Source organism: Roseospirillum parvum, from assembly GCF_900100455.1.
GTDB classification, from domain to species: domain Bacteria; phylum Pseudomonadota; class Alphaproteobacteria; order Rhodospirillales; family Rhodospirillaceae; genus Roseospirillum; species Roseospirillum parvum.
In genome coordinates this window covers 1-112836 of record NZ_FNCV01000005.1, presented here as the reverse complement: position 1 = coordinate 112836, position 112836 = coordinate 1, and the positions used below count along the sequence as shown (strand labels likewise).

Below are 112836 nucleotides of genomic sequence, written 5' to 3'. Positions count from 1 at the left end.
TCCGCCACCGGGTGCCACAGGTCGCCCGGCTGGGGCATCCAGGCGGGGCGGTCGAGGCGGACCAGGGGGATGGCGGCGGTGGCGCAGGCCTGGGCGGCGTTCCAGCCCATGGTGGCGGCGAAGGGGTGGGTGGCGTCGACCACGGCGTCGACCTGTTCGGCCTTGAGGTAGGCGGCCAGTCCTTGGGGCCCGCCGAAGCCGCCGACCCGCAGCTCGCCGGCCGGCCGGCGGGGATTGGGCGTGCGCCCGGCCAGCGAGGTGATGACCCGGCGGCCGGGTTCTGGGGTCAGACGCTCGGCCAGGGCGTAGGCGTCGGTGGTGCCACCGAGGATGAGGATGGTGCTCATGGTGGTGGGTCCCGGGTGTCCATGACGGCGCGGATCAGGCTGAGCAGGCGATAGGGGGCGTGGGCCAGCTTGCCGAACGGCAGGGCAAAGAAGAAGCCGAGCACGATGCCCAGGTGCAGGGCCAGCAGCAGCCCCATGGCGGCGCTGTCGCGCCACGCCAGCAGGGCCAGCCCGGACAGGGCGACGGCCAGCAGTTGGCCAAGCAGCGACCATTCGGCGCGCACCGCCCGGGAATCGGCCGGTTCGGGATCGGCGCGACGCTTCAGCCACATCAACCCGGCGCTGCCCAGGGTCATCAGGCCGCCGCCCACGGTGCCCAGCAGGACCGGCGGGCTGGTCAGCGGATAGGGTGCCTCCCGGCCCAGGAAGTGGTGCCACGCGGCGGCCCACAGAGTGGCGGCGAGACACAGCAAGAGGCCCCCGAGCAAGCTTTGGTGCAGCCAGCGGCGACGCCGCGAGAAGCGGCCATCGACGTCGTTGCAGCCCACCCCGCCGCCGTTCATGTGCTTGAGCAGGGCGACCGCCTTGAGGGCGCGCGGCAGGGCCTTCAGGGCGCTCAGCGGCGAGCCCCCTCCCGTATCGCGCCAATAGCGGGCCATGCCCACCGCCATCATGACCAGGGCCCCGCCCAGCGAGACAGCGGCCAGACCGGTCAACACGCCCCAGGGGATCACCGCGTAGAAGGCCCCGGGTCCCTGGTGGGACGCGAACAGCACCTCGGCCGGGACCAGAAAGACGGTCAGCACGGGCACCGCCAGGGCCAGCAGCAGGGCCAACCAGCCCGGTCCGGCCACCTCGCCGGGCCAGGCGTAGGCCCGGTAGGTGAGCATGCGCACCCGGGCCAGGGCGCGCGGCAGGTTGACGGCGAACGGGTTGGGCGGCGCGTACTGGCAGGCGTACCAGCAGTTGCGGCAGTTGTGGCACAGGTGGGCGAGGTGCAGAAGGTCGCCGTCGCTCAGCCCGGCGCGCTGCTCGGCGGCCGCGAAGACCGGGCAGAAGCCGTTGCAGTATTTGCATACGTTGCAGATGGCCAGTTGCCGCCGCGCCTCGTCGAGCGGGTTGCCCAGCGGCTCCAGCGGGTCGGCCATGTGGGCGGACGGCGGCTGTGGGATCAGGGGGGGCTCAGACATCGGCCGCCTCCCCCTGGCGCGCCGTCAGCGCCGCCCCCTGCCCGGCCAGCCGTCCGGAGACGGCGGCGATGGTCAGCCCGCTGCCGGCCAGATAGCCGGTGCCGAGCAGGGTCGGCGCCATCACCGTGCCGGCGGCGAACACCGCGGGCCAGACACCGCCCGAGGCCCGGCGCACCCGGCCACTGGTATCGACCGCCACGCCGTGGTGGGTGGCGGTGATGCCGGGGCGGATGGGGAAGGCCGCGAAGGGCGGATTCCCGACCCGACCGCTGGATCGCGCGGCACGGATCAGGCTGGGCCCGTGGACGCCGATCAGCAGGGCCAGGGTGGTCAGATCGGGCGCCGTCAGGGGCGGAAAAACCGAGCACGGCCCCTGGCGCTGGCCGGCCGCCAGTCCGTCGGCGTCGAACACGGCGTGGGCGATCTGGGCCGGCATGTGGGCCACCCGCCAGCCCCAGCGGGAATAGCGGGTGGGGCCGCTGTCCACGGTCTCGTCGGTCACCCGGCGGCCCAGGCGGTCGACCACGATGCCGTGGGCCAGCCCATCGACCCGGGTGATGATGCCGCCATCGAAGCGCGGCGCGCGGCCGTCCACCGCCACCAGATGGCAGGCCCCGGGAGCCCCCACCGGGGCGGCGCCGTGGTCCAGAAGCTGGCGCAGCAGGGCTCCCTCGGCGTGCGGAGTGCCACGCACCACCAGATGGCGGGCCGCCTCGCCCCAGGTCTCGGCCAGCCAGCCACGATTGGCCTGATAGCCGCCGCTGGCCACCACCAGGGCCGGCGGGCTGACCTCCAGGCGCTCCCCGGCGGCGTGTTCCAGGCCCACCGTGGGGCCCTTGGGATCGACCGCGCGCCCGGCCCAGCCGGGACACAGGGCCACCCGGTGGTGTCGAACGGCGGCGACCAGGGCGTTGACCAGAGCCTGGCCGCCGCCGAGGAAAAAGGCGGTCTTGCGGGAATAGGGCAGAAGGCCGTCGCCGGGGCTCTGGAAAGCCACCCCGGCGGCGGCCAGCCAGCCGGGGACCCGCGCCGCCTGGGCGACGAAAAGGGCCCGCCAGAGGGCCTCGCCGGCCACCTCGGGATCGGCGATGCGGGTCAGATCAGCCAGCAGTTCCTGGCCCGGGTAGCGGTCGACGATGCGCCCAGTGGGTGCCGCGTGGGGCAGGCGCAGGTTGCGGCCGTGGCGGGCGTTGCCGCCGATCAGGCGTGCCTCGGCGGGATCGGCCAGGGCCACCCGCACCCCCGCCTGGGCGGCGGCCAGCGCCGCGCACAGACCGGCCATGCCCCCGCCAAGGACAAGCACCTGGCAGGTCTTCAAGGCTTCGGGGCGGGCGCCGGGGGACATCTCGGGGGGCGACGTTTCCAGACAGCGACGGGACAGGCCATGGGTAGCACAGTCCGGGGCTGAAAAGCGAACGGGGCTTGCCCTTGGGCAAGCCCCGCCGTTGGAGGGTCTTTAGGGGGTAACAGTCAGGCCATGCTCATAGCCAGTCGGAATATCGAACACCGGAGCCGGGACGACCGGGCGAACCTGACGAGGGTCGCCGCGCTGGCTTTTGCTTCCGTTCTTCCACGCCCCGACCGAGGCCGGGGCGGTTCCCATGGAAGATCGTCGCTTGGAAAGCCGGCGTGACCTTCGTTGTCCGAGGGTCGGCGCGCCTTTGCCGGATGCCTTTCGGGTCTACGCCAGGGCCATCGCGCCCAGTGCCAGCCAGACGAGGCCGGCAACGACGAGGGGCATGGTCATATCCTGGCGGGCCGATACCGCCACCGCCGCATGCCGGGACCTGCGGGCAGCCTGAAGGCCCTGCCCATGGTTACCGACACGGCCGTCGACGGAAGGGTATCGAGGCATCATTCGGGTCCTCCTTTGACCGGGTGTTCCTCTCACCACAAGGTTCTCAAGTGTCCCTTCCGGACCGCCGAACACCAGGGGGAGCGGTGCCGATGGCGGATCGGGGGACCCTTCGAACCCTTTCCGTGAAGCGCCAATTCAGTCGCTGTTCACTGATCAAGAGATAAGGCACCCGGCTATGTCCGACAAGAGGGTTGAACTATTTGCCCGTCAATTCCCCTAATATCCCCATGGATATCATCCAAACCGCGTAACACCCCCCTGACCGAAAGGATACTCGGGCGGCCGTCCGCCCGAGCCCGGAAATGGCGGAATTCAGCGCCCCAGGACCTTCGGCACGTAGTTGGCGCGCAGGCGGAAGCTGTCCGGCAGACCGGAACCGAGCAGCGGCCTCAGGTACATGCGGAAGGCGTCGGTGACGTCGTTGCCGGCCGGGGCGATGAACTGATCGGGCATGGTGCGCGTCTTGCCGGCCACCGCGTTCAGATCGCTGTACTGGTAGTCGACCGAGTAGAAGCCGGTGCGGTGGATGGTCACCGAGCCGTGGCGGTTTTCCCACATGGCGAACTGCACCGCCTTCTCGCCCACCTCGCGGGCCTCGCGCTGGTCGACGTCGGACACACAGCCGACGAACGAGCGCTGCATGTAGCCCAGGGTATCGGCCCGCACCCGCTTGATGCCCAGCTTCTCGCGCACCGTTTCGGCCAACAGGTCACCCAGGGCGCCGCTGCCGGAAAGCTGCACGTTGCCGTGGGCGTCGGTTTCCACTTCCTTGGCCAAGCGGGTGATGATCGGCGTGCCGGCGCTGTCGTGGATGCCCTCGCTGACCGCCACCACGCAGCGGCCGTGGCGCTCGTAGGTCTCCTTCACCGAGGCCAGGAAGGCGTCGATGTCGAACACCCGCTCGGGCACGTAGATCAGGTGGGGGCCATCGTCGGGAAACTTCTTGCCCAGCGCCGAGGCGGCGGTCAGGAAGCCGGCGTGGCGCCCCATCACCACCCCGATGTAGACCCCGGGCAGGGCCCAGTTGTCCAGGTTGATGCCCATGAAGGCCTGGGCCACGAAGCGCGCCGCGCTGGGAAAGCCGGGGGTGTGGTCGTTGACCATCAGGTCGTTGTCGATGGTCTTGGGAATGTGCACGCAGCGCAGGTCGTAGCGGGCCTTGGCCGCCTCCTCGGAGACGATGCGCACGGTGTCGGAGCTGTCGTTGCCGCCAATGTAGAAGAAGTGCTTCACCTCGTGGGCCTTCAGCACCTTGAAGATTTCCTGGCAGTAGGGCAGGTCCGGCTTGTCGCGGGTCGAGCCCAGCGCCGAGGACGGGGTCTCGGCGACCATCTCCAGGTTGTGGGTGGTCTCCTGGGTCAGGTCGAGCAGGTCCTCGTTGACGATGCCGCGCACCCCGTGAAAGGCCCCGTAGACCCGTTCCACGTTGCGGAACTTGCGCGACTCCAGGACCGCACCGACCATCGACTGGTTGATGACCGCGGTCGGGCCGCCGCCTTGGGCGACCAGTACCTTTCCGGACAGCATGGCTTTCAGACTCTCCTTGGCTGGAAAAGGGGAAAAACAAGCGGCGCGCGGCCGGGCGCACAAGCCGGGCGCACAATGGGCCATCCCGCCCCGGAAGGCAACGCGCCGCCACCCCGGGCGGCGGGCTTTTGGCGCCCCGGCACTTGACCGCGCCCGAACGAGGGGTCACCAATAGGTCCATGGACACGGGGGACACCAGAAGCGGGGAGGCGGAACGGCGTCCATGGAGGCTACCCACAGCCTGTCGGTGATCGAGCTTCTGGCCGGCCTGCCGGCACCCGAACTCAACGCCCTGGAAGCGCGCTGTCACTGGCGCGACTACAAGGCCCGGCAGACCATCTGCGAAAAGGACGACGACAGCGCCGATCTGCTGTTCGTGGTCAAGGGCAAGGTCAGCATCACCAGCTACTCGATCACCGGCAAGGAGATCGCCTTCAACGAGGTGGAGACGGGCGGCTATTTCGGCGAGTTGGCGATGATCGACGGACGGCCCCGCTCGGCCACCGTGTCGGCGGCCAGCGCCTGCCGCATCGCCGCCCTGCCGGCGGCCGAGGTGCGCCAGATGATCGCCCGCCACCCCGATCTGGCCTGGGCCATGCTGGAGAAACTGGCCCGGGTCATCCGCGCCACCAACGAGCGGCTGGTCGATTTCGCCACCCTGTCGGCCCAGCAACGGGTGGTCGCCGAGCTTCTGCGCCTGTCGCGGCCCGACCCGGGGAACCTGAGGATCCTGTCGATCTATCCGCTGCCCACCCAGGCCACCCTGGCCAGCCGCATCGGCGCAACGCGCGAGACGGTGGCCCGCGTGCTGTCCGAGTTGACCCGTGGCGGGCTGATCCATCGCCACGGCCGCATCCTCTACATCGACCGCCCGGACCGCCTGAAGGAGTTGAAGGACCGGCTGGGCCAGCCAACCGACGCCTGATGGCGTCCCCCTCGCTCCACATCCATCCCATTGTGACAAGGTTACAGACCCGGTGACCGGACCGTGGTTTTCTGCTACCCATGGCCGGGCGGCGGTTGGGTGCGTTTTCCGGCACCTTGGCCGACCGCACCGACGCTCCTGCCCCGCTGGCCCGGTGGTACCCCCGGCGCCGGCTTGGCATGCTTCGTTCAAGGGCTTCATCGCCGCCCCCAGCCGTCGGGGCGGCCCGTCAAGAAGGGAGAGCACGCGTTATGGAAATGGAAAAGAACGTCGGAACCATGGACCGCGTCATCCGCGGCATCGTCGGCGTGGTGCTGATCGCCGGCGCGGTCAGCGGGTCGCTCGGCTGGTGGGCCTTCATCGGCATCGTGCCGCTGGCCACCGCCGCCATGTCCTACTGCCCGGCCTACAAGCTGGTCGGCATCAACACCTGCCCCAAGGACGGTGGCGCGGCCTGATCGCCGCCCGCCGCAGCGGCCAAGGGGGCTGCCGCCCCCTTGGCCCGCCGGCCCCGCCCCAGGCGAGGCCGAACCCGGGGGCTGAACCAGCGCCCACCTGATTGCGCGGGCGGGTTCCGGAACCGCTGCCCCCCCCCTTGATACCCACCTTAAATCACCGCCTCAGGCCAACCGACGGACCACCAGCAGGGTGATGTCATCGCCCTGGGGCGCGCCGCCGCGATAGTCGTCGAGCGCCGCCAGCAGATCGGCGATCAGCAGCTCGGCCGGCAGCGCCGCCCGCTCGCCGACCAGGGCGGCCAGCCGGGCCTGACCAAACATGGCGCCATCGGGGCCGCGCGTCTCGCGCAGGCCGTCGGTGCCGATGACCAGCACATCGCCGGGCCCAAGGTGGGTCTTGCGCGGCCTTTGGAAGTGCCAGTCCGGGTCGATGCCAAGCGGAATGTCGTCCCCGTCCAGCCATTCGGCCCGCTTCTCGGCGGCCCGCCACAACAGGGCCGGCTCGTGCCCGGCCGACGACCAGTGGAGCACCCCGTCGGCGGCGTCCAGAACCCCGGCGAACAGGGTGACGAAGCGCCCGCCGCCGCTGTCGGCGGCCAGTTGGCGGTTGACCCGGGCCAGCACCGGGGCCAGTTCCTCGTTGCCGCGCGGCGCCGCCCGCAGGGCCGCCCGCACGGTGGCCATCAGGAGCGCCGCCCCGACCCCGTGCCCGGTCACGTCGCCCACCGCCAGGGCCAGCCGTTCCGGGGCCGCCGGATCGAGCGGCCCGATGCCGGGCAGGTCGCGGACCAGCGCCATGTCGTAGTAGTCGCCGCCGGTGTCGTCGCAGTACATCGAATGGCCGGCGATGTCGTAGCCGGCCAGTGGCGGCGGCTCGGCCGGCAACAGGTTCTGCTGCACCTCGCGGGCCACCAGCAGCGAGGCCCGAAGGTCCACCCGCTCCTTGAGGGCCGGCAGCATGGCATTGAAGGCTTGGCCCAACTGGCCGATCTCGTCGCTGCCGGTGACCCGGGCCCGGGCCTCGAGGTCGCCGGCGCCGATGCGCCGCGCGGTTTCCGCCAGTTGGCGCAACGGCAGGGTGACGGCGCGTGCCGTGCGGATCGACAGGATGACCACGGCCAGCCCGATCAGGCCGATGGTCAGGGCGGTCAGGCGGATCTGGTCGATGGTGGTCTCGCGCACCATGTCGGAAAAGGTCCCGGCCGCCGCCTCGAGCAGGTTGAAGGGCATGATGAACAGCAGCGCCCCGCCCGGTCCGCCGACCCCGCCATAGGCCCAGATGGCATCGCCCTGGGGTCCCGACAAACGCACCGCGCCGCTGTTGCCGGCGGCGATGTCGGCCAGCACGCGGGCGAACGCCGGCCCCTCTTCCGCCGCGCCGCCCGGCCCCAGCCAGGCTCCGGGCGGCGCCGTCCGCCAGCTCGACCCGCCGTCTCCGTGACGTTCGGCGAGCAGACGCAGGCGCGCCCGGTCGGGCGGCGCGACGCCGGGGACGGCTTCACCGGGGGCGACCACATGGGCCAGCACGGTGCGGGTGGCCGGGGGCAGGCCGCTGCGATCATGCAACTCGTCGAGCCGGGGCAGGATGTCCACCGCCAGGGTGGTGATGCCGGCCGGCGCGCCGCCCGGGCCGCGCACCGAGCCGGCCACCGCGAACAGCAGGCGGCCGCTCTTGGGATCGGGATAGGGCTGGGCCCACACCGGGCTGCCCGGGGCCAGCGCCGGGTCCAGCGTGGCGGCGAACACCGAGCGCTGGCGGGGATCGCTGTCGGCCGGCCAGTCAGGTTCGGGAAAGCCGGCCCGGCGGCCGTCGACGAGGATCACCGCCTGACGATGGATGGCCCCGCCGGCGGCCCGGCGCAAGTCGGCCAGGGGGGGCGCCAGATCGGCCAGGGGGGGCGCGCCGGGCGCCGCCAGATGGCGTTCCACCTCGCGCGCCTGGGCGGTCAGCGCCACCTCCAGCAGGCGCCGCTGCTCGTCGACCAGCCGCGAGGCGAAATCGGCCGTGCGGGCCAGACTGTCGCGCGAACGCTCCAGAAAGATGGCGTGGATGCGCTGCTCCAACTCGTCGACCAGCAGGCGCGCCGAGTTGAGATGGCTGATCAGCGCCACCGTCAGCGGCAGCAGCGCGGTTGCCGCCAGCAGGATGAGAAGCCTGCGCTGGATCGACATGCCATTCCTTTCGCCAGGGACCACGGGTCGCCAGGGACCACGGGGGCCACCGGGAGTGCCCCGAACGGGTCATCCTGTCGGCCCCGTTTCGACACCCGGCGGGTCAATAAGGGGGTCGCGTCGGGCTTGGATTCGGGGTTACAACGGGTTCCCTTCCGGCTCGCGCCGACCGACCGGCCAGCCATCTCCATGGACGACACCACTTCGATGGACCAGGAATTCCACCGTATCAAGCGCCTGCCACCCTACGTCTTCGCCGAGGTCAACGCCATGAAGGCCAAGGCGCGGGCCGCCGGCGAGGATATCATCGACCTGGGCATGGGCAACCCCGACCAGCCGCCGCCGCCGCACATCATCGCCAAGCTGGCCGAGGCGGCGGCCAATCCCAAGGCCCACCGTTACAGTATGTCGCGCGGCATTCCCGGCCTGCGCAAGGCCCAGGCGGCCTATTACAAGCGCCGCTTCGGGGTCGATCTGGACCCGGAGAGCGAGATCGTCGTCACCCTGGGCAGCAAGGAAGGGCTGGCCAACCTGGCCAGCGCCATCACCAGCCCGGGCGATCTGGTGCTGGCCCCCAACCCCAGCTACCCCATCCACGCCTTCGGCTTCATCATCGTCGGCGGCTCGGTGCGCCACATCCCGGCCAAGCCGGACGACGCCTTCCTGGACGCCCTGGAGCGGGCCGTCCGCCACTCGGTGCCCAAGCCGGTGGCGCTGGTCCTGAACTTCCCCTCCAACCCGACGGCCCACGTCGCCGACCGGGCCTTCTACAAGGAGGTGGTCGCCTTCTGCCGCCACCACGGGCTGTACATCCTGTCCGACCTCGCCTACGCCGAAATCTATTTCGAGGGCGAACCGCCGCCCTCGCTGCTCGAGGTGGAAGGGGCGCGCGAGGTGGCGGTGGAGTTCACCTCGCTGTCCAAGACCTACAACATGCCCGGCTGGCGGGTCGGCTTCGCCTGCGGCAACAAAAAGCTGATCGCCGCCCTGGCGCGGGTGAAGTCGTACCTCGACTACGGCGCCTTCACCCCGGTCCAGGTGGCCGCCACCGCCGCCCTCAACGGCCCTCAGGCGTGTGTCGACGAGGTGCGCGCCCTCTACCGCGAGCGCCGCGACACCCTGATCGACGGCATGGCCCAGGCCGGCTGGGAGATTCCCCGCCCGCCGGCCACCATGTTCTGCTGGGCCCCCATCCCGCCCGAACTGGCCCACCTGGGCTCGATCGGGTTTTCCAAGCTGCTGCTGTCGGAAGCCAAGGTGGCGGTCGCCCCGGGCCTGGGCTTCGGCGAGCACGGCGACAGCCATGTGCGCATCGGGCTGGTCGAGAACAAGCACCGCATCCGCCAGGCCATCCGCAACGTCAAGCAGTTCCTGGCCGACCCGGGCCCCGCCCTGGCCCGCCTGGACGCCGACAAAGAAGCCAAACGAGCCCCCTGATGTCCCATTCCGCCGACTCCGCCCCCGCCCCCTTCCGTGTCGCCGTCGCCGGCCTGGGCACGGTTGGCGCCGCCACCGTCCAACTGCTGGCCGACAACGCCGGGCTGATCGCCGCCCGGGCCGGCCGCCCGGTCGAGGTGGTCGCCGTCTCGGCGCGCGACCACAACCGGCCGCGCCCGTGCGACCTGACCGGCATCGCCTGGTTCGGCGACGCCACCGAAATGGCCGCCCGCGCCGAGTGCGACGCCGTGGTCGAGCTGATAGGTGGCAGCGAGGGGGTGGCCCGGGCGGTCACCGAGGCGGCGATCAAGGCCGGCCGGCCGGTGGTCAGCGCCAACAAGGCGCTGTTCGCCCACCACGGTTGGACCCTGGCCCAGGCGGCCGAGGCGGCCGGCGTGCCATTGGCCTTCGAGGCGGCGGTGGCCGGCGGCATCCCGATCCTGAAAGCCCTGCGCGAGGGGCTGGCCGCCAACGCCCTGGACAGCGTCTACGGGCTGCTCAACGGCACCTGCAACTACATCCTGTCGACCATGCGCGACAGCGGCCGCGACTTCGCCGACGTGCTGGCCGAGGCGCAGAGCCTGGGTTACGCCGAGGCCGACCCCAGCTTCGACGTGGATGGCGTCGACGCGGCCCACAAGCTGGCCATCCTGACCAGCCTCGCCTTCGGCACCCAGGTCAACCTGGATGCCGTGCACGTGGAGGGCATCCGCGAGATCACGGCGCTCGACATCGCCTTCGCCGAGGAGCTGGGCTACCGCATCAAGCTGCTCGGCCTGGCCAGCGCCACCGAGGCCGGCATCGAACAGCGCGTCCATCCGACCATGATCCCGGCCGACGCCCCGCTGGCCGGTGTCGACGGCGTCTTCAACGCGGTGGTCGCCGAGGGCGACGCGGTCGGCCGGGTGGTCCTGGAAGGCCCCGGGGCGGGCGCCGGGCCGACCGCCTCGGCGGTGGTCGCCGACCTGATCGATCTGGCCGCCGGGCGCACCGCGCCGCCCTTCGGCCTGCCGGCGGCCCACCTCAGGCCGCTCGACGCGCTGCCGGTGGAGCGCCGCCGGGGCAGCTACTACGTGCGCCTGACCGTGCTCGACCGGCCCGGCGTGTTCGCCGACATCGCCGCCATCCTCTACGAGGAAGAGGTGTCGATGGAATCCATCCTGCAACGCGGCCGCAACCCGGGCGACGCGGTGCCAGTGGTGATGACCCTGCACGACACCATCGAGGCCGCCGCGCGGCGCGCCGTCGACCGCATCGCCCAGATCGAGGCGGTGGTCGAGACGCCGGTGGTGATCCGCATCGAACACCTGTAAGGCCCGCCGTCATGAGCCCGACCGACCCTCACGAGATGCCCGCCGAGTTGCCCGGCCCGGTCGACCGCAATCTGGCGCTCGACATGGTGCGGGTCACCGAAGCCGCCGCCCTGGCCGCCTCGCGCCACGTCGGCCGGGGCGACGAGGAAGCCGCCGACCGGGCCGCCGCCCGGGCCATGATCAACGCCATCAACGCCGTCGAGATGAACGGCCGGGTGGTCGTCGGCGACGGCGAGGAGGGCGCCGTGCCCTGGCTGTTCGCCGGCCAGGAGGTGGGCCGTGGCCAGGGGCAGGCGGTCGATCTGGCGCTCGATCCGCTGGAAGGCGCCACCGCCTGTGCCCGCGGCGACGTCAACGTGATCGCCATCGTCGCGGTCACCGAGCGGGGCGGCTTCCTGGCCGTGCCCGACCACCTCTACATGGACAAGATCGCCGCCGGCCCGGACCTGCCCCCCGGCACCCTGGACCTGGACGCCCCGCCCGAGGAAAACCTGGCCCGGCTGGCCGAGGCGCGCGGCGCCCAGGTCGGCGATCTGGTGGTCTGCATCCTCGATCGGCCGCGCCACGGCGAGCTGATCGGCCGGGTGCGGGCAGCCGGGGCGCGCATCCGCCTGATCAACGATGGCGACGTCTCCGGCGCCCTGACCACCGCCCTGCCGGAAACCGGGGTCGACCTCTACATGGGCGTCGGGGGTGCCCCGGAAGGGGTGCTGGCGGCGGCCGGCCTGCGCTGCCTGGGCGGCGAGATGCAGGCCCGGCTGGTCGCCCCCCCGGGCGGCGGGGGGCGCCTGCCGCCGCTGCCCGGGCTCAAGGACCCGACCGCCAAGCTGTCGATCCAGGATCTGGCCAGCGGCGACGTGATGTGCGCCCTGACCGGCATCACCGGCGGCCCGGCCCTGCCCGGGGTGCGCCGCTGGCCGGGCGGTGCCACCACCCACTCGCTGATGATGCGGGCCCGCTCGCGCACCTTGCGCACCATGGTCACCCGGCACGATTTCTCGGTGAAAGCGAGGCCCGATTGACCCTCCCCCAGGCCAACCACAGCTTTCTCGGCGTGGAGCGCTCAATCGGCGGGCGCCGCTGGGTGCTGCGCCCGGCCGACGATGGGCTGGGCGTCGCCCTGGCCCAGGCCCACGCCCTGCCCGAGGTGGTCGGCCGGCTGATGGCGGCGCGCGGCGTCGCCCTGGAGGCGGCCGAGGACTTCCTGTCGCCGACCCTGCGCCGCCTGCTGCCCGACCCCGAGGCGCTGGCCGACATGAACGCCGCCGCCCAACGTCTGGCCGAGGCGGTGAGCGGCGGCGAGACCATCGCCATCTTCGGCGACTACGACGTTGACGGCGCCACCTCGGCCGCCCTGCTGCACCGCTTCTTCCGCCAGTTGGGAGCCACGGTGCTGGTCCACATCCCGGACCGCCGGGCCGAGGGCTACGGCCCCAACCTGGCCGCCTTCCAGGAGCTTCAGGCCAAGGGCGCCTCGCTGGTGGTGACCGTCGATTGCGGCATCACCGCCTTCGAGCCGCTGGCCGGCGCCGCCCGGGCCGGGCTCGACGTGGTGGTGTGCGACCACCATCAGGCCGAAACCCGGCTGCCCGAGGCGCGCGCCGTGGTCAACCCCAAGCGCCCCGACGACACCAGCGGCCTGGAGCATCTGGCCGCCGTGGGGGTGGCCTTCCTGCTCGCCGTGGCGGTCAACCGCGCCCTGCGCGACGCCGGCCACTACGCCAACGGCCGCGCCGAGCCGGACCTCAAGGCGCTGCTCGATCTGGTCGCCCTGGGCACGGTGTGCGACATGGTGCCGCTGGTCGGCCTCAACCGCGCCCTGGTCACCCAGGGCCTGAAGGTGATGGCCCGGCGCGACAACGTGGGGCTGGCCGCCCTGGCCGATGTCTGCCGGCTGGACCGCCCGCCCGAAGCCTTCCATCTGGGCTACGTCATGGGACCCCGGGTCAACGCCGGGGGCCGGGTCGGCCAGGCCGACCTGGGGGCCCGCCTTTTGGCCAGCGAGGACCCGGCCGAGGCCCGCGCCATCGCCGAACAACTGAACGAGCTCAACGGCCTGCGCCAGGAGGTCGAGGCCGCCGTGCTGAAGGCCGCCATCGAACAGGTGGAAAGCCGCCCGCACGGCGACAGCCCGCTGCTCTTCGCCCTGGGCCGCGACTGGCACCCGGGGGTGGTCGGCATCGTCGCCGGGCGGCTGCGCGAGCGCTACGACCTGCCGGCCATCGTCGCCACCGACGAGGGCGGCATGGTCAAGGGCTCGGGGCGCGGCGTGCCGGGGCTCGACCTGGGCGGCGCCGTCATCGCCGCCCGCGAGGCCGGCCTGCTGGTCAACGGCGGCGGCCACGCCATGGCCGCCGGCTTCACCGTCGAGGCTGACCGGCTGGCCGCCTTCCAGGCCTTCCTCGACGCCCGGCTGGCCGAGCAACTGGCGGCCTGCGATCTGGTCCCGACCCTGGAGCTGGACGGCGCGGTGGATGCCGCCGGCGCCTCGTGGACGCTGATCGAGACGCTGGCCCGGGTCGGCCCCTTCGGCATCGGCAATCCGGAGCCCCGCTTCGTGCTCCCCGATTGCCGCATCGCAAGGGTCGACGTGGTCGGCCAGGGCCACGTGCGCTGCTTCATCGAAGGGCCGCGCGGCGGGCGGCTGAAGGCGATCGCCTTCAAGGCCGCCGATTCGGATGTCGGCGTGCGCCTGCTGGCCAGCGCCCAGGCCAGCCTGCATCTGGCCGGCACCCTGCGCCCGGACACCTACAACGGCCGCCAGGACGTGCAACTGGTGATCGACGACGCCGCCGAGGCCGGGTAATACCAGCCGGCGATGAGCAGGACTCATCGCGGCTTGGTCAAGCCCTTGGGGGTCCGGGCGCCTTTGAGTTGGGGGCTTTGCCCCCAAACCCCCACCGGGGAAGCAGGGCTTCCCCGGACCCCGCCTTTCATTGGCGCCCCCCCCAAGCCCGAGCGTTCCGTTCGCTCGGCGATCAATGAATGAATGGAGGGGGTCCGGGGGAGCCCCTGGCTCCCCCGGTGGGGTCTTAAAGGGGCAAAGCCCCTTCATTCATACCAACCGGCGGTGAGTTTCTCTCATCGCCGTCTGGTATCAGGCGGGCAGCGGTTCACAGGGTGCGCTGCATCATCACCACGTCGAGCCAGCGCTCGAACTTGTAGCCGACATGGTTCAGGGTGCCGGTGGGGGTGAACCCCAGTTGCTGGTGCAGCCGGATCGAGCCGACGTTGCCGCTGTCGCCGATGGCGGCGATCATCTGGCGCAGGCCAAGCCCCTGGGCCCGCTCGATCACTTGGCCGAGCAGGGCGCGGCCCAGCCCCCGGCGCTGGAAGCCGGGATCGAGGTAGATGCTGTCCTCGACCGTGAAACGGTAGGCGCTGCGCGTGCGATAGGGCCCGGCATAGGCGAACCCGACCACCCGCCCCTCGACCTCGGCAACCAGACGCGGCAGGCCGGCCTCGGCCAGCGCCGCCATGCGCCGGGCCATCTCGGCCTCGGGCGGCGGAACCTCCTCGAAGGTGGCGGTGCCGGTCCGCACGTGGTGGGCATAAAGGGCGGTGATCGCCGGCACATCGGCCGACACAAGCTCGCGCACGGGCATTGGGGGTCCTCTGGATGAGCGCCTAGAGCCGAGAGCGAAAAATCGGAACCACTTGGTGGTTCCGATTTTTCGCTCAGATCGGCTCTACACCTGAAATCGAGAGCAGATCGTGCGAAATCTGAAGCGCTCCGCGATTCACATTTCGCACGATCTGCTCTAGGGAACGGCGCCCGTCTTACGGAACCCGCCGGCCCCCGGCAAGCCCATCCACAATGCTGGGAGGGGCGCGATTTCGGGTGTTGATTTGCCGCCCGGTTCCGGGTAGACACGGGCCTCCGGCCAGCCCGCCGCGCCTTGTGCTCCCGGCGGCCCCGACGTGACCCCTTCGTCTAGTGGCCTAGGACATCACCCTTTCACGGTGAAGACACGGGTTCGAGTCCCGTAGGGGTCACCAGTGCCGTTCACGACCCAGCCGCCCCCCAAGGGCGGCTTTTTCGTGCCCGGGGTTTGCTGGCGCCGCCCCGCCCTTCAGGCCGCCGGCGGGCCGGCCCGGTGCAGGCCGAGCACCGCCCGGTTGGCGCCCGCGTCGGTGCGCTCGAAGCTGAGCAGGGCGCCCGTGGCGATGGCGATGCGCTGTACGATCGACAGATGAAACAGCGCCGACTGGTTCTCGGCGCGATAGGGATCGACACCGATGGCATGTCCGGACAGCAGTTGCAGGCGCAGCGGGTCGGGCAGCGGCGGGCCGGCATCCTCGACGCACAGCAGTACCATGTCGCTGGCCCCGCTTCGAGCCTGCGCCGTCAGCACCACCGGCTGGCCGGCCGGGGCATTGGCCAGCGCGAAGCGGGCCAGCGCCGACAGCCCGTGCTTGACCAGGAAGGGATCGGCCATCACCCGCAGATCGTCGGCCACCCGATCCACCGAGATCAGATCGTCGCGGCTTGGACAGGTGGCCAACAGCACGGCCGCGACCTCGACCAGCACATCCTGCACCGGCACCACGCGCGGCTGCGGCTGCAACACCACCGGGGCGGTGCCGAGCAAGGCCAGGCTCTGTTCCAGCACCCGGGTCAGCTCGACCCCGGCGTTGCGGATGCTGCTGGAATAGTCCGCCGCCACCTCGTCCGCGCCGTCGGGCGCCAGCCGCTGGGCCAGAAGCTCGCTGAAGCCGAGGATGGCGTTGAGCGGCGTGCGCACCTCGTGCGACAGGGTGGCCAGGAAGCTGCCGTCCAGGCTCGAGCGCCCCTGCCCCTCGTCGCCGACCGGCGCGGCGGCGGCCAGATCGGACAGGGTCGCCTCCAGCCGCTCCTGCGTGTTGAGCGGAATATCGATGCAGAAGAGGCGCGGCGTGTCCGTCGCGTCGCGCAGCGACAGGTGGTTGGAGTGCACCAGGACGGTGCCGCCGTTCTTGTGTCGCAACCCGATCCGACCGCCGGTCGGCGGCGGACCACCGGCCAGCCACAGGTCGATCTCGCCGCTCACCGCCTCGACCATGGCCTCAGGGATGATCAAGTCCTCCAGGCGCCGCCCCAGCGCCTCGTCGCGGCTGTAGCCATAAAGAAGGCGGCTCGCCTCGTTCCAGTAGAACACCCGGCGCTCGGAGTCGTAGCCCTGGATGGCCACATCCTCCAGGGTCGCGAGGGGGATGGGAAGCTCTTCCATGTCAGCCCTCAAGGCTCAAGGCAGGGTGGGAGCGTCGTACCGTCTCCCGCAAGGTCGCTCACAAGGTCGCTCACAAGGTCGCTCACAAGGTCGCCCCGGCGGGCCGCCCGAGGAGACCGCCCCCAGCCCATGCCGAATTGGCGCCATCATTATGAGATGGGGGCGGCCAGGGGAAAAGCCAGCCAATTGGGTGTTTCACAAAGCACGCGACATGCCCAAGACGTCCGGCCCGGCAGCCAGGCCGCTACGACACCTCTCCCCCCGGCGGAGATGCTTCGAAGAACTGTTGCAGGTGGCGTTCCTTCAGATGGGTGGCGATCTTCAGGTCCTCGGCAACGGTGTGCTCGACAAACCAGTAGAACAGGAAGCTCACCACCTCCGGTCCGGCGACGAGGCCGCCGTCCATGTCATCGATACTGCGGCGCAGGCGACGCAACAGGGCCTGATGCAGCTCATGATGACGCTCGAAATCCGGATACTCGGATTCGAGCATGATGTTCTCTTCACTGGTGAAGTGAAAATCGGCGTACTTGTAGGTTTCATCCAGCACCCGGCGGGCCGCCTCGGCCTCGCCGGTGACCTCGATCAGGGATTGCAGCTTGTGGATCAGGCTGAAGAAGATCTTGTGCTCGAAGTCGATGGCGTCGTGGCCGACCTCGAACCATTTCTTCCACTGCATCCGGTCCATGACGCCCCTCCAGCCGGACGACGGGAGCAAACCGCGGCTCCCCCGACGATGCCAGCGAATCACACGCCAGCGTTGCCCTGCAGCAGGTTAGCACCCCGGCACGGGCGAGACCATCCCCGAGGCTCCCGGCCCCGCGCCGCCCTTGGCCTTGGCGCACCCACCGTCCATTGACCGGGGGACATCCGGGCATATTCTGCCAACGTCACCCCCCTTCCCCGATCAAGCAACGAGGCATGCCAATGGATGAAACGCTGCTCCACTTCGACGCCGGGCTCGCGGTCGCCCAGGAGATGGTGGTCACCTACGGCCTATCGGTGATCGGCGCGATCCTCATTCTGATCGTCGGCTGGGCCCTCTCTCGCTGGCTCTCCCGGGCCACGGAAAAGGCGCTGTCGCGCTTCAAGAAGCTCGACGACACCCTGAAGCCCTTCTTCGCCAGCCTGGTCCGCTATCTGGTTCTGGCCATCACGGTGGTCGCCGTTTTCGACGAATTCGGGGTCAAGACCACCAGCTTCGTCGCCGTCCTCGGCGCCGCCGGCCTGGCCATCGGCCTTGCCCTTCAGGGCACCTTGTCCAACGTCGCCGCCGGCGTGATGCTGCTGCTGTTCAGGCCCTACAAGGTGGGTGACTACATCCAGGCGGGCTCTCTGTCCGGCACCGTCAAGTCGCTGTCGCTGTTCCTGACCGAGCTGGCGACGCCCGACAATGTGCAGATCACGGTGCCCAACGGCGAGCTGTGGAACAAGGCGATCACCAACTACTCGACCAACCCGACGCGGCGGTTGGGCATCCCGGTGGGCATCTCCTACAGCGACGACATCGGCCAGGCGCTGGAGGTGCTGCTGCGGGTGGCCCAGGCCGACAGCCGCGTCCTCGGCGACCCGGCGCCGCAGACCATGGTCACCGATTTGGGCGACAGTTCGGTCAACATCCAGGCCCGGGTGTGGGTCAAGGCGACCGACTACTGGGCCCTGAAGTGGGCCATGACCCGGGCGGTGAAGGAATCGCTGGACGATGCCGGCATCACCATTCCCTTCCCCCAGCGCGAGGTGCATCTGGTACCTCAGAAGCCCGACTCGGCCTGAGAGCCGGCGGGCGTCGATGTGGTTTCCCTGGCCCGGCCCAGGCGAGGGCCGGGGTGGACGTCAGCCCGCCAGGGGAGGCCGTGATCGCCGCCCGGGCGGCATTCGGCGCATCGATGCCACCGCACGTGGTCGACGCGATCCGGTCTGGATCGCCCGGGATTCCCTCTGAGAAGCGGCGCGTTGCCGGCGGCGGTCGGGCTTTGGCAGAGGTCTCCCCTCACCCCTTCCTCGGCAGCCGGCGCATCAGCGGGCCGACGACCGCCTCGGGCAGGGCGGCGGCAAACCAGGCGGCCGCCGCCAGGGGCCAGGGGAAGGCAATGCGCCCCTTATCCCGGGCCAGCCCCTCGACAATGATCGCCGCCGCCCGCCCGGCCGGCATCAGAAGGGGCATGGGGAAGTCGTTGACCGCCGTCATGCGGCTTTCCACGAAACCCGGCATGACCACGCTCACCCCCACCCCGTCGGCGGCCAGCCAGCCGCGCAGGCCCTCGCCCCAGGCCTTCACCGCCGCCTTGGTGGCGCTGTAGGCGGGGGCGCCGGCCACCCCGCGCCAGCCGGCCAGCGAGCTGACCAGGACGATCTGACCGGCCCGGCGGGCCCGCATGGGCTCAAGGACCGGCAGCACGGTGTTGAGCACCCCGTCCACGTTGACGGCGAACAGGCGCCGGGTCTGCGCGGCACTCTCCCCGGCCCCGGCGGTGCCGCCGGAGACCCCGGCGTTGGCGATCACCATGTCGAGCGGCCGCGCCGCCTCGGCCTCGGCGATCCAGGCGGCCATGGCCTCCGGCTCGGTCACCTCGATCTCGCGCACCACCGGCTCGCCGCCGCGCGCCCGCACCCGTTCGGCCACCTCGGCCAGCCGGGCGGCATCGCGGCCGCCCAGGGCCAGACGCACCCCGGGCCCGGCCAGGGCCTCGGCCAGGGCGGCGCCGATCCCCGAGGAGGCGCCGGTGATGAGCACGGAACGGGGCGGCGGACGGCGGGGCATGGGCGTTCTCCTGAAAGGGGGCGGGGCCTCCTCCAGCCTATCCCAGGACGACGGCACCGCGCCAAGGTTGCCGCGCCCCGAAGCACACCGCTATAACCCCAGGGTATCACCGCCAACCCCCGGAGCCGCCGTCCCCGTGAACACCCTCAGCATGACCGGTTTTGCCCGCGCCGTTGGCGCCGCCCCCGGCGAGGGCGCGGTGTCCTGGGTGTGGGAGGTGCGCAGCGTCAACGGCAAGGGGCTCGACGTGCGCCTGAAGGTGCCGGGCGGCTTCGAGGCCATCGAGGTGCCGGCCCGTCAGGCCATCGGGCGGCGCATCAAGCGCGGCAACGTCAACGCCGTGCTGACCGTGCACCGCCCCGAGCGCCCGCCCACCTACCGCATCAACGAGCCGCTGCTGACCCAACTGGTGGCCGCCGCCGGACACGCCCGGGCGCTGTCGGGCAGCGGCCTGGCGCCGGCCCGGGTCGATGGTCTGTTGGCCATGAAGGGGGTGCTGGAGGCGATCGACGACCCGGACGCCGACACCCATCGCCAGGCCCGGGAATCAGCCGTGCTCGGCACCCTGGGCGAGACCCTCAACCGGCTCGAGGCGGCGCGCCGCGAGGAAGGCGCCCGCCTCGCCGAGACGATGACCGGCCAGCTCGACCTGATCGCCGACCTGACCGCCCGCGCCGAGGCCCTGGCCGCCACCCAGCCGGCCGCCCTGAAGGCGCGGCTGGCCAAGCAGGTGGCCGAATTGCTGGAGGCCAGCCCGGCGCTGTCGGAAGAGCGGCTGGCCCAGGAGGCCGCCCTGCTGGCCACCCGGGCCGACGTGCGCGAGGAGTTGGACCGCCTGAAGGCGCACATCGCCCAGGCCCGCGACCTGCTGGCCGACGAGGGCCCCAAGGGCCGGCGGCTCGACTTCCTGTGCCAGGAGTTCAACCGCGAGGCCAACACCCTGTGCTCCAAATCGGCCGATGTCGCCCTGACCCGCCTCGGCATGGACATGAAGGCGACCATCGACCAGTTGCGCGAGCAGGTCCAGAACGTGGAGTAGTCCCGACCCATGAGCGATCCCCTCGACCGGCGCGGCCTGATGCTGGTGCTGTCCTCGCCCTCCGGGGCCGGCAAGACCTCCATCGCCCGCGCCCTGCTGGCCCGCGAGCCGGCCCTTGAGATGTCGGTCTCGGTGACCACCCGCCCGCCGCGCCCCGGCGAGGTGGACGGCCGCGACTATCATTTCATCGACGAGGCCGCCTATCAGCGGCTGGTCGCCGAGGATGGCCTGCTCGAGCACGCCCGGGTCTTCGACCACCACTACGGCACCCCGCGCCAGCCGGTTGAGGCGGCCCTGGCGGCCGGCAAGGACGTGCTGTTCGACATCGACTGGCAGGGCGCCCAGCAGCTCAAGGGCCGGGCCGAGGACGATCTGGTGACCGTCTTCATCCTGCCCCCCTCGGCCGACGAGCTGGCCCGCCGGCTGACCACGCGGGCCCAGGATTCGGCCGAGGTGATCGCCCGCCGCATGGCCAAGGCGGCCGACGAGATGAGCCACTGGAGCGACTACCACTACATCGTGGTCAACCAGGACCTGGAGCAGAGCATCGCCGAGGTGGCCGCCATCCTGACCGCCGAGCGGCTGCGCCGCAAACGCCGCCCCGGGCTGGCCCGCTTCGTCAACACCATGCGTCAGGCCGAGGAATAGGGCCGGCGGCCGCCAGCCCCGAGGCCAAGCAGAAGGGCCCGGCGACAGGTGTCACCGGGCCCCTTTGTGAAAAGGGCGTCCGCCTTCCGGCGGGATCAGCACATGTGGCAGGCGCGCGGGATCTCGTCCTCGGCCTCCAGGCGCTCGCGCACGGCGGCGCTGGCGATGGCCTGCATGGTGGTGCCACGCTCCCGGGCCACCGTTTTCAGCTGATGATAGTCCTCGACCGCCAGCCGCACGGTGACCGGCACCCGGGCGGCAACCGGCGGCTTCAGCCCCAGCCGGCCCAGGGTCAAGGGGTTGGGGGTCGGCATGCCCGGGGAATGGCCGTGGGCGGCCTCGCCGCCGGTCACCGGATGGGGCGCCAGGGCGGTCAGCGTGGCCGGCTCGGGGGTCAGGCGCAGGCCGGCGAAGCGGGCCGGGTCGCGCAACTGGCGCACCGGGGTGACGGCCGGCGCGGCCTCGCCCTTCTGGGCCAGCAGGCGCATCAGGCGGGCCGCCTTGCCGTTGGCGGGCGCGGCCGGGGAGTCGCGGCCTTCGTCGGAGTCGTCGTGCAGTCTCATGCCCGGCCCTCCTCGTAGCTGCGGCGGCCGAAGGTGGTGTGCGGACGCAGCCGGCCTTCACCCCGTCCGGCGGTGGTGTTGAGCGGGATGTGAGGCACCCGCGGGGTGGCCTGGGGGGCCGGCGCCTCGCTGCCGGCGGCCAGCGGCACGCCCGGCCCCGGCGTGTCCAGGGCCCGGCCGTGGCGCTGCACCGCCTTGTCGAGCTTGATGCCGACGTAGTCCCATAGCTGGGTCATCTCGGTGGCCGAGCGCGACTCCGGCGCCGTTTCCATCACCGTGCGGCCGTCGATCATGCTGGTCGCGAAATCGACCCGCTGGTGCAGGGTGACCGGGGCCACGGTGCCGTACTGGCTGAGGGTGACCGCGGTGTCGCCGGTGATCTTGGCCCGCGCCGTGGCGCCGTTGACGACAAAGACGAACGGCCGTTCGATGTCCTCGACCAGTTCCACCGTCGCCGCCGCGGCGCGCAGGTCATGCGGGCTGGGGCGGATCGGCACGATCACCATGTCGGCGCAGTGGACCACCTGCTGGATGGCCTTGGTGATGGCCGGCGGGGTGTCGATGATGGCCAGCTTGGTGCCCAGCGCGGCGAGCGCCGTCAGGTCTTCCTCCAACTCGTCCAGGGTGGCCCGGGCGAAGTAGGGGCTGGTGCTCTGGCGGGCGTTCCACCACTCGGCCAGCGAGCCCTGGGGGTCGGTATCGATGATGGCGACCGGACCGGCGCCGGCGGCCTCGGCCTGGACCGCCAGATGACCGGACAGGGTGGTCTTGCCGGAGCCGCCCTTCTGCGAGGCAATGACGATGACGCGCATGGTTGCTCTCCACGGATCGGGAGTTGCGGAGCGGCCCGACCGGCCCCACCGGACGGCGGAGTCGTCCCGGACAGGCCCGGGTTTCATTGGGCGATACTAGATGCAGGCAAGATCAAGCGAAGTGATTGCCATCACTCGACTTGTTTTGGGTAAAATTTTATCTTATTGTTTACATGCAGCGGCAGAAAAGCGCGCTTTCCGGAATGCCCCCAGAGGCTCTCGTCGCCGTGCGCAGACCCGATGGCAACCCACCCGGCCAACCAGGCCTCGAGCCCTCCGGTCCCGGTCCGGGACTCGGCCGGGCGGGCGGGTGTCAGACCGCCACCGCGCCGTAGCCCAGTGCCTCGATCTCGAGGGCCAGCCATGCACTGGTCGGAGCGATCAGGTCGGCCGGGAAGGCCCCTCTCCAGGCGTCGGGATCGGGCCGTTCCAGGGCCCTTGGCGCATCGGACAGGCCCAGCCGCGCGGCAATGCGCGCCAGATCGGCGTCCAGGTTTTCCAGGCGCACCAGATCGTCGACCAGCAGGCCGCCGGCGCCATCCTCAAGGGCCCGCAACTGGCCGACCCGACGGCGCGCCGCCTCAGGATCGGCGGCCAGGGCGGCCAGGAAGGCCGCCAGCCCCTGGCGCGAGGGCAGCCGCTCGGCGGCCTCGCAGTCGGCCAGATAGGCGTCATGCACGGCGGCCAGCGGATGACGCACCAGGGCAAAGCGGAAGTAGCCGGCAAAGGCCGCCGCGCCCAGGCCGTCGCGCACCGCCCGCGCCCCGCCGCCGGGGGCTTCGAGCGCCGCCATGGCCGGTTCGGACAGGCCGCTCGGCGGACCGCCGGCCTCGGCCACGGCAAGGCTGTCATAGGGCATCAGCGACACCCCGATCCCCAGGTCGCGCCCCTGCTGGACGTCGATGTAGATGAACGGCGGCGCGAGGCTGAGGACACTGACCATGCTCTTGGATCCGCTTTGTCTGGCAGACGGCCCGGACGCCCCATATAAAGAACAATGCCGGAACCCCGGCCGGAGTATGCGCCGCCGGGGACCCCTTGTCACGCCTCATTTCCGCTCCCTTCCATCGCCTCGAGACAAGCGGAACCGCCCCGGCCGCCGAGTCGGCGCCCCGGCGCAGGCATGGACATTTATCCGCTCTGCCGCCATGATGCCCGGGAAGGCGCGGCCCACCCCATCCCCTGGCCAGCCGCCAACCGTCTCCCCTGATCCCGCCGCGCGGACGCCGCTTGCATGGCCCCGGTCGAACCCCTGACCCTGTATCGCGAGAAAAGCACCGTTCATCGTTTCGGCGACTCGGGTGCCAGTGAAGCCGCCCTGGTTGTGCGCTCGAACCGCATTGCCATGACCCTGGAACGCGACGGCATCCGCGAACAGGTGGTGGTGCGCGGCCAGAACATCGCCGCCACGCTGCGCCTGACGGCCGTGGTGCTCGACCAGTTCCGCCGCGATTCCGGCAGTTTCCGCCGCGAACAGCCGGTCGACTGGAACGAGTTGTGGCTTCACCGGGTGTCCGACTACGAACGCCTCCACAACCCCGAGGGCTGGGTTTCCATTCACCGGAATGGCCGGCGCGTGTTCACCAGTCGGGAGGACACCACCATCGACGAGATCGAGCGCCTGGCCCGCGGCGCCGAGATCGACGAAACCCTGTTGCGCGGGGCCACCCGGACCCTGATCGGGCCGACCGACGATCTGGTCATCCAGCACGACAGTCAGACGGCGGCGGTGGTCACCCCGTTCAAGGAGTACCACCGGGGGGCGGTGCTGGATCGCCACGGCGGGCGCACCGGCTCGTTCGCCTTGTCGGTGCACCACCCCGACCCGCCGCGCCGCAAGGTCCGCCTGGCTGGCTTCCTGAACTACATCGCCGATGTGATCGAGGCCCTGAACCAGAAGGCCTTCCTGGAACGCATCCGCCAGATGGTCGATGAGGACACCGGCAAGTCGGGCTCGCCGGCCACCCCGGCCCTGGTTTCGGCGGCGATGGCCCGCAAGCGCGACCTGATGCAGTTCATCGTCGCCTACGAGCGGGCCCACAAGCTGACCTACCGCCCGGAACGCCCCGACTTCTTCTGACCCTGATCCGCCCCCCTACCTTGATGGATTCCCCGCCGATGTCCGCCGATGCCCCCCTGCCCCGCCGCAAGAACAGCGATGTCCTGCACGAGATGCTCGACCTGGACGGCGCCCAGGTGCTCGACGTCGGCTGCGGGGCCGGCCACCTGAGCCGCCTGATGAGCCGCCACGGGGCCCGGGTGATCGGCCTTGAGGTCAGCGACCGCCAGCTCGAACGGGCCGCCCAGTACGACACCGTGGGCACCGAAACCTACCTCAAGGCGCCGGCCGAGGCGCTGCCGGTGGACGCCGCCAGCCAGGACGTGGTGGTCTTCTTCAACAGCCTGCACCATGTCGCGCCCAAGGCCATGGACGCCGCCCTGGCCGAGGCGGCCCGGGCGCTGCGCCCCGACGGCCGGCTGTTTGTCTGCGAGCCGATGGCCGAGGGCGCCTGCTACGAGCTGAACCGGCCGATCGACGACGAGGCCGAGGTGCGCGCCCTGGCCCGCCAGGCCCTGGACCGCCTGGGCGCCCCCTCCTGGCGCCTGCTGTCGCGCCGCCAGTATCTGCACAGCGTGCGCTACAAGGACTACCCCACCTACCGCACCGACATGACCGGCATCGACGCCGGGCGGGCGGCCACCTTCGAGCGCCTGGGCAGCGACCAGGAGACGGCCTTCCAGCGCCTGGGCCGGGTCGATCCGGAGGACGGCAGCCACCATTTCGACCAGCCGATGGAGGTGCATCTGTTCGCCCGGCTGGGGGCGCCGGGAACCAAATGACCCCCGGCACGACCACAACCATTCAGTACAGGGCCGTAATAAAGCTGTAATTATTTCTTTGGTATTTCATCGCCTCGAGATTTTTCCAGACGGCGCTTTGTTACAGCAGGATTAATCCTGACCTCCCGCCAGCCATGGCGGTTTATTTCTTTCCAGCCCTTTGCTAGCGTCCCTCCCGGTTCGAACGCATCCCGGTCGGCACACCCTGGCGCGCACCTTCCACCGCCCGGCACACCGGATCGCGGCGAACCGCGAAAACAGGGGGGCACCCTGTCGCACGGCCTTGGACTCCCTGCACGGGGGCCTGGTTCCGCCCGCCCGGCATCCACGCCCCGCCTTCCATCAACCCTGGGGGATCAGCACGCATGCGGGTTGAAGCGCTGCGCAAGGAATTCGGCAGCACGGTTGCCGTGCAGGACATCAGCTTCACCGTCGACAGCCCGCAGATGATCGGCATCATCGGCCGCTCCGGGGCCGGCAAGTCGACCCTTCTGCGCATGATCAACCATCTGACGCCGGCCACCTCGGGCCGGGTCATGGTCGACGGGCGCGACATCCTGACCCTGAAAGGGCGGGCGCGGCGCGACTGGCAGCGCGACTGCGCGATGATCTTCCAGCAGTTCAACCTGGTTCCCCGCCTTGATGTACTGACCAACGTCATGCTGGGCCGGCTGAACCGCCATTCCACCGCCGCCAGCCTGCTCAAGATGTTCGGCGCCGACGACATCGCCCGCGCCCTTCACGCCCTGGAGCGCCTGGGCATCGTCGATCAGGCCCTGAAGCGGGCCGAGGACCTTTCCGGCGGCCAGCAGCAGCGGGTCGCCATCGCCCGCGCCCTGACCCAGGAACCGCGCATGGTGCTGGCCGACGAGCCGATCGCCTCGCTCGACCCGATGAGCGCCCAGGTGGTCATGGACGCGCTGCGCCAGATCCACGAACGGGACGGCCTGACCGTGATCTGCAACCTGCACACCCTGGACACGGCCCGCACCTACTGCGACCGGGTGATCGGCATGCGGGCCGGCGAAATGGTCTTCGATGGCCCGGCCGAAGCCCTCACCCCCGAGATGGCGCGCGAGATCTACGGGGCCGAGCAGGCCTTCGACGAGTCCCTCACCTCCACCTCCCTGCCCGGGGCGGTCCCCGCCCCCGAGGCGACCGCGCCCCAACCCGCGCCCGCCCTGCAAGCGGTCCGCGTGGGCACCTGAACCAAAAGCAACAACGGGGCCCGCCTGACCTTGCCTTGATCCTGACCTTGCCTTGATCGCCTTCACACCCTGCCCAGCGTCCTCCTCCCTTCCCTTTCACGGAGCCTGACAGCCATGAAGTTCACCACCGTCTTCACCGCCGCGGTTGCCGCCTCGGCGTTCCTGTTCTCGGCCGCCGAGCCGGCCCGCGCCGCCGACACCATCGACGAGTTCCGCATCGGCGTGCTGGGCGGCGAGAACCAGTCCGACCGCCTGCGCAGCAACGAGTGCCTGCGCACCAAGGTCGAGGCCCTGCTCGGCGTGCCGACCAAGGTCTACGCCCCGGCCGACTACAACGGCGTCATCGAGGGCCTGATCGGCGGCAACCTGGATCTGGCCTGGCTCGGCGCCTCGGGCTATGCCAAGACCTACCTGCAGGACCCCGAGATCGTCGAGCCGGTGCTGGTCAAGGTCAACACCGACGGCTCCTACGGCTACTACTCCATCGGCTTCGCCCGCGCCGACAGCGGCATCACCTCGCTCGACGACATGAAGGGCAAGGTCTTCGCCTTCGGTGATCCCAACTCCACCTCGGGCTTCCTGATCCCCTCGATCGAGATCCCGGCCGCCGGCTACTCGATGGACAAGGGCGAATACTTCGGCGACATCGTCTTCTCCGGCGGCCATGAGCAGACCATCGTCGGCGTCTACAACGGCGACTACGATGCCGGCGTGAGCTGGGCCGACGGCCTGGGCGCCTGGGAAGACGGCTTCAACAGCGGCGCCTTCCGCAAGTCCGTCGACGCCGGCCTGGTCGACATGACCGAGCTGGTCGAGATCTGGCGCTCGAAGATCATCCCGGAAGGCCCCTGGGTGCTGCGCAAGGCCCTGCCGGAGTACACCAAGCTGATGGTCACCGGCCTGATGGCCAGCCTGACCTCGATGGACGCCGAGTGCGCCTACAGCGTGATGGCCGGCGAGATCAAGGGCATCGCCCCGGTCACCCACGAGGCCTACGTCAGCGTCGTCGAGGCGCGCCGCAAGAAGATGGCCCAGTAAGGCCGTCCGCTTTCCGAACCGCGATCAGGGGGGCGCCGCACGCCCCCCTGATTGATGTCAGCCCCTGCCCCGGTGGAACTCCCCGATGGTCGATCCCCACCTGCACCAGACCGTGGTGGCGCTGGAACGCCGCCGCCGTTTGTATTCCGCGCTGACCATCGTGGTGGTCGCCCTGATCCTGGTTTCCGGCTACGCCCAGGCCGAGAGCATGAACTCCGGGGGGTTCATCCAGGGCCTTCGAAAGTTCTTCGACTACCCGCAGGACATCGTCGCGGCGGCCTGGGACCGTGGGGGAGAATTCTTCGTCATCGTCTGGGAGTTCATCCCGGCGCTGATCGACACCCTCAACATCGCCGCCACCGCCACCCTGCTGGGCGGCGCCCTGGCCGTGGTCCTGGCTTTCTTAAGCACCCGCAACCTGGATGTCTGGCCGCCGCTGATCCCGGTGGTGCGCCGAAGCATGGACATCATGCGCACCTTCCCCGAGCTGATCCTGGCCCTGTTCCTGATCTTCGTGCTGGGGGCCAGCTCGGTGCCGGCGATGATCGCCGTGGCGGTGCACACCGTCGGCGCGCTGGGCAAGCTGTTCTCGGAGGTCAACGAGAACGTCAGCCGTCAGCCCATCGAGGGCCTCGAGGCGGCCGGCGCCAATTGGATGCAGCGCATGCGCTTTGCCGTGCTGCCCCAGGTGCTGCCCAATTACACCAGCTATTTCCTGCTGCGCTTCGAGATCAACGTGCGCGCCTCGGCCATCCTCGGCTTTGTCGGCGCCGGCGGCCTGGGTGCCGAGCTGCGCCGGTCGATCGGCTGGGGCAGCGGGCACGAGACCGCCGCCCTGCTGCTGTTGCTGTTCGTCTCCATCATGATCATCGACCAGACCTCGGCCTATCTGCGCCGCGCCCTGGCCGGCGACGGCGCCCTGCCCTGGCAGCGCCTGAAGGGAGCCGCGGCATGAGCGCCACCACCTTCGAGGCCGCCGAGCTGCTGGCCCGCCATGCGCACACCGTCCGCCATGTGCGGCGCGGCTGGATGATCACCGTGGGCGGGTTGCTCGCCGTGCTGGTCTATCTGACCTACGCCTGGACCGCCTTCGACATCTCCGGCCTGATCGCCAACGCCGAGCCGGAACGGGCGGTCCTGCTGGGCACCGACGCGGTGGCCCACAAGGTGCACATCACCAAGGGCCTGCGCCGCCAGGGCGACTTCGAGGTGGCCATCGAGGGCGAGCGCACCGCCACCTATGGCCAGCAGCCCGACCGCCCCTATCCCGCCTGGGTGCGGGCCGACCCCGAAGGCCGCCACGTCGACATCGACCTGGGCGGCGGCTATCGGGCAACCATCGACGGCGACGTGACCACCCTGACCGTGCCCGACTACGGCACCATCCGGGTGTGGATCGAGGGCGGCGAGGTGCTGGCCGACCTGCCCGAGGGCCCGGTGCCCGACTGGATCCGCCACGCCCGGCACCCGACCAGCGACCTTCTGATCAAGTTCGATGCCCGGCCGACGATCGGCCGACGGGTCCAGGTGACCCGCTCGAAGATCGAGGTCCACCGCTATTTCCTGGGCTGGGAGAACTTCTTCTTCCCCTTCCGTTCCCCGCTGCACGGCATGTCGCCGGCCGCCCTGGCCGCCCTGGTCACCGTCGAGCCGCGGCTTGACCCCGCCCTGCCCAACTGGCAACTGATCCTCAAGACCTTCTGGGACAACCCCGAATGGCAGCACGGGGTGATCGCGGTGGCCCTGTTCGAGACCATCCTGATGGCCGTGCTGGGCACCTTCACCGCCGCCCTGGTCGGCCTGCCGCTGGCCTTCCTGGCCGCCCGGACCTTCAACAAGATCGGCCCGATCCGCTTTTTCCTGCGCCGCCTGTTCGACTTTTTGCGCGGCATCGACATGCTGATCTGGTCGCTGATCTTCATCCGCGCCTTCGGGCTGGGGCCCTTGACCGGCGCCCTGGCCATCGCCTTCACCGACACCGGCACGCTGGGCAAGCTGTTCTCCGAGGCCCTGGAGAACATCGACCGCAAGCAGGAGGAAGGGGTGCAATCGACCGGTGCCAACTTCTTCCAGCGCACCCGCTTCGGGGTGATCCCGCAGATCCTGCCGGTGTTCGTCTCCCAGGGCCTTTATTACCTCGAATCCAACACCCGCTCGGCGACGGTGATCGGCGCCCTGGGGGCCGGCGGCATCGGCCTGGTGCTGGTCGAGACCATGCGCACCTCGCGCGACTGGGAGAACACCCTCTACATCATCATCCTGACGGTGATGGTGGTGATGACCATGGATGCCCTGTCCAGTTGGCTGCGCCGGCGGCTGATCCAGGGGGCCAGCGGCGCCCCCTGACAGACGGCGCCCCCCTGTGACGGCCGTCACTGAACCGACATCTGGCATACCACGCGCCGACCGATTATATTTTGAGGTCGAGCGGGAGAGGTCCCGCCTGTCGCCATCGGTAGGGTCCCCGCACCCGTGGGGGAGGATCGTCCCATGGCCCTCAGCGCCGTTGCCAGCATCGACCCCTATACCGCTTCCCGGGCCTACGGTGTCTCGGGCGGGCGGGCCCTTGCCGGCGGCGGCTTCCCGGGCACCGCCCCGGCCGACGTGGCCAACGCCACCGCGCCGCGCCCGGCCGATTCGCCAACCGACCGCATCACCCTGAGCGCCGAGGCCCGCCAGCGGCTGGCCGACGACGCCAGCGGCCCGCAAGAGGAGACCCCGGCCGGCCGGGAGGCCAATGCCGGCAGTGGCGAAGCCAGGTTCCAGCCGCGCGGCAACGCCTTCGCCGACATCGCCAGCGACGGCTTCACCGCCCTCGCCGAGCGGATCAGCGACTTCTTCCGGCGCCTTGGCGGAACCAGCAACTTCAGCGGCCAGGACCTGGGTGGAGCCGACTTCACCGGCCAGAACCTGGGCGGCGCCCGCTTCACCAACGGCAACGTGGCCGGCGCCAGCTTCACCGGCGCCAACCTGACCGGGGCCGATTTCCGGGGGGCCGACGTCAACGGCGCCGATTTCACCGGGGCGCGCCTGAGCGGCGCCGACTTCACCGGCGCCGAGGGCATCGGCCCGGACCAGCTGCCCCAGGGGGTGCGCGGCAACCCCTACGGCCTGCCCGACAGCGCCACCGCGCGGCTGAACATCACCGCCTGAGGCAAAGCGTCCGGCCCGGCGGGCGGTCCTGATTGTTTGGTTCAGAACCGATCCAGGCAATTAGCAGGCTGCGGAAAAAGCACCCTCCCCGCGGATTTGGCCCCCAGATCCTGACCCGCCAAGCAAACCGGAAGCGGCGCATGAAGCCGTACCAACTCTCTGATCTGGATGGGTTTCCCCAATAACCCGAAGCGCGCCGCGAGTGTGGAGTGACCGCGATCCGCTCTCTCGCCAGCCAGTTGGAGGCGCGCAGGCGGGGGTGAATCACCTTGCGTGCTCTTCGCGGCCGGGTAGACTCGTCCTTTGACCCCGCGTCTGGATCCCCACCCCTCATGCCGACCGACTTCCAGGATCCTCGCCATCCGTCCGCTGGCCAGCCGGACGGTCCGGGAAGGGCCGACCCGGACACCCGGTCCGATCCGACGGCGGGAGCCGAGGGCCAGGCGGCCGAGGACCGACTGACCCGCATGGCCGCCCTGCTGCCCGGGGTGCTGTATCAGTACCGCCTGTGGCCCGACGGGCGCTCGGCCTTCCCCTTCGCCACCGAGGGGTTGCGCGACATCTACGGCCTGCACCCCACCGCCGTGCGCGACAGCGCCCTGCCGGTGGCCGAGGTGCTGCACCCGGACGACATCGACCGGATCATGGAGACCATCCTCCAGTCGGCGCGCACCCTGACCACCTGGCACCAGCGCTACCGGGTCAACCACCCGAGGCGCGGCCTGATCCATGTGGAGGGGCGCGCGCAGCCCGAACTTCTGTCCGACGACAGCGTGCTGTGGCACGGCCTGATCCTCGATATCACCGAGCAGGTGCGCCAGGAGGAGGAACTGGACCGGCTGGAACGGCGCCATCGCATGGTCGCCCGCAACCTGAACCTGGGGACCTGGGAGCTGGACCCCAAGGCCGGCCGGCTGGAGGTGGACGAGCAGTTCTTCACCATGCTCGGCCATCCGCCCGGGCGGCGGCGGCTCGACTACGACGCCTGGCTCGACCTGCTGCACCCCGATGACGCGGCGACCCAGTGGCAAGACATGAGCCGACAGATCGCCAACGACGGTGCCTTCACCATCGAGTTGCGCCACCGCACCGCCGAGGGTGGCTGGCTGTGGGTGGAAGTGCGCGGCGCGGTGGTCGAATGGCGCGACGAGCGGCCACGGCGGCTGATCGGCACCAGCACCGACATCTCCGGGCGCAAGGCGGCCGAGCAGGCGTTGCGCGACAGCGAGCGGGAAAAACGCCTGGTGCTGTCCAGCATCACCGACGTCATTTCCTACTACACCGGCCCCGACCTCAGGATCACCTGGACCAACCTGGCGCTGGCCAACCACGCCGAGCTTGATCCCGGCACGCTGGTCGGCCGCATCTGCCACGACATCTGGTTTGGCAGCGACCGGCCGTGCCAGTCCTGCCCGGTGGTCGAGACTTTCCGCACCGGCCAGGAAACCCACGGCGAGCAGACCACCCCGGACGACCGCCATTGGGCCCTGAGCGCCTTCCCCATGCGTGACGAGGCGGGTCAGATGCTGGGCGTGGTCGAGGTGGCGCGTGACGTCAGCGATCAGGTCGAGGCCCGGCGCGCCCTGGCCCAGGCGGTGGCCGATCTGGAGCGGGCCCAGCGCATCGCCGCCATCGGCAACTGGTCGGTCGACCCGGCGAGCGGCAAAACCACCTGGTCGGATCAGGTCTATCGGATTCTCGGTCAAGACCCCGAAGGCCCCCCGCTGAGTGTCGAGACCTCGGCCACGGTGTTCGCGCCGGCCGACCATGCCCGTCTGACCGAGGCCATCGGCGCGGCCATCCGCGACGGCACCCCCTACGCCATCACCCTGCAACTCAGCCTGCCCGACCGGCCGCTCGGGTGGGTGCGGGCCATCGGCGAACCGGAGGCCGACCCCGGACCGGCCGGCCACGTGGTGCATGGCACCATCCAGGACATCACCCACATCAAGCAGACCGAGGCGGCCCTGACGCGCAGCGAGGAAAAGCTGCGCCTCGCCCTGGAGGTGGCCGAGGATGGCATCTGGGACCTCGATCTGGCCAGCGGCACGGTGGAATGGACACCCCGCCTGTATACCCTGCTCGGCTATCCCCCCGATTCCTTCCCGGCGACCTTCGAGACCTGGCGGGAGATGGTCCACCCGGAGGACCTGCCGAAGGTCGAAGCCGAGATCTACAAGGCCCTGACGTCATCGTCCGGGATCAAGATCGAGTACCGCATGCGCCATCGGGACGGCCGCTGGCTGTGGATATGGGACCACGCCAGGCCGGTGGCCTGGAACGCCAATGGCAGCGTCGCCCGCCTGCTCGGCGTGGCCACCGACATCGATGCCCGCAAGCGCTGGGAACTGGCCCAGCAGGAGGCGCGCCAGCAGGCCGAGCAAGGCAGCCAGGCCAAGTCTCGCTTCCTGGCCACCATGAGCCACGAGTTGCGCACCCCGCTGAACAGCATCCTCGGCTTTTCCGAGATGATGGAAAAGGGCATCCTGGGCCCCCTGGAGAACCCCACCTACCGCCAGTACGCCGCCGACATCCACCGCAGCGGCCACCATCTGGTCGAGTTGATCGACGGCCTGATGGATCTGGCCAAGATCGAAGCCGGACGACGCGAGCTGGCACCGCACCAACAGGACGTGGCCGAACTGGTGCGGGCCGTCGTGCACCTGCTGGCCCAGCGGGCCAGCGAGGCCGGCCTGGCGCTTGACGTACACCTCGACCCCACGCTGCCGCCGCTGATCGCCGATGGGCTGGCGGTGCGCCAGGTGCTGGTCAACCTGCTGTCCAACGCCATCAAGTTCACCCCTCCCGGTGGCCGGATCGACATCAGCGCCCAGGCCGACCCCGAGGGGGGCGTGGTGATCCAGGTTCGCGACACCGGAATCGGCATTTCCGCGGCCGACCAGGCACGGCTGTTCCAGCCCTTCAGCCGCGCCGCCGAGGCCGAGAAGCGCCATATCGAGGGCAGCGGGCTGGGCCTCGCCCTGGTCCACGCGCTGATGGACCTGCACGGCGGCACGGTCGGCGTGGACAGCACCCCGGGCCAGGGCAGCACCTTCACGGTCCGCTTCCCGGCCGCCTGACCCGGTCCGGGCGCGGCGCGGCCCCCTCGCCGCGCCGGGCCAACAGCAGCCCGGCCAGCACCGCCAGCGCGCCGGCCGCCTGCCACGGCCCCAACGCCTCGCCGAGCAGGACCCAGGCAAGGAGGGCGGCGAACACCGCCTCGAGGATCATGGTGGTGGCCGAAAAGCCGATCGGCAGATAGGCCAGCGAGAAGGCGACCAGCCCCTGGCCCAGGGCCTGAGCCGACCACGCCAGCCCGACCAGGATCGCCCAACCTTCCACGCTGCGGGGAAACAACTGGTCCTCCAGCAGCAGGGCCGGCGGCAGCAGGAACAGGGCGGTGCTCAGGGTGCCCAGGCTCATGATGGCCAGGGTCGAAAAGCCCCGCCCCCTGAGCCGCCCGACACTCAGCATGTAGGCGCCGAGGAACATGCCGGTGATCAGCCCGTGGGCGTCGCCGACCAGGTTCTCCGGGCGCACGGTCAGGCTGTCGGCGACCAGCAGGCCGCCGCCGGCCACCGCCAGCCCGACCCCCAACAGGTAGCGCGCCGCCAGCCGCACCCGCACCACCAGGACCAGGAACAGGGTCACCCAGATCGGGGCCAGGGTGGCGAACAGGGTGGCGTTGGCCACCGTGGTGCCGAGGATGGCCAGATGCCAGAAGGCCAGATCGCCGGCGAAGAACATGCCGGCCAGGGCCATGCCGCGCGCCGCCTTGATGTCCAGACGGGGCACCCCGGGGCGGCGCCCCCGGGCACGGTTCAGCGCAAGCACCAGGAACAGCAGCGGCAGGGCCAGGAAGGCGCGGTGGAAGGCGGTGGCCGCCGGGCCGATCTCGCTGGCCCGCACGAACAGCGGCGAGGCCCCGACCAGCGCGGCGCCGGTGACCAGGGCCAGGAAGGCGATCAGCCGGGCCCGCGGCGGCGGCGCGGCGGGCGTGTCCGGGGGGCGTGGCGGGGCCGGGCTCATGGTCGTCCCTCCCCGCCCGGGGCGAACAGGTCGGGCGGGTCGGCCTGCTCGGCCGGGCACAGGTCGGCCAGCCCGACGCCGATCAGCCGATAGCTGTCGCCCGGGCTGTCGGCCAACTCGCGGGCCAGCAGCAGGCGGGCGGCGGCCAGGATCACCTCGGCCCGCCGGGTCGCCTCGGGCAGCCGGCGGTTGCGGGTCAGGGTGCGAAAGCCCGAGGTCTTCAGCTTGAGGACCACGGTCAGCCCGGCCACCTCCTTGCGGGCCAGGGCCCCGGCCAGGCTGTCGGTCAGGCCGGCCAACTCGGCCTCCAGGTCGGCCAGCCGGTGGAGATCGCGCCGGAAGGTGGTTTCCTTGCTCACACTCTTGGCCGGACGCACCGGCGTCACCCGGCGTTCGTCCAGGCCGCGCGCGTAGTGGTACAGCCGCCGCCCCAGCTTGCCGTGGCGCAGGGTCAGCTCCATCTCGCCCAGCGCCTGCAGGTGGCCGATGGTGGTCCACCCCTGGGCGGTCAGGCGCCCCGCCAGGGCGCGGCCGACGCCATGGATGCGCTCGACCGGCAGCGGGGCGAGGACGGACCGGGCCTCGGCCTGGCCGATCACCGTGAAGCCGCGCGGCTTGTTCATGTCGCTGGCCAGCTTGGCCAGGAACTTGTTGGGCCCCAGGCCGACCGAGACGGTCAGCCCGATCTCCTGCTCGACGCGCAGCGCCACGTCGGCCAGCAGCACGGCGGCCCCGGCGTCGCCCCGGCGGTGCTCCGGGGCCATGTCGAGGTAGGCCTCGTCGACGCTGACCGGCTCGACGCAGTCGGTGACGGCGGCGAAGATGGCGCGGATTTCCTCGGCCACCCGGCGGTACTTGGGCATGTCGGGCGGGAGGACCACGGCGTGCGGACACAACTCCAGGCACTTGTACATGGGCATCGCCGAGCGGGCGCCATAGCGGCGGGCGATGTAGCAGGCGGTGGTGGCCACCCCCCGGCCGCCGGCATGGCCGACGATCAGCGGTTTGTCGGCCAGTTCCGGGCGATCGCGCTTTTCCACCGAGGCATAGAAGGAATCGCAGTCGACATGGGCGATGCTCAGTGTCTCCAGCTCATCGTGCGCGACCAGCCGCCGGCCGCCGCAGCGCGGACAGGCGTCGGGGAAAGGGGTGGCGTCATGATGCAGGCAGTCGCGGCACAGGCTGGGCATGGCGGCGAGTGTAAACCCGGACGCGGCGCGATTGGACCCGGGAAACCAACGCCGCGTCGACGGCTCCATCGCATCCTGCGCCAGGGCGCCGCCAGGGCCGGTTCGCGCAAGCCCGACGCGGGGTCGATTTTTCCCTCCCGGCCTGGGCCGGAAGCTGCATACCCGGGCCGGAAGCTGCATAATGGAGCGGTTCCAACCGCCCCCGCCCGTCCGCCCCCCGGCCCCCTCTCCCCGGCCCCGCCCATGCACCATACCGTTACCCTGCTGCACCGCCAGGAGCTGATCGAAACCGCCTATGCCGTGCTGGCCGAGAACGGGTACGCCGCCACCTCGCTGGCGGCGGTCGCCCGGCGGGCCAACGTGACCGAGGAAACCCTGCGCGGCTGGTTCGGCTCCAAGAGCGGGCTGTTCCAGGCGATGGTCGAGGACAACGCCCGCGCCGGGGCCCGCATTCTGGAGGCCCACCTGGACGGCAACAGCACTCCCAGCCAAGCCCTGCGCGACCTCGGCCCGGCCCTGCTGCGGCTGGTCACCGGCGAGCGGGCGGTGGCCCTGAACCGGGCCGCCGCCGTCGACGCCAGCGACAGCGGCGCCCTCGGGCGGACCATTGCCCAGTCGGGACGCGAGCACATCGTGCCCCTGCTCTGGCACCTGTTCGCCAAGGCCCACGAAGCCGGCCACTGGCACTGTCCGGTGCCCGGCGAGGCGGCCGAATTCTAGAGCAGATCGTGCGAAATGTGAATCGCAGGGCACTTCAGATTTCGCACGATCTGCTCTCCATTTTCAGTATAGAGCCGAGAGCGAAAAACCAGGAACCACCAAGTGGTTCCGATTTTTCGCTCTCGGCTCTATGTCAGCCTGCTGATCGGCGATCTGCAGATCCGCCGCGTCATCGGCACCCTGCCACCACTCGACGAGGCGGCAATCGCGGTCCGCGCCGAGCGCGCCCGTCTGGTCGTGGAAGCCCGCTACCGGGCCTGCGAATCGGCCACGGCGCAGGCGCCCGGGATGCGCCCGACCGACCTCAGGCAGGGCTGACGGCAGCATCGGCCAGGGGCAGGGTGACGGTCAGGGTGGTCTGCCCGGGGGTGCTGGTGTCCAACTCCAGCGCCCCGCCCTGGGCGCGGGCCATCAGGCGGGCCGAGTAGGTGCCCAGCCCGGTGCCCCCGGCCTTGCCGCTGGTGGCGTACTTTTCGAAGAATCGGTCGCGGATGGCGGGCGGCACCTCGCCCGGATTGGTGATGCGCACCACGGCCCGGCCGGCTTCACTGGCCAGGTCAATGGTCACCGCCAGCCCCGGCCCCGGCAAGGCCTCGATGGCATTGCGCACAAGGTTGGTGAACAGGGTGCGACACAGCCACGGATCGCCCACGGCGACCGGTCGGCCGCGCGCCTCAAGGCGCACTGTCGCCGCGGAGTTTCCGGCCAGATGGGCCAATTCGCCGCGCACCTCGCCCAGCACGGCACCCAGATCGACCGCCTCGCTGGCCGGATCGAAGGTGCCCGCCTCCATTCGGTACAGGGCCATCGACAGGTCGAGCAGGGACAACTGGCGCCGGGTGGACAGTTCCATCATGTCCAGGGTCTGGCGCTGGTCGTCGGTCAGGGTGTCGGCCATGCGCAGGATGTTGATGCCGGCACTGGTGGCGGCGATGGGACTGCGCAGGTCGTGGCGCATGATGCGCTCCATGTCCTCGCGGAACTCCTCGGCCCGCTTGCGCTCGGTGATGTCCTGCACGGTGGCGTGGACGACATGCCCGGCCGGGCCGCGACGGCTCGCCGGGCGGCCCAGGACATGGACCCACTTGGTGCGCCCGCCGGGCATGTGCAGCGGAAAGGTAAGGTCGAACGGCGTGCCCTGCTTGATGGCGGCGTCGAAGGCGTCCCGCAGGGCGGCGTAATCCCGGGGCGCGTAGAGATCGGCATGATCGCCCAGGCACGGCGGGCCGAGCGCCGGGTCGCGCTCGAAGATGCGGTACATTTCCGCCGACCATTCCGAGCGCCGGCGGCGCGGATCGACGCTGGCACTGCCGATGCGGGCGATCTGCTGGGCCATGGCGAGGCGCATCAGGTTGTCGGCCAGGTGGGCCTCGCGGCGTTTCTCCTCGGTCACGTCCTGGACCAGACCACGCAGCCGCGCGGGGCGGCCGTGATCGTCGTGGATCAGCATGCCGAAGCTGCGCAGTTGCAGCGTCTCGCCACTCTTGACGTGGATCACGCGATGCTCCAGGCGCCGGTTCTCGCCGCGCAGCATGGCCTGGAAACCGGCCCGGACCGTCTCCTGGTCGTCGGGATGAATCCAGGTCAGCAACTCCTCGGTGGTGGCTGGCGGCGGGCTCCAGCCGGACAATTCCTGCCAGGTTTCCGACAGCGACCACTGACCGCTGTTCAGATCGTACTCGAACGAGCCCATGCGGCCCAGGCGCTGGCCGGCGACCATCAGCTCGGTGGTTTCCCGCAAGGCCTTCTCGTCGCGCTCGCGGGCGGTGATGTCGAGCACCATGCCGCGCACCCGGATCACCTGCCCGGCGTCATCCAGCACCGGCGTGCCGCGCATCTTCATCACCCGGATGGCGCCACTCCCTGGATCGACCACGCGGTGGGTGACCTCGCACGCACCGCCTTCCAGGGCGCTGTCCAGGGCGCTCTCCACCTTGTCCAGATCGTCCGGAAAGACCAGTGTCAACAGTGCCTCGGTGGTGCGCGGCGGCGTTTCGACGCCATGCAGGCGGCACCAGTTGTCGGAAAAGCTCCAGACATCGGGCCGCACGTCCCACTCCCAGGCCCCGATGCCGGCCAACACCTCGGCCTCGGTCAGCCGCTCGGCGGTTTCGCGCAGGCGGTGTTCGGTGCGGATGCGCGCATCGATGTCCTCGGCGATGACCAGCACCGTGTCCGGTGGCAGGGGGGCGAATTTCAGGTTGAGGTGGCGCGCCTCGCCGGTCGAACGGAAGCGATAGAGACGCTCGACCTGGACCCCCTCGCCTTTTTCGTGGCAGCCGCGCACCAGCTCGCACATCCACGGCTGGTCGGCGTAGAATTCGGACAACGGAATGCCGATCAGGTCGATGATCCGTGTCCCGCCAAACGCCACCGATGCCCGGTTGATCGACTCCAGCACGAAATCATCGCGGGCCAGCCGCCACACCGCCAGCTTCAGGGGCGTGGCCTCGAACAGGTCCCGGAAGCGGGCCTCGCTGGCCTTCAGCGCCAGGGTGACCTGCTTCAGGTCGGTGACGTCCTGGACCGAGCCGACGATCTTGCCCGGCCGGCCCTGCTCATCGGTCAGTTGCACCCCGCACGAACGGACATGCAGCACCTTGCCGGTGTGCCGCTGGATGTTTCTGTGATCGATCACCGCCGGCTCGCCGCGGCGGTGCTTTTCGTCAGCCGCCCACAGCAGGGGGTGATCCTCCAGCGGGATGAGGGCGAAGATGTCGTCGACGGTCAGCGGCGTGTCGGCGTCGAAACCAAGATGGGCCCGCCAGTTCCCCGACGTCTCCACCGCGCCGGACACCGGATCGAAGACGAACGACCCCATCTGCGCCAACTCCTGGCCCAGGGCCAGGATGTGGGTCTGTTGGCGCATCTTTTCCTCGCTCCGCCAATGGTCGAGGACCAGACGAACGAGGCGGGTCGACTCGATGAGGTGCTCGATGTCGCGCCGGCCCGGCCGGCCGGGTCGGCGACGCTGAAGAACAACGTGGCCCAGCGCCTCGCCGGCGGCATCGATGACCGGCCCGACCCAGATGGCGCGCATGCCGGCCCGCCGTGCCACGGTCCGCAAGTCCTCCGGCAGCGCCTCGCGGCGGGCATCGGCGATGACCACGCCCTCGCCCGGCTCGGCGGCGAGGTCGATCAGCCGCGCCACGTAGTCGTCGGGCAGGCCGGGGGTACTGGCCAGGGTGGTCGTCGCGCCGCCCGGCTCGCGCACCAGGACGGCACAGGGCAGATCGGGCCGCGCCGCCTCGATGGCGCGCATCACGGTGGCCAGCATCCCGCTCAACGGGGCGCCGCCGGTCAGTGCCTCCAGGGCGGCCTGCCGGGTGAGCAGACGGCGCGACGCCACCGCCTCGCGCCACGTCGAGTGGATGACCAGGGCAAGCAGGACGAGAACCGCCGCCAGCAGCAGGCCGATCTGCGCCAGTTCCAGGAGCGACGATTCCAGGAGCGACGATTCCAGGAGCGACGATCCCGCGCCACCCCCCCGGCCCGAGAGCCGGTGCGCCACCTCGGCCAACAGAGTCGCCACCACGATCCCGGCGGCGGCGACCGCCAGCAGCACGGCGACAATCCGCCGCCTGGGCCGTTGACCGGGGCGAGCCCCCGGTCGCACCGGCCCGAGAGGGGGGGCATCGAGGGCCCGAAACGTTTCTTCGGACGAGTCCTGGCGTGTCTCGATCATCACCCTGTTCCCCCACCGACGGCAGGGCACCAAACACACCGCCTCCCTTCTGGCTGCGGTGGGGTCCCGGAATGGGGACAAGAATCATCCACTTCGCTTAAAGATAGATGAACGGTGGCGGTTTCTCCAGCCAATTAACTCTTGAACTGTTAAAACAAAAACATTGGAAGGCGCAACCTCAAGTTTGAAACAACCATCGCACTCAACTCAATGACTTTACGCCGGTGAATCTTGATTCAAGAGAGCGGGAAAACCACCCCCCTTCATCCCGGCCACCTCCCCGCAAGACAGAAAACCCCCTGCCATCCAGAGCCGATGGCAGGGGGTGATGTAATGGCCAGGGCGGATCACGCTCGATCCACCCTTGCCTGGCGCAAACTCCGAGCAATCCGGAACGGATCGCAACGCCGATTGATGACGCCGATTGATGACGCCGATTGATGACGCCGATTGATCAGGCCAGGTCGAAGCGGTCGGCGTGCATCACCTTGGCCCAGGCGGCGACGAAGTCTTCGACGAACCTGCCGCCGGCGTCGTCCTGGGCGTAGACCTCGGACAGGGCGCGCAACTGGGAGTTGGAGCCGAACACCAGATCGACCCGGGTGCCGGTCCACTTCACCTGCCCGCTGGCCCGATCGCGCCCCTCGAACAGCTCCTCGGCCTCCGAGGTGGGCCGCCATTCGGTGCCCATGTCCATCAGGTTGACGAAGAAGTCGTTGCTCAGGGTGCCGGGGCGGTCGGTGAAGACGCCGTGCGGCGCGCCACCGTGGTTGGCCCCCAGCACCCGCAGGCCACCGACCAGCACGGTCATCTCGGGCGCCGTCAGGGTGAGAAGCTGCGCCTTGTCGAGCAGCATCTTCTCGGCCGGCACGCTGAACGCCGTTTTCTGGTAGTTGCGGAAGCCGTCGGCCACCGGCTCGAGCACGGCGAAGGAGTCGACGTCGGTCTGATCCTGGCGGGCGTCGGTGCGCCCGGGCACGAAGGGCACCGTCACCTGATGACCGGCCTGCTTGGCCGCCTGCTCGACGGCGGCGTTGCCGGCCAGCACGATGAGGTCGGCCAGCGACACCTTCCTGCCGCCCGACTGGGCGCTGTTGAAGGTGCTCCGGATGCCCTCCAGGGTGTCCAGCACCTTGGCCACGCGGGGCGGCTCGTTACCCTCCCAGTCCTTGTGCGGGGCCAGCCTGAGGCGCGCCCCGTTGGCCCCGCCGCGCATGTCCGAGCCACGGAAGGTCGAGGCCGAGGCCCAGGCGGTGAAGACCAGATCGGCCACCGACAGCCCGCTGTCCAGCACCTTGGCCTTGAGCTCGGCGACATCGCCGGAGTCGATCAGCGGGTGGTCGACCGGGGGCAGCGGGTCCTGCCAGATCAGCTCTTCCTCGGGCACCTCGGGGCCCAGGTAGCGGGCCCGGGGCCCCATGTCGCGGTGGGTCAGCTTGAACCAGGCGCGGGCGAAGGCGTCGGCCAACTGGTCCGGGTTCTGATGGAAGCGTCGCGAGATGGGCTCGTAGATGGGGTCCATGCGCATCGCCATGTCGGCGGTGGTCATGATGGTCGGCACCTTCCTCGAGGGATCATGCGCCGCCGGCGCCATGTCCTTCTCCTCGACGTCCTTGGGCGTCCACTGCCAGGCTCCGGCCGGGCTCTTGACCAGTTCCCAGTCGTAGCCGAACAGCATGTCGAAGTAGCCGTTGTCCCAGCGGATCGGGTTGGGCGTCCACGAGCCCTCGATGCCGCTGGTGATGGTGTCGTCGCCCTTGCCGCTGCCGTGCGACGACAGCCACCCGAGACCCATGGTCGACAGGCCGGCGGCCTCCGGGTCGGGACCGACATGGGCGGCGTCGCCGGCCCCATGGCACTTGCCGAAGGTGTGGCCGCCGGCGGTCAGGGCCACCGTTTCCTCGTCGTTCATGGCCATGCGGGCGAAGGTCTCGCGGATGTCGCGGCCCGAGGCGACGGGATCGGGCTCGCCGTTGGGGCCTTCCGGGTTGACGTAGATCAGGCCCATCTGCACGGCGGCCAGGGGGTCTTCCAGGTCACGATCGCCGCTGTAGCGGTTGTCGCCCAGCCATTCGGTCTCGGTGCCCCAGTAGATGTCCTCCTCCGGCTCCCACACGTCGACCCGTCCACCGGCGAAGCCGAAGGTCTTGAGGCCCATGGATTCCAGGGCCACGTTGCCGGCCAGCACCATCAGGTCGGCCCACGAGAGGCGGTTGCCGTACTTCTTCTTGATCGGCCACAGCAGGCGCCGCGCCTTGTCCAGGTTGGCGTTGTCGGGCCAACTGTTGAGCGGCGCGAAGCGCTGGCTGCCCGAGCCGGCGCCGCCCCGGCCATCGCCGGTGCGATAGGTGCCGGCGCTGTGCCAGGCCATGCGGATGAACAGGCCGCCGTAGTGGCCGTAGTCGGCCGGCCACCAGTCCTGGGAGTCGGTCATCAGGGTGGTGAGGTCGCGCTTCACCGCGGCCAGGTCCAGCTTCTTGAATTCCTCGGCGTAGGTGAAGTCGGGGCCCAGCGGATTGGCCGCCGGCGGGTTCTGGTGGAGCATCTTCAGGTTCAGCTGCTCGGGCCACCAGTCAGCGTTCCTGGTCCCTCCCCCGGCCACCGGGGCATGCATCACCGGGCATTTGCCGGCCGTATCATGGGTCATGACGGTTTCCTCCCTGGTTGTGCGTCATTGCGCGGCCGCCCGGCGTCGAGGGGCGGCCGGACCACCCGGAATGGGGGTCCTGATCGGCTGACGAATATTTATGTGGGCATTTGAAGCACCCCCGTCAGCCCAGCGTGTGAGCAGTGTAGGGGTGGGTTAAAATCGCTTCAAACAGCTAATTCTAAAATCTTTGATCTGATTATACGATCAACCGGCCGACGAGACACCCCCCCCTCCCCACCGACGGGAAGGCGAGAAGATCAGCCGCCAGGCACGAACAGGAAGGTGCGCGCGATCTCTTCCGACAGGGCGGCGTTGCGGTTCAGGAAATCGGTCAGGAAGCGGTGCAGACCGCGCCGGGTGATGTCCTGGGGCCGGGAGTAGCGCAGCCGGGCGTACTGCTCGCCGGACAGCCGGGCGCATTCCGAACCCGGGCGCAGGGTTTCCAGGGTCGGATGGATTTCCGCGTAGCAGGCGTGCAGCGAGCGCGGGAAGCTTCGCCGCAGCACCAGCAGGTCGACCACCTGGCGCGGCTTGATGGCCTCGCGGTAGGTCATGCGGTAGGCCTTGAAGGCACTGATGGCGCGCAGCAGCGCCCCCCACTGGTAGTAGTCGGCGGCCTCGTCGGTGGCCGCCTCGTCATCCGGCACCAGGCCGTGATACTTGACGTCGAGCAGGCGGGCGGTGTTGTCGGCCCGCTCGATGGCGGTGCCCAGGCGGGTGAAGTGATAGGCCTCGTTGGTCAGCATGGTCCCGGCGACGATGCCGGTGAACAACTGGCTGCGCTCCTTGACCCACTCGAAGAACTCGCGAAAGCCCCATTCGACCAGCCGGGCGTACTGGATGTCGCGCATTTCGAGCCAGGTGGTATTGAGGGTCTCGAAGACCTCGGTGGGCAGGATGTTGCGCTCGGCGCGGGCGTTCTCGCGCGCCGCCTTGAGGGTCGAGTGGATCGACGACGGGTTGGCCGGGTCGAGCCCCATGTAGGCGATCACATGGCCGGCGCTGACCGCGTCGTAGGTCCGCTCGAAGTCTTCCAACTGCTCGGAGATGATCAGCGCCGGCAGCCATTCGCGGGCCGCCTCCTGGCCGCCCGGCAACTGGGACATGCGGTGGCTGACGTCGAGGATGCGGGCGACGCTTTCCGCCCGCTCCATGTAGCGGGCCATCCAGTAGAGGTTGTCGGCGGTCCGACTGAGCATGGCGGTCAGCGCTCCAGCACCCAGGTGTCCTTGGTCCCGCCGCCCTGCGACGAGTTGACGACCAGCGAGCCCTGGCGCAGGGCGACCCGGGTCAGCCCGCCGGGAACCACGGTGGTCTTCTTGCCGGTCAGCACGAACGGCCGAAGGTCCACATGGCGCGGCGCGATGCCCTGATCGACAAAGGTCGGGCAGGTGGAGAGGGCCAGCGTCGGCTGGGCGATGAAATTGGCCGGGTCGGCCAGGATGCGCTCGCGGTAGGCGCTGATCTCGGCCCGGGTGGCCCGGGGCCCGACCAGCATGCCATAGCCGCCCGAGCCGTGGACCTCCTTGACCACCAGTTCCGACAGGTGATCGAGCACATGGGCCCGGTCGTCGTCGTGGCGCAGGAACCAGGTGGGCACGTTGGCCAGCACCGGTTCCTGGCCCAGGTAGAAGCGGATCATCTCCGGCACGTGGTGATAGATCGCCTTGTCGTCGGCAATGCCGGTGCCGATGGCGTTGGCCAGGGTCACCCGGCCCTTGCGGTAGGCCTGGAACAGCCCCGGCACGCCGAGCATGCTGTCGGCGCGGAACACCTTGGGGTCGAGGAAGTCGTCATCGATGCGGCGATAGATCACATCGACCCGGCGCGGCCCCTCGATGGTACGCATGTAGACGGTGTCGTCCTCGACGAACAGGTCATGCCCCTGGACCAGCTCGATGCCCATTTCGTCGGCCAGGAAGGCGTGCTCGAAATAGGCGCTGTTGAACTGCCCGGGGGTGAGCAGGACCACCGTCGGCTCGTCGCGCCCGCCGGGGGCGGCGTATTCCAGGTTGTCGAGCAGCGTCGTCGGGTAGTGGTTGACCGGGGCCACCGGACAGGCATCGAACAGATCGGGGAAGAGCCGCATCATGATCTCGCGGTCCTCCAGCATGTACGACACGCCGGACGGGGTCCTGAGATTGTCTTCCAGCACGTGGAAGGCGTTCTCGGCGGTGCGCACCACGTCGATCCCGGCGATGTGCACGTAGACTCCGCCGGGCGGTTTGAAGCCGCGCATCTCCTCGCGGTACTGGTCGTTGCCCAGGATCAGCTCGGCCGGCACCTTGCCCGCCCGGATGATCTCCTGATCGTGGTAGATGTCGTGGATGAAGCGGTTCAGCGCCTCGACCCGCTGGCACACCCCCTTGGACAGCACCTTCCACTCATCGCGGCTGAGGATGCGCGGAATGACGTCAAACGGGATCAGGCGCTCGGCCCCGTTGGCCTCGCCATAGACCGCGAAGGTGATGCCCATGCGCCGGAACAAAAGGTCGGCCTGGGCGTGGCGGCGGGCCAGAAGACCGGGATCGGTGCGATCAAGCCACGCCTGATAGGTGCGGTAGGGGGCGCGGACGGTGCCGTCCGCCAGGGTCATCTCGTCGAAAACCGGCCCGTCCGCCGCCATGCCCCGCCCTTCACTTGCGCGTTTCGCTTCCCTGACAGGGTTGCCCACTGCTCAGCGTGTCGTCAACGGGAAAGAACTGCTAACGTTTTGGGCAGCGAGTCCCCCGCGACGGGGCTTGACTTTGCCCGGGGGGCGCCGTTCCCTCGCCGTGGAGGGGCCGCCGGTGCCGCCCCCCGCCCGCGCCGGCAGGCGGACGCAGCATGAGCCAGACGATGACCGAGGCCGCCACGACCGACGCCGCCCCGCCGTGGCTGCGCTACACCCCGCGCCCCGGGGTGTTCGACGAAATGCTGACCCCGCACGGCGAGGTGCGCCCCCACTGGCGCGACCTGATCGAGCGCCTGGGCCGCCTCGGCCCCGAGGAGATCGACCGCCGGGCCGAGCGGGGACGCCGCCTGATCCGCGACAACGGGGTGACCTACAACGTCTACGGCGATCCGGCCGGCCACGACCGGCCGTGGAGCCTGGACCCGGTGCCCTTCCTGGTCGACGAGGCCGACTGGCTGGCCATCGAGCGCGCCGCCATCCAGCGCGCCCGCCTGCTCAACGAGCTGCTGGCCGACCTTTACGGACCCCGCCACCTGCTGGCCGAGGGCGCCCTGCCGCCGGCCCTGATCCACGCCAACCCGGCCTTCCTGCGCCCGCTGGCCGGGGCCCGGCCGCATGACGGCGTCTTCCTGCACCTGCTGGCGCTCGATTTGGCGCGCTCGCCGGACGGCCGCTGGTGGGTCATCGACAGCCGGGCCGAGGCCCCCTCGGGCATCGGCTACGTGCTGGAAAACCGGGTCATCATGAACCGCCTGCTGCCCGAGGTGATGCGCCCCCTGCCGGTCCACCGGCTGGCCGTGCATCTGAGCGGGATGCGCGACAGCCTGATCGCCCGCGCCCCGCAGCCGCGCGAGTTCCCCCGGGTCGCCCTGTGGACCCCGGGACCGTTCAACGAGACCTATTTCGAGCACGTCTACCTGTCGCGTTACCTGGGCTTCACCCTGGTCGAGGGGGGCGACCTGACGGTGCGCGAGGGCCGCGTGTTCCTCAAAACCCTGGGCGGCCTGAAGCCGGTCGATGTCATCCTTAGGCGCAACGAAAGCAGCTTCTGCGACCCCCTGGAGCTGCGCGGCGACTCCACCCTGGGCGCGCCGGGACTGGTCGAGGCGGCCCACAACGGCACCATCGCCCTGGCCAACGCGCTGGGCGCCGGGGTGGTCGAGGGGCCCGGCCTGATGGCCTTCCTGCCCGCCCTCAGCCGCCGCCTGCTGGGCGAGGACCTGAGGATGCCCTCGGTCGCCACCTGGTGGTGCGGCCAGCCGCGCGAGCAGGCCCACGTCGCCGAGGCGCTGGAAGATCTGGCCGTGCGCCCCGCCTTCGACGCCACCGCGCCGGCCCTGCGCGGGGCCGACCTGGGCCCCGCCGAGCGCGACGCCCTGCGCGCCGAGATCGCCCGCCGGCCCTACGCCTGGGTCGGCCAGGAAGCGGTCTCGCTGTCCACCGTGCCCGGCTGGAGCACCGCCGGCCTGGCCCCCCACGCCCTGGTGCTTCGGGTCCACGTCTGCGCCCACCCGGGCGAGAACGGGATCGACTACGCGGTGATGCCGGGCGGCCTGACCCGGGTTTCGGCCAGCGCCAACCAGCAGAGCGTCTCCATGCAGCGCGGCGACGCCAGCAAGGACACCTGGGTGCTGTCGCGCCAGCCGGTCGGCCTGCCGCCCAGACCGCGCCCCGGCGAGGCGCCGGTGCGGCTGGTCCGCGGCTCGCGCGATCTGCCCTCGCGGGTGGCCGACGACCTGTTCTGGCTGGGCCGCTACGTGGAACGCTGCGACGGCACCGCCCGCCTGCTCAGGGCGATGGTCGGCCGGCACGCCGAGGGTGGTCCCGGATCGATGGAGCTGGGCGCGGTGCTCGACCTGCTGTGGCGGCTCGGCCACCCGCCCTTCGCGCCGCCCGGCGGCCCCTCGGCCGACGACCAGGACGCCACCGTGCGGGCCATCCTGGCCGCCAACCTGGACCCGGCCAATCCGGTCGGACTGGCCGCCCTGGGCCTCAGCGTGCACCGCATCGGCCTGCGGGTGCGCGACCGCCTGTCGGTCGACAACTGGCGGGCCATCGGCGCCCTGGCCGAGGCGCTGGGCCTGGGCATGGGGATCGGCGGCCAGCCGATCGCCGGGCCGGAGACACCGATCCCGACCCCGGAGGAAGCCGGTCCGCGCCTGACCGCCATCCTCACCCCGCTGCTGGTGATGGCCGGGCTGGGCAACGAGAACATGACCCGCGGCCTGGGTTGGCGTTTCCTCGACACCGGCCGGCGCATCGAGCGGGCCCGGCGCCTGCTCGACCTGTTCGAGGCGGTCGAGCGGACCGAGGGCGAGGCGCGCACGGCGGTGCTCGACCTGATCCTGGAGGCCACCGACAGCCAGATGACCTACCGCGCCCGCTACCTGGAGCGGGCGCAGACCGTGCCGGTGCTCGACGTGCTGCTGGCCGACGAGAGCAACCCGCGCGCCCTGGCCTACCAGTTGACCCGCCTCGCCCTGCACATGGACAGTCTGGCGGCCGACCAGGCCTTCGCCCTCAGAACCCACGAGCAGCGGCTGGCCATGCGCCTGCTCGGCGTGGTGCGCACCCTGGAGCTGGACCGCCTGCCCCTGTCCGGCGTCGCCCCCATGGCCGAGGTGGCCGACGATCCGCTGGCCGAGGACGATCAGTTGCTTCGCCTGCCGCTGCCGCGCCTGCTCGGCCTGCTGCGCCGGCTGATCGACGCCCTGGCCGACTCGCTGGCCCGCCAGTACTTCGCCCACGCCGTGGAAACCCGCAGCGGCGGCCAGAGCCGCCCATCGCTCGATCAGGCCGACGAGACGGCCGGGGAGGCGCCATGAGCCAGCCCCGCCCGATGAGCTACCGGGTGCGTCACGTCACCACCTACCGCTATGACAGCCCGGTGACGGTCAGCCACCACGCCGGTCGGCTGCTGCCCCGCGCCTTCGCCGGCCAGACGGTGCATCAGGCCGGGGTCGATATCCAGCCCACCCCGGCCCACCGCCGCGACCGCCTGGACTTCTTCGGCAACCACCTGACCACCTTCACCCTGACCGAGCCCTATCGCGCCCTGACCGCCACCGCCCTGGCCCGGGTCTCGATAACCCCCCCCAGCCTGCCCGAGCCCGAGGCCACCCCGCCCTGGGAGGCGGTGGCCGCGCGGCTGGCCGGCGGCGTCGGCGCCGAGATCGTCGAGAACTGCCAGTACACCTTTGATTCGCCGCTGGTTTGCGCCTCGCCCACCCTGCGCGCCTTCGCCGGCCCCAGCTTCCCGCCCGGGCGTCCGGTGCTGGCCGGGGCGATCGACCTCAGCCAACGCATCCACGCCGGCTTCGCCTACGATCCGACCGCCACCACCATCGCCACCCCGACCGAGCAGGTGCTGAGCGAGCGGCGCGGTGTCTGCCAGGACTTCGCCCACGTGATGATCGGCGCCCTGCGCGCGCTGGGGCTGGCGGCGCGCTATGTCAGCGGCTACGTGCTGACCCGCATGCCCGGCGACACGCGACGCCTGGAAGGAGGCGATGCCTCGCACGCCTGGGTGTCGCTGTTCGTGCCCATGGCCGAGGCCCCCAACGGCGGCTGGATCGACATCGACCCGACCAACGACAAGCTGGTCACCCACGAACACGTGGTCACCGCCTGGGGCCGCGACTTCGAGGACGTCTCGCCGATCAAGGGGGTGATGCTGGGCGGCGGCCACGGCCTGCCCGAGGTGGCGGTGGAGGTGACCCCCCTCAACCCCGACGGCAGCCGGATGACGGCGCCGCCGGGATAAGCAAATCCCGAGCGATCCGGAACGGATCGCGACGACGATTTGCTTCAATATCAAGAGCCTGGATCACCGCCCGATGGCGACGACAGGATCGGCGCGTTGGCTCTTGGACAGCGTGCTGTTTTCTGTTATATAGCTTGCTATCTTGTTTTTCAGACTTGTTTCCAGCCAAGAGGTTGCCCCATGCCCAAGACCCTACATCCCATCGCCGGCGGCCTGGCGCTGCTGCTCGTCGTCGGCTTCTGGCTGGCCACCGCGATCAGCGAACTGGCCGGCCCGGAAAGCGCCGTGATCGCCGTCAAGACGGCCATTCCCTGGGGCCTGCTGGTGCTGGTTCCGGCCCTGGCCATGGCCGGCGGCAGCGGCTTCCGGCTGGCCCGGACAACCCCCGGCGGGCTGGCCGCAAGAAAAGGCCGGCGGATGCCGATCATCGCCGCCAGCGGCCTTCTGATCCTGGTCCCGGCCGCCCTGTTCCTGGCCGCCAAGGCGCGGGCCGGCGAGATCGACTCGGTGTTCTACGCCGTCCAGGCGGTCGAGCTGCTGGCCGGGGCGGTGAACATCACCCTGCTTGCCCTCAACCTGCGCGACGGCCTGCGCATGTCCGGCCGCCTGCCCGGTCCCGCCGCCTGACCCCCCTTCCGCACCAGCTTCCCGAGAAAGGAGTGCCCACCATGTCCCCGCCAACCTTGTTCCCGCCAACCTTGCGCCGCGCCATTTTCGCGCCCCTCGCCCTGTCGGTCGGCATCGCCAGCCTGACCCTGTCCGCCTGCGGGGCGCCGCATCTCAGTACCGTGCGTTCGGCCAAGGAGAACCTGGTCGGCCGCGAGGCCGCCGTGCTCGACCGCTGCATCGGCCAGCCGCTGAGCACCCACCGCCTGACCGACGATGCCCCGGGTCATGTGGCGGTCTATTCCTCGGCCCAGGCACGCGGCCCGGACGGCCGTCTGTTGGCCAGCCCGATCCCCGAGGCGGCCGCCCAGGCCACCGCCTGCGTCTTCCAGGTGGCGGTGCGCGACGGCCGGATCGTCGCCGTCAACAGCGAGAACCGGGCCGGCTGGGGCTTCGGCAGCATCAAGGCCTGCTCGGCCGTGGTCCGCGGCTGCGCCGGGTCCTGACGCCGCCCCCCCGCCCTCAGGCCCTCAGGTCTCGGCGGGCGCCGGCACCGCCGACGCCCCGCCGCCCAGGGCCTGATACAGGGTGACCTGGGCGAGCAGGGCCTGATAGCGGTTTTCCAGCACGCTTTCCTCGGCCGTGCGGCGCTTTTCCTGGGCGTCGAGCCAGTCCTGCAACGCCGCCGCGCCTTCCCGGTAGCGCACTTCGTAGAGGGTTTCGGCCCGCTCGGCGGCGGCCAGGGCGGCGGCCAGACGCACCGCCCGCTGGGCCAGGGTGCGGCGCGCCGACAGGGCGTTTTCCACCTCGGCCAGGGCGGTGTAGAGGGTCTGCCGGTAGTCGATCACCGCCGCCTCGTAGTCGGCCTCGGAGACCTTGATGTTGAGCCGCATCTCGTTCCAGTTGAGGAAGGGCAGCACCAGCCCGGCGCCCAGGCTGCCCACCGGGTCCATCAGCAGGTGGACCAGCGAGATGCTGCTCGCCCCCAACTCGCCGGTCAGGGTCAGGGTGGGCAGATAGCCGGCCCGGGTGGCATCGACCGTGGCCAGACTCTGGCGCAGCCGCTGCTCGGCCGCCTTGAGGTCGGGCCGGCGCCGCAGCAGGTCGACCGGCAGCCCGGGGTCGATCCGGGGCAGTTGGTCGGCCGCCGGCAGGGTGGCGCGGACGATGCCCAGGTTGTCGTCCACCGCCGGCGGTGGCGCGTCGAACAGGATGGCCAGGGCGTTGCGGGCCTCGGTCAACTGCTGCGACAGGTCGATGTCGTCGGCCTCCTGGGTTTCCACGCTCTGCTCGGCCTCCGCCACCTCCAGCGCCGAGGCGGCGCCGCCGGCCCGCTGCACCCGCACCAGATCCAGGGTGCGCCGGGTGTAGTCGATGCTCTGCCGGGCCAGGGTCCGGCGCTGGGTCAGGTAGATCACCTGCCAGTACAGTTCGGCCGTGGTGCCGACCAGCGACAGCGCGGTGGCCTCGCGGTCGGCCTGGCTGGCGACGGCGGCCCAGGCAGCGGCATCGGCCTCGCGGTCGAGCCGCCCCCACAGGTCGACCTCGTAGCTCAGGGCGCCGGACAGGCTGTAGGTGCGCCCGACGCTGGTCTCGCCGCGCAACGGGTAGTTGGCGCGGCGATCCGCCCCGGCCGACAGCCCGGGCAGCATGGCCCGCTCGCTCAATCCGGCCTCCAGACGGGCCTTGCGCAACTCGACGGTGGCCGCCGCCAGATCATTGTTGGCGGCCAGGGCGCGCTCGACCAGGGCACTCAGCGCCGCATCGTCGAAGGCCCGCCACCAGGGATCGAGCGGATCGACGCTGACCGTCCCGGCGACCGGCGGCGCGGCCTGCCGCCAGGCTTCCGGCAGGGTCACCGAAGGCGCCTCGAACGGCGTTTCGAGCCAAGTTCCGCAGCCGCCGAGCAGGGCCGGCAGCAGCAGGACCAGGACGCCGACAGGGGGCGTGCGTCGCCTGGGCAAAACCGTGCCGGCGGGCGCCACCCGGCCAGTTCGGACCGAAAATCGGGGACGGAGGGGGGGCGGCAGGAGGTTACTCACGGGCCAGGGCCTCCACGGGGTCGAGCCGGGCCGCGCTGCGGGCCGGCAGATAGCCGAAAACGATGCCGATCAGGGTCGAGCAGGCGAAGGCCAGCAGCATCGACTGGGCCGAATAGATCATGGAAATCTGCCCATTCAGGTGCTCCACCAGTTGGCCCAGGGCGAGCGCCAGCAGCACCCCCAGGGCACCGCCGAGCAGGCAGACCAGCACCGCCTCGACCAGGAACTGTTGCTGGATGTCGCCGCGCCGCGCCCCGACCGCCATGCGCACCCCGATCTCGCGGGTCCGCTCGGTCACCGAGACCAGCATGATGTTCATCACCCCGATGCCGCCAACCACCAGCGATATGAGGGCGATGGAGGAGATGAGCAGGGTCATCGTCTCGGTGGTGCCCTGGATGGTCTGACGGATGGTATCGGTGTTGCGCAGGTGGAAGTCGATCCCCCCGTGACGGGCCAGCAGAAGGGCGCGGATGTTGTTCTCGGCGGTCTCGGTCGCGTAGTCGTCGCGCACCCGCACGGTGACGCGGTTGAGATGGGACTGGCCGATGATCCGGCTCATGGCGGTGGTGTAGGGAATCCACACGTTGAGGCTGGTGCCGCCGCCGAACAGGCTGGTCTTCTCGGCGGTGACGCCGATGATCCGGCACGGCACGCTGCCCAGGAAGATGACCTCGCCCACCGGATCGCGGTCGGGGCCGAAGATCTGGTCGCGGGTGTTGTGGTCGATCACCACCTCCTGGGCGCGGCGCGTCACGCTGGCCTCGGTGAAGGCCATGCCGGCGGTCAACCGGTAGCCCTGGACCCGGAAGTAGGCCGGCCCGACGCCATTCACCGTGGCGTCCAGGGCCACGTTGCGGTAGCGCAGCGTGCCCGAACTGCTGACCTGGGGCGTGACGCTGTCCACATAGGGCTGCTCGGCGATGGCCGCCGCGTCGGCCGGCACCAGGGTCTCGATGCGCCCCGCCCGGCGGTCGCCAAAGCTTTTGCCCGGCATGACGTCGATGGTGTTGGTGCCGATAGCGCTGATATTGGCCAGGATGCGCTGCCGCGAGCCCTCGCCCAGCGCCACCACCGAAACCACCGAGGCGATGCCGATGATGATCCCCAGCATGGTCAGGAAGGTGCGCAGGCGGTGCGCCCACATGGCCAGCCGGGCCATGCGCAGGGCCTCGCCCAGGCGGCCCAGGGCGGCCAGGGCGCCGCGCCGCGGGGCGGCCCCGGCCGGCTCGGCGGGCGGCCGCGACGCCCCGGGACCATCGGTCCGGACCGGCTGGCGGCGGGTGTCCGAGAGGATGGCCCCGTCGCTGATCTCGATCACCCGTTCGGCGTGGGCCGCCACCTTGGGGTCGTGGGTGACGATGACCACGGTGTGCCCCTCGGCGTTCAGCTCCTCGAGCAGGGCCAGCATGTCCTGGCCGCTGGCGCTGTCCAGGGCCCCGGTCGGCTCGTCGGCCAGGATCACCCGGCCGCCGTTCATCAGCGCCCGGGCAACGCTGACCCGCTGCTGCTGGCCGCCGGAAAGCTGCCCCGGCCGGTGGCCCAGCCGACCCTCCAGGCCAAGCCGCTGGAGCAGGGCGCGGGCCCGCCGGTCGCGCTCGGCGCGCGGCCAGCCGGCGTAGATGGACGGGATTTCCACGTTGCCGACGGCGTCCAGGGTGCCCAGCAGGTGGTAGCGCTGGAAGATGAAGCCGAAATGGTCGCGCCGCAGGGCGGCCAGATCGTCGGGGCCCAGGTCGCGGGTGTCGCGGCCGTTGACCCGATAGGTGCCGCCGCTGGGCCGGTCCAGGCAGCCGAGGATGTTCATCAGGGTCGACTTGCCGGACCCCGAGGCGCCGATGATGGCCACCATCTCGCCGGCCTCGATGGTCAGGTCGACCTCCTTCAGCACGACCAGGGTGCCCTCGCCGGCCGGGAAGGCGCGGCTGACCTTTTCCAGGCGCAACAGGGGCTGGCCGGGGGAAAGCCGGGTGGGGGCGGGTTGGGTCATGGCCGCCGCCTCAGAAGCCGAGCGGGCTCGGCGGGCCGCGCCGCCGGCGGTCGGTCTCGGCCACCTCGGCCGGCGACAGGACGACCCGCTCGCCGGGGCTCAGCCCATCGGTGATCTGGGCCCGGATGTTGGTGTTGATGCCCACCTCGACCGACCGCGCCGCGATGCTTCCGTCCGCCCCCAGCACCTTGACCAGGGGCTGCCCGCCGTCGTGGAGCAGGGCCGAGGCGGGCACCAGCACCGCCGCCTCGGCCCGGGCCAGGACGATGGAGACCTGGGCCGTCATGTCGATGCGCAGGCGGTGGTCCGGGTTGGCCACGTCGAGCAGCCCGTTGTAGTAGATGGCGCTGTCGTCCGTGCTCGCGTCGTCGTCGCCCTCGATGCTCGTCGGGGCCGGCTCGATGGCCCTGAGGGTGGCCGGATAGCGGGTGTCCGGATCGCCCAGGATGGTGAAATAGGCTTCCAGACCGGGGCGGACGCGGACCACGTCGGCCTCGGAGATTTCCGCTTCCACGGTCATCGGGTCGAGGCGGGCGATCTTGACGATGGTCGGGGTGGTCTGGTTGGCGTTGACCGTCTGCCCGGCCTCGACCACCACGGCGACCACGGTGCCGGCCATCGGGGCGACGATGCGGGTGTAGCCCAGGTCGGTGCGGGCCCGGTCGACGGCGATCACCGCCTGGGCGATCTGGGCATCGAGCGCCGCGATGTCGGCCTGGGTGGTGGCCAGGGTGGCCTCGGCCGCCTCGTAGTCCTCGCGCGGTGTGGCATCCTGGGCCAGCAGGCGCTGCTGGCGCTCGAAGGCCAGACGGGCCTGCTTCAGGGTGGCCACCTTGGACTGGCGCTGGGCCTTGATGTAGGCCAGTTCGGCCTCGGCGTCGCGCAGGGCGTTTTCCTGGCTTTCGGATTCAATGCCGGCGATCAGCTGGCCGGCCTCGACCTGATCGCCCAGGGCCACCGCGAGGGTCTCGATCTGGCCCGAGACCTGAGCCCCGACGCTGACCAGCCGCGACGCCTTCAGGGTGCCGTTGGCCAGCACCGTGTCCTCGATGGTGCCAAGCCCGGCCACCGCGCTGGCCGGCGGGGCGACCGGCTCGGGGGCGAACAGCCCCCGCCCCAGCCAGGCGCCACCCAGCGCCAGCCCACTCCCCACGACGATCACCACAGCCAGCCGACGCCACGCCATCTCGGTCCCACCTTCATCCTTGCCTTGCCCGCCCGGCGACCGGGAAACCGGGGTCGGCGGTCATGCTGGCGTCAAGATAGGGAACGGGGGCGCTCAGCGGCCATAGACACAATGTAACCCAATGTGTCGACCGCCGGGGTGGTTACCGGCCGATACCCGAAAGTGGTCGCACAGGGGTCAACAGCACTCGTATTCCAGCTTGCGCAGCAGTTCCAGGCCCTCGGCGTCGTCGTACGCGTCGAACAACTCCTCGATGTAGTAGACGTGCGAGCAGACCAGATACAACTCGTCGCCGGTGCTGGCCTGGCTGTCGCCGGCCGCCGCCAGACGGGCCTTGAAGCGCTCCCACAGCGGGTTGCTGCGCTCCGGCCGGTCGATGTGGCGGCGGATGGCGGCGATCAGGGCGCGGCTGTTGCCGGCGCAGTCGATGCCCTCGAAACTGACATAGCGGTCGGGAGCGGCGTTCATTCTGGAGGACCCTTGGGGAAACTTTGGGAGGCGGGCGTTGGCAGACGCAAACTGGAAGGCGGCCAGCAGGCCCCAGCCCGCCGCGCGGTGCAAGCGCAACCCAACCAGCCACCGGCCGGCTGCATGAACGACCTCCACGGCGCGTGAACGACCCGCGCCCCCCTACACCGCGAACAGCCTGCGCACCAAATCGGCCCGGGTCCGCCCGACCGGGACCAGGGGCGCGCGGGCGGCCGAGGTGACCAGCATCAGCCGCCCCGACTGGCGCTTCACCCCGGTGGCGTGCCCCAGGTTGACCATGTAGCTGCGGTGGACGCGCAGGAAGGCAGCCCTGTCCAGCCGGCTTTCCAACTCGGCCAGGGAGCGCGGGCAGAAGCCGTCCGCCCCATCGACCGCCGCCACCGCCGTGTAATGCCCATCGGCCCGGAGGTAGGCCACGTCGGCCAGCGCCATCAGGGCCACCGCGCCGCCCCGCGACACCGGCAGCTTGACCAGCGGCGGCGGACTGTCGGCGGTGGTGTTGCGCGGCGCCGTCTCCTGGGGCGCCATCGGCCCCCGCGCCGCCTCGTGCGGCGCCACCGGGTAGAGGGTCAGGCAGACCCCGGCCGGGGCCAGCCGGGTCGCCTTCAGCACCAGGACCTGACCGGGCAGGCTGACCATCAGCCCGGTCTGCGCCTCCTCGCCCGCCGCCTTCAGCAGCCAGTCGAGCTTGCCGCGCGCCGCCGGCGGGTGCAGCTCGCTGATCGGCCGTCCGATCAGGGTCGCCGCGTCGTGCCCCAACAGGCGTTCGGCCGGCGGGTTGACGGCGGCCACCCGGGCCTCGGCGTCGAGCAGCACGACGCCCGCCTCGAGCCGTTGCAGTCGGTAGGCGAAGTCTTCCATGAGTCCTTTGTGACGCGGCCGGGGGACGGCCGGCAAGCTTTGTGACGCGGCCGAGGGGCGACCGGCAAGCCTTTCGGAGACCCGCCGCGGCTTCCGCCAGGGCGATCTACAGATAATCGACCAGGGACAGCGACTTGAGCGACGACAAGGCGGCATAGGAGGCCTGCAACACCAGTTCGCGCTCCGACACCTTGGCGGCGCTTTCCGCCACGTCGACGCTGGTCACGTCCTCCAGCAGCGCGGCGGCGTAAAGCTGGAATTCGGTCTGCACGTCGCTCAGGGTTTCCAGGCTGTCCGACTGGGCCGACAGACGCTCCTGCAAGGCCCCCATGCCGCTGACCGCCTGATCGATCAATGCCTGGGCCTCGCCCAGGGTGGCGGTGGTCAGCGGCTGATTGGCGTCGTCGGCGAGCATGGCCAGGGCCCGCAGGGCCTGCTCGAAGGCTTTCTCGTCGGCGGTCACGCCATGGGTCAGGGACTGCTCGCCGCCCAGCATCAGGCTGCGCGGCTCGGCCCCGCCCTGATAGTAGCCGGTGTCGGGCTGGGTCGGGTCGGCCAGCGGATCGTACCCGGCGGCGTCCACATCGACCGGGGCACGGCTGCCCAGGGTGCCGGCGAAGACATGGGTGTCTCCCTGGCTGGTGTTGAGCAGGGTCTGAAGATCGGCCAGCCAGGCGGCGGCCTTGTCCTGCAGGGTGCTGGTGTCGCTGCCGTCGCTGGACCCGGAGATCTGGGCGGCGACGCTGGTGCTGGTGCTGCTCAGGATGTCGAGCATGCCATCGATGGCGGCATAGGCGGCTTCCACCTGGCTGGCCGCCGTCTCGGCCTGGCTGACCAGATGCTCCGAGGCGGCGAGGTCGGCGGTCAGGCTGACCACCTGCCCGGCCTGCCCGTCAAGACCGCTCAGGCTTTCGCTCTTCAGCCCCGAGGCCTGCTCGACCAGGGCCTGGTTGTAGCGCCCCTGGGCCTCCAGCGCCTGGGCCAGCAGGGTGCTGTTCATGGTGTGGGTGGCGACGCGCATGGTCGGGCTCCTCAGTTCATCATCGCGGTCAGGCTGTCGAACATGTCCTGCACGGTGGCGATCACCTGGCTGGTGGCGGCGTAGGACTGTTCCAGGGCGACCAGCCTGGCGGTTTCCTCATCAACGTTGACGCCATGGGCGTTGCCGAAGGCCGCGCCCAGGCTGCTTGCCAGCTCGGCGCTGTTCTCGGCGCTGTCGGCGGCGCGCGCGGCACGGTCGGCCAGTCCGTCGACCAGATCGGCGACGCGGGCCAGGGCGCTGGCCCGGCCGGCCGGCAATTCGCCGGCGGCGTCGAACAGGATGGTATCGTCCAGGGCGCTCCAGGCCGCCTTCAGACCGCTGGTGTCGCCGGCCATGTAGGCGGCATCGCCAACCGTGGTCGAGGCGATCACCGCCTGCGGCAGACCTTGGGTTTCAAGATTGCCGTTCAGCGTGATGTCGGTGGCATCGCTGCCCGAGAGCAGGTTGTTGAGGCCCAGGTGATGCGACAGGCCACGGCCGTCGGCGTCCACCGTGCCGTCGCCGGTCAGGATGACGCCACCATCGGTGTCGTCGGCGCTCAGGGTCAGGGTGCCGTCGGCGTCCAGGCTGGCCGACACCCCGGCCGCGCCATCCAGGGCGCTGACCAGATCGGCATGGGTGGTGATGGTGGACAGATCGATGGTGGTGCTGTCGGTGATGTTGCCATCGGCATCGGTGGCCAGCAGGGTGACCGTGCCGGTGCCGCTGAAGGCCGCCGTGCCATCGATCCCGTGATCGCTGGTCAGGCTGGCCGGCGGCGGCACGGCGGTGGCGGCGTTGGCGGCGGCGTTCAGGCTGTCCATGACACCGACCGCCAAATCGTCCAACTCATCCTGCAGGCCGGGCAGCACGCTGTCGCGCAGCTCGATCAGGGCGCCCAGTTGGCCACCGGGCAGCTCGTCGGTGATATCCTCGCCGCCCGAGGTGATGCCGGAAATGCTGCCGCCGCCGGCCGGGTCGTAGAGGTTGTCGGCCGACAGGCGGCCGGCGGCCTCGTAACCCAGGGCGTGCACGGTGCCGGTCAGCAGGGGACTGCCGCCGGCGCTGTAGATCTGCACCTCGCCGGTGTCGCTGGTGAAGTGGTTGATGTCGACCAGTTCGGCCAACTCGGCCAGGGCGGTGCGTCGGGAATCCTCCAGGTCGGCGGTTGCCTGGCCGTGGGCCCGAAGGCCGGTGATCTGCGCGTTCAGCCCATCGATCTCGTTGAGCAGGGCGTTGATGTCGTCCACCGTCTCGGCGATCCGCGCATCGGCGGTGGTGCGCAGCCCCTGCACCTCGCCGGAGGTGGCCGACAGGGTGTCGGCGAAGCTTTCCAGGGCATTGAGAACGGCGGTGCGGGTGCTCGCCTGGTCGGAGGCCGCCGCCTCGTCGAGCCGGGTCATGAGCTCGCTCAGGGTGTCGGCCAGGTCGGCCCCGTCGGAGCTGTCGCCGAGCAGCGAGACGGCGCTTTCCAGAAAGCCCGCCATGACCGCGTCATGGGCCGCCTCGCTGGTTGCCTCGATCACCTCGCGGTAGAGGTAGCGATCCACCTGGGCGCCGATGCCGACCACCGAGACGCCGACCGCCTGTCCACCGACGATGGCCGCCGCGGTATCGACGCTTTTCGCCGTGTAGCCCTCGGTGTCGGCGTTGCTGATGTTGGTCGAGGTGACGGCAATGCGGGTCTGCACGGCCAGCAGGCCGGAGGTGCTGCTGTTGATGATGTCGTTGATGGACATGCGCCCCTCCCGAACCGGATGTGACTCCGACGACCTCGGCCGACAATCCTCAGCCGGCGCCCGGCCACGGGGCCGCCATGCCGCCCAGTGGACCCGCCGTCGGGCCGGCCGGCGACGGCGCGCACACCGTCGGCCCCGCCTGGGTGGCCTTTTCCTGCTCGGCCAGCGCCTGCATGATCATGTTGACCCGCAACGCAGAGGCCGCCTTGTGCTCGTTGGCCAGGCGCTGGTTCTCCTTGACCAGGGCGACCAGCCGCCGGATGTCGTTTTCCAGGTCGGCCAGGGCGCGGCGGCACGGCGGATCGAAGCCGGCCATGCCGGCCCGGAGGTGCTCGGCCAGGGTGGCGTAGCGGGTGGCCAGATCCTCCTTGGCCCGGACCAGGTCCAGGGGCAGCCGGCCGGCGGGGTCGCACAGCCGGCGGTTCTCCTCCTCGCCCAGGGCCAGAAGGGCGCTCAAGGTGGCGCTGAAGGCATCGATCAGGGCTCGCGGCGAGGCGGGGCCATCACGCTCGGCCCGTCGGGCGGGGGCATGGCAGCTCATCTTGGATCTCCCTTGAAGGCGGCGGCGGGCAGCCCGCCGGCCCGGGCATAGGCACGGGTGGCGCCGCGACCGGACCGCCGGCGCTCCAGGCGGGCGGCCACGCGGGCCAGGAGCGGCGCGGCGGCGGCACGGGCCTGGATCAGGTCGACGGCGGCGGCCAGCAGGGCGGCGCGGTCGCCCTCGGCCAGCCGCCGCGCCGCCTGCCGACGGGCCCGCCACAGCCGGCCCAGTTCGGCCGGGTGGCTTGGCTTGCCGGGGTGTCGGGGACGACTCATCGGGCTCACCGCTTGGCGCTGATCAGGCTGTCGAACATGTCCTGCGACGAGCTGATGATCTCCGAGGCGGCCGAATAGGCCTGCTGGGCGGTGATCAGCTTGCTGAACTGGTCGGCGGTGTCGGTGGTCGAGCGTTCCAGCGAGCCCGAGAAGATGGTCCCCGAGCCGCCGCTGCCGGCGGCGACGTAGGTGGCATTGCCGGAATCGACGGTCGACGAGTAGGCGTTGCCGGACACCGCCTCCAGCCCGTTGGCGTTGGAGAAGGTGGCCAGCGGAATCTGGTAGATGGGATAGCTGACGCCGTTGCTGAAATTGGCGTAGACGTAGCCGTCCTCGTCGATGGTGGCGCTGTAGAACGAGCCGTAGCGCACCCCGTTCTGCCTGATGGTGCCCAGGTCGATGTCGGCGTCGGCCGGGTCGTCGGCCCCGGAGGACCACTGGCTGAGGCCGCTGGTGGTGCCGACGGTGCCGGGATCGTAGGTGATCGAGCTGTCGGCGGCGCCCGAGCTCCAGCCGGTGATGTCGAAGGTGATGGGATCGGACGAGGTGCTGAGCAGGCTGCCATCGTCGGCGCTGAAGGTCAGGGTGACCGGCGACGCCGAGGTGGGGCTGCTGGCGGTGCCGCTGACCGTGCCGCCATCGGAACTGAGCACCGGATCGGCGATGTACATGTCCCAGGTGTTGGCGCCGGTCTTTTCGTAGGTGATGGTCACCGTGTGGGCCACGCCCAGGCTGTCGTAGATCTCCACGTCGGCCTCGACGGTGCCGCCCACCGCCAGGTCGGCCGGCAGGTTGGCCGACACCGACAGCTCGGTGGTGGCGATGGCCGACCCGGACACCCTCTCGATGTTCACCGTTTCGAGCCCGGCCGACGAGGTGCCGGCGCTGGTCGTCACGTTGCCTTCGTTGTCGGTCGGGTAGCCCTGGAGATAGTAGCCGTTTCTGTTGACGAGGTTGCCGTCGTCGTCGGCGAAGAAGTTGCCGGCCCGGGTGTAATAGAAGACGTCGCCGCCGGCGTCGTCGGTGACGACAAAGAAGCCGTTGCCATCAATCGCCAGATCGGTGGTGCTTTCGGTGCCGACAATGGCGCCCTGGGCGGCAATGTTCTGGCGCGGATTGGCGACCACCCCGGCACCGGTGAAGTTGTAGTTGGAGCTGGTGCCGGTAACCAGGGAATAGAAGCTGGCATCGGTGGTCTTGTAGCCAATGGTCTCGCTGTTGGCCAGGTTGTTGGAGATGGCCGAGACCGAGGAGGCCTGACTCTTCAGGGCCGAAACGGCGATGCTCATCGCGCTGCTGAGGCTGCTCATGGCGGGGACTCCCCTGTGGACGCCGCCGCCTAGGCGGCCGCGGACTGCGGCTGGGTGGCCGAGACGATGTCGGAAAGGTCGATTTCAGCGCCGTTGGCCAGCTTCAGGACCGGGCTGCCGGACGACCAGTCGACCTCGGTCACCGTGCTGGTGCCGGTCAGCTCGATCTCCTCGCTGGTGCCGTCCTCGTAGGTGGCGATCACCGACAGGGTGTAGGTGCCGTCCTCGGCGGTGCTGCCGTCGGTGGTGGTGCCATCCCAGGTGAAGCTGGCCTCCCCGGCCGTGGCATCGAGGCTGTCGGTGTAGACCACGTGGCCGTCGGCATCGCTGAGCTGGACCACCGCCGAGGTCACGCCGTCCGGCATGTCGAAGCTCCAGGACAGCTCCTCGCCCTCGAAGGTCTGGTCCTCGCCGTTGTAGGTGACCTCCATGCCCATGAAGGACAGGGCGGTTTCGGCGGCCTGGTTGTTGGTCGCCAGGACCAGGGTCTCCAGGTACTGGTTGGCCAGGATCTGCTGCTCGACCTGCGAGTACTGGATGAGCTGGCTGGTCAACTCGTCGGTATCGGTGGGGTCGAGCGGGTTCTGGTTCTGGAGCTGGGTGGTCAGGATGGTCAGGAACAGCTCGTAATTTTCGCTCAGCGCCGACACCGACTCGGCGGTTGTGGAGGTCAGGCCGCTGGTCGAGGAGGTGGAGGAAACAGTGCTGGTGTCAGTCATCAGGCGACTCTCCCGCTGACAGGATGCCGATCGACGCCATGGCCACTTGGGCGCTGCGTCTGGTCTCCTTGAAACGGCGGAAGAGGCCCGGGACTGGCGGAAATTTTTTCAAAAAAATCCGCGCCAGTATTTGTCGGGGTGGGGCGTTAAAGGGGGTGGAAGGCCATTCGCCGACGGGCCGCCCCGTGTCCCCCGTGTCGCCATGGGGGATCGCCTCGGGGGGCTATCGGGTGCCGCCGACCCCGGCCCTTGCCCCGGCTCCCGCTTGGGACCACCGGCGTGCGGGGGCCGCCCACGACGGACCTCAAGGAGACGACGACCATGCCCGTCATTTCGACCAACACCGCCGCCAACTCGGCCCTGCGCTACCTGAACATCAACTCGGGCGAGCAGGACCAGTACCTGAACCGCGTGGCCAGCGGCTCGCAGGTCAACAAGGCCTCGGACGACGCCGCCGGCCTTGCCGTGGCGACCAAGCTGCAGAACGACGTGGCCGTGCTGGCGCAGGCCCAGACCAACGCCTCGCACGCCGTCTCGGTGCTGGAAACCGCCGACGGCGGCCTGGCCCAGATCTCCGACGTGCTGCAGCGCATGAAGGAACTGGCCGCCCAGGCGGTGTCCGGCGCCGTGACCGACACCGAGCGTGCCTACATCGACGCCGAGTACCAGGAGCTGGTCGAGGAAATCGATTCCATCGCCGCCGGCACCCGCTTCAACGGCCAGTCGCTGCTCGACGGCTCCAGCGACTTCGTCACCGGCACCGGGGTCGACTTCCTGGTCGGCACCGACATCACCAACGACGTGCTGTCGGTGGAGATCGCCGACGTCAGCGCCGACGCCATCGGCGGCGACCTGACCGGCACCGCGGTCGATAACGCCACCAACGCGGCGGCGGCGGCGACGGCCATCGACACCGCCATCGGCGAGGTGGCGGCGGCGCGGGCCAACGTCGGCGCCCAGATGTCGCGCTTCGAGTACCACGAGGGGCAGCTTGCCAGCGCCGAAGAAAACCTGGACGCCGCCCAGTCGGCCATCGTCGACGCCGACATCGCCGAGGAGCAATCCAACTTCTCGTCGGCCAAGGTGAAGACCAACGCCGCCATCGCCGCCCTGGCCCAGGCCAACGAGATGCCGCAGGAGCTGCTGTCGCTGTTGCAGTGACACCCCGGGTCCCCGAGCCGGCCCGCGGGTCGGCTCGGGGATCGGCACTGATCCCCCGGGCGGCGCGCCGGCCTGAGCGACGCGCCGCCCCGGCCCACGCCCCCGTCGGTCCTCGACATTGCGCCGGCGGGGGGCGGCGGAAGCGACCGAGCCCCCCCGGGGTCCCTGTCCACCACGGTGGCCGCTTCCGCCGCACCTCCCGTTTCCCCTGCCTGCCGGAGCCCGTCCCATGAGCAGCGTCGTCTCGGTCAGCACCGCCACCGGCAGCAGCGGCACCACCTACCTCAGCGGCCTGTCCGGCCTGGAAACCTCGGCCCTCATCGAGGCGGCGGTCGAAAGCAGGATGCAGAAGGCCTACAGCCTGGACAGCGAGATCGAGACCGCCGAGGCCGAGCTGGCCGCCTATCAGGACATGCTCGACCTGCTGGGCGACCTTCAGGACGCCCTGGTGGCGCTGGGCGACGACGCCGACGAGGCGGTCTATGGCGAGGCGGCGGCCTACCTGTCCTCCTCGGCCATCGCCGAGCCGGACGACGTGCTCGGGGTGACGGTCACCGACAGCGCCGAGCTTGGTCTCTACGAAATCGACATCATCCAGTTGGCGGAAAGCCAGAAGGTGGCCGCCGCCGAGCAGACCTCGAGCAGCGATGCCCTGGGCCTCGCCGGGGTCTTCGAGCTGGCCGCCGACGGCCATGACGGCGCCACCATCACCCTCACCGCCGACATGTCGCTGAGCGACCTGGCCAGCGCCATCAACGCCGCCAGCGACGACAGCGGGGTCAGCGCCACCCTGGTGCGGACCAGCGACAGCGGCGTCACCCTGGTCCTCGCCGGGGTCGACACCGGCACCGAGTTCACCGCCACCGCCACCTCCGGCGACGACGTGCTGCACGGCCTCGGGCTGACCGACACCGACGGTGCCTTCGCCGATGTCCTGCAGGCCGCCCAAATGGCACAGTTGAGCGTCGACGGGGTCAGCGTCACCTCGACCAGCAACGACATCGAGGACCTGCTGCCCGGGGTCTCGGTGAACCTTTACGCCGCCACCGAGGGCGACACCCTGACCCTGGAAGTGGGCCAGGACCTGTCGGCCCTGAACGACGCCGTCGAGGCCTTCGTCACGGCCTACAACGCCTACCGCGATTTCGCCCTGACCCAGCAGACGCTGAGCGAGGACGAGGACGCCGGGGCCGCCGACACGGCGGTGCTGTTCGCCAACGATCTGGTCAAGCAGGTCAACAGCCTGCTCTACGAGGCCCTGGCCAGCCAGGTCACGGTGGACGGGGAAACCTGGCTGCTGTCCGACCTTGGCATCACCCTGGGCAGCGACAACACGCTCAGGATCGACACCGACACCCTGGAAGAGGCCCTGCTGCAGAACCCCGAGGTCATCCAGGCCTTCTTCCAGACCAGCACCGAAACCGACAGCGGCGATCTTGGCGTCTACAAGAACACCAGCCAACTGGCCAGCGGCACCTACGAGGTGACGGTGACCCTCGATGCCGATGGCACCATCGCCTCGGCCAGCCTCGACGGCACCGAACTGACCGTGTCGGGCACCGTCATCAAGGGCGCCGAGGGCACCACCGCCGAGGGGCTGTGGCTGGTCTACACCGGCAAGGCCTCGGGCACCGCCACCCTGACCGTCTCGCAGGGACTGGCCGATGCCCTGGATGATCGCCTCGATGCCTACACCGACGCCACCGACGGCCGGCTTGTCGAGCGCATGGCCAGCCTCGAAGAGGCCATCGAGGACAAACAGGACAGGCGCGACCGCATCGCCGAGCGGGCCGCCGACACCGAAGCCGACCTGATCAAGACCTACGCCCGGCTGGAGGCCGAAATCGCCGCCGCCGATCTGATGCTGCAGCAACTGCAAACGCTGCTCGGCACCAACCAGGACGACTGAACCCGCCACCGACCAAGCAGGAGCCAGGGTCATGAACGATCTCAGCCATCGCAACGCCCACAACGCCTATCGTGCCGCCCGCCGGGCCCAGAGCCCCTTGCGCGTGGTGGTCGATCTGTACGACCAGACGCTGACCTCGGTCGCCCGGGCCAAGGCGGCCCGCCTGGCCGGCGATCCGGAGGGCGAGTTCACCCACATGAGCCGTGCCGTGCACATCCTGTCGCGGCTGGACGGCTGCGTCGACGCGACCAGCCCGCGCACCGCCGAGATCGGCGGCCTGCTGCGCCGCTTCTATGGCGACGGCCAGGCCCAGTTGCACTACGCCAAGCGCTGCCGCGACCACGACACCGCCGTCGCCCGCTACGCCAGCGTGCACCGCCAGGTGCTGGCCATGCGCGACGGCTGGGCCGAGATCGCCAACGTGCCCCCGCTGGGCCGCCCCGCGACCCCGCCCGGTGGGCAGAAAATGCCCACTCCGGCGCCCTCCGGCGGGCAGAATGTACCCAGTGACAGGGCGGCCCGGGTCGGGTAGTCCTGAGTGCCAACCCAGGAACGATACGCCATGACCGGCTCGGGCAGAGTGGCCGACATTTCCGGCTCGCGCGTTTCCAGCTCGTGGATGGGGAGCGGTCTGGACAGCTATTGCCACGACGAACCACGCGGCGGCACCTCCGATGAGTCCCTCATGGAGCGGACCCAGGAGGGCGACAAGGAGGCGTTTCGCCTGCTTGTCAGCCGCCACGTGGATCGCGTGGTCGGCATGGCCCGCCGCATTGTCGGCCCCGATCAGGCCGAGGACGTGGCCCAGGACGTGTTCCTGAAGATCTGGGCCAACAGCCGCCAGTGGCAGCCCGGCCAGGCCCGCTTCCGCACCTGGCTCTACCGCGTCGCCCTCAACCAGTGCATCGACCTGACCCGGCGCCGCGCCACGGTGCCCATCGAGCAGGCCGGCGAGTTGGAAGACGACACCCCAAGCCCGGAAGCCGCCTGCCATCAGAACCAGCGCGCCCGGCGCCTGCGGGCCGCCATCGCCCGCCTGCCCGAGCAGCAGGCCATTGCCCTGACCCTTTACTACAATGAGGACCTGACAGCCGGCGAAGTCGCCGATATCATGGGCTTGCGGCAGAATGCCGTGGAGTCCCTGTTGAAACGGGGGCGGCAGAAACTGCGCGCCCTGCTACTCGAATAGGGACCCTGGACAGCAGATCCCGGAACCTCGGCGGCCTGACGGCACGCGGAGGCTCCCAACGTTGGAGGTTTTATGACGCCAGAAGAATTCAGGGCGTTGCTAAACATCCACGGCTGCGACCTGACCCGGTGGCCCCATGATCGCCGACAGGCCGCAACCCGCCTTCTGGAAACGTCCGAGGAAGCCAAGGGAGCCTTCGCCGAGGCCCGCCGGCTGGATGACTGGCTGACCATCAAGGAACCGCCCCTCGGCGGCGAGGCCCGCACGGCCCTGGTCGATTCCATCATGGACCGGCTGGACGAGACGACCCCGGAGGCACCGCCGAAGCGCGAACGCCGCTCCCTGGCCGACCCCCCCGCGACTTGGTCCCCGGGCCTCCGCCGGCAACCCGACGGCGCGGACTGGCACGGGGTGACGGGCTGGGGACCGGCCACGCCGAACGGCCCGGAAACCGCCTCGCTGGGCGGCCTGCTCCAGGCCCGGGCCGGGTTGTGGCTGGCCTGTCTGGCCCTCGGACTGGCCGGCGGGTACGGGCTGGGCATGGGTTGGACGGTCGGCAGCCACGACGCCGCCGGCCTTGGCCTGCTGCTCACCGGGGCATGGGGCGGCTGGTAGCCCCCCTCAAGAGTTCGGCGGCGGGTACGGGAAGCGTCAGGTTGCGCACCCGGACGGGAAACCGTGGGGCGTGACCGTTGACAGGAAAGACAATCGCCATGAAGCGCTGGCTGGTCGCCTCGCTGGCTTTCAACATGCTTCTGCTCGGTGTGCTGATCGGCCTGTGGGTCAACCCCCAGGGACCGCCGCCCCCTTGGGTGTCGGGACCGCCGCCGGCGCCACTGGGACGCGGCGTCGCCGACACCCTGCGCGGCATCGTCCAGCAGTTGCCGGACACCGAACGCCGCGCCGAATCGCTGGCCGCCATCGACCGCCATCTGAGGACCTACCTGGACCGTCTTGGCCAGATGCCGGGCGGACCTCCGTCCCCCGTCCCGGGCGACGCGCCCCCTCCGCGTGACGTCCCCCCCCCGGCCCCGCCCGGCGACCCCGGTCGCCTGCTCGACCGCTTCGCGGCCGGCACGCTGACCGAGGCCGACCTGGATCGGCACCAGCAGGCGCGCAACCGCGAGATGGCCGCCGGCCGACGCCTGATCGACGCCATCCTGCTCGACCTGACGCATATCCTGACGCCGGCGGAGCGGGCCTTCGTGCGCGACCGGGTGGTGGCCGACATGGCAGCGGTGCGGGCCTGCATCGGGGGCCCCGGCGGCTCGCCGCCAAACCCGTAACGCGGCTCGCCGCCAAACCCTTGACGCGGCTCGCCGCCAAACCCTTGACGTGGCCCGCCGCCGCACCCCTGACAGGCCCCCTCAGCGCAGGTGATAGCGGATCGGCACGCTGAGGCTGAGCTGGTGCCCCCCCAGGTGCGCCGGCACCGCGGGCAGCGGCTGCGCCCGGTCGATCAGTTCCAGGGCCGCCGCGTCGAGACTGGCGTGCCCGCTGCCGTGCCCCAGGTCGCGGCTCAGCACCCGGCCCTGGCGGTCGATGACCACGCGGACCAGGGCGGTGCCCTCCTGGCGGCGCAGGCGGGCCTTGCGCGGATAGCGCTTGTGCGCCTCCAGCCAGGCGATCAGACGGGCCGCGTAGTCGTCCACCGCACCATCGCCCAAGGCACCACCGCCCCCACCGCCGGCCGACGCGCCACCGCCCGGCGCGGCGCCTCCCACCCCGCCGGGCATGGCTGTCCCGCCGCCGAACCCCGGCGCCCCGCGCCCCTCGGCGGCACCGGCCGGCCCAGGGACCTCCCCGACGGCGCGACCGCCCGGCGGCGTGGCCGCCAGTTGGTTTATCGACTCCGGCTCCCTGGCCGTTTCAGCGGCCTGTTGTTCCGGCGCCGGATGCGCCGGATCGACCGCCGCGTATCGCCGTGGCCGGGGCGGCGGAGGCGGCAGGTCCCGGGGCGTGACCAGCGCCTGGGGAGGGGGCGCGGGAGGCGGTGGGGGCGGCGGCTCGACCTCGGCCCGCACCACGGGCTCGGGAACCGGCTGGGGAATGGGCTGGGGGGAGGCGTCCGCGACAGGCTCGGGAACCGACTCGGGAACTGGCTCGGCTGGCGGCTCGGGGGAGGGCGCCGCCGTTTCGACCACGGGCGGCTCGGCAATTGACGGCTCGGTAACTGGCGCCTCGGCAACTGGCGCCTTCAAGTCGGCGGCCAGCCCGGCGTCGGCGGCTTCGGCCACCCCTCCGTCCTCCCCACCGCCTTGCGTCTCCGCGCCGCCGGTCGCCGGCCCGCCCCCGGAGGCGGGGCCGAGGGCCAGCATCAGCCCGCCCTCGCCCATACCGGCGCCGGCCACCGGCCGGGTGGCCCACAACCCGGTCAAGGCCGCCACCCCACCGTGCAGCACCAGGGCCAGGCCGCCGGCCAGCAGCCAGGTCCGGGCGCCCGGGCGATGCTGTGTGGCGAACCGGCTCATGGCGGCGTGGTCAGCAGGTGGACCCGGGCCACGCCCAGCCCTTCCAGGCGGCGCAGCAGGCGGGTGACGCGCTCGGCCGAAACCCGGCCATCGGCCTTCAGGCGGACCAGCGGCGGCGGGCCGTCGGCGAGCAGCCCGGCCAACGGATCGCGCCCCGCCTCTTCGCCGCCGAGCACGGCCAGCCGCCCATCGGCGGCCAGCAGAATGGTCGGCACCGCCGGCGCCCCGTCGCCCGGGGCGGACGAGACCGGCGGCCGCACGGCGAAGGGATCGGCGGCCACCAACTGCCCGGCCAGCAGAAAGAACACCAGCAGCAGAAAGACCACGTTGATCAGCGGCAGCACCCCCGGCTCGTCGACCCCGGGCGCCGACCCACCGCGCCGCCCGGCCGGCGGACGGGCGATCATGGCGACCCCGCCAGACTGACCCGCGCCGCCCCGGCGGCGGCCAGACGGTCGAGCACCGCCACCAGCCGGGTGAGGTCGACCCCCGACCCCGGGCGCACCACCACCGCCCCGTCCTCCGCCCCCGGCCGGGCGGCGCGGTGACGGCGCAGGCAGTCCCCCAGGCCGTCCAGATCGACCGGCTGGCCGGCGCAGCGCACCTGGTCGCGCCCCACCTCGACCAGCAGACCCTGGGCGGCGGCGGCGGACCCCGCCCCGCCGGTGGTCGCCAGGGGGAGAGCCCGCCAGGTTTCGAAACTGGACGCCAACATGAAAAACACCAGCAGGATGAACACCACATCAATGAGCGGCGTCAGCCCGACGCCGCGCCGCCGGGGTCCCCCCCGGGCAGCGATGGAGGGCGTTCCCTCAGCCGCCCAGGGCATGGGCCGGATGCGGCCTTGCCGCCTCCTCGGCGCGCCGGGTCGCCGGTGCCCGGGTCGGCGCCGCCGGGGTGAGATCGACCCCGAACACGCGGGCCACCGCGTCGTCCATGTCGCCGGCCAGACGCTCCACCCGGCGGTCGAGCCAGCTCAGGGCGGCCAGCGTCGGCATGGCCACGGCCAGCCCGACGGCGGTGGTCAGCAGGGCTTCCCAGATACCGCCCGAGAGCAGCGCCGGATCGACCCGGGCGCCCGCCCCCTCCAGCTTGCGGAAGGCCTCGATCATGCCCAGCACGGTGCCGAACAGGCCGAGCAGAGGGGCCAGGGCGGCGATCACCTCCAACGGCTTCAGCCAACCGCGCAGGGCAGCCACCACGGCCATGCCGTGGCGCGTCGCCTCATCCCGGATGCGGGCCTCGGCGATCCCCTGCCGACGCCCGACCAGACAGCGGGCCAGCAGGTCGCTGAGCGGATCACCGGCGGCGCGGGCCCGTTCCAGGGCCGCCGCCTCGTGCCCCTGGGCCAGCATCCGCAAGGCCTCGCCGGCGGCGCGGCGCCGGTCCACGCCCACGGCGTGATACTGCCACAGCTTGACCAGCACGATGGTCAGCGCCGCCACCGAGAGGACCAGCAGCAGGCCAACCACCGGCCCGCCGGCAACCAGCAGGCCGGGCAGCCCCGAAAGGCCGCCGGACAGGGATGGATCGGACATGTGGGAACCCTCTGCCTGAAGAAATTGCAACTGCGTCGCACCCGCGATTCACCGGCGATTATAGCGCCGCCCGCCTGACTCACAACCCCGGACCGGTCGCCCAATAACCCATTAAGGCATTGGAAACACAGAATTACTACTTACGATTCCTGTTGCGAGTGCATCTCAGTTGCGCTATCCAGAGGGCCGAAACACACCCGCCGTGCGGACACGCCCGGCAGGAAACTCGCATTTGGTGTCATGGGCGACCGGCGCGCCGTCGCCGTCCCACCCCGACACGCCCCACTCGAGAGGCTGCCATGCTCACACCCTGTCTGCGCCGGCACCTGACGGCCACCGGCCTGATCGCTCCCCTGCTCGCCCCCCTGCCCAGCTTGGCCGAGGAGGCCGCCGACACCGCCCAGCCCACCACCAATCTGGAGCTGGGCCGCATTTCGGTGACCGCCACCCGCAACGCCATCGATCCCTTTCTCTATCCCGGCATGGTCAGCGTCCTGGGGCGCGAGGAGATCGACGACCTCAACCCTTCGAGCCCCGACGATGTGCTGAAAATGATCCCTGGCGTGGCCTTCGAGGGCGGCCCCCGGCGCACCGGCGAGGTGCCCTCGATCCGTGGCTTCGACGGCGCCGACGTGGTCATCCTGATCGACGGGGCGCGGCAGAACTTCGGCTCCGGGCACGACGGCCGGTTCTATCTCGACCCCAGCCTGCTGCGCAGCGCGGAGGTGCTGCGCGGCTCCGCCTCGGCGCTTTACGGCAGCGGCGGCACCGGCGGCGTGATCGAGTTCCGCAGCGTCGAGGCCGACGACTACCTGGCCCCCGACGAGCACTTCGGCACCACCCTGTCGGTGGGCTACCAGAGCGTCGCCGAGGAATGGGCCTTCACCTCCACCGCCTACGCCCGGCCGAGCGACGAGGTCGACCTTCTGGCCAGCCTGACCCGGCGCACCTCCGGGCCGATCGACCTGGGCGACGGCACCACCCTCGAAGATGCCGACGACGAGATCCTCTCGGCCCTGGTCAAGGGCGGCCTCAAGATCGGCAACCACGAGATGAAGCTGGCCTACAGCCGCTTCCGCAACGAGGCCAAGGAACCCAACAACGGCCAGCTGACGGGCGGCACCGACATCGTCGACAAGACCCTGGCCAACGACAACGTCACCCTGGCCTGGGCCTATGACCCGGACAGCCAGTGGATCGATCTGGACGCCACCTTCTACTACAACCAGCAGGGGGCCGATGAGGTCCGCCTGGACGCCGGCGGCGCCGGCCCCACCGGCGAGTTGTTGCGGCGCGACCTGCAGACGGCCGGCCTGCGGATCGACAACCGCAGCCGCTTCAGCCTGGGCGAGGACGCCCTGGCCACCCTGACCTACGGCATCGAGGGCTGGGAGGACCGCCAGGACGGCGCCGCCGGCAGCACCGAGCGCGGCGGCGTGCCCGATGCCGAGGCCCTGTTCGCGGGCATCTACGCCCAGCTCGAGTTGACCCTGACCGAGCCCCTGGGCCTGCCCGGCGACCTGATGCTGCTGCCCGGGGTGCGTTACGACAGCTACCACACCGAAAGCAGCCTGGCCGACGAGGTGGATGAAACCCACCTGTCGCCGCGCCTGGGCGCAAGCTACCTGCCCACCGAGTGGCTGATGGTCTTCACCAGCTACGGCGAGGCCTTCCGCGCCCCGACCCTGGACGAGGTCTACGCCGCCGGCACCCACTTCACCATCCCCGGCTTTGGCACCAACAGCTTCGTGCCCAACCCGGACCTCAAGCCGCAAACCACCACCACCCTGGAATACGGCCTGGGCGTGGAGTTCGAGGACGTGGCGCTGGACCAGGACCGGCTTGCCATGAAGGCCAGCCAGTTCCGCATCAAGGGCGAGGACTTCATCGACCAGACCGTCAACCAGCCCGCCCCGCCGGCCTGTTTCCCTCCCGCCTGTAACGGCACCACCGAGCAGTTCAACGTGCCCAACGCCGCCCTGTGGGGCACCGAGGTGGAGGCCAGCTACGAGTTCGACCGGGTGCGCCTGGCGCTGGGCTACTCCTCGATCAACGGCAAGAACACCGACACCGGCGAGCGCCTGGGCGTGCTGCAGCCCGACCGGACCAGCCTGGAGCTGAGCGTCAAGCTGCCGGAGATCGATTCCCGGATCGGCTGGCGCGGCATCGTGGCCAGCAACTTCAAGAACGTGAACGACCCGACCGATCGCCGCGAGGCCTACGACGTGCACGACGTCTACCTGGTCTACACCCCCACCGACTGGGGGCTGGACGGGCTGCGGGTCGATCTGGGCGTCGACAACGCGTTTGACGAGAACTACGCGCGCACCGCCGTCGGCGCCGCCGAGACGGGGCGCAACTACAAGACCCGCCTGAGCTACACCCTTAACTGGTGAGGTTCCCCATGCTGCCGAGTACCCTGCGCTGGCGTGGCACGCCGCTGTTCCTGTGTGCCCTGTTGATGGCCACCCCCGCGACCCAGGCCCAGGCCGAGGCCCCCCGCCGAATCGTTTCGGTGGGTGGCGCGCTGACCGAGATCGTCTTCGCCCTGGGCGCCGGCGAGCGGGTGGTCGCCGTCGACACCACCAGCACCTACCCGCCGGCGGCCACCGAGCTGCCCGACGTGGGCTACATGCGCCGCCTGTCGGCCGAGCCAATCCTCGGCCTGACCCCCGACCTGGTGATGCTGATCGAGAACAGCGGCCCGGCGGCGGCGCTCGACCAGTTGGCCGAGGCCGGCACGCCGCTGCTGCGGGTGGCCGACCGGCCCAGCCTGGACGGCGTCGCCGACAAGATCACCGCCGTCGCCGAAGCCCTGGAGCTTGAGGCCGAGGGGGCGGCGCTGACCGCCCGCCTCAAGACCCAGGCCAAGCTGCTGGAAACCGCCCTGGCCGGGGTGACGGAGCGCCCCCGGGTGCTGTTCCTGCTCTCCGCCGGGCGCGGCGCGCCGATGGCCGGGGGCACCGGCACCTCGGCCGAGGCGATCATCGAGTTGGCCGGCGGACGCAACGCGGTCGCGGACTTCGCCGACTACAAGCCGCTGTCGCCCGAGGCGGCGGCCAGCCTGCCGGCCGAGGTCATCCTGGTCAGCGAGCGCACCCTTGAGGCCCTGGGCGACGAGGCCGCCCTGGCCGCAAATCCGGCCTTCGCCGGCCGCCGGGTGGTGGCCATGGACGGCATGTTCCTGCTCGGCTTCGGGCCGCGCACCGTGGAGGCGGCGGCCGAACTGGCCCGCCACCTGCACCCCGACCTGAAGCTGCCCGACCTGAGCGATCCCCAGCTTGTGGAGGGCGCACAGTGACCCCGCCGGGCACCCTGTCCGCCACCCGGCCTGCCGACGCCCTGCGCGGTCTCGACCGGCAGGCGGCGCGCCAGCGGTTGGGCCTGATCGGGCTGGGCGGTGGGTTGCTGGTCAGCCTGTTCCTGGGCCTTGGCCTGGGCGCCGTCCAGGTGCCGCCGGCGGCCGTGCTGTCGCTGCTCGCCGAGCAGCTGGGGGTGCCGCCGCTGGTCGCCACCAGTCCGGTGCAGGAGACGGTGCTGCTGGCCATCCGCCTGCCCCGGGCGCTGCTCGCCGTGCTGGTCGGCGCCGCCTTGGCGGTGGCCGGCGCCGCGTTGCAGGGGCTGTTCCGCAACCCGCTGGCCGATCCCTCGCTGATCGGCGTGTCGACCGGCGCCGCGCTGGCCGCCGGCGGGGTGATCGTGCTCGGCGGGCTGGTTGCCGGGCCGCTGTTCGACGCCGTTCAGGGCCTCGCCCTGCCGTTGGCCGCGTTTCTCGGGGGGTTGGCCACCACCGCCCTGGCCTACCGCATCGCCAACCGCCACGGGCAGACCCAGGTCGCCACCCTGCTGCTCGCCGGGATCGCTCTCAACGCCATGGCCGGCGCGGGGATCGGGCTGCTGATCTTCCTCAGCGACGATCAGGCCCTGCGCGACCTGAACTTCTGGATGCTGGGCAGCCTGGGCGGCATCACCTGGGAGCGCCTGCTGCTGGCGGCGCCCCTGATCATCGCCCCGACGCTGGCCGTGCTGCTGCTGGCCCGGCCGCTGAACGCCCTGCTGTTCGGCGAGACCGAGGCCCTGCACCTGGGCTTCGACGTCGAGGCCGCCAAGCGCTGGACGGTGGTCCTGGTCGCCCTGGCGGTGGGCGCGGCGGTCGCCCTGAGCGGCGTCATCGGCTTTGTCGGGCTGGTCGTGCCCCATCTGATCCGCCTCACCCTGGGGCCCGACCACCGGGTTCTGCTGCCCGCCGCCATGATGCTGGGGGCCAGCCTGCTGCTGCTGGCCGACCTTGTGGCGCGCACCGTGGTCCTGCCGGCCGAGTTGCCGATCGGCATCGTCACCAGTTGCCTGGGCGGGCCGTTCTTCATCTGGCTTCTGCTGCGCCGCCGGGTGGCCGGGCTATGGTAGGCGCGACGCCCATGCTGGAAGCCCTCGACCTGAGCTTCGCCCGGCACGGCCGGCCGATCCTCTCCGGGGTCGATCTGCGCCTCGCGGCGGGCCGGGTGTGCGCCCTGATCGGCCCCAACGGGGCCGGCAAGTCGACCCTTTTGCATCTGCTCTCCGGGGCCCTCAAGCCAAGTCGTGGGGTGGTCCGCCTGGACGGCCGTCCGCTGGCCGCCTGGGCGCGCCCCGAACTGGCCCGGCGGCGTGCCGTGCTGCCCCAGTCGCTGGAGCTGGCCTTCCCCTTCCGCGCCATCGAGGTGGTGCTGGCCGGACGCAGCGCCCACGCCGGACTTTCCTCCCGCCGGCGCGACCAGGACATCGCGCTGCGCGCCCTGCAGGCGGTGGACGCCCTGGAGTTGGCCGACCGCCCCTACCCGACCCTGTCCGGCGGCGAGCGCCAGCGGGTCCAGCTGGCCCGGGTGGCGGCCCAGATCTGGCCCGACGCCGACGGCCCGCACGGCCCGTCCCGCACCGACGAAGCCCCCCGGGTGCTGCTGCTCGACGAGCCGACCAACAACCTGGATCTGGTCCATCAACACCAATTGATGCGTTTCGCCCGCCGGCTGGCCGGCCAGGGGGTGGCCGTGCTGGCCGTGCTGCACGACCCCAATCTGGCCGCCCTGCACGCCGACCGGCTGGCCGTGCTGGGCGAGGGCCGGGTGCTCGCCGAGGGGGTGGTGTCGGAGGTTCTGACCCCTGACATCATTGAACGCGCCTTCCGCCTGAAGGTGCGTCTGTTCCCCCACCCGGAGCGGGGCGTCCCCCAGCTCTGTCCGCTGTGATCCCCCAGCAAGCGAAAGGTTCGCCGATGTTTCTTGCCATGAACCGCTTCAAGGTCCGCCCCGAGCAGGCCGACGCCTTCGCCGAGATGTGGCGTCAGCGCGAAAGTCGCCTGCCCGAGGTGCCGGGCTTCCTCGGCTTTCATCTGCTGCGCGGCCCGGCGGCCGATGACCATGTGCTGTTCGCCAGCCACACCATGTGGGCCGACCGCGCCGCCTTCGAGGCGTGGACCAAATCGGCTGCCTTCGCCGAAGGCCACAAGCGGGCCGGCGAGACGGCCTCCCACCTGATCGAGGGGCCGTGCTTCGAGGGCTTCGAGTCGATCACCCAGACCCCGGCCCCGTCCGGAGGTGCCAGGTGAGTCCGCCGGCCGCCGCCCTCGACCGGCCAAGCCCCGATCTGGCCGAATTGCTGGCCGGGGCGCGGGCCCGGGTCGGCGTTGATCCGCTGGGCGAAGCCTTCGCCCAGCGGCGCGCCTTCCCCTGGTTCGGCAAGCGCCCGGCCCCGGCGGCCGACCCCGAGGCGACCTGGCGGGCCTTGCTCGCCCGGCCGCGTCGGGGCAAGTCGGTGGCCTATGTCCACGTGCCCTTCTGCATCGGTCGCTGCCTGTTCTGCGGCTTCTACCGCAACCACACCGACAAGGGGTTCTCCGCCCCCTATGCCCGGGCGGTGGCGCGCGAGATGGCGATCGACGCCGAGCGGCCGATGATCGCCGGCGGCCCCATCCATGCCCTCTATTTCGGGGGTGGCACGCCGACCGCCCTGGCCGCCGAGGACCTCGCCGGCCTGATCGGCGCGGCGCGGCGCCACCTGCCGCTGGCCGCCGACTGCGAGATCACCGTCGAGGGGCGGGTCTTCGACTTCGACCTCGAGAAGGCCCGGGCCTGTGTCGAGGCCGGAGCCAACCGCTTTTCCATCGGCATCCAGACCTTCGACGGCGACCTCAGGAAGCGCCTCGGCCGGCGGGCCGACCGCGAGCAGGCCCTTGCCTTCCTGGCCGATCTGGTCGGGCTCGATCAGGCGGCCGTGGTCATCGACCTGATCTACGGCCTGCCCGGCCAGAGCCTGGAAACCTGGCGGGCCGACGTGGAAAGCGCCGCCGCCGTCGGGCTGGACGGGGTCGACCTCTACCGCCTGTCGCTGTACCCGGACAGCCCGCTGGAAAAGGCCATCGCCCGGGGCAAGCTGCCGACCCCGCCCGAGTTGCCCGAGCAGGGCGAGATGTACGGCCTGGGCGTCGCCCTGCTCGAGGCCGCCGGCTGGCGCCGCCTGAGCCAGGCCCACTTCGCCCGCGCCACCCGCGAGCGCAACCTCTACAACCAGTTGACCAAGACCCAGGCCGACAGTCTGGCCTACGGGGCCGGGGCCGGCGGCCTGATGGCGGGGCACCGCTACCGGGTGGGCGAGGACCTGGACACCTACCAGGCCCGCACCGCGGCCGGCGAGAAGCCGCTCGACGGCCTGTTCCTGCCCGCCGCCGACCTGCCCATCCGCCGCGTCCTGACCACCGCCCTGGAGAACGGCCGCATCGTGCCGGCCGAGTTGGCGGCGGTGGCCGGGCCCGGCTTCGAGACCCTGGTCACCCCGCTGCTTGAGCAGTGGGGCGAGGCCGGGCTGCTCACCCCGGTGCCGGGGGCGCTCGGCCTGACCACCGCCGGCTGGTTCTGGCAAAGCACCCTCAACGCCGCCCTGCACGACCTGATGGTGACCCATCAGGAGACCCTTCCCCAACCACAGGATGCCTCCGCATGACCGCTGTCGATCCGGCGCCGTCGCGCCGCCCCTCCCTCGATTCGGCGCCGTCGCGCCAACTGGCCGAAACCCTGGCCGCCAACCCCGACGGAGTGCTGGAAAGCCTGGCCGCCGAGCACGGCCTGAGCCTGGAAGCGGCCATCCGCTGCCTGCCCGAGACCCACCGCGCCCTGGCCGACGGGTGCCACTTCGCCGAGGCGATGGCCGACATCGCCCAGTGGGGCACCGTCACCGTGCTGGTCCACACCGACGACCTGATCCTGGAATGCACCGCCGAGCTGCCACCCGGCCGGCCCGGCCACGGCTTTTTCAACCTGCATGGCCCGGGACCCCTGGGCGGCCACATCCGGGCCGAGCGTTGCGCCACCCTGGCCTTTGTCAGCCGCCCCTTCATGGGCCTGGAGAGCCACGCGGTGATCTTCCTGAACCAGGAGGGCGCCGGCATGTTCAAGGTCTTTGTCGGCCGCGACGCCGAGCGCCGGCCGCGGGCCGACCAGTTGGCCCGCTTCACCGCCCTGCGCGACCGCCTGACCGCCACCGCCGGGGAGGCGCATCATGGCGCGCCCTAGGACCCGTTTCGGCCACCTTTTGCTGTGCGGCGCCACCCGGGGCACCGGGCTTGAGGTGGCGCGGCTGGCCCGGGCCCGGGGCATCACCGTTCACGCCCTGGTCCGTCCGGGCGCCGACACCGCCCGGCTCGATACCCTGGGCTGCCATCTGGTGCCCGGCGACGTGCTCGACCCGCCCAGCCTTCAAGCCCTGATCGCCGCCGCGCCGGCCGAGACGCCCTGTGTCAGCACCCTGGGCGGCGGCCCCGGCGACAGCACGGTCGATGACCAGGGGGTGGGCAATGTGGCCGAGGCGCTGGCCGCAAGCGGCCCCCCCGGGCGACGGCTGATCATGGTCTCCTCGCTCGGCGCCGGAGACAGCCGGGCCCACGCCAGCCAGCGCCTGCTCGACGCCATCGGCCCGGTGCTGGAGGCCAAGACCCGGGGCGAGGATCGGGCCCGGGCGGTCGATCTGGGGCTGACCGTGCTGCGTCCCGGCGGGCTGCTCGACCAATCGGCGACCGGGCGCGGCGCCCTGTTCGTCGACCAGCGGGTGCATGGCCGCATCGCCCGGGCCGAGCTGGCCCGCCTGATCCTGGCCTGCCTGGGCACCCCGGAAACCATCGGCCGGACCCTGGCCGCCATCGATGCCGACACCCTGAGCGCCCCGGAAACGGTCGAGCCCTTCCCGCTGGCCGAGGATTAGACTCCCCGCCTCTTGCCGGGCATATAACCAAAGGTTAATGTACCGGTGGCGGCCCGCCCAACCAACACGTCAAGCTGAAACCAGGGCCGCCCCAACAGGGAGGCAGAACCATGACCGAGCCGGAGCAAGGGAGCGCCACCACCCCCCGATCCATGTCGATGATCGTCACCAAGGGCAGCCTGGACTGGGCCTATCCGCCCTTCATCCTGGCCACCACGGCGGCCAGCCTGGGCCATTCGGTGACCCTGTTCTTCACCTTCTACGGGTTGGCGCTGCTCAAGAAGGACCTCAAGCTGAAGCTGGCCACCCTGGGCAACCCGGCCATGGAAATGCCCATGATGGGCGGCCACATGACCATGCCCAACATCGTCGGCATGCTGCCCGGCATGGAAACCCTGGCCGCCGGCATGATGAAGAACATGCTGGGCAAGAAGGGGGTCGCCTCGATCGAGGAGTTGCGCGAGCTGGCCCAGGAGGCCGAGGTGCGCATGATCGCCTGCCAGATGACGCTGGACCTGTTCGAGTACAAGGCCGAGGACCTGATCGACGGCATCGAGTTCGCCGGCGCGGCGACCTACATCGAGACCGCCTCGGCCAGCAACATCAACCTGTTCATCTGAGCCCCGCTCATCCGCCGACCAACCGCGACCAGCCAACGAACCTCTGCCGCGAGCAGGGAAAACGACAGGGAGACTTCCACCGCCATGAGCGATCCCATCACCCTCGACGTCAAGGGCCTCAACTGCCCGCTGCCCATCCTCAAGGCCAAGAAGGCGATCAAGGACCTGGACACCGGCCAGGTGCTCGAGGTGGTCGCCACCGATCCCGGCTCGGTGAAGGACTTCGAGGCCTTCTGCCGGCAGACCGGCAACGAGCTGGTCTCCTCCAGCCAGGATGGCGACGTCTACACCTTCCAGCTGCGCAAGGCCTGAGCCGGTCGGCCGGCGTCGCCCGGCCCACCACGGTCCGACCCGCTTGCAAGACGGCCACGGCCCACGCCGCGGACCCGTTCGCGTGCCACCCTGGCCGGGAAGGAGTTTGAGACCATGAGCAGACAGATCACGGCGCACGGCATGAGCCGGCGCCAGGCCCTGCGCGCCCTGGCGGTGGTCGGCGTCGCCGTCGCCGCCGGCACCCCGGTGCGGGTGCACGCCGCCGGCGCCGACGGGGTGATCGGCGCGGTGGTCGGGGGGCGCCAGCCCGACGCCGGGCGGATCGCCCTGGGCCTGCCGGCCGACCCGGCCAACGGCAACACCGTGCCGGTCGAGGTGGCGGTGGACAGCCCGATGAGCGCCGACCACCACGTCACCGCCCTGCACCTGTTCGCCGACGGCAACCGCGCCCCCGAAGTGGCGGTGTTCCATTTCTCGCCGCGCGCCGGTCAGGCCCGGGTGGAGACCCGCGTGCGGCTGGTCAAGAGCCAGGACATCGTGGCCGTGGCCGAGTTCAGCGACGGCTCGGTCGCCCTCACCCGGCGCCGGGTCGAGGTCTCGACCGACGCCAGTTGTGACATCTGACCCAGTTGTGACACCTGACGGCGTGTGACATCCGACGGCGCCAATGGCGCCGGTGGCGCCCGACAATCAGGGAGCATCCCCCGATGGCCGACCCAACACCCCGCGTCAAACTGCCCCGCAGCTTCGCCGTGGGCGAGGTGATCGAGGTCAAGACCATGATCACCCACCCCATGGAATCGGGCCGCCGCAAGGACCCCGAGGGCAACACCATCCGGCGCAACATCATCCACCGCTTCAGCGCCACCTTCAACGGCGCCCCGGTGGTCGCCGCCGACTGGGCCCCGGCCATCGCGGCCAACCCTTTCCTCGCCTTCCACCTCAAGGTCGACGGCCCGGGCGAGTTGCTGATGACCTGGGAGGACGACAGCGGCCAGACCTACCAGACATCGCGCACCCTGACCCCGGCCTGACCCGTGGCCAAGGGCCCACGCCGGCCGACCGTCGCCTGACGGGATGAAGCCATGGGGCAACCAAACTTCGGGTTGCCAAGGCGGCGTGTTTCATGATCTTCTTAATTACCAAACCGTGATGATACGCCCCAAGCGGGCAACACGGACTTAAAAACAGGCCTCAGCAAACCCGGCCCCCAGACAACGCGGCCTTGAAGAGCCGCCGGGCAGCCGGACACCGCCTGAAACGGCACAAAAAGCCCAAAAACAAAAAGAATACGCAGGGGACAGGGAGGAACGCATGGGAGCCGTTCTCTGGGGCGCGCGCCGGCTTGGCGCGCGTGATCGATGGGGTGCGCGCCGATTTGGCGCGCGTGATCTCTCCGGTGCGCGCCGATTTGGCGCGCGTGATCTCTCCGGTGCGCGCCGAATTGGCGCGCGTGGTCTTGCGGTTGTGCTGATGGTGGCGGCCGGCGCCGCCGTCGCCGAGCCCCCCACCGGGGATGCCGAGCGTGGCAAGGTGGTGTTCAAGGTCTGCGCCGCCTGCCATGCCATTGGCCAGGGGGCGAAGAACCGCATCGGTCCGCATCTGAACGGGGTCTTCGGGCGCCAGGCCGGCGGCATCGACGGCTTCCGCTACTCCGACGGCCTGAAGCGGGCCGGCGTCACCGGCCTGGTCTGGGACTACGAAAGCCTCGACGCCTACATCGAGAACCCCAAGGCCCTGGTCAGCCACACCCGCATGAACTTCCCCGGCATGGCCGACGCCATCGACCGGGCCCACGTGCTGGCCTACCTGCGCCGCTTCTCCGACAACCCGGCCAACATCCCGGAAGCGCCGCCGCGCCACCCGCCCAGCCCCAAGCTGCCGCCGGAAGTGCTTCAGATCAAAGGCGATCCGGCCTTCGGCGAGTATCTGGCCTCGGAATGCACGACCTGCCACCGGGCCGACGGCGAACACCACGGCATCCCCTCGATCACCCACTGGCCGGTCGATGACTTCGTGGTCGCCATGCACGCCTACAAGCAGGAAATCCGTGCCAACCCGGTGATGCGCATGATCGCCGGGCGGCTGTCGGACGACGAGATCGCCAGTCTGGCGGCCTACTTCGCCGACATCGAGTAACGCCGAGGAACAAGCGGCGCCAGAAACACCCAATCCACATCCAGGGAGGACTTTCACGCCATGATGAACAGACGGACGTTTCTCGGAACCACCGCCGCCGTGGCGGCCCTGCTCGCCGCCCCGCCGGTGCTCGGCGCGGCGCGGCCCAAGGTGGTGGTGATCGGCGGCGGCGCCGGCGGCGCCACGGCGGCGCGCTATATCGCCAAGGATTCCAAGGGGGCGATCGACGTCACCCTGATCGAGCCGACCCGCACCTACTACACCTGCTTCTTCTCCAACCTCTATCTGGGCGGCTTCCGCGAGTTCGATTCGCTGGGCCACACCTACGGCGCCCTGGCCAGCCAGCACGGCATCAACGTGGTCCACGACTGGGCGGTGGGGGTCGACCGCGACGCCCGCACCGTGACCCTGGCCGGCGGCGACACCCTGGCCTACGACGCGCTGGTCGTCTCGCCGGGCATCGACTTCGTCGAGGGCTCGGTGCCCGGGTGGAGCGTGACCAGCCAGAACAAGATGCCCCACGCCTACAAGGCGGGCAGCCAGACCCAGCTCCTGAAGGCCCAGATCGAGGCCATGGAGGACGGCGGCACCTATGTCATGATCGCCCCGCCCAACCCCTATCGCTGCCCGCCCGGCCCCTACGAGCGCATCTCCATGGTGGCCCACATGCTGAAGCAGACCAAGCCCAGCTCGAAGATCCTGATCTTCGATCCCAAGGACAAGTTCTCGAAGATGGCCCTGTTCCAGGACGGCTGGCAGCGCCACTATCCGGGCATGGTCGAATGGGTCGGCGGCGACTTCGGCGCCATCGACGAGGTGCGCCCCGACAGCATGGAGGTGCTGGTCAACGGCGACACCATCAAGGCCGCGGTGTGCAACGTCATCCCGGCCATGAAGGCGGGCACCGTCGCCGCCCGCGCCGGGCTGACCAACGACCAGGGTTGGTGCCCGATCGTCCCCAACACCATGCAAAGCAGGCTCGACGAGCGGGTCTACGTGCTCGGCGACGCGACCCTGAACGGCGACATGCCCAAGTCGGCCTTCTCGGCCAACAGCCAGGCCAAGGTGTGCGCCATGGCGGTGCGCCACGCGCTGACCGGCTCCACCCTGTTCCCGGCCAAGTACGCCAACACCTGCTGGTCGCTGATCGGCACCGATGACGGGGTCAAGGTGGGGGCCAGCTACGAGCCCGAGGCCGAGAAGATCGCCAAGACCTCGGGCTTCATCAGCCAGGTCGGCGAACCGGCCGACCTGCGCCAGCGGACCTACGAGGAAAGCATCGGCTGGTACGCCGGCATCACCGCCGACATCTTCAGCTAGGCCGGCCGGCGGGGCCCCCTTTCAGCGGGCCCCGCCGCGCCCCTTTCGGACCGCCGCCCATGGACCCGAAACCACCGGCCGATCTGGCTCGCCTGCGGGACAATGCCTTGCAGGCCAGCCGCCTGTTGAAGGCGATGAGCAACCAACATCGGCTGCTGATCCTGTGCCAGTTGCTGAAGGGCGAGCACTCGGTGGGCCAGCTCGCGGCGCTGGTCGGGCTGACCCAGTCGGCCCTGTCGCAGCATCTGGCCCGCCTGCGCCGCGACGATCTGGTGCAGACCCGGCGCGACGGGCAGACCGTCCGCTACACGCTGAAGGGCGACGCGGCGGGCACCGTGCTGGCCACCCTGCACGGCCTTTATTGCGCCCCCGGGCCACGCCCCCCCCAGCCCCTGAACCGCCCCGGCGGGGCCGGGTGACCCTTTCCGGAACATGGGATTGCCTCTTGACAATCCCGCCGGCTCGGGCACCATATGTCGCGTTCACGGTCATTGCGGCTCCCAAATATGGGCGCTGCCATGGGCAAGAGGGAAGCCGGTGAAAAGCCGGCGCCGTCCCCGCGACTGTCAGCGGCGAGTTGTCGTCCATCCCCCGCCACTGGCGCCCCAGGCGCCGGGAAGGCCGGCCGACCACCTTGACCCGCGAGCCAGGAGACCTGCCGTGTACCTCTGTCGTTCCCGCGGGCGGGGTGTCCCGGTGGGCGACGGGTCGCGCCACCGGGCCGTTGCCGCCCGGTGCCCGGGGGTTGCTCCAACGCCCGCCCGTTGCCGCTGTCCCCGTTCGGTGCCTGTCCACTCCGAGAGGGGATCCGCGATGACCACCCCACCGGCCCCGACCATCGGTCCCCCCCACAGCCGCGAGGCCCTGCGATGACCCCCCCGTCCGACACTCCGCCGGCCCTGCATCCTGCCGCCGCGGCGGCTGCCCAGGGCGAGATCCGGCGCGGCGACCTGCCGCCACCACGCAAGGTGGTCAAGCGTTCGGGCGAGGTGGTGCCCTTCGACGGCGAGCGCATCCGCTCGGCCGTCGCCCGGGCCGGCAAGGCAACCGGCGAGTTCGAGGGGGTCGAGGCCGACCTTTTGGGCATCCAGGCCTGCAAGGTGCTGGCCCACCGCTTCCACGACCGCACGCCGCAGATCGAGCAGATCCAGGACGTGGTCGAGCAGGTCCTGATCTCGGCCAACCACTTCGCCACGGCGCGCGCCTACATCGTCTACCGCGAGCAGCGGGCCCGCCTGCGCCGCGACCGCCAGACCCTGGTCGACGTGGAAAGCTCGATCAACGAGTACCTGGAGCGGGCCGACTGGCGGGTCAACGCCAACGCCAACCAGGGCTACTCGCTGGGCGGGCTGATCCTCAACGTGTCCGGCAAGGTGGTCGCCAACTACTGGCTGTCGCACGTCTATCCGCCCGAGGTCGGCCAGGCCCACCGCGACGGCGACCTGCACATCCACGACCTGGACATGCTGGCCGGCTACTGCGCCGGCTGGTCGCTGCGCACCCTGCTCACCGAGGGGCTGAACGGGGTGCCCGGCAAGATCGAGGCGAGCCCGCCCAAGCACCTGTCCAGCGCCATCGGGCAGATCGTCAACTTTCTCGGCACCTTGCAGAACGAATGGGCGGGGGCCCAGGCGTTCAGCTCCTTCGACACCTACATGGCCCCCTTCGTGCGCAAGGATTCCCTGAGCTACGAAGAGGTCCTCCAGGGCATCCAGGAGCTGGTCTACAACCTCAACGTCCCCTCGCGCTGGGGCACCCAGACGCCGTTCACCAACCTCACCTTCGACTGGACCTGCCCGGAGGACCTGAAGGACGAGGTGCCGATCATCGCCGGCCAGGAGATGCCCTTCACCTACGGCGACCTGAAGCCCGAGATGGACATGATCAACCGGGCCTACATGGAGGTGATGACCAAGGGCGACGCCCTGGGCCGGGTGTTCACCTTCCCCATCCCGACCTACAACATCACCCCCGACTTCCCCTGGGACGACCCCAACACCGAGCGCCTGTTCGCCATGACGGCGCGCTACGGCCTGCCCTACTTCCAGAACTTCCTCAACTCCGACCTCAAGCCCAACATGGTGCGCTCCATGTGCTGCCGGTTGCAGCTCGACCTGTCGGAGCTTCTGAAGCGCGGCAACGGGCTGTTCGGCAGCGCCGAGCAGACCGGCTCGCTGGGCGTGGTGACGATCAACTGCGCCCGCCTGGGCCACCTGCACCGGGGCGACGAATCGGCCCTGATGGCAGCCACCGACCACCTGCTGGGGATCGCCCGGACCAGCCTTGAGATCAAGCGCAAGGTGATCCAGCGCCACATCGACAACGGCCTGTTCCCCTACACCAAGCGCTACCTGGGCACCCTGCGCAACCACTTCTCGACCATCGGCGTGAACGGCATCAACGAGATGGTGCGCAACTTCACCGCCGACGCCGAGGACATCACCACCCCGGCCGGCCGCGACCTGGCCCTGCGCCTGCTCGACCATGTGCGCGAGAAAATCACCGCCTTCCAGGAGGAGACCGGCAACCTCTACAACCTGGAAGCCACCCCGGCCGAGGGCACCACCTACCGCTTCGCGCGCGAGGACAGGAAGCGCTTCCCCGGCATCCTGCAGGCGGGCAGCCCGGACCAGCCCTACTACACCAACTCCAGCCAGTTGCCGGCCGGCTTCACCGACGACCCCTTCGAGGCCCTGGAGCACCAGGAGGAATTGCAGCGCAAGTACACCGGCGGCACCGTCCTGCACCTGTACATGGGCGAGCGCCTGTCCTCCACCGAGGCCTGCAAGGCCCTGGTCCGCCGCTCCCTGGAGCGCTTCTCGCTACCCTACATCACGGTCACCCCGACCTTCTCGATCTGCCCCAAACACGGCTACATCGAGGGCGAGCACGCCTTCTGCCCCAAGTGCGACGCCGAGTTGATCGCCAAGAAGCGGGCACAAGCCTGCTGATCCCTGCTGACTCCGCCATCGACCAAGGAAACCAACCCATGAACCACATCGCCCCCCCCGAAGCCCGCCAGGACGACATCGTGCTGAGCGACGAAGAGCGCACCCCGTGCGAGATCTGGACCCGGGTGATGGGCTATCACCGCCCGGTCTCGTCGTTCAATCGCGGCAAGAAGGGCGAGTTCGCCGAGCGCCGCTATTTCGACGAAGCGACCTGCGATCTTGGCTGACGGGCCGCGGATCGGCGGCCTGGCCCGGTTTTCCGGCATCGACTGGCCGGGCCGGCTGGTCGCCACCGTCTTCTGCCAGGGCTGCCCCTGGGCCTGTCCCTACTGCCACAACGCCCATCTGATCCCCGTCCAGGGCGAGGCCGAATGGGCCTGGGCCGAGGTGCGGGCCTTCCTGGAACGGCGGCGCGGGCTGCTCGACGGGGTGGTCTTCTCGGGCGGCGAGCCGACCCTGCACCCGGCCCTGCCCGAGGCCGTGCGCGCGGTGCGCGCCATGGGCTTCGAGGTCGGCCTGCACAGCGGCGGCCCGTGGCCCGACCGGCTGGCCGCCCTGTTGCCCGACCTCGACTGGGTGGGCTTTGACGTCAAGGCCCCGTTCGCCCGCTACGGCGAGGTGACCGGCGTCGCCGGCAGCGGCGACAAGGCCCGCGACAGCCTGCGCCGGCTGATCGACAGCAGGGTGGCGTTCGAGGTGCGGACCACCCTGCACCCCGACCTGCTGGACGATGCCGCCCTCGACCAGTTGGCCGCCGAGCTGCTGGCGCTGGGGGTGCGGCGTCTGGTCCTGCAACCGGCCCGCCCGACCGCCGAGGCTCCTGTCACGGCACCCTTCCCGGCCCTGTCGGCAGACCGCGCCGCCGCCTTCGAGAGCGTCGAGACGCGGGCCTGATCCCACCCCTCAGCGCAGCACCTGCACTGTCAGGCCGAGGGCGTAGAGGGCCAGCACGCCGACACTCTCGAAGCCGATGCCGGCGATGCCCTGGCGCTCGCGGACCACCAGACCGAGCAGCAGAACGGTGGTCATGGCCAGGCCGATGACCAGCCAGAACAGGTCGGCCATGGCCACGGCATGGTACAGCGAGCCATCGCGATAGGCCGCGTCGGCGGCGCTCAGGAACAGAACGTCGAAGGTGTTGCCGCCGATGATGCCGCCCATGGCCAGTTGCAGGGCGCCCCGGCGCAGCGCCGCCAGCGTGGTCACCAGTTCGGGCAGCGAGGTGGTGACCGCCGTCAACAGGGCGCCGATGGCGGTCTGCGACACCTCCAGGCTGTCCGACAGCCGGCCGCCGGTCTTGGCGACCACCCAGCCGGCCCCGGCCAGGATCAGGGCTAGAGCACGTCGCGTTTATCCGGGGTCACAAAGTGACCCCGGATAAACGCGAGACCGTGCTCTAAATCATTGAATCGAGAGCAGATCGCGCCCAATCTGAATCGCTTGGCGATTCAGATTGGGCGCGATCTGCTCCAGGGCGGCGAAGCGCCGCCACAGGCCGCCGGTGGTGCCGGCCAGATCGGCCGTTTCGTCGGGTCGGTCGGGGCGGGTCTCCCGGGTCGGCTCGGGGTGCCACATGGGCGCCCGGCGGACCCGTGCCGTGGCCCGCGTGCCCAGCAGGCAGATGACCAGCAGCGCCGGCGAGACCGGATGCAGGCCGAACAGCGTCACCTCGGGACCGGTCACGGCGAGCAGGGCCACGGCCAGCAGCAGGGCGAGCAGGCCGGCCTGCACCACGTTGGCCAGCTCGGCGGCGGCGTGTTCCATGTTGGCCGGGCGGAACACCAGGTCGGCCAGGACCAGGAAGGCGGTCTGCGCGGCGATCCCGCCGACGGCGTTGGAAAAGGCCAGCGAGGCGCGACCGTCCAGGCCCGCCGTCACCGAAACCACCACCCCGGCCAGCGAGGTGGCAAGGCCCAGAAGCAGACCGCCGACCACCGCCTCGCCCAGTCCGGTGCGGTCGGCCAGCCGGTCGGCCAGGGCGGTCAGGCGCACCCCGAAGCCGGCGATGGCGAAACCGGCGGCGGCGAACAGGGCGCACACCAACCACAGGGACAGACCATCGATCATGGCGCGACCAGGGGGGCCGGGTGGGGCCGCATCGGGCCCGGGGAGAGCGCATCGAGCGGGGGCCGGCGGATGACGGTCACTCGGCGGCCAACCCCGGTTGCCGCTCCGGGGAACGCCCGCCGGCATGGCCGATTACGTCGCTGATGAGGTGGTCGATGAGGTGGCCGACGTCCTCGCTCCCGTCCTCGCTCCGGCGGCGCCCGCCGCGGCCCGGCGCCGAGGCGGCAACGCGCGAGGGCGCGACCACCGCGTCGCCGTCGAGCCGGGCCTTCAGCTCCCGCCGGCCGCGCGAAACCCGGCTTTTCACGGTGCCCGGCGCACAGCCGGCCACCTCGGCCGCCTGCTCGATCCCGAAGCCACAGGCACCGACCAGCACCAGCGCCTCGCGCTGTTCCGCCGGCAGACAACCGAAGGTGCGTCTGAAGTCGTCCAACTCCAAGTGGGCCTGTTGTCGGCCCGGCTCGCCGTGGGCCAGCATGGCCGCCTCGTCGGTCTGCTCGCTGGTCCGCCACTTGCGGCGGTGCTCGGAGTAGAAGGCGTTGCGCAGGATGGTGAACACCCAGGCCCGGAAGTTGCTCCCCGGCCGGTAGCTCCGCCGGTTGGCCAGGGCCCGGGTGGCCGCCTCCTGGGCCAGATCGTCGGCCAACGCCCGATCCGGCGTCAACGAGCGGGCAAAGGCCCGCAGATGCGGCAGGGCGTCGATCAGTTGCTGGTCGAAGGACGGCATGCGGCGCCTCCTGTGTCCCGTCTGGGGTGATCGAGCCGAAGGACGCCGCCGCTGGCGGCCCCTTCAGGGCTCGCCGTCGCGCCGCTTGCCCGCCAGCCGGCGGGCCAGGGCATGCAACGGCTCGGGCAGCGGCTCGGCGAGCACCTCGCCGTAGATCCGCCGCAGACCCGTGGACACCGGGTCCCGATGCGCCTTTGCCGCCTCGCTGGTGGGGGGGCCGGATCGACCCTTGGCGGCCCGCTCCGGGGCCTCGCCGAGGCGGCGGGAATCCTGGTTCTTTGCCGGTCGTGCCATCTCCTCGCTCCGCCCGTTGGTCGGGGTGTCTGCCGACGGGTTGCCTGTCGGAGCGGGGCCCGCCGGGTTGGTGGCGGCCGGTTGGCGCCCCTGGCGGGCGCGGCCCCGTCCCTCAAGGGCCAACGTTCGGAGCACGGGATGCGTTGCACGGCGCATCGCTCCCCTGATGTCGGAGCCGGAGACGGCGCTGTAAAGCCCCACCGTTCCACGCCGCCCCCCGGCCGGGCCATCCCCGCCGGCCGGAACCCCTGGCCGTGTCGGGCGTTTCTCGGTCATGGCGTGGGCCGCACGAGGGGCCTCGGCCGGCACCGGTCACCGGACGGACCACGGGACAAATCACGGGACAAATCACTGGGGGAGACAGCGGATGACGCCAACCAACCTGATGCGCTTTTCGGAACGGGTCCTGCTGGGGCTGGTGATGCTGATGACCCTGGCCGCCGTCGGCCTGGAGGTGCGCGACGTGGTGATCAGCCGCACCGTCACCCTGGCCGACATCCTGCTGCTGTTCCTCTACGCCGAGGTGCTGAGCATGGTCACCGTCTACTATGCCCAGGACCGGGCCGCCTTCCTCTATCCCATCGTCATCGCCATGACCGCGTTGTCGCGGCTGATCGTCCTGCAGGGCAAGGAGATGGACCCCCGGTCGATCCTGTTCGAGGCCTCGGCCATTTTCATCCTGGCCCTCGCCCTGGTGCTGATGCGCTCGCCGGTGCTGCGCGGGCTGGTCGACCGGAGTTTCGGCGAGCGACCGCTCGGCGACGGCTCCGCCGACGGGGCCCCGGCAACCCCGGCGCGGCAGGACACACCGGACAACGAACCACCGACCGAGGTTTCATCCAGGCGCTGAGTCCGGGCACGAGGGGGAGACATTCAGTCGGCGCCCCCACCGGCCGCCAGGGCCCGGGGGTCGACCAGACGGTCGTACTCGGCGCCCTCCAGCAGCCCGAGGTCGAGCACCGCCCGGCGCAGGGTGGTGCCGTCACGCGCCGCCCGCTGGGCCGCCTCGGCGGCGCGGTCGTAGCCCAGCGCCGGGGCCAGCGCGGTGACCAGCATCAGCGAGCCTTCCGACAGCTCCCTGAGCCGGCTCTCGATGGGTTCCAGCCCGGCCACGCAGCGCTCGGCGAAGCTGGCCGCCGCGTCGGCCAACAGGCGGATCGACCCGAGCACGTTGTGGAGGATCACCGGCTTGCAGGCGTTCAGCTCCAGTTGCCCGCCGGCCGCCCCGGCCATCACCGCGCCGTGGTTGCCGGCCACCTGGGCGCAGACCATCAACAGCGCCTCGACCTGGGTCGGGTTGACCTTGCCCGGCATGATCGACGAGCCGGGTTCGTTGGCCGGCAAGGCCAACTCGCCGATGCCGCAGCGCGGGCCGCAGGCCAGGAAGCGGATGTCGCCGGCGATCTTGGTCAGGGCGGCGGCCAGCCCGCCCAGGGCGCCCGACAGATCGACGAACACATCGTGCGCCGCGTTGGCGGCGAAGTGATTGGGCGCCCGGCTCACCTCGAACCCGCTCAGGGCGCGGACCTCGGCCAGGAAGCGGGGCACGAAGCCGGGCGGACAGTTGAGGCCGCTGCCCACCGCCGTGCCCCCCTGGGCGAGCGGCAGAAGGTCGGCCTCCAGCCGGCCCAGACGGCTGGCTGCCGCCGCCACCTGGGCGGCGTGGCCGCCGAACTCCTGGCCCAGGGTCACCGGCACGGCGTCCTGCAGGTGGGTGCGCCCGGCCTTGACCTGCCCGGCCAGGGCCTCGGCCTGCTCGGCCAGCCTCTGGCGCAGACCGTCCAGGGCCGGGTGCAGGCGGTGGCGCAACTCGCTCAGGGTGGCCAGGTGCATCACCGTGGGGAGGGTGTCGTTGGACGACTGCGAACGGTTGACGTGGTCGTTGGGGTGAACCGGTGCGCGCCGCCCCAGTGGCTGGCCGAGCCATTCATTGGCCCGGTTGGCGATCACCTCGTTGGCGTTCATGTTGGTCTGGGTGCCGCTGCCGCTCTGCCAGACGGGCAGTGGGAAGTGGTCGTCCAGCCGCCCCTCGGCGACCTCGCGGGCGGCCACCGAGATGGCTTCGCCAAGTTCCCGGTCGAGGTTGCCAAGGGCCAGATTGGCCCGCGCCGCCGCCAGCTTCTGCACCCCCAGGGCGTGGATCAGCGGCAGCGGCATGCGCTCGGTGCCGATCGGGAAGTTGCCCAGGGCGCGCTGGGTCTGGGCGCCCCAATAGCGGTCGGCCGGCACTTCGACGTCGCCCAGGCTGTCGCGCTCCGGACGCATCCGGGGCTGGCTCATGGGGCGTCGCCGGAGGGCGACCGGGAAGGCACCACCGGCCTGAGGCTGTAGACATGCAGGCCGCCGGGCGGGCTGGTCTCGGTATGACGGCTGGTCGGGCGGCCGGCCTCCGTCGGGCCGGAGGTCGGCGAACGGGTGATGGCGCGCAGGACGCGGCCGATGGTGGCGTCGCCGCCCTGACCCAGGGCGAGGTCGCTCAACGAGACCAGGCCGACCAGGGTGTCGGCGTCGTCGACCACGCACAGCCGGCGCAACCCTTCCCGGGCCATCAGGTCCGCTGCCCGCTCCAGGGGGTGGGCGTGGTGGCAGGCGACCACCCGGTTGGTCATGATGTCGGCCACCGGGCGGGCGGTGACCTCCAGGCCCTGCCCCACCGCGCGCACGGCGATGTCGCGGTCGGTCACCACGCCGGCCACCGCGTCGCCATCCAGGACCACGAACAGGCCCAGGTTGTCGGCCGCCATCTGGCGGGCCACATCGGCGATCCGGTTGTCGGCATGGACCGTCTTGACGGCCCGGCTCATTACCGCGCCGACGGTGGCGCCTTCGGCATCCGCCACGGCGCCGGAGGCCGCCGGACCGCGCCGGGCCCGCAGGTCACGCATGGCGTGACGGATCTCGGCCAGCGGCGGCGACGGGCCGCCGCCCATGTTCTCTTCCTCGGCGACCAGCAGTTCGACCGCATCAAGCTCCCACTGCTGCAGCACGGCCAGCTTGTCGCGCTCGCTGAGGTCGGCGTGGTCCAGCAATTCCTGAGGCGTGCAGTCGCCCAGCCGGTAGCGCATGGCCGGGGTATCGGTGGTGGCGGCGGACGGATCTGGCATGATCGGGCTCCTGTCCGGGGAACGCGCCCGACCGGCCCGGGAGGATCGCCCCCTGCCGGCCTGGGCTCTTCCGGATCAACGGCCAGCGGCGGCAAAGGTTCCCGACCCGCGCCCGGACACCCCCCGGGGTGGGATGGCCGAGGCCACCGCGAGGCGGGGCGCGGCCTAGCCGGGCGACGGGATGATCAGCCAGGAAGGCCGCTTTCCCTTGGTTTTCCTGGGGTCTTGGCGTTACCCTCCGACCTTCATGGGGCGCCCCTGGCGGGCCGCCACCTGACGCCCCCCACGCCCCCAGCCGGCCCGGCCGCCGCCTGACAGGACCTGTGCCATGTTCCCCGTTCGCCTGCTTCTCGTCTCCGCCCTCAGCGTTCTGCCCGTGCTGTTGGCGGCGCTGAGCCTGGCCCGGGAGGCGGGCGCCGACGATCCGCGCACCCTGGGCGAGGTGCTCTCGGCGGCCAAGTCTTTCGAGCTGGTCGGCTCGGCCCAGGTGATCAGCGTCAAGCGCGGCGACGAGCGGGTGACGGTCACCGCCAGGGTCGACGGCCAGCCCCTGGTCTTCATCCAGACCCGGGGGCAGGCGCACCGGTTCTCGGTGCACATCCCCGGGCGGGCGATCCACCTTTCCGACATCGTGCCCAGCCTGAAGGACTTCCCCGGCGACCAGGCGCTGGGGGTCAAGGGGCTGGTCTTCGACGAGGACAAGCTGACCGTGGGGGCCGACATCGAGCTGTCCGGCGCCCCCTTCCGGATCACCCTGGCCCCGGCCAGCCTGACCGTCACCGTGGCCCCGCCGCCGGGCAGCACGCGGGGCGCCGCCCTCGGCGACGTGGTGCCCCAGTTGAAGGGCATCCCCGGCGTCGACGAGGCCCGCTTCACCAAGCTCACCCTGGCCCCCAAGGCGAAAAGCCTGTCGGTGGAGGGCACCCTGAACCGGGCCGCGCTCGACCTTGATTTCGACCTCGCCAAGGGGGTGTCCGGGGCCGTCGTCACCCTCGCCGCCCCCAACAAGGACGCCACCCTGGGCCAGTTGCTCGATGCCCTCAAGGGCCGGCCCATCATCAACGACGTGGCCCTGGGCAGCGTGGTCCTCGATCGCGGCGCCGGTACCATCACGGGCACGGTGTACGTCAAGGGCGGCCCGGCCGATTTCGCGCTGACCGGCGATCCCGAAAAAGGCCTCACGGACCCCACCTTCACCCTCACCCCCAGGAGCCCGGTCGAGATCACCAGCGCCCTGCCCTCGCTGGGCAAGGTGCCCGGGGTGCACGCCTTCAAGTTCGACAAGCTGGCGCTCACCCCCCGGGAGCGCAAACTGGTGCTCTCGGCCACCGTGGGCGAGACGGCCAACAAGCCGCTCACCCTGACCTTCCGCGAACAGGCCGGCCTTGAGTTCGATGTCGAGACGGTGCCCCAGGGCTCGGCCATCGATCTGGCCGACGTGCTGCCCCGCCTCGAGGACGTGCCGGGCATCCATGTCTTCGCCTTCACCGGGCTGTCGCTGGTTGGCGACACCTTGAGCGTCGATCTCAGCCTGGAAGGGGAGGACGCCACCCTCTCGGTGGACCTCGAGAAGGTCAGTCAAGCCGCCGATCAGTTGGCCTTCTCCCTGAAACCCGAGACCACCGGCCGCATCGAGGTGGCCAAGCTGCTGCCCGAGCTGGCCCAGGTGCCGGTGGTCAAGGACATGGCCCTGAGCGGCCTTGAGTTCGACGAGTCCACCGGGACCATCCGCACCGCCCTGGTGCTGGGCCAGGACAAGGACGCCCCGGCCGCCACCCTGTCCACCCAGCATCAGGCCGACCAGGGCGGGCGCACCTTCACCCTGACCGGCCAGGACCTCACCCTGGGCCACCTGTTCCACGACGTCGCCGGCATCCCCGGCCTGGGCGACAGCGGCTTTGAGAGCATGACGGTCAGCCGCACGGCGATGAAGGCCGACGCCACCGTCGCCGGGCACACGGTCAGCCTGTTCGCCAACACCGATGCCAGCGGGCGGATCATCGGGATCGACTTCGGAACGCTCGATCTGGCCAATTTCGTGCCCGGAGCCGCCGCCTCGGTGCTCAAGGAAGTGGGACTGTCGCCGGCGGTGTTCGTCTACGCCAGCCAGGCCGACGGCGGCGCCCTGCCCGACGACATGGCCCAGGAACTGCCCACCGAGTTGCCCGAGGCGGTGCGCACCAGCAAGCTCAAGCAGGGTTTGAACCTGCTCGCCGCCATCGACCCCAAAAGCCTCACCGGCGAGTTTGGCGGCGCCCTGAAAAGCCTCGACCTGAAGGACGCCGTGCTGCCCGTCGCCGGCCACTTTCCCGGGGCCATGAAGCACCTGTTCAGCTTCATGAAAGAGGGTGCCAAGGCGGTCGGGCCGGAGGTCGCCAAGGCCCTGCTCTCGGCGCTCGACATCAACATCCAGTTGCCGGCGGTCCAGGTGTCGGGGCTCAAGAAAGCGCTGACCTTCAAGCCCGGGCATCTGGTCATCGCCGGCAATGCCGACAGCGACCCCTTCTGGGACGATCTGCCCAAGGACACCGCCGACCGCTACCGCCCCAAGGGCGACCTCGATGTCTCCCTGCGCGGCGGCGCGACCCTGCACCTCAAGGCCTTCGGCGGCGGCAAGGACCACGACATCGGCCTTCAGACCCTGGTCGACCTGAATGCCGGCGCGGGGGCCGGCGCCCTGACCCTGCTCGGCACCATCGAGGGCGAGGGCAAGAACCCGATGGCCGGGAGCGGCCCGTCGTTCTTTTCGCTGGACGGGATGCGCTTCGAGAAAAGCGGCTTCTTCATCAGTCTGGCCGCCGAGGACGAGGCCTCCCAGGCCGACGACGACCCCGACCCCGACAAGAAGAAGAAATCGGCCGGCATGGGCTTCTTCAGCCAGGTCGACCTGCCCGGCAAGTCCGACCTGATGGTCGAGGCCAGCCTGACCCTGAAGGACGACCTGCCCCACCTCGACCACATCGTCATCCAGGGCCCGGTGGACCTCAAGGACATCGACCCCAAGCTGGCCGGCGGCGACGATTTCATCCTCGATACCCTGAAGCTCTACCCGCACGGCATTGAGGCGGTGGCCGAGACCAGAAGCTCGCTGCTCGACGCCAAGGCCGCCTTCTACCTGTTCGAGATGGACCCCGAGACCAAGGCCGTCGCCAAGGCCTCGGGCGAGAACAACGTGCTGGTGGCGGCGATCGACATCGCCAGCAAGGCCAAGCCGTTCCGGCTCTCGAAGCTGGCCGAGGTGGCCGGCCTCAAGGGCAAGGACAAGGCTGCCATCGACAACATGACCGGCCACCTGAAGGGCATGGCCACGGCCAACGGCGCCCTGGTCCTGGCCAGCCGGGAAATCAAGACCATCGAGCCGGACAAGCTTCAGGACGGGGTGGCCAAGGACCTCTTCACCGGCATTTTCGGCCCCTCCAAGGTGCCCGTGGACGTGGGCAACGTGACCCTGCTGTCGGACTTCGACGCCGCCCTGATGGGCGACGTGGGCACCCTTTTGACCAGCGGGGATTCGCGCACCGGGGCCCTCAAGCTTGGCCTGTCGGGCGACGCGATCATCAACGGCGACATCGACGGCCTGTTCGATGACAACCCGCTGGGGCTGACCCTGGAATTCCTGGTCGCCGAGAGCTTCTCGCTGAGCGACCTTCAGGCCCTCAAGCTGCCCAGCTTCCTGACCCCCAAGAAACCCGCCGGGGCCGGCGAGGCGGCCCGCTTCGGGGTGCTGCTGCAAACCGTGGACGAAACCATGGAGGTGGGCCTGATCGCCGGCTTCACGGCCACCTATGGCAAGGGTGACGACGAAAAGACCTTCGACTTCTCCGGCACCTTCGGGATCCAGCTGGCCGAGGACGAAGTGGGCCTGAGCGTCACCGGCAAGATGGACGACACCTGGAAGGACGCCTTCGGGATCAAGCACTTCGAGCTGAAGGAAGTGGTCATCACCGGCGACATCACGGCCGGCACCCCGCCCGAGTTCGCCTTCGGGCTGGGCGGCACCACCGGCATCTGGGGCTCGGACGTCTCGCTGGCCGCCAAGCTGCCCATGACCCTGGCCGGCAACATCCCCATTCCCGCCGGCCTCGGGGTCAAGGCGGCGACCAGCAACCTCAACGCCCACACCTACGAGGTGTTGGGCTACGTGGTCGCCGGAGGGGGCGCGGTCGGGGTCTATCTGATCCCCGGGGTCGGTCAGGTGCTGATCATCCCCATGCTGGTCGTCGAGGTGGCCCTGTCGGAAAGCTACACCGTCCACCACGACATCCACACCGGCAAGACCATCACCCTCAAGGACATGGCCAAGGCCCCGGTGGCCGACCTCGAGAAGTTCATGAAGGAGGTGGGCAAGGCCGGCGAATGGCTGATGACCGGCGATCTGTTCCTGTCGTTCGCCTCGCCGGGGGCCTCGGACACCAACCTCGGCATCCCCGATGGGGTGAGCGTGGGCGGCAACGTCCAACTGTTCGGCAAGAAGATTTCCTTCCAGCCCTACATTCCGATGCGCTGGATCTACGAGGCGATCAACTATCTGGGCGAGAACCCGCCCGCCCCGGCCCCCGGCGAGTACGCCCCCGCCCCCACCGCCAACGGCGCCCCGCCGGCCATGCCCACGGCCGAGACCGGCCACGACGGCCTGGATGCCACCACCCAGCGGGCGCTGTATCGCCAGTTGCGCCAGATCATCCACTACGAGATGGGCCTGTCCGACGACAAGCCCGGCTTCGACTACCCGCGCCCCAGCCAGGCCGACCTGGCCGCCACCCGGGCCGCCCTGACCGGGCATTCGGTGGGCGATTTCACCCTGGGCGGCATCAAGTTCTCCGGGGTCACGGTGTCGCTGGCGCCGCTCAAGGTCAGCGCCTCGGCCTCGATCTTCCAGGGGGCGGAGTCGGAAGCGGTCACCCTGTCGCTGAAGAACGGCGAGCTGGTGCTGGAGGCGAGCACCAAGCTGGGACCGCTGGGCGAAGTCGACCTCGACCTGATCTACGACCGGGAGCGCGACGACTTCATCCTGGCCGGCGACTACCAGGCCAACAAGAGCCTGCAGACCTTCCTCGAGCACGAAATCAGCCAGGGCATCGAGCAGATCGCCAAGACCGCCGCCGGCAGCTACTCGGACCTTCAGAAGGCCGTGTCCAGCCTGGAAAAGCTGAAGGATGAGGCGCACGCCGATCTGGTCAAGGCCCGCCAGACGGTGGAAAAGATCAGCCAGAAGGTGGTCGACCGGCTGGCCGCCACCGCCGCCCACTACAAACGCGAATACGACGACGCCAACAGCAAGTACCACGGCTGCCACGGCTGGAAGAAATACTACTGCGAGGCCAAGTGGTGGCCGATCCGCGAGTTGCGCAAGGACGCCTGGCATGAAAGCCAGCAACTCCTGAAGGACGCCAAACAGGCCCTGGCCGATCTCAAGGACCTGGAAGCAGCCGTGCACAGCGCCGAGATCAAGCTCAAGAAGCGAACCACCGCCTTTGCCCTGGCCGCCTCGCGGGCCGCGGCGGCGCTGCGCATCAAGGACGTGGTGGAGGATGGGGTGTCCATCCTGGCCGGGCTGGCCGACGTCACCGACGACCTGTTCACCCTGAACGCCGCCCTGGTCGCCGGCAGCCTGAACGACCTTGCGGCCGGCCACCCCCTGGTCATGGAGCTGGACTTCTCCATCAAGGGCAAGGACTACCGCGAGTACTTCGCCTTCAAGCCGACCGATCCCGAGTTCAACACCCTGTCCTTCGCCATCCTGCCGATCATGGCGGCCGAGCACGCGGTGAGCGCCCTGGAGAAGCAACTGGAGGACAAGCTCGGCCCGGCGGTGGTCGACGGCGCCAAGCTGGTCGATGCCTTCACCACCTGGATCAAGGCCCACATCTACGAGCTGATCGGCACGACGCGCGACAATCTGCAAAAGCGCATCGCCAACATCGATTACGAACTGAGCCAGGAGGAAAGCCGCCTGAAGCCGGTCTTCGCCACCCTGGAAAAGCAGGCCGGGGTCTACGAGGACGACTACCAGGAGCTGACCGACGAGGCCAACCAGATCCTCAAGACCTACAAGATGAGCGACTTCATGCCGCCCAGCCAGGTCTTCAAGGGGCGCTATCTGGCGGTCGGCCACAGCCTGTTGTGCCTGGGCGTGGCCAGCAACGGCAGCGACGTCTATCAGGAGAACTGTCAGGACGTCTCCACCGAACGCTGGGACGCCGTGCCGCTGCTGCGCGACCAGGACAAGACCGGCTACGTCCATCTGGTCAGCAACGGCCTGTGCCTGATGGCCAGCGACCAGGACGCCCCCAGCGGCAGCCCGCTGACCCTGGCCCAGTGCGGCGATGGCGACCACGAGAAGTGGAAGTTCATCTCCCAGGACGGCATCTTTTCCAAGGCGGTCAACCGGGCCTCGCAGAAGTGCCTGCACTTCGACACCCTGAACGCCAACGAACACGCCGGCTACAGCATCTGGACCTCGTGCTTCGGCTCGGACAGCCAGGGCCTGAGGGTGATCGCCGACGCCGAGAAGCCCACCTTCCACAAGGCCGAGAAGATGATCCAGGCGGCCAACGGCCAGTGCCTGTCGGCCGATCCCGATTTCGCCGACTACTTCTCGCGCACCCGCAAGGGCCACGCCACCACCAGCCGCGACCAGTTGCTGGCCATGACCCGGATCGACGACAACCATCTTCAGGTGGATGACTGCACCCCCTCCGAGCGCACCCGCTTCAACTATGTCGAGGCGGTCAACGGCGATCTCAAGCTGGTCCACGCGGCCAGCGGCTGGTGCGTGGTGCCGGGCCCCCAGACCAGCGACCCGTTGGGGCTGTTCCCGTGCGACAATGGCATGGACATGTTCTGGCGCCTGCGCGGCCCCAGCGAAGAGGTGTTCCTGCTGAAGAATGCCGACTCCGGGCGCTGCATGGACATCGGCTCGGCCCCGGCGCGGGACCCCGACAAGGCCCACCCGGCGGTCGCCACGCCGTGCCAGCAACGTCCCGAACAGACCCTGAAATTCGCCGGCTGACGATAATGGTGACGCCGATGGTGACGAGGACTCCCATGCCTGACCAACCGACCCCGCGCCCCGCCACCCGCCTGCTGGCGGCGGCCCTGATCGTCCTCGGGCTGGGCGGCTGCCTGGCCACCGCCGACGGCGCCCCGACCGGCACCCCGCCCCCCCTGGCCACCAACACCGGTGCGACCAGCGGCACCACCAGCGGCGACGACCTGGGCGCCATGATCGCCGCCCTGGAGCCCGACGGCGACCTGGAAGCGGCGCTGAAGCGCGGCGTGACCCATCTTGCCGAGGGCGACTACACGGCCGCCGGCAAGGCCTTCGAGGCCGGCCTGAGGCTGGAGCCGGCCAACGGCCACCTGCACTTCCTCAACGCCCTGTCCTACCACCTGCGCGGCCGGGCCGGCGAAGCCAAGATGCTGGAGTTCGCCAAGGCCGGCTACCGCACCGCCCTGCGCTTCGACGAATCCAACGCCATGGCGGCCTACCTGCTGGGCCAGATCCTGTTCCGCCAGCGCGACTACGTGGCGGCCCAGAACCAGTTCTCCTACGCCCTGCTGTACGATCCGGAAAACCCGCGCCTGCTGACCGCCCTGGCCGCCGCCTCCTACTACAGCCGCGACCCCGAAACCGCCCTGTGGGCGGCCGAGCGGGCCTACCGTCTGGCCCCCGAGGCGCCGGCCAGCATCCGCACCCGGCTGTTCGCCGAGGCCGCCGCCGGGCGCTTCGACACCGCGCCCCGCCTGCTCGGCGAGTACCGGGCGGCGGTGCTCGACCGGGCGGGCGCGCGCGACCGCTACTGGGCCGACCTCAGGCTCGAGGAAACCGACCGCCGGCTGCGCGAGTGGGAGCACTTCCATCTGGCGGCCAGCAACAGCTCGATCTTCGGGCCCGCGTCGTCGGACATCGTGCCCTACCCCAGCGGCCCGGTCGACGAGAGCGACCTTGACGACACCCCCACGGACCAGCCGGGCACCCTGGCCCCCGCCAGCGACCCGCTCACCGAGGGCGCCGGGACCACGGACAGCACGGACAGCACCCAGGGGCAGGACGCGGCGGCCGGCAAAAGCGGCGTCAGGCGGCCGCGCATGACCAACATCGACGTGGTCATCCTGCGCCTCGACGAGGTGCGCGCCCAGCGCAAGGGCATCAACCTGCTGGACGGCCTGAAAACCACCCTGGGCGGCCAGTTGCTGTCCTTCGAATACAGCAACACCCAGGGCGGCGCGGCGGGCAATTCCACCTCGATCAGCTACAACATGAACCCGATCTTTTCGCTCAAAGGTCTGGAATACAACCTGAACATCTTCAACGACGAGATGAACAGCGCCGAGGTGCTGGCCCGCCCCTCGCTGCTCGCCACCGAGAACGCCACCTCGACCTTCTTCTCGGGCGGCGTGCTGCACGTGCAGCTTTCCAGCAACCTCTATGACGGCGGGCTGGAGGACATCAACATCGGCATCACCCTGAGCGTCACGCCGAGGTTCCTGGACGAGGACACCCTGAGCATCGACGTCAAGGCCGATCACGAGTTCCTGGAAATGCAGGCGGCCGAGGTCGGCTTCACCGCCTTCTCGCAGACCACCAAGACCTCGGTCCAGGCCAAGGCCGTGCTCAGGTTCGGCGAAACCCTGATCCTTTCCGGCCTGAGCCAGCGCGGCAACGAGGACAGCGAGTCCGGGGTGCCGGTGCTGAAAGACATCCCCGGCATCCAGTACCTGTTCTCCAGCCGCGAGGAGCTGGAGACCAAGACCTCGATCCTGATCCTGCTCACCCCGCACCGGCCGCGCTACACCGAGGCGGTGATGGACGCCGAAGCCCTGGACTCCCGCCAGGATCTGGAGCGGGTCTACACCGACAAGCTGAAATCGGCCCGGCGGATCGCCAACACCAACCTCAACGCGGTGATCTCCCATTTCAACGAGGATTCGCTGTTCTACCGCCAGTTCCGCACTGGCGACATCGAGTTGCGCTTCTTCGAGGACGACGATTCCATCTTCGGGGCGATCAAGCGCACCCTGGGGTTCCTCTATTACTGATCCGACTGGCATCGACAATCCGATCAGGCTTGCGTGCTGCGCCGCAGCGACGATTTTCCATTGAACGGCACCGGATGGCATAAAAAAAGGCTTCCCCGATCCCTGGCCGCCATGCGAACTTTATTCGCCCAGTTTGGAGTAGGGCCAAAACCGGCGGCGCGAGGGCTCCAGTCAAGAGAGCCGCCGCACGACACCGCCACTGAAGAACCGAAATGCCCCCGACAAGCCGCGACAACGCGGTGCCAAGGGCCAACGGTTCCAGCAACAGGGCAGGGGGGAAGCCCAGAAGGCGTCGCGGACAACAGGGTCCGGCGACCAGCGGGTGAGCGTGACCTCTGGGGAGGAGGCCGCTTGATCCTTCCTGCCTGATTTCCATCCAAAGGAAACAGGGAGGATCCCAGCAATGTCATTGCCTTACCGATCATCGCCACGCCGCCTTGGCGTCGCCCTGGCCGCCGGCCTGCTGGCCGCCATCTGGACCCCGGGCTTGGCCCAGGCCAGTTCGGACGAGCACGAATCGTACATGGACGACCACGAGCTGGCCGTCGAGAAACTGGTTCGCAAGCGCAACATCGCCATCCCCTATGACTACATCGCCACCCTGATGCGCCTGCCCAACGCCTTTGGCGAGGGGGCGGCGTGCGTGCTCTGCCATTCCTCGCCCGACCCCAAGCACAGCTACCGGGGCCTGGACCTGACCACCTGCGAGGGCATCAAGGCCGGCGCCACCGAGCCGCCGGCCCGCCCCATGTTCGAGCCCGGCGACGCCGAGCACAGCCTGCTGCGCCGCCGCCTGCGCAACAACCGCATGCCCTTCGGCGTGCCCTTCGACACACCGCGCGACAGCGAGAACATCCAGACCATCAAGAGCTGGATCGACAATGGAGCCAAGGACGACGACTTCTTCCGCCAGGAAGTGCTGCCCCTGTTCAAGGACCGCAACGCCTTCGGCGGCATGCAGGCGTGCACCGAGTGCCACATGTCCAACCAGGAGCCGCCGAGCTTCCACGAGTTGAACATGGGCAGCCACGCCGGCATCATGCTGGGCGCTGATTCCGTGGCCCGGGCCCAGGAAGGCCTGCCCGGGGTGCAGATCGTCATCCCCGGCGACGCCGAGGCCTCGCCGCTCTACCAGCGGCTGACCGAAAACCGCATGCCGGCCGGCATCGAGCCCAACGAAAGCCGCGACCACCCCAACATCCAAATCCTCATGCAGTGGATCAACCAGGGGGCCTCATGCGACTGACCCCGTGGACGGGGCGGCACCGCCGCCCCGTCCTGTTGGTGCTTCTGGCGCTGCTGCTCCCCGGCGCCGCCTGGGCCGAGCCGACCGTGCTGTGGCGCTTCGCGAGCGGCGATCCGGCCCTGGTTCCCATCCTTGCCGACCAATCGGGTCTGGTGGCCGCCGGCCGCCGGAGCTGGGGACTGGATGGGGAAGGCCGCCGCCTGTGGCAGACCGACCTGCCCAGCCCGGCCCACTTTCGCCCCCGGCCCGGCCGGCTCGACGGGCGCCCGGTGGTGCTGATCGCCGGCCGCGAGGGGCTGGCGCTGATCGACCGTGGCGATGGTCGGGTGCTCTGGCAGGAGGCGCCGGAGAGGGAATTCGGCGCCCCCACGGTGGCCGGTGATCGCCTGCTGGTGGGCGACGAGAACCGCCTTGAGGTCCGCGCCCTGAGCGATGGCCAGGTGCTGTGGACCCATACCCTGGGGCGCGGCGTGATCCACTATCCCCCGCTGGTCCGCGACGGGGTGGTCTACCTGGGTGGCGGCGACCGTCACCTGCGTGCCTTCCGGCTGGCCGACGGAAAGCCCCTGTGGGCCCACGACATGAGCCACCCCTGGACCTATCTGCGCCGCCTCGACCCCGGGCCGGACCAGGGCCCCATCGTCGCCGGGGCCTACGAGGACGCCCTGCTCGGCCTCGACCCGGCCACCGGCGCCATCCTCTGGGACCATCGCAGCGGCAACTTCATCAACAGCTTCCTGGTCGCCCAGGGGCGGGTTCATTTCTGGTCGCCACGCGGCTGGATGGTTGCCCTGTCGGCGACCTCGGGCGAGCTTCTGTGGCGCACCCGCACCCACCGCTTCGGCCGCGACGGCCGGGCCGACTGGTCGATGGTGATGGCCGCCCCGGTGCGGATCGGGGATCATCTGGCGGTGCTCGACATGGCCGGCACGGTGCATCTGCTCGACCCGGCCGGCGGGGACGAACGGGCCGCCGTGCGCCTGCCCTTCCCGGCCCGCCCCTTCCTCGCCCCGCTGGCCAACGGTGATGTCATCGCCGCCGACACGGCGGGCACGATTCACCGCCTGCGCCTGCCCTCAGGCGCCGACTGAGGACCCGGCCAGGGGCAGGCACAGCGCCGCGACCAAGCCACCACCCGGGCCACCACCTGGGCCACCACCCGGGCGGTTGGCCAGTTCCAGGGAGCCGCCCCAGGCCTCGGCGATGTCGGCGCTGATGGCCAACCCCAGCCCGCTGCCCGGCCCCTGGGTGTCGAGCCGCCGCCCCCGGTCGCGGACCCGGGCCAGATCGGCCTCGGGGATGCCCGGGCCGTCGTCCTCGACCCGCAGGCAAGCCATCCCGGCGCGTTCCTCGCAACGCAGAACCACCCGCCGCGCGGCGTGGCGGGCGGCGTTGTCGATCAGGTTGCCCAGGGCCTCGGTCAGGTCGTCGCGGTCGATGCGCAGCGGGGGTGCGCCCTCGAGGTCGATCTCCCACGCGAGGCGGCTGCCGTCCGGGGTGCGGCGGATCACCTCGACCAGCCGCCCGACCACCGCCGCCGGGTCGGCCCGGGCATCGGCCTGGCCAGCCGCCACCCGGGCCCGCACCAGTTCGCGCTCGACATGGCGGCGCATGGTCTCGGCGAGGCCGGCGATGTCGTCGGCCAGTTCCCCCTGGCCCTGGGCACGCAACCGCGCCACGTCGCCGGCCAGGGCCTGCAAGGGAGTCTTCAGGCCGTGTGCCAGATCGGCGGCGCGGGCCCGGGCCCGGGCGATGTCGGCGGCGCGGCGTTCGAGCAGGGCGTCCACCTCGGCGGCCAGGGGGCGCACCTCGGCCGGGAAGTCGTCGCCCAGTCGCGACCGGGTGCCGGCGTGCACCGCCCCGACCCGGCGCCGGATGGCCCCCAGCGGCCGCAGGCCGATGCTGGTCTGCACCCCGGCGGCGGCGACCAGCACCATCCCCAGCACCACCAGATAGGGCACCAGATCGGCGGTGAAGGCGCGCCGGGCGGCGGCGATCTCGGCCGTCGCCAGGGCCACGGCGGCGCGGACCGTGCGGCTGCCCAGGCGCGGCGGCAGGGTGACCAGACGTTCCATGACCAACAATGGATGGCCGTCCGGGCCGGGCAGATGGTGACTGTGGATCTGGCCATCGGCCAGCGGATCGGGGGGCAGGTCGAGCCGGCTGTCCCACAACGAGCGCGAGCGCAGGGTGGCCTCGCCCGCCTCGACCTGCCAGTAGAGACCCGACAGCGGACGCCCGAAGCGGGGATCGGCCGGCGGGCGCAATGGCACCAGGGTGCCGGCGGCGTCCTGCTCCAGGCCGGCCACCACCTGATCCAGGTGAACCTGCAACTCGGCCATGGCGCGCCGGGTGACGTGGCGCTCGAACAGATGGCCCAGCCCCCACCCGGCGAGCAGCAGCGCCGCCGCCACCGAGACACTGGCCGCCAGCAGCAGCCGCAGGCGCAGCGAGCCGGGGCTCTTCATGGCGCCGCCGGGTCGGGCCGGTCGGCCTCGGCCAGGGTGTAGCCGAAGCCGCGCCGGGTCTCGATCACCCCGCTGCCCAGCTTGCGGCGCAGGCGGGTGATGACCGCCTCCAGGGCGTTGGCCTCGCGGGCGTCATCGTCGCCGTAGAGGTGGTCCAGCAACTCCGGCGCCGGCACCACCCGGCCACGCTGGTGGGCCAGATAGGCCAGCAGGCGGTATTCCAGCGGCGACACCGACTGCGGCACGCCGTCCAGCGAGACCGCCAGGGTGCGGGTGTCGATGGTCAGCCGGCCGACCGCGATCAGGGCCGAGGCGTGGCCGCCGGCGCGACGCACCAGGGCTCGGGCGCGGGCCAGCAGTTCCTCCATGCGGAAGGGCTTGGGCAGATAGTCGTCGGCCCCGGCGTCGATGCCCTCGACCCGCTCGCTCCAGGTGCCGCGCGCGGTCAGCACCAGCACCGGCATGGTCCGCCCGGCGGCCCGCCAGCGCTTCAGCACCGCCAGACCGTCGAGCCCGGGCAGCCCCAGATCGAGCACGATCAGGTCGAAATCCTCGGTGTCGCCGAGGAACCAGGCGTCCTCGCCGTCGCCGCACAGATCGACCCGAAAGCCGGCCGATTGCAGGGCCCGCTTGAGATCGGCGGCGATCCGCCCGTCATCCTCGACGACCAGGGCGCGCATCAGTCGTCCTCGATGGCGACGATCTCGGCCGTGGCGGCATCGACCATCACCTCGCGCACCCGGCCGTCGCGGGCGATCACCGTGAACTCGTAGACCAGCCGGCCGTCCTCCATCTCAAGCTCGGTCTCGATCACCCGGCCCGGCAGGTCGGGCTCGACGGCGCTCAGGATGTCGGCCAGCGGGCGGGCCCGGCCCTCGGCCACGGCGGCGCGGGCCCGGTCGTGGTCGTCGCCGTGGTCGCTGCCGTGGTCGCCGCGATGGCCGTCCCGCCAATAGCCGTCGTCGTGCCGGTCCTCGCCGTGGCGATAGCCGTCATCGTCGGCCATGGCCGGCGCCGCCAGCACAAGAGCGACCAATAGGGGGATCAGATGGAGGGGGCGGAGGGGCGCGGTCATGGCCTCGAACATGGTCCAGGCTGGCTGACAACTGGCTGACAGGGGCTCTCAGGTCGCGGTCAGGTCGGCTCTGGCAGGGTGCCGCCCAGGGTCGCCGGGCCAACCGCCCCGGACGCCCCCCAGCCTAGCAACGCCACAGAGGGAAAACCATCCATGAGCACGCCCGACACCGAAACCGATACCCCGACCCCGGACGAGAACGGCGAAGTCCCGGTCTGGGACCCGCTGGTGCGCATTGGCCACTGGGTCCTGGTCGGCGGTTTCCTGATCGCCTACCTGACCGAGGGCGAGCCCGAGGCGGTGCACGTCTGGGCCGGCTACGCGGTCGCCCTGACCGTGGCGATCCGCGTCGTCTGGGGCTTCATCGGCCCGCGCCATGCCCTGTTCGCCGACTTCGTGCGCTCGCCGATCACCGCCGCCCGGTACCTGAAGGACGAGTTGACCGGCTCGGCCAGGCGCTTCATCGGCCACAACCCGGCCGGCGGCCTGATGGCCGTTGCCCTGCTCGTCTGTCTGGCCGGCACCGCCTGGACCGGCATGGGTCTCTATGCCGTCGAGGAGGGCAAGGGCCCGCTGGCCGGCATGGTCAGCCAGCAGCAGGCCGGCCTTGAGTTGGCCGTGGTCAGCCCGGCCATGGCCGACGACGACGAGCATGAGTACGGCGCGCGCGAAGACCACGGCAAGAGCCACGGCGAAGGCGAAGAGGTCTGGGAGGAATGGCACGAGGTCTTCGCCAACCTGACCCTGGCCCTGATGGTCCTGCACATCCTGGGGGTGATGGTCAGCAGCACCACCCACAAGGAGAACCTGGTCCAGTCCATGATCACCGGGCGCAAGCGGGCCTGACGCCCCCTGCCCGGCCCCCCGAAACACCACCACAAGGAGAACGACCGATGATTGCCAAGACCCTGATTCACGGCCTGATCGCCGCCGGCGTCATCACCGGGGCCGGGCTGGCCTGGGGCGAGCTGAAGGCCGCCGACTGGTCCACCGCGCCCCAACTGGCCCAGTCGGGCACCGACAGCGGCTACGTCACCAGCCCCGCCACGTCGTCCACCGGCAGCCCCTATCGGGACCGCAATGACGACGGGTATGGCGGCCGAAATGACGACCGGTACGGCGACCGCGATGACGATCGGTACGGCGACCGCGATGACGATCGCCACGACGACCGCCTGAGCCGCCATGACCGTGACGATGATGATCGCCACGAGGACCGCGACGACGACCGCCTGAAGCGCCACGACCGCGATGACCGCGATGATCGCGGCCGCGACAACGACTAGGAGCGCCCGACCATGGCTTCCCTCGATTTTCTTGCCTCGCCGGCCCGCCGGGCCCAGGCCGGGATGCGCCTGTGGCACGCCACCATCGCCGGCGGCTTCCTGGTCGCCTGGCTGAGCGGCGACTCCGACGACTTCTACATGGTCCATCAGGTGGCCGGCTACACGGTGCTGATCGCCGTCGTGCTGCGCCTCCTGGTCGGGCTGCTGGCGCGCCGCGCGCCGTGGCGCCTGCCCCGCCCCGATCCCGCCGCCGCCCGCCGCTGGCTGGCCGAGAAAAAGGGCCGCAACCCGCTGTTCGCCTGGCTGGCGGTGAGCCTGCTGCTCAGCGTCGCGGCTTCGGCCGGGCTGGGCATGGCGGCGCACTGGCTGCCCGCGGTGGAAGACCCGCACGCCCTGGCCTCGGACGTGGCGCTGTGGGTGGTGGTGGCGCACGGCCTGGCCATCCCCTTCCTGTACGGCGCCCACCGCCGCCTCGCCCGCCGCCTCGCCGGCACCCCTTAAGTCCCCCTCACCCCTTTTCCAAGGAGCACCCCGATGTTTCAGCGCACCCTTGCCGGCCTGATCGGCCTGGCCACCGCGAGCGGCCTCGGCCTCTCCCCCGCCCTGGCCGACCCGGCGGCCGAGCGGTCCGCCATCCTCGACACCCTGGCCAAAGAGGCCAAGGCCGAGGACCCCGGCTTCGCCGGCTTCTCGGCCCAGCGCGGCGAGACCCTGTACATGACCGAGTGGTCCCCGGGCAGCAAAACCCCGGCCTGCGCCACCTGCCACACCACCGACCCGCGCCAGCAGGGCCGCAACGCCAAGACCGGCCGGCCCATCGAGCCGATGGCGGTGTCGGCCAAGCCGGACCGCTTCACCGACCCCGACGAGGTGGCCAAGCAGTTCCGCCGCGACTGTGACAAGGTGCTCGGCCGGGCCTGCACGGCGACCGAGAAGGGCGACTACATCACCTTCCTGGCGGGGCAGTGACCATGCGCGCGCCGAACGCCCACCCCCTGGCCGCCCTCGCCCTGCTCGCTGGCGTGATGGCGGTCGCCCCGGCCAGCGCCGACGACGACTGGGTGCCGCCGATCACCGACCCCCTGACCCAGGCCGAATGCGGCGACTGCCACATGGCCTTCCAGCCGGGCTTCCTGCCGGCCCGCTCGTGGCACGCCATCATGGACAACCTCAAGGACCACTTCGGCGACAACGCCACGCTGGCCGAGGACAAGGTGGCCCTGATCCGCGCCTACCTGACCGAGAACGCCGGCGACCGCGACCGCCGTGGCCTGGCCCGCGAGTACATGGCCTACGTGCGTCCCGACGGGGTGCCGCTGAAGATCACCGAGAACCCGGCCTTCCGGCACGAGCACGACTTCCCGGCCCGGGTCTGGCAGCGGCCGGAGGTGATGACCCCCTCCAACTGCCTGGCCTGCCACCGCGACGCCGAGCGCGGCTATTTCGAGGACTGAAGCCGGCCGGCTCGTTTTCTGCCTCCCCTCCGCCTTGGCCCCACCTCGGGTATCGGAACATGGGACGAAGACCCATCGAAACCGTCAGTCATTCGTCACTCAAGAAGGTTAAGTGGACAGATAAGCGGTCCGCCGCCGCCTGCTCCCTCGCGGGCGCGGCGGTGGACCCCTTACCCACAACTCCTACACCACTCCAGGGGACATGACAGATTTATGAGTTTGCGGCCTATTACAATACTCGGCGGCCGCGCTCGACTCTGGATGGACAGACGCCCAACGAGGCGTATCATCAGGTCGTGCCTACGCCGTCTCTGGGGCGCACCCCGGAGACGGCGTAGGTTATGCCATTGGCGGCGTAACCAACACCGGGATTAGCTTAACCCCGCCGCCAACCTGTCCAACCAAACGGGGCCACCTCTATGGGTTTCAGTCAGGTGAGCACCGGGGTTCCGGGTCTGGACGCCATTCTTTCCGGGGGCTACCTAAAAGCCTCCCCGACCCTGATCATGGGTCAGCCGGGGTGCGGCAAGACCCTCTTTCTGCTCCAGTTCCTGGCCGACGGCGCGGCCCGGGGCGAGCGCTCGGTATGCGCCACCTGCACCGAGTCGCCCGAGCGCCTGCACGAGTACATGGGCGCCCTCGGCCATCCGGTGGACCAGTGGTCCGCCGAAGGGCTCTTCTCCATCGTCGATCTGCGCCCGGTGCCCGGTGAGGTGGTGACCGGCAGCCTCGATCAGACGGTGGTCAAGGTCCGCCTGGACGCCGCCCTGGCCGCCGGCGGGGCCGATCCCTCGGCGGGGCGGCTGGCCATCGACGAGTTGAACCGCCTGGCCTACGCCTTCGACTCGGCCGGCGTGGCCCGCGAGCAGACCCTGGCCCTGCTGCGCGAGCTGCGCGATTCGCGGATCACCACCCTGATCTCCTCGGCCGACACCACCGCCGCCCGCGACAGCCTGATGGACTACGCCGCCGACGCGGTGATCGAACTGCGCCAGACAATCGAACACCGGCTGATGACCCGCACGCTGAGGGTCACCAAAATGCGCGGGGTTCCCCACGGGACCAACGAATACCCCTTCATGATCGACCAACAGGGCCCCTCCCTGATGCCGATCACCAACACCGAGGGGCACCACCGCTCGCGCCAGGGCATGGTCAGCACCGGCCACGCGCGGCTCGACCCCCTGCTCGGCGGCGGCCTCTATCGGGGGGGCTCGCTGATGATCACCGGCACCTCGGGCAGCGGCAAGACCACCCTGTGCGGCCAACTGGCCAACGGCCTGTGCGGCGGCGGCCTGAAGGTCACCTACCTCACCTTCGAGCAGGACGAAAGCGAACTGCGCCACGACTACGAAGGCGTGGGCATCAACGTGGCACCGCATCTGGACGCCGGCCGACTGAACTTCGTGCGGGCCCGCTCGGTGGATTGCGGGCTGGAGGAACACCTGATCCGGCTGGCCCGGATGATCCAGACCGAACGCCCCGACGCCCTGATCATCGACGCGGTGACCTCGATGACCGACCTGGGCGACCCCCAGGCGGTGAAAAGCATGCTGCTGCGCCTGGTCGACACCTGCAAGTCCCAGGGCGTGCTGATCGTCATGATCGAGCTGCTCGGTGACGCCCAGAACAGCGTCAGCGAAATGGGCCTGTCCTCGCTGCTCGACACCTGGATCCGCCTGGAACTGCACCGCCAGGACGGGGAATACGTGCGCCTGGTCCGGGTCCTGAAAAGCCGGGGCGCCAATGCCTCCCAGCAGATCAAGGAGTTCCGCATCACCGACCAGGGGATCGTCATCGAGGACCCCTACGTGGGCCAGGGCAGTTTCGTCTTCGGCACCGAAAAGCTCCTGCGCGAGCAGGCCGACGCCCGCGACCTGGAAATCAAGAACCGCCGCCTGACCCGCCTCAGGGAAGAACTGGCCCTTCTGCCCAATACCTTCGAGGCCCAGCTCGCCCAGACCCGGATCGAACGCGACCGGGCTCTCGACAGCCTGAAGAGCGAAATCGACGACCTGGAGCAGAGCATCCGGGCCACCACCCACGATGCCCGCGCCCTCTCCGCCGCCCGTGGAGGAGGCGCCTAGATGGCCACCGCCCAGCCGCCCGCCGGCTCCCCGGCCTTAAGGCTGTTCGTGCTCGGACACTCGGAAACCATGCGCCGCGCCATCACCAACGCCCGCGCCCTGGGCCGGGTGGAGGTGGTCGACGTGCGCGACGACCCGGCCGCCGCCGAGGCGGCCCGCATCCTGGCCACCCCCACCCTGCTGCGCGAGGACGACCGGCCGGCCCGCATCGTCGGCGACCTGCGCGACCTCGAGGCGGTGCGGGCCCACCTCGGCCCCCCCTACGACAACCCGCCCGGTGGCGACGACCCTCCAGCCCACCATGATCGCTGACGCCAACCTCTCGCCCGTGGTCCTTGACCGCCTCGCCGAAGGGGTCCTGCTGCTCGACCCGGTCGGACGCATCGTCTACGCCAACCGACGGGCCGGAGAGCTCCTGGCGCGCGCGCCCGCTGATCTGCTCGGAACCACTTTTTCGGCTCCCATCCAGACCGACGAGCCGGTCGAGATCGCCCTGCCCCACCCCGACGGCCAGATCCTGATCGCCGACATGCTGGTGGTCCCCCTGGATACCGGCGACAAACGCCTCTCCCTGGCCTCGCTGCGCGACATGACCGGCCGCTCCCAGGCCGAGGCGCAGCTTCGCGAGAGCGAGGCCACCTATCGCGCCGTCATCACCCACGCCATCGACGGCTTCTGGCAGATGGACCGCACCGGCACCCTGCTTGAGGTCAACGACGCCTACCTGCGGATGACCGGCCATGACCGGGCAACCCTGCTCGGCTGCCGTCCCGATTTCGTCGACGCCGAGGAGGACGCCACGGCGGTGGCGGCGCGCATGGCGCGCACCCTTGAAACCGGCGGCGACATGTTCGAAACCACCCATAGGACCGCCGACGGCAGCATCATCGACGTGGAAGTGAGCGTCAGCTTCGCCCCTGCCATCGCCGACGGGCGGCTGTTCGTGTTCATCCGCGACATCACCCCGCGCAAGCGGGCGGAAGCCTCGATCCTGGCCGCCAAGTCGGCGGCCGAGCAGGCCAACCGGGCCAAGTCCGAGTTCCTGGCGGCAATGAGCCACGACCTGCGCACCCCCCTGAACGCCATCATCGGCTTCACCGAGCTGATTCTCTCGCGCCCCTTCGGGCTGCTTGGCGATCCGCGCTACGAGGACTATCTGAAGGACATCCGCGACAGCGGCGACCTGCTGGTCAGCCTGGTCGATGACCTGCTCGACCTGGCCCGCGTGGAATCGGGCAAGGTCGATCTCAACGAGGAAACCCTCGACCTGGCCTCGGTGATGGCCGAGGCCACCCGCCAGACCCGGACCATGGCCGAGGACGCCGGCCAGACCATCCACCTCGACTGTCCGCGAACCCTGCCCGGGCTGCATGGCGACCGGCGGGCCCTGATCCAGGTCTTCACCAACCTGCTGACCAACGCCATCAAGTTCAACCGCGACAACGGCACCATCCGCTTCCTGGCCGAGATGGACGAGGACGGAGGCCTGTCGGTCCGGGTCGCCGATCAGGGGATCGGCATGAGCGGTCCGGAAATCGCCCGCGCCCTGAAACCCTTCGAGCAGGTGGACAGCGCCCACGCCCGCAAGCACAAGGGGACCGGCCTCGGGCTGTTCCTGTGCTGCCAGATCATGCGCCTGTTCGAAGGCCGGGTTCAGGTGGACAGCACCCCCAGTGTGGGGACCACGGTCAGCCTGCATTTCCCGCCGCAGCGGGTGATCGCCTCAGCGCCCTGAACCTGTCAAGGCCGTCCGGGCCACCTGGGCGAGCACCCCGGCCCCGAGGGGCAACAGGGCATCGTTGAAGTCGTAGTACGGACGCCATAGGCGCTTTGACCTGAGACCTTAATTTTCCTCCATTTTTGGGTAGAGTCCGTCGACGTTAAGGAGACGGATTTATGAAGCGTAGCCGGTTTACGGAAGAGCAGATCATCGGGATTTTGAAGGAGCAGGAGGCTGGCCAGCGGACGGCAGATGTATGCCGTCGGCATGGTGTCAGCGAAGGCACCTTCTACAAATGGAAGGCCAAGTATGATGGCGGCCTGGAGGTCTCGGAGGCGAAGCGCCTGAAGGCTTTGGAGGACGAGAACACGCGTCTGAGAGCCTGATCGGAAAAGAGTTGAGTGATTTCAGTCGGTTGTGATTCGATGGGTGGTGTCTAGGCATCCATGGAGCACAACATGTGGACCGAAATCACTCGCCCGCAGTATGAGCGGACGGGCCAACGCTACGCAAGTGATGCGACCGATGCGGAGTGG

General features: G+C 70.4%; 102 protein-coding genes, 1 tRNA gene, 1 pseudogene and 1 riboswitch (1 of these 105 only partly in view). Of the genes and pseudogenes, 63 read left to right on the top strand and 41 right to left on the bottom strand.

The window, feature by feature from the left end; all coding sequences use genetic code 11:
• The 4 genes from BLR95_RS09000 to BLR95_RS08985 all read right to left on the bottom strand — a co-directional run.
• Positions 1–347 carry the beginning of a cobalt-precorrin-6A reductase gene (locus BLR95_RS09000; protein WP_092618656.1) on the bottom strand. 403 nt of this gene lie to the left of the window's left edge, so the window shows 347 of its 750 coding nt (coding positions 1–347); it begins with the start codon at positions 345–347; the stop codon falls past the left edge of the window.
• Entirely contained in the window at positions 344–1477 is a 1134-nt protein-coding gene (gene tcuB, locus BLR95_RS08995; RefSeq protein WP_245689396.1) for a tricarballylate utilization 4Fe-4S protein TcuB, read from the bottom strand. Before tcuB ends, BLR95_RS09000 begins: the two co-directional genes overlap by 4 nt.
• The gene (tcuA, locus tag BLR95_RS08990; RefSeq protein ID WP_092618653.1) at positions 1470–2822 is read right to left on the bottom strand and encodes an FAD-dependent tricarballylate dehydrogenase TcuA; all 1353 of its coding nucleotides are present in this window, start codon (positions 2820–2822) and stop codon (positions 1470–1472) included. The genes tcuB and tcuA overlap by 8 nt, the downstream gene beginning before the upstream one ends.
• An 825-nt stretch (positions 2823–3647) precedes the next feature.
• Complete coding sequence (locus BLR95_RS08985; protein WP_092618650.1) at positions 3648–4862, bottom strand: 6-phosphofructokinase; 1215 nt, start codon at positions 4860–4862, stop codon at positions 3648–3650.
• Between the two features lie 223 nt (positions 4863–5085).
• On the opposite strand from BLR95_RS08985, the gene BLR95_RS08980 reads away from it, so the two are divergent.
• Positions 5086–5787 carry a Crp/Fnr family transcriptional regulator gene (locus BLR95_RS08980; protein WP_092618647.1) on the top strand — a complete coding sequence of 234 codons (702 nt, stop codon included), beginning with the start codon at positions 5086–5088 and terminating at the stop codon, positions 5785–5787.
• Positions 5788–6038: 251 nt separating this feature from the next.
• Positions 6039–6245 carry a YgaP family membrane protein gene (locus BLR95_RS08975; RefSeq protein ID WP_342719814.1) on the top strand — a complete coding sequence of 69 codons (207 nt, stop codon included), beginning with the start codon at positions 6039–6041 and terminating at the stop codon, positions 6243–6245.
• 162 nt (positions 6246–6407) lie between these two features.
• On the opposite strand, the gene BLR95_RS16235 is transcribed toward BLR95_RS08975, so the two are convergent.
• Entirely contained in the window at positions 6408–8417 is a 2010-nt protein-coding gene (locus tag BLR95_RS16235) for a SpoIIE family protein phosphatase (RefSeq protein WP_092618644.1), read from the bottom strand.
• A gap of 207 nt (positions 8418–8624) precedes the next feature.
• Between BLR95_RS16235 and BLR95_RS08965 the strand changes: the two genes are divergently transcribed.
• Genes BLR95_RS08965 through recJ form a run of 4 tightly spaced genes read left to right on the top strand, consistent with a single transcriptional unit; the run spans position 8625 to position 13973 of the window.
• Positions 8625–9854 (top strand): LL-diaminopimelate aminotransferase, encoded by a 1230-nt coding sequence (locus BLR95_RS08965; RefSeq protein ID WP_092618640.1) that lies wholly within the window; start codon positions 8625–8627, stop codon positions 9852–9854.
• Positions 9854–11167 carry a homoserine dehydrogenase gene (locus tag BLR95_RS08960; protein WP_092618637.1) on the top strand — a complete coding sequence of 438 codons (1314 nt, stop codon included), beginning with the start codon at positions 9854–9856 and terminating at the stop codon, positions 11165–11167. The genes BLR95_RS08965 and BLR95_RS08960 overlap by 1 nt, the downstream gene beginning before the upstream one ends.
• Before the next feature lie 11 nt (positions 11168–11178).
• Positions 11179–12189, top strand: coding sequence for a class II fructose-bisphosphatase family protein (locus tag BLR95_RS08955; protein WP_092618634.1), 1011 nt, complete (start codon positions 11179–11181; stop codon positions 12187–12189).
• The gene (gene recJ / locus BLR95_RS08950) at positions 12186–13973 is read left to right on the top strand and encodes a single-stranded-DNA-specific exonuclease RecJ (RefSeq protein ID WP_092618631.1); all 1788 of its coding nucleotides are present in this window, start codon (positions 12186–12188) and stop codon (positions 13971–13973) included. Before BLR95_RS08955 ends, recJ begins: the two co-directional genes overlap by 4 nt.
• Positions 13974–14280: 307 nt before the next feature.
• Here recJ and BLR95_RS08945 read toward each other — a convergent pair whose 3' ends face one another.
• Positions 14281–14772, bottom strand: a complete 492-nt coding sequence (locus BLR95_RS08945) for a GNAT family N-acetyltransferase (RefSeq protein WP_092618628.1) — start codon at positions 14770–14772, stop codon at positions 14281–14283.
• Positions 14773–15090: 318 nt separating this feature from the next.
• Between BLR95_RS08945 and BLR95_RS08940 the strand changes: the two genes are divergently transcribed.
• Positions 15091–15166: transfer RNA gene (locus BLR95_RS08940), tRNA-Glu, on the top strand.
• 74 nt (positions 15167–15240) lie between these two features.
• Here BLR95_RS08940 and BLR95_RS08935 read toward each other — a convergent pair.
• Both BLR95_RS08935 and BLR95_RS08930 read right to left on the bottom strand, forming a co-directional pair.
• Positions 15241–16377 carry a histidine kinase dimerization/phospho-acceptor domain-containing protein gene (locus BLR95_RS08935; RefSeq protein ID WP_092618625.1) on the bottom strand — a complete coding sequence of 379 codons (1137 nt, stop codon included), beginning with the start codon at positions 16375–16377 and terminating at the stop codon, positions 15241–15243.
• Positions 16378–16621: 244 nt separating this feature from the next.
• On the bottom strand, positions 16622–17065 hold the full coding sequence (locus BLR95_RS08930; protein WP_092618622.1) for a bacteriohemerythrin: 444 nt from the start codon (positions 17063–17065) through the stop codon (positions 16622–16624).
• A 239-nt stretch (positions 17066–17304) separates the two neighbouring features.
• Here BLR95_RS08930 and BLR95_RS08925 point away from each other — a divergent pair, with 239 nt between their 5' ends.
• Entirely contained in the window at positions 17305–18150 is an 846-nt protein-coding gene (locus BLR95_RS08925; RefSeq protein ID WP_218119522.1) for a mechanosensitive ion channel family protein, read from the top strand.
• A gap of 217 nt (positions 18151–18367) precedes the next feature.
• Here the strand turns inward: BLR95_RS08925 and BLR95_RS08920 are convergent, their stop codons facing one another.
• Positions 18368–19138, bottom strand: coding sequence for an SDR family NAD(P)-dependent oxidoreductase (locus BLR95_RS08920; RefSeq protein ID WP_092618619.1), 771 nt, complete (start codon positions 19136–19138; stop codon positions 18368–18370).
• Between the two features lie 136 nt (positions 19139–19274).
• Between BLR95_RS08920 and BLR95_RS08915 the strand changes: the two genes are divergently transcribed.
• The gene (locus BLR95_RS08915; protein ID WP_245689394.1) at positions 19275–20177 is read left to right on the top strand and encodes a YicC/YloC family endoribonuclease; all 903 of its coding nucleotides are present in this window, start codon (positions 19275–19277) and stop codon (positions 20175–20177) included.
• Positions 20178–20186: 9 nt separating this feature from the next.
• Positions 20187–20825 (top strand): guanylate kinase, encoded by a 639-nt coding sequence (gene gmk / locus BLR95_RS08910; protein ID WP_092618616.1) that lies wholly within the window; start codon positions 20187–20189, stop codon positions 20823–20825.
• Between the two features lie 95 nt (positions 20826–20920).
• Here the strand turns inward: gmk and BLR95_RS08905 are convergent, their stop codons facing one another.
• From BLR95_RS08905 to BLR95_RS08895, 3 genes are all read right to left on the bottom strand, one after another.
• On the bottom strand, positions 20921–21388 hold the full coding sequence (locus tag BLR95_RS08905; RefSeq protein WP_092618613.1) for a hypothetical protein: 468 nt from the start codon (positions 21386–21388) through the stop codon (positions 20921–20923).
• Positions 21385–22200 (bottom strand): ParA family protein, encoded by an 816-nt coding sequence (locus BLR95_RS08900; protein WP_092618610.1) that lies wholly within the window; start codon positions 22198–22200, stop codon positions 21385–21387. Before BLR95_RS08900 ends, BLR95_RS08905 begins: the two co-directional genes overlap by 4 nt.
• A 313-nt stretch (positions 22201–22513) precedes the next feature.
• Positions 22514–23143, bottom strand: coding sequence for a hypothetical protein (locus BLR95_RS08895; protein WP_092618607.1), 630 nt, complete (start codon positions 23141–23143; stop codon positions 22514–22516).
• A gap of 291 nt (positions 23144–23434) precedes the next feature.
• Here BLR95_RS08895 and BLR95_RS08890 point away from each other — a divergent pair, with 291 nt between their 5' ends.
• From BLR95_RS08890 to BLR95_RS08855, 8 genes are all read left to right on the top strand, one after another.
• Positions 23435–24280: a hypothetical protein gene (locus tag BLR95_RS08890; protein WP_092618604.1), complete on the top strand. Its 846-nt coding sequence runs from the start codon at positions 23435–23437 to the stop codon at positions 24278–24280.
• A gap of 38 nt (positions 24281–24318) precedes the next feature.
• Positions 24319–25041 (top strand): class I SAM-dependent methyltransferase, encoded by a 723-nt coding sequence (locus tag BLR95_RS08885; protein WP_176787749.1) that lies wholly within the window; start codon positions 24319–24321, stop codon positions 25039–25041.
• A gap of 365 nt (positions 25042–25406) precedes the next feature.
• Positions 25407–26249 carry a phosphonate ABC transporter ATP-binding protein gene (phnC, locus tag BLR95_RS08880; protein ID WP_092618598.1) on the top strand — a complete coding sequence of 281 codons (843 nt, stop codon included), beginning with the start codon at positions 25407–25409 and terminating at the stop codon, positions 26247–26249.
• A 114-nt stretch (positions 26250–26363) separates the two neighbouring features.
• Complete coding sequence (gene phnD / locus BLR95_RS08875) at positions 26364–27287, top strand: phosphonate ABC transporter substrate-binding protein (RefSeq protein WP_092618595.1); 924 nt, start codon at positions 26364–26366, stop codon at positions 27285–27287.
• A gap of 85 nt (positions 27288–27372) precedes the next feature.
• Positions 27373–28242, top strand: coding sequence for a phosphonate ABC transporter, permease protein PhnE (gene phnE, locus BLR95_RS08870; protein WP_092618592.1), 870 nt, complete (start codon positions 27373–27375; stop codon positions 28240–28242).
• Positions 28239–29633, top strand: coding sequence for a phosphonate ABC transporter, permease protein PhnE (gene phnE, locus BLR95_RS08865; RefSeq protein ID WP_092618589.1), 1395 nt, complete (start codon positions 28239–28241; stop codon positions 29631–29633). The genes phnE (BLR95_RS08870) and phnE (BLR95_RS08865) overlap by 4 nt, the downstream gene beginning before the upstream one ends.
• A gap of 144 nt (positions 29634–29777) precedes the next feature.
• Positions 29778–30440 carry a pentapeptide repeat-containing protein gene (locus tag BLR95_RS08860; RefSeq protein ID WP_092618586.1) on the top strand — a complete coding sequence of 221 codons (663 nt, stop codon included), beginning with the start codon at positions 29778–29780 and terminating at the stop codon, positions 30438–30440.
• A gap of 332 nt (positions 30441–30772) precedes the next feature.
• Positions 30773–33520, top strand: a complete 2748-nt coding sequence (locus BLR95_RS08855) for a PAS domain-containing sensor histidine kinase (protein WP_092618583.1) — start codon at positions 30773–30775, stop codon at positions 33518–33520.
• Here the strand turns inward: BLR95_RS08855 and BLR95_RS08850 are convergent.
• Positions 33495–34469 carry a DMT family transporter gene (locus tag BLR95_RS08850; protein ID WP_092618580.1) on the bottom strand — a complete coding sequence of 325 codons (975 nt, stop codon included), beginning with the start codon at positions 34467–34469 and terminating at the stop codon, positions 33495–33497. The genes BLR95_RS08855 and BLR95_RS08850 overlap by 26 nt on opposite strands.
• Positions 34466–35659 (bottom strand): DNA polymerase IV, encoded by a 1194-nt coding sequence (locus BLR95_RS08845; protein WP_092618577.1) that lies wholly within the window; start codon positions 35657–35659, stop codon positions 34466–34468. The genes BLR95_RS08850 and BLR95_RS08845 overlap by 4 nt, the downstream gene beginning before the upstream one ends.
• A 243-nt stretch (positions 35660–35902) precedes the next feature.
• Between BLR95_RS08845 and BLR95_RS15780 the strand changes: the two genes are divergently transcribed.
• Both BLR95_RS15780 and BLR95_RS15775 read left to right on the top strand, forming a co-directional pair.
• Positions 35903–36379, top strand: a complete 477-nt coding sequence (locus BLR95_RS15780; RefSeq protein ID WP_176787747.1) for a TetR/AcrR family transcriptional regulator — start codon at positions 35903–35905, stop codon at positions 36377–36379.
• A 102-nt stretch (positions 36380–36481) separates the two neighbouring features.
• Positions 36482–36697 carry a hypothetical protein gene (locus tag BLR95_RS15775; RefSeq protein ID WP_092618574.1) on the top strand — a complete coding sequence of 72 codons (216 nt, stop codon included), beginning with the start codon at positions 36482–36484 and terminating at the stop codon, positions 36695–36697.
• On the opposite strand, the gene BLR95_RS08830 is transcribed toward BLR95_RS15775, so the two are convergent.
• From BLR95_RS08830 to BLR95_RS08815, 4 genes are all read right to left on the bottom strand, one after another.
• Positions 36684–39944 carry a PAS domain-containing sensor histidine kinase gene (locus BLR95_RS08830; protein ID WP_143130968.1) on the bottom strand — a complete coding sequence of 1087 codons (3261 nt, stop codon included), beginning with the start codon at positions 39942–39944 and terminating at the stop codon, positions 36684–36686. The two genes, BLR95_RS15775 and BLR95_RS08830, sit on opposite strands and share 14 nt — an antisense overlap.
• 574 nt (positions 39945–40518) lie before the next feature.
• Positions 40519–42711, bottom strand: a complete 2193-nt coding sequence (gene katG / locus BLR95_RS08825; RefSeq protein ID WP_092618568.1) for a catalase/peroxidase HPI — start codon at positions 42709–42711, stop codon at positions 40519–40521.
• 260 nt (positions 42712–42971) lie between these two features.
• Complete coding sequence (locus BLR95_RS08820) at positions 42972–43913, bottom strand: alpha-E domain-containing protein (RefSeq protein WP_092618565.1); 942 nt, start codon at positions 43911–43913, stop codon at positions 42972–42974.
• 5 nt (positions 43914–43918) lie between these two features.
• Positions 43919–45340, bottom strand: a complete 1422-nt coding sequence (locus BLR95_RS08815; protein ID WP_092618562.1) for a circularly permuted type 2 ATP-grasp protein — start codon at positions 45338–45340, stop codon at positions 43919–43921.
• Positions 45341–45540: 200 nt separating this feature from the next.
• Here BLR95_RS08815 and BLR95_RS08810 point away from each other — a divergent pair, with 200 nt between their 5' ends.
• The 4 genes from BLR95_RS08810 (at position 45541) to BLR95_RS08795 (ending at position 50263) form a co-directional block, all read left to right on the top strand.
• Positions 45541–48213: a circularly permuted type 2 ATP-grasp protein gene (locus BLR95_RS08810; RefSeq protein ID WP_143130967.1), complete on the top strand. Its 2673-nt coding sequence runs from the start codon at positions 45541–45543 to the stop codon at positions 48211–48213.
• Entirely contained in the window at positions 48210–49151 is a 942-nt protein-coding gene (locus tag BLR95_RS08805) for a transglutaminase family protein (protein ID WP_092618556.1), read from the top strand. Before BLR95_RS08810 ends, BLR95_RS08805 begins: the two co-directional genes overlap by 4 nt.
• A gap of 180 nt (positions 49152–49331) precedes the next feature.
• Positions 49332–49778 carry a hypothetical protein gene (locus tag BLR95_RS08800; protein WP_092618553.1) on the top strand — a complete coding sequence of 149 codons (447 nt, stop codon included), beginning with the start codon at positions 49332–49334 and terminating at the stop codon, positions 49776–49778.
• Between the two features lie 41 nt (positions 49779–49819).
• A complete protein-coding gene (locus BLR95_RS08795) occupies positions 49820–50263 on the top strand; it encodes a hypothetical protein (protein WP_092618550.1) in 444 nt (147 codons plus the stop codon).
• A 24-nt stretch (positions 50264–50287) separates the two neighbouring features.
• Here BLR95_RS08795 and BLR95_RS08790 read toward each other — a convergent pair whose 3' ends face one another.
• From BLR95_RS08790 to BLR95_RS08740, 11 genes are all read right to left on the bottom strand, one after another.
• A complete protein-coding gene (locus tag BLR95_RS08790; protein ID WP_176787769.1) occupies positions 50288–51721 on the bottom strand; it encodes an efflux transporter outer membrane subunit in 1434 nt (477 codons plus the stop codon).
• 70 nt (positions 51722–51791) lie between these two features.
• Entirely contained in the window at positions 51792–53789 is a 1998-nt protein-coding gene (locus tag BLR95_RS08785) for a MacB family efflux pump subunit (protein ID WP_092618547.1), read from the bottom strand.
• Between the two features lie 10 nt (positions 53790–53799).
• Positions 53800–54975 carry an efflux RND transporter periplasmic adaptor subunit gene (locus tag BLR95_RS08780; protein ID WP_092618544.1) on the bottom strand — a complete coding sequence of 392 codons (1176 nt, stop codon included), beginning with the start codon at positions 54973–54975 and terminating at the stop codon, positions 53800–53802.
• Between the two features lie 177 nt (positions 54976–55152).
• Positions 55153–55443 (bottom strand): N(2)-fixation sustaining protein CowN, encoded by a 291-nt coding sequence (cowN, locus tag BLR95_RS08775; RefSeq protein WP_092618541.1) that lies wholly within the window; start codon positions 55441–55443, stop codon positions 55153–55155.
• A gap of 162 nt (positions 55444–55605) precedes the next feature.
• Positions 55606–56325 carry a LytTR family transcriptional regulator DNA-binding domain-containing protein gene (locus BLR95_RS08770; RefSeq protein ID WP_092618539.1) on the bottom strand — a complete coding sequence of 240 codons (720 nt, stop codon included), beginning with the start codon at positions 56323–56325 and terminating at the stop codon, positions 55606–55608.
• Positions 56326–56431: 106 nt separating this feature from the next.
• Entirely contained in the window at positions 56432–57346 is a 915-nt protein-coding gene (locus tag BLR95_RS08765; protein ID WP_092618537.1) for a flagellin, read from the bottom strand.
• A gap of 11 nt (positions 57347–57357) precedes the next feature.
• Positions 57358–59085: a flagellar hook-associated protein FlgK gene (flgK, locus tag BLR95_RS08760; RefSeq protein WP_092618534.1), complete on the bottom strand. Its 1728-nt coding sequence runs from the start codon at positions 59083–59085 to the stop codon at positions 57358–57360.
• Between the two features lie 49 nt (positions 59086–59134).
• The gene (locus BLR95_RS08755; protein WP_092618531.1) at positions 59135–59626 is read right to left on the bottom strand and encodes a hypothetical protein; all 492 of its coding nucleotides are present in this window, start codon (positions 59624–59626) and stop codon (positions 59135–59137) included.
• Positions 59623–59901 carry a hypothetical protein gene (locus BLR95_RS08750; protein ID WP_092618528.1) on the bottom strand — a complete coding sequence of 93 codons (279 nt, stop codon included), beginning with the start codon at positions 59899–59901 and terminating at the stop codon, positions 59623–59625. The genes BLR95_RS08755 and BLR95_RS08750 overlap by 4 nt, the downstream gene beginning before the upstream one ends.
• A gap of 5 nt (positions 59902–59906) precedes the next feature.
• Positions 59907–61211: a flagellar hook protein FlgE gene (flgE, locus tag BLR95_RS08745; RefSeq protein ID WP_092618525.1), complete on the bottom strand. Its 1305-nt coding sequence runs from the start codon at positions 61209–61211 to the stop codon at positions 59907–59909.
• A gap of 29 nt (positions 61212–61240) precedes the next feature.
• Positions 61241–61930 (bottom strand): flagellar hook assembly protein FlgD, encoded by a 690-nt coding sequence (locus BLR95_RS08740; RefSeq protein ID WP_092618523.1) that lies wholly within the window; start codon positions 61928–61930, stop codon positions 61241–61243.
• A 321-nt stretch (positions 61931–62251) separates the two neighbouring features.
• Here BLR95_RS08740 and BLR95_RS08735 point away from each other — a divergent pair, with 321 nt between their 5' ends.
• From BLR95_RS08735 to BLR95_RS08710, 6 genes are all read left to right on the top strand, one after another.
• Entirely contained in the window at positions 62252–63091 is an 840-nt protein-coding gene (locus BLR95_RS08735) for a flagellin (RefSeq protein ID WP_092618520.1), read from the top strand.
• Between the two features lie 229 nt (positions 63092–63320).
• Positions 63321–65000: a flagellar filament capping protein FliD gene (gene fliD, locus BLR95_RS08730; protein WP_092618517.1), complete on the top strand. Its 1680-nt coding sequence runs from the start codon at positions 63321–63323 to the stop codon at positions 64998–65000.
• Between the two features lie 31 nt (positions 65001–65031).
• On the top strand, positions 65032–65532 hold the full coding sequence (locus tag BLR95_RS08725; protein ID WP_092618514.1) for a flagellar export chaperone FliS: 501 nt from the start codon (positions 65032–65034) through the stop codon (positions 65530–65532).
• A gap of 30 nt (positions 65533–65562) precedes the next feature.
• On the top strand, positions 65563–66189 hold the full coding sequence (locus tag BLR95_RS08720) for an RNA polymerase sigma factor (protein ID WP_245689393.1): 627 nt from the start codon (positions 65563–65565) through the stop codon (positions 66187–66189).
• 72 nt (positions 66190–66261) lie between these two features.
• On the top strand, positions 66262–66804 hold the full coding sequence (locus tag BLR95_RS08715; RefSeq protein ID WP_143130966.1) for a hypothetical protein: 543 nt from the start codon (positions 66262–66264) through the stop codon (positions 66802–66804).
• Positions 66805–66902: 98 nt separating this feature from the next.
• Positions 66903–67475 carry a hypothetical protein gene (locus BLR95_RS08710; RefSeq protein ID WP_092618508.1) on the top strand — a complete coding sequence of 191 codons (573 nt, stop codon included), beginning with the start codon at positions 66903–66905 and terminating at the stop codon, positions 67473–67475.
• An 81-nt stretch (positions 67476–67556) separates the two neighbouring features.
• Here the strand turns inward: BLR95_RS08710 and BLR95_RS15770 are convergent, their stop codons facing one another.
• The 4 genes from BLR95_RS15770 to BLR95_RS08685 are packed head-to-tail and all read right to left on the bottom strand — an operon-like array spanning position 67557 to position 70198.
• Complete coding sequence (locus BLR95_RS15770; RefSeq protein ID WP_176787744.1) at positions 67557–68660, bottom strand: energy transducer TonB; 1104 nt, start codon at positions 68658–68660, stop codon at positions 67557–67559.
• A complete protein-coding gene (locus tag BLR95_RS08695) occupies positions 68657–69067 on the bottom strand; it encodes an ExbD/TolR family protein (protein WP_092618500.1) in 411 nt (136 codons plus the stop codon). Before BLR95_RS08695 ends, BLR95_RS15770 begins: the two co-directional genes overlap by 4 nt.
• Positions 69064–69489: an ExbD/TolR family protein gene (locus BLR95_RS08690; RefSeq protein ID WP_092618497.1), complete on the bottom strand. Its 426-nt coding sequence runs from the start codon at positions 69487–69489 to the stop codon at positions 69064–69066. Before BLR95_RS08690 ends, BLR95_RS08695 begins: the two co-directional genes overlap by 4 nt.
• On the bottom strand, positions 69473–70198 hold the full coding sequence (locus BLR95_RS08685) for a MotA/TolQ/ExbB proton channel family protein (RefSeq protein ID WP_092618494.1): 726 nt from the start codon (positions 70196–70198) through the stop codon (positions 69473–69475). Before BLR95_RS08685 ends, BLR95_RS08690 begins: the two co-directional genes overlap by 17 nt.
• Positions 70199–70497: 299 nt before the next feature.
• Between BLR95_RS08685 and BLR95_RS08680 the strand changes: the two genes are divergently transcribed.
• The 19 genes from BLR95_RS08680 (at position 70498) to BLR95_RS08595 (ending at position 86624) form a co-directional block, all read left to right on the top strand.
• Positions 70498–72594, top strand: a complete 2097-nt coding sequence (locus BLR95_RS08680; protein ID WP_092618491.1) for a TonB-dependent receptor domain-containing protein — start codon at positions 70498–70500, stop codon at positions 72592–72594.
• An 8-nt stretch (positions 72595–72602) separates the two neighbouring features.
• The gene (locus BLR95_RS08675) at positions 72603–73499 is read left to right on the top strand and encodes a heme/hemin ABC transporter substrate-binding protein (protein ID WP_092618488.1); all 897 of its coding nucleotides are present in this window, start codon (positions 72603–72605) and stop codon (positions 73497–73499) included.
• Positions 73496–74605, top strand: coding sequence for a FecCD family ABC transporter permease (locus BLR95_RS08670; protein WP_218119521.1), 1110 nt, complete (start codon positions 73496–73498; stop codon positions 74603–74605). The genes BLR95_RS08675 and BLR95_RS08670 overlap by 4 nt, the downstream gene beginning before the upstream one ends.
• Entirely contained in the window at positions 74599–75423 is an 825-nt protein-coding gene (locus tag BLR95_RS08665) for a heme ABC transporter ATP-binding protein (protein ID WP_092618485.1), read from the top strand. Before BLR95_RS08670 ends, BLR95_RS08665 begins: the two co-directional genes overlap by 7 nt.
• 26 nt (positions 75424–75449) lie before the next feature.
• On the top strand, positions 75450–75782 hold the full coding sequence (hmuQ, locus tag BLR95_RS08660; protein WP_092618482.1) for a heme-degrading protein HmuQ: 333 nt from the start codon (positions 75450–75452) through the stop codon (positions 75780–75782).
• Positions 75779–77173: a heme anaerobic degradation radical SAM methyltransferase ChuW/HutW gene (hutW, locus tag BLR95_RS08655; protein ID WP_176787742.1), complete on the top strand. Its 1395-nt coding sequence runs from the start codon at positions 75779–75781 to the stop codon at positions 77171–77173. Before hmuQ ends, hutW begins: the two co-directional genes overlap by 4 nt.
• Positions 77170–77742 carry a heme utilization cystosolic carrier protein HutX gene (gene hutX / locus BLR95_RS08650; protein ID WP_092618476.1) on the top strand — a complete coding sequence of 191 codons (573 nt, stop codon included), beginning with the start codon at positions 77170–77172 and terminating at the stop codon, positions 77740–77742. The genes hutW and hutX overlap by 4 nt, the downstream gene beginning before the upstream one ends.
• On the top strand, positions 77729–78427 hold the full coding sequence (locus tag BLR95_RS08645; protein WP_092618474.1) for an NAD(P)H-binding protein: 699 nt from the start codon (positions 77729–77731) through the stop codon (positions 78425–78427). Before hutX ends, BLR95_RS08645 begins: the two co-directional genes overlap by 14 nt.
• 110 nt (positions 78428–78537) lie before the next feature.
• Positions 78538–79047: a sulfur carrier protein DsrE2 gene (gene dsrE2, locus BLR95_RS08640; RefSeq protein WP_092618471.1), complete on the top strand. Its 510-nt coding sequence runs from the start codon at positions 78538–78540 to the stop codon at positions 79045–79047.
• An 84-nt stretch (positions 79048–79131) separates the two neighbouring features.
• Positions 79132–79359 carry a sulfurtransferase TusA family protein gene (locus BLR95_RS08635; RefSeq protein ID WP_092618468.1) on the top strand — a complete coding sequence of 76 codons (228 nt, stop codon included), beginning with the start codon at positions 79132–79134 and terminating at the stop codon, positions 79357–79359.
• Positions 79360–79473: 114 nt separating this feature from the next.
• A complete protein-coding gene (locus BLR95_RS08630) occupies positions 79474–79944 on the top strand; it encodes a thiosulfate oxidation carrier protein SoxY (RefSeq protein WP_092618465.1) in 471 nt (156 codons plus the stop codon).
• Positions 79945–80027: 83 nt separating this feature from the next.
• Positions 80028–80354 carry a thiosulfate oxidation carrier complex protein SoxZ gene (gene soxZ, locus BLR95_RS08625; RefSeq protein WP_092618462.1) on the top strand — a complete coding sequence of 109 codons (327 nt, stop codon included), beginning with the start codon at positions 80028–80030 and terminating at the stop codon, positions 80352–80354.
• A gap of 311 nt (positions 80355–80665) precedes the next feature.
• On the top strand, positions 80666–80794 hold the full coding sequence (locus BLR95_RS16230) for a hypothetical protein (RefSeq protein ID WP_281241291.1): 129 nt from the start codon (positions 80666–80668) through the stop codon (positions 80792–80794).
• Positions 80794–81459 carry a c-type cytochrome gene (locus tag BLR95_RS08620; protein ID WP_092619102.1) on the top strand — a complete coding sequence of 222 codons (666 nt, stop codon included), beginning with the start codon at positions 80794–80796 and terminating at the stop codon, positions 81457–81459. The genes BLR95_RS16230 and BLR95_RS08620 overlap by 1 nt, the downstream gene beginning before the upstream one ends.
• 60 nt (positions 81460–81519) lie before the next feature.
• Positions 81520–82779, top strand: a complete 1260-nt coding sequence (locus BLR95_RS08615; protein ID WP_092618459.1) for an NAD(P)/FAD-dependent oxidoreductase — start codon at positions 81520–81522, stop codon at positions 82777–82779.
• A gap of 59 nt (positions 82780–82838) precedes the next feature.
• On the top strand, positions 82839–83198 hold the full coding sequence (locus BLR95_RS08610) for an ArsR/SmtB family transcription factor (RefSeq protein WP_092618457.1): 360 nt from the start codon (positions 82839–82841) through the stop codon (positions 83196–83198).
• A gap of 49 nt (positions 83199–83247) precedes the next feature.
• Positions 83248–83456, top strand: a riboswitch (cobalamin riboswitch).
• A 192-nt stretch (positions 83457–83648) separates the two neighbouring features.
• Positions 83649–85730, top strand: a complete 2082-nt coding sequence (locus BLR95_RS08605) for a ribonucleoside triphosphate reductase (RefSeq protein WP_092618454.1) — start codon at positions 83649–83651, stop codon at positions 85728–85730.
• Between the two features lie 38 nt (positions 85731–85768).
• Complete coding sequence (gene nrdD / locus BLR95_RS16225) at positions 85769–85957, top strand: anaerobic ribonucleoside-triphosphate reductase (RefSeq protein WP_092618451.1); 189 nt, start codon at positions 85769–85771, stop codon at positions 85955–85957.
• Positions 85950–86624, top strand: coding sequence for an anaerobic ribonucleoside-triphosphate reductase activating protein (locus tag BLR95_RS08595; protein ID WP_092618448.1), 675 nt, complete (start codon positions 85950–85952; stop codon positions 86622–86624). The genes nrdD and BLR95_RS08595 overlap by 8 nt, the downstream gene beginning before the upstream one ends.
• 9 nt (positions 86625–86633) lie before the next feature.
• Here BLR95_RS08595 and BLR95_RS08590 read toward each other — a convergent pair whose 3' ends face one another.
• The 3 genes from BLR95_RS08590 to BLR95_RS08580 all read right to left on the bottom strand — a co-directional run bounded on the left by BLR95_RS08590 (position 86634) and on the right by BLR95_RS08580 (position 88524).
• Positions 86634–87059 (bottom strand): sodium:calcium antiporter, encoded by a 426-nt coding sequence (locus tag BLR95_RS08590; RefSeq protein ID WP_342719840.1) that lies wholly within the window; start codon positions 87057–87059, stop codon positions 86634–86636.
• Between the two features lie 72 nt (positions 87060–87131).
• A complete protein-coding gene (locus BLR95_RS08585) occupies positions 87132–87797 on the bottom strand; it encodes a hypothetical protein (protein WP_092618442.1) in 666 nt (221 codons plus the stop codon).
• Between the two features lie 76 nt (positions 87798–87873).
• Entirely contained in the window at positions 87874–88524 is a 651-nt protein-coding gene (locus BLR95_RS08580) for a sigma-70 family RNA polymerase sigma factor (RefSeq protein ID WP_092618439.1), read from the bottom strand.
• A gap of 661 nt (positions 88525–89185) precedes the next feature.
• Between BLR95_RS08580 and BLR95_RS08570 the strand changes: the two genes are divergently transcribed.
• The gene (locus BLR95_RS08570; RefSeq protein ID WP_218119518.1) at positions 89186–89668 is read left to right on the top strand and encodes a phosphate-starvation-inducible protein PsiE; all 483 of its coding nucleotides are present in this window, start codon (positions 89186–89188) and stop codon (positions 89666–89668) included.
• 23 nt (positions 89669–89691) lie between these two features.
• Here BLR95_RS08570 and BLR95_RS08565 read toward each other — a convergent pair whose 3' ends face one another.
• Together BLR95_RS08565 and BLR95_RS08560 are read right to left on the bottom strand one after the other, a co-directional pair.
• Entirely contained in the window at positions 89692–91098 is a 1407-nt protein-coding gene (locus BLR95_RS08565; protein WP_092618430.1) for a class II fumarate hydratase, read from the bottom strand.
• Positions 91095–91922 (bottom strand): CBS domain-containing protein, encoded by an 828-nt coding sequence (locus BLR95_RS08560; protein ID WP_092618427.1) that lies wholly within the window; start codon positions 91920–91922, stop codon positions 91095–91097. The genes BLR95_RS08565 and BLR95_RS08560 overlap by 4 nt, the downstream gene beginning before the upstream one ends.
• Positions 91923–92250: 328 nt before the next feature.
• Between BLR95_RS08560 and BLR95_RS08555 the strand changes: the two genes are divergently transcribed.
• From BLR95_RS08555 to BLR95_RS08540, 4 genes are all read left to right on the top strand, one after another.
• Positions 92251–98934: an RICIN domain-containing protein gene (locus BLR95_RS08555; RefSeq protein WP_092618424.1), complete on the top strand. Its 6684-nt coding sequence runs from the start codon at positions 92251–92253 to the stop codon at positions 98932–98934.
• A 35-nt stretch (positions 98935–98969) separates the two neighbouring features.
• Positions 98970–100964 carry a type II and III secretion system protein gene (locus BLR95_RS08550; RefSeq protein ID WP_092618421.1) on the top strand — a complete coding sequence of 665 codons (1995 nt, stop codon included), beginning with the start codon at positions 98970–98972 and terminating at the stop codon, positions 100962–100964.
• A gap of 403 nt (positions 100965–101367) precedes the next feature.
• A complete protein-coding gene (locus BLR95_RS08545) occupies positions 101368–102210 on the top strand; it encodes a hypothetical protein (RefSeq protein ID WP_092618418.1) in 843 nt (280 codons plus the stop codon).
• Positions 102201–103301, top strand: coding sequence for an outer membrane protein assembly factor BamB family protein (locus tag BLR95_RS08540; protein ID WP_092618415.1), 1101 nt, complete (start codon positions 102201–102203; stop codon positions 103299–103301). Before BLR95_RS08545 ends, BLR95_RS08540 begins: the two co-directional genes overlap by 10 nt.
• Here the strand turns inward: BLR95_RS08540 and BLR95_RS08535 are convergent.
• The 3 genes from BLR95_RS08535 to BLR95_RS08525 are packed head-to-tail and all read right to left on the bottom strand — an operon-like array spanning position 103287 to position 105753.
• A complete protein-coding gene (locus BLR95_RS08535) occupies positions 103287–104678 on the bottom strand; it encodes a sensor histidine kinase (protein WP_092618412.1) in 1392 nt (463 codons plus the stop codon). The genes BLR95_RS08540 and BLR95_RS08535 overlap by 15 nt on opposite strands.
• Entirely contained in the window at positions 104675–105358 is a 684-nt protein-coding gene (locus BLR95_RS08530) for a response regulator transcription factor (RefSeq protein ID WP_092618409.1), read from the bottom strand. The genes BLR95_RS08535 and BLR95_RS08530 overlap by 4 nt, the downstream gene beginning before the upstream one ends.
• Positions 105358–105753: a PepSY domain-containing protein gene (locus BLR95_RS08525; RefSeq protein WP_176787738.1), complete on the bottom strand. Its 396-nt coding sequence runs from the start codon at positions 105751–105753 to the stop codon at positions 105358–105360. Before BLR95_RS08525 ends, BLR95_RS08530 begins: the two co-directional genes overlap by 1 nt.
• 153 nt (positions 105754–105906) lie before the next feature.
• Here BLR95_RS08525 and BLR95_RS08520 point away from each other — a divergent pair, with 153 nt between their 5' ends.
• The 9 genes and pseudogenes from BLR95_RS08520 to BLR95_RS08480 all read left to right on the top strand — a co-directional run.
• On the top strand, positions 105907–106599 hold the full coding sequence (locus BLR95_RS08520; protein WP_092618403.1) for a cytochrome b/b6 domain-containing protein: 693 nt from the start codon (positions 105907–105909) through the stop codon (positions 106597–106599).
• A 47-nt stretch (positions 106600–106646) separates the two neighbouring features.
• A complete protein-coding gene (locus BLR95_RS15755) occupies positions 106647–107039 on the top strand; it encodes a hypothetical protein (protein ID WP_176787736.1) in 393 nt (130 codons plus the stop codon).
• A gap of 12 nt (positions 107040–107051) precedes the next feature.
• A complete protein-coding gene (locus BLR95_RS08510) occupies positions 107052–107540 on the top strand; it encodes a cytochrome b/b6 domain-containing protein (protein WP_092618400.1) in 489 nt (162 codons plus the stop codon).
• 33 nt (positions 107541–107573) lie between these two features.
• Entirely contained in the window at positions 107574–108008 is a 435-nt protein-coding gene (locus BLR95_RS08505) for a DUF1924 domain-containing protein (protein WP_092618397.1), read from the top strand.
• Positions 108009–108010: 2 nt separating this feature from the next.
• The gene (locus BLR95_RS08500; protein ID WP_092618394.1) at positions 108011–108493 is read left to right on the top strand and encodes a diheme cytochrome c; all 483 of its coding nucleotides are present in this window, start codon (positions 108011–108013) and stop codon (positions 108491–108493) included.
• Between the two features lie 419 nt (positions 108494–108912).
• On the top strand, positions 108913–110580 hold the full coding sequence (gene kaiC / locus BLR95_RS08495) for a circadian clock protein KaiC (protein ID WP_092618391.1): 1668 nt from the start codon (positions 108913–108915) through the stop codon (positions 110578–110580).
• Complete coding sequence (locus BLR95_RS08490; protein ID WP_092618388.1) at positions 110581–110892, top strand: circadian clock KaiB family protein; 312 nt, start codon at positions 110581–110583, stop codon at positions 110890–110892.
• Complete coding sequence (locus BLR95_RS08485; protein WP_092618385.1) at positions 110882–112315, top strand: PAS domain S-box protein; 1434 nt, start codon at positions 110882–110884, stop codon at positions 112313–112315. The genes BLR95_RS08490 and BLR95_RS08485 overlap by 11 nt, the downstream gene beginning before the upstream one ends.
• 161 nt (positions 112316–112476) lie before the next feature.
• A pseudogene (locus BLR95_RS08480) lies at positions 112477–112680 on the top strand (transposase); the annotation flags it as partial.
• Between the last annotated feature and the right edge of the window lie 156 nt (positions 112681–112836).

Excerpts from the sequence above, each read along its gene's own strand:
- BLR95_RS08520 (WP_092618403.1), top strand. The coding sequence starts at position 105,907 with ATGAGCACGCCCGACACCGAAACCGATACCCCGACCCCGGACGAGAAC.
- gmk (WP_092618616.1), top strand. The coding sequence starts at position 20,187 with ATGAGCGATCCCCTCGACCGGCGCGGCCTGATGCTGGTGCTGTCCTCG.
- BLR95_RS08555 (WP_092618424.1), top strand. The coding sequence starts at position 92,251 with ATGTTCCCCGTTCGCCTGCTTCTCGTCTCCGCCCTCAGCGTTCTGCCC.
- BLR95_RS08955 (WP_092618634.1), top strand. The coding sequence starts at position 11,179 with ATGAGCCCGACCGACCCTCACGAGATGCCCGCCGAGTTGCCCGGCCCG.
- BLR95_RS08715 (WP_143130966.1), top strand. The coding sequence starts at position 66,262 with ATGACGCCAGAAGAATTCAGGGCGTTGCTAAACATCCACGGCTGCGAC.
- BLR95_RS08570 (WP_218119518.1), top strand. The coding sequence starts at position 89,186 with ATGACGCCAACCAACCTGATGCGCTTTTCGGAACGGGTCCTGCTGGGG.
- BLR95_RS08545 (WP_092618418.1), top strand. The coding sequence starts at position 101,368 with ATGTCATTGCCTTACCGATCATCGCCACGCCGCCTTGGCGTCGCCCTG.
- BLR95_RS08985 (WP_092618650.1), bottom strand. The coding sequence starts at position 4,862 with ATGCTGTCCGGAAAGGTACTGGTCGCCCAAGGCGGCGGCCCGACCGCG.
- BLR95_RS08920 (WP_092618619.1), bottom strand. The coding sequence starts at position 19,138 with ATGCCCCGCCGTCCGCCGCCCCGTTCCGTGCTCATCACCGGCGCCTCC.
- BLR95_RS08620 (WP_092619102.1), top strand. The coding sequence starts at position 80,794 with ATGGTGGCGGCCGGCGCCGCCGTCGCCGAGCCCCCCACCGGGGATGCC.
- katG (WP_092618568.1), bottom strand. The coding sequence starts at position 42,711 with ATGACCCATGATACGGCCGGCAAATGCCCGGTGATGCATGCCCCGGTG.
- BLR95_RS08585 (WP_092618442.1), bottom strand. The coding sequence starts at position 87,797 with ATGATCGATGGTCTGTCCCTGTGGTTGGTGTGCGCCCTGTTCGCCGCC.
- BLR95_RS08930 (WP_092618622.1), bottom strand. The coding sequence starts at position 17,065 with ATGGACCGGATGCAGTGGAAGAAATGGTTCGAGGTCGGCCACGACGCC.
- BLR95_RS08685 (WP_092618494.1), bottom strand. The coding sequence starts at position 70,198 with ATGTCCGATCCATCCCTGTCCGGCGGCCTTTCGGGGCTGCCCGGCCTG.
- BLR95_RS08735 (WP_092618520.1), top strand. The coding sequence starts at position 62,252 with ATGCCCGTCATTTCGACCAACACCGCCGCCAACTCGGCCCTGCGCTAC.
- BLR95_RS08720 (WP_245689393.1), top strand. The coding sequence starts at position 65,563 with ATGACCGGCTCGGGCAGAGTGGCCGACATTTCCGGCTCGCGCGTTTCC.
- BLR95_RS08530 (WP_092618409.1), bottom strand. The coding sequence starts at position 105,358 with ATGCGCGCCCTGGTCGTCGAGGATGACGGGCGGATCGCCGCCGATCTC.
- BLR95_RS08890 (WP_092618604.1), top strand. The coding sequence starts at position 23,435 with ATGGCCCCGGTCGAACCCCTGACCCTGTATCGCGAGAAAAGCACCGTT.
- BLR95_RS08690 (WP_092618497.1), bottom strand. The coding sequence starts at position 69,489 with ATGCCCTGGGCGGCTGAGGGAACGCCCTCCATCGCTGCCCGGGGGGGA.
- BLR95_RS08680 (WP_092618491.1), top strand. The coding sequence starts at position 70,498 with ATGCTCACACCCTGTCTGCGCCGGCACCTGACGGCCACCGGCCTGATC.
- hutX (WP_092618476.1), top strand. The coding sequence starts at position 77,170 with ATGACCGCTGTCGATCCGGCGCCGTCGCGCCGCCCCTCCCTCGATTCG.
- BLR95_RS08740 (WP_092618523.1), bottom strand. The coding sequence starts at position 61,930 with ATGACTGACACCAGCACTGTTTCCTCCACCTCCTCGACCAGCGGCCTG.
- BLR95_RS08980 (WP_092618647.1), top strand. The coding sequence starts at position 5,086 with ATGGAGGCTACCCACAGCCTGTCGGTGATCGAGCTTCTGGCCGGCCTG.
- BLR95_RS08845 (WP_092618577.1), bottom strand. The coding sequence starts at position 35,659 with ATGCCCAGCCTGTGCCGCGACTGCCTGCATCATGACGCCACCCCTTTC.
- flgE (WP_092618525.1), bottom strand. The coding sequence starts at position 61,211 with ATGAGCAGCCTCAGCAGCGCGATGAGCATCGCCGTTTCGGCCCTGAAG.
- BLR95_RS08560 (WP_092618427.1), bottom strand. The coding sequence starts at position 91,922 with ATGCCAGATCCGTCCGCCGCCACCACCGATACCCCGGCCATGCGCTAC.
- BLR95_RS08780 (WP_092618544.1), bottom strand. The coding sequence starts at position 54,975 with ATGGCGTGGCGTCGGCTGGCTGTGGTGATCGTCGTGGGGAGTGGGCTG.
- BLR95_RS08565 (WP_092618430.1), bottom strand. The coding sequence starts at position 91,098 with ATGAGCCAGCCCCGGATGCGTCCGGAGCGCGACAGCCTGGGCGACGTC.
- BLR95_RS15755 (WP_176787736.1), top strand. The coding sequence starts at position 106,647 with ATGATTGCCAAGACCCTGATTCACGGCCTGATCGCCGCCGGCGTCATC.
- BLR95_RS08605 (WP_092618454.1), top strand. The coding sequence starts at position 83,649 with ATGACCCCCCCGTCCGACACTCCGCCGGCCCTGCATCCTGCCGCCGCG.
- BLR95_RS08855 (WP_092618583.1), top strand. The coding sequence starts at position 30,773 with ATGCCGACCGACTTCCAGGATCCTCGCCATCCGTCCGCTGGCCAGCCG.
- BLR95_RS08710 (WP_092618508.1), top strand. The coding sequence starts at position 66,903 with ATGAAGCGCTGGCTGGTCGCCTCGCTGGCTTTCAACATGCTTCTGCTC.
- BLR95_RS08645 (WP_092618474.1), top strand. The coding sequence starts at position 77,729 with ATGGCGCGCCCTAGGACCCGTTTCGGCCACCTTTTGCTGTGCGGCGCC.
- BLR95_RS08725 (WP_092618514.1), top strand. The coding sequence starts at position 65,032 with ATGAACGATCTCAGCCATCGCAACGCCCACAACGCCTATCGTGCCGCC.
- BLR95_RS08965 (WP_092618640.1), top strand. The coding sequence starts at position 8,625 with ATGGACCAGGAATTCCACCGTATCAAGCGCCTGCCACCCTACGTCTTC.
- BLR95_RS08925 (WP_218119522.1), top strand. The coding sequence starts at position 17,305 with ATGGATGAAACGCTGCTCCACTTCGACGCCGGGCTCGCGGTCGCCCAG.
- BLR95_RS08675 (WP_092618488.1), top strand. The coding sequence starts at position 72,603 with ATGCTGCCGAGTACCCTGCGCTGGCGTGGCACGCCGCTGTTCCTGTGT.
- BLR95_RS08785 (WP_092618547.1), bottom strand. The coding sequence starts at position 53,789 with ATGACCCAACCCGCCCCCACCCGGCTTTCCCCCGGCCAGCCCCTGTTG.
- BLR95_RS08850 (WP_092618580.1), bottom strand. The coding sequence starts at position 34,469 with ATGAGCCCGGCCCCGCCACGCCCCCCGGACACGCCCGCCGCGCCGCCG.
- BLR95_RS08765 (WP_092618537.1), bottom strand. The coding sequence starts at position 57,346 with ATGCGCGTCGCCACCCACACCATGAACAGCACCCTGCTGGCCCAGGCG.
- nrdD (WP_092618451.1), top strand. The coding sequence starts at position 85,769 with ATGAACCACATCGCCCCCCCCGAAGCCCGCCAGGACGACATCGTGCTG.
- BLR95_RS16235 (WP_092618644.1), bottom strand. The coding sequence starts at position 8,417 with ATGTCGATCCAGCGCAGGCTTCTCATCCTGCTGGCGGCAACCGCGCTG.
- BLR95_RS08510 (WP_092618400.1), top strand. The coding sequence starts at position 107,052 with ATGGCTTCCCTCGATTTTCTTGCCTCGCCGGCCCGCCGGGCCCAGGCC.
- BLR95_RS08610 (WP_092618457.1), top strand. The coding sequence starts at position 82,839 with ATGGACCCGAAACCACCGGCCGATCTGGCTCGCCTGCGGGACAATGCC.
- BLR95_RS08525 (WP_176787738.1), bottom strand. The coding sequence starts at position 105,753 with ATGACCGCGCCCCTCCGCCCCCTCCATCTGATCCCCCTATTGGTCGCT.
- BLR95_RS08490 (WP_092618388.1), top strand. The coding sequence starts at position 110,581 with ATGGCCACCGCCCAGCCGCCCGCCGGCTCCCCGGCCTTAAGGCTGTTC.
- tcuA (WP_092618653.1), bottom strand. The coding sequence starts at position 2,822 with ATGTCCCCCGGCGCCCGCCCCGAAGCCTTGAAGACCTGCCAGGTGCTT.
- BLR95_RS08795 (WP_092618550.1), top strand. The coding sequence starts at position 49,820 with ATGTCCCCGCCAACCTTGTTCCCGCCAACCTTGCGCCGCGCCATTTTC.
- BLR95_RS08820 (WP_092618565.1), bottom strand. The coding sequence starts at position 43,913 with ATGCTCAGTCGGACCGCCGACAACCTCTACTGGATGGCCCGCTACATG.
- cowN (WP_092618541.1), bottom strand. The coding sequence starts at position 55,443 with ATGAACGCCGCTCCCGACCGCTATGTCAGTTTCGAGGGCATCGACTGC.
- BLR95_RS08755 (WP_092618531.1), bottom strand. The coding sequence starts at position 59,626 with ATGAGCTGCCATGCCCCCGCCCGACGGGCCGAGCGTGATGGCCCCGCC.
- BLR95_RS15770 (WP_176787744.1), bottom strand. The coding sequence starts at position 68,660 with ATGAGCCGGTTCGCCACACAGCATCGCCCGGGCGCCCGGACCTGGCTG.
- BLR95_RS08580 (WP_092618439.1), bottom strand. The coding sequence starts at position 88,524 with ATGCCGTCCTTCGACCAGCAACTGATCGACGCCCTGCCGCATCTGCGG.
- BLR95_RS08770 (WP_092618539.1), bottom strand. The coding sequence starts at position 56,325 with ATGGAAGACTTCGCCTACCGACTGCAACGGCTCGAGGCGGGCGTCGTG.
- BLR95_RS08535 (WP_092618412.1), bottom strand. The coding sequence starts at position 104,678 with ATGAAGAGCCCCGGCTCGCTGCGCCTGCGGCTGCTGCTGGCGGCCAGT.
- BLR95_RS15780 (WP_176787747.1), top strand. The coding sequence starts at position 35,903 with ATGCACCATACCGTTACCCTGCTGCACCGCCAGGAGCTGATCGAAACC.
- BLR95_RS08665 (WP_092618485.1), top strand. The coding sequence starts at position 74,599 with ATGGTAGGCGCGACGCCCATGCTGGAAGCCCTCGACCTGAGCTTCGCC.
- BLR95_RS08505 (WP_092618397.1), top strand. The coding sequence starts at position 107,574 with ATGTTTCAGCGCACCCTTGCCGGCCTGATCGGCCTGGCCACCGCGAGC.
- dsrE2 (WP_092618471.1), top strand. The coding sequence starts at position 78,538 with ATGACCGAGCCGGAGCAAGGGAGCGCCACCACCCCCCGATCCATGTCG.
- BLR95_RS08810 (WP_143130967.1), top strand. The coding sequence starts at position 45,541 with ATGAGCCAGACGATGACCGAGGCCGCCACGACCGACGCCGCCCCGCCG.
- fliD (WP_092618517.1), top strand. The coding sequence starts at position 63,321 with ATGAGCAGCGTCGTCTCGGTCAGCACCGCCACCGGCAGCAGCGGCACC.
- hmuQ (WP_092618482.1), top strand. The coding sequence starts at position 75,450 with ATGTTTCTTGCCATGAACCGCTTCAAGGTCCGCCCCGAGCAGGCCGAC.
- BLR95_RS08500 (WP_092618394.1), top strand. The coding sequence starts at position 108,011 with ATGCGCGCGCCGAACGCCCACCCCCTGGCCGCCCTCGCCCTGCTCGCT.
- BLR95_RS08885 (WP_176787749.1), top strand. The coding sequence starts at position 24,319 with ATGTCCGCCGATGCCCCCCTGCCCCGCCGCAAGAACAGCGATGTCCTG.
- BLR95_RS08635 (WP_092618468.1), top strand. The coding sequence starts at position 79,132 with ATGAGCGATCCCATCACCCTCGACGTCAAGGGCCTCAACTGCCCGCTG.
- BLR95_RS08540 (WP_092618415.1), top strand. The coding sequence starts at position 102,201 with ATGCGACTGACCCCGTGGACGGGGCGGCACCGCCGCCCCGTCCTGTTG.
- phnC (WP_092618598.1), top strand. The coding sequence starts at position 25,407 with ATGCGGGTTGAAGCGCTGCGCAAGGAATTCGGCAGCACGGTTGCCGTG.
- BLR95_RS08900 (WP_092618610.1), bottom strand. The coding sequence starts at position 22,200 with ATGCGCGTCATCGTCATTGCCTCGCAGAAGGGCGGCTCCGGCAAGACC.
- phnE (WP_092618592.1), top strand. The coding sequence starts at position 27,373 with ATGGTCGATCCCCACCTGCACCAGACCGTGGTGGCGCTGGAACGCCGC.
- BLR95_RS08960 (WP_092618637.1), top strand. The coding sequence starts at position 9,854 with ATGTCCCATTCCGCCGACTCCGCCCCCGCCCCCTTCCGTGTCGCCGTC.
- BLR95_RS08805 (WP_092618556.1), top strand. The coding sequence starts at position 48,210 with ATGAGCCAGCCCCGCCCGATGAGCTACCGGGTGCGTCACGTCACCACC.
- phnE (WP_092618589.1), top strand. The coding sequence starts at position 28,239 with ATGAGCGCCACCACCTTCGAGGCCGCCGAGCTGCTGGCCCGCCATGCG.
- BLR95_RS08975 (WP_342719814.1), top strand. The coding sequence starts at position 6,039 with ATGGAAATGGAAAAGAACGTCGGAACCATGGACCGCGTCATCCGCGGC.
- BLR95_RS08895 (WP_092618607.1), bottom strand. The coding sequence starts at position 23,143 with ATGGTCAGTGTCCTCAGCCTCGCGCCGCCGTTCATCTACATCGACGTC.
- flgK (WP_092618534.1), bottom strand. The coding sequence starts at position 59,085 with ATGTCCATCAACGACATCATCAACAGCAGCACCTCCGGCCTGCTGGCC.
- BLR95_RS08815 (WP_092618562.1), bottom strand. The coding sequence starts at position 45,340 with ATGGCGGCGGACGGGCCGGTTTTCGACGAGATGACCCTGGCGGACGGC.
- BLR95_RS08945 (WP_092618628.1), bottom strand. The coding sequence starts at position 14,772 with ATGCCCGTGCGCGAGCTTGTGTCGGCCGATGTGCCGGCGATCACCGCC.
- soxZ (WP_092618462.1), top strand. The coding sequence starts at position 80,028 with ATGGCCGACCCAACACCCCGCGTCAAACTGCCCCGCAGCTTCGCCGTG.
- BLR95_RS08800 (WP_092618553.1), top strand. The coding sequence starts at position 49,332 with ATGCCCAAGACCCTACATCCCATCGCCGGCGGCCTGGCGCTGCTGCTC.
- tcuB (WP_245689396.1), bottom strand. The coding sequence starts at position 1,477 with ATGTCTGAGCCCCCCCTGATCCCACAGCCGCCGTCCGCCCACATGGCC.
- BLR95_RS08695 (WP_092618500.1), bottom strand. The coding sequence starts at position 69,067 with ATGATCGCCCGTCCGCCGGCCGGGCGGCGCGGTGGGTCGGCGCCCGGG.
- BLR95_RS08935 (WP_092618625.1), bottom strand. The coding sequence starts at position 16,377 with ATGGAAGAGCTTCCCATCCCCCTCGCGACCCTGGAGGATGTGGCCATC.
- BLR95_RS08905 (WP_092618613.1), bottom strand. The coding sequence starts at position 21,388 with ATGAGACTGCACGACGACTCCGACGAAGGCCGCGACTCCCCGGCCGCG.
- BLR95_RS08630 (WP_092618465.1), top strand. The coding sequence starts at position 79,474 with ATGAGCAGACAGATCACGGCGCACGGCATGAGCCGGCGCCAGGCCCTG.
- BLR95_RS08750 (WP_092618528.1), bottom strand. The coding sequence starts at position 59,901 with ATGAGTCGTCCCCGACACCCCGGCAAGCCAAGCCACCCGGCCGAACTG.
- phnD (WP_092618595.1), top strand. The coding sequence starts at position 26,364 with ATGAAGTTCACCACCGTCTTCACCGCCGCGGTTGCCGCCTCGGCGTTC.
- BLR95_RS08550 (WP_092618421.1), top strand. The coding sequence starts at position 98,970 with ATGCCTGACCAACCGACCCCGCGCCCCGCCACCCGCCTGCTGGCGGCG.
- BLR95_RS08860 (WP_092618586.1), top strand. The coding sequence starts at position 29,778 with ATGGCCCTCAGCGCCGTTGCCAGCATCGACCCCTATACCGCTTCCCGG.
- kaiC (WP_092618391.1), top strand. The coding sequence starts at position 108,913 with ATGGGTTTCAGTCAGGTGAGCACCGGGGTTCCGGGTCTGGACGCCATT.
- BLR95_RS08615 (WP_092618459.1), top strand. The coding sequence starts at position 81,520 with ATGATGAACAGACGGACGTTTCTCGGAACCACCGCCGCCGTGGCGGCC.
- BLR95_RS08485 (WP_092618385.1), top strand. The coding sequence starts at position 110,882 with ATGATCGCTGACGCCAACCTCTCGCCCGTGGTCCTTGACCGCCTCGCC.